We start from the raw sequence: 115,343 nt of genomic DNA, 5'->3' as shown, positions 1-115,343 counted from the left end.
GACTGGATGGAAGATGAAATGCGATCCATCAGCAACCTTTTGGACGTTGCATCCCAGTTGCGAATGAGATTGAAGTAGCTTTCAATGGTTTGTTCAGTGATGCTTGTATTCATGGTCAAGGCGTTTTGGTCGAACGGATAAGTGTCAAAGTTATCATTTTCTTTTGCTTCGCCAAACATATAATGGCTGAATTTATTGCGAAGTAGTTAGTTGTCAATACTAAAGGCAATGTCCGGCGTTTCCTCAAAATACTTCACCAGGTCGTTGGTCAATGTGATTCGCTTTGACCTTGAAAACAACTTTACCTGATGATTGTTCGTCGGATCGTAAATATTAAACTTTAATAACACATCACCTTCGTCGCTGCCGGTGATGTCGGCCAGCTCGGTGACCAGCCCGGGGGTTAGCGATGGCAAGGGGATTGATAATGTGACACTGTCAATCTTCTTCTGCCGTGCTTCGGCCAATGTGCATATTTGATTGATCCGAAATTCTTTTTCGTTCTGATTGAATCTTTTGGTTCCCACCACCCCTCGAATCATGATGAAGCGATTGTTTTCAACTGTGCTGAAAAATTTATTCATATCATCTCCAAACAATGGAAATTCGAAGGAACCGGAATAATCTTCGAGGGTGAACATGGCATATTCGTTTCCCTTTTTGGATGTGCCACGACGACGGGCTGTGATCATCCCGCCAATGGTGATTTCGCGTTTATTGAGAATGGTAATGTCTTCCAATTCCTTCACCCTGGTGTTGCAAAAATAGGTGAGTTCCAGTCTGTAGTCATCCAGTGGGTGTGCCGAGAGATAAATCCCGATGAGGTCTTTTTCTTTGTTGAGTTTCTCGAGGGTCGAGAATTCCTCGCATTTGGGCAAGTCCGGTTTCTTGATTTCGATGGTTGCACCGCTTAAGGCTCCGAACAATGAGTTTTGGTTTGAAGATTTGTCTGTCTGATAACGGTTTCCGTATCGAATCAGATGCTCAATAAAGGAGACTCCATCATTGCCGGCAGCGGCGAAAAACTGCGCCCGGTGGTAATTGCCCAGGTTGTCGAATCCTCCGGCTGCTGCCAGGGCTTCGATGTTTTTCTTGTTGACTGTGGTGAGGTTTACTCTCTCCACAAAGTTGAAGATGTCGGAGTAGGGGCCATTCTTTTTTCGTTCGTTGATGATTTCCTCCACGGCCGCTTCACCCACTCCTTTAATGCCGGCCATTCCAAAGCGGAGTGCTCCTTCTTTGTTGACTGTAAATTTTTTGTAACTCTCATTGACATCAGGTCCCAAAACATTCATCCCCATGGCTTTGCATTCTTCCATGAAGTTGGTGATTTTGGTGATGTCACTCAGGTTCGAACTCAATACTCCGGCCATAAATTCGGCCGGATGATGGGCTTTCAGGAATCCTGTTTGGTAGGCAATGTAGGCGTAGCAAACCGAGTGCGATTTGTTAAAAGCGTAACTGGCAAACGCTTCCCAGTCTTTCCATATTTTATCAACCAGAGTGGCGGCTTTTTTCTTGTCGCCGTTGCACCCCTCCATAAATTTTGGGTTGTTGAGGCACCCTTCCATGAACTTGTCTTTAAGCTTGTTCATGACCTCAATCTGCTTTTTACCCATGGCTTTTCGCAGGGTGTCGGAATCTCCGCGGGTAAAGTTGCCCAATGCCCGACTCTGTAACATTACCTGCTCTTGGTACACGGTAATCCCGTATGTGTCGTTCAGGTAGGGTTCCATCATGGGATGGTCGTAGGTGATTTCCTCGCGTCCGTGTTTACGTGCAATAAACGAGGGGATGTATTCCATAGGTCCCGGGCGGTAGAGGGCGTTCATGGCCACCAAGTCCTCAAAGCGGTTGGGCTGCAGCGCCTTCATGTGCTTTTTCATTCCCGGTGATTCAAACTGGAAGATGGCAGTGGTTTCACCCCGGCTAAAGAGTTCAAAGGTCAACGGGTCGTTCTCGGGCAGTGCATCCATGTCGACGTCAATGCCTTTTGAGAGTTTGATGTTTTCGAGGGTTTCTTTGATGATCGACAGGGTTTTGAGCCCCAAAAAGTCCATCTTCAACAGGCCGATGGCTTCAACAAAGCGTCCGTCGTACTGGGTGGTGAGCAGGTTCTCATCTTTGGTGGGCATCACGGGGATGTGGTGATCCAGTGGATCACGACCGATAAGAATGCCACAGGCATGCACGCCTGTTTGACGAACAGATCCTTCCAGCGTTTCGGCAAATTTGAGTGTTTTGGCTACCAGAGGGTCGGGTGAGCTTTTTTCTTTTTCGAGTTCGGGAACTTCAGCAAAGGCTTTCTTTAGCGAAATCTTTGGCGTGTCGGGAACCATTTTGGCCAGGCGATCGGCTTCCTGAAGGGGTAATTTCAATACACGTGCCACGTCGCGAATGGCCAATTTGGCTGCCATGGTTCCAAAGGTGCAGATGTGCGCCACTTTGTCGTGACCATATTTTTCGGTCACGTAATCGAGCACCAATTGACGTCCGTCATCATCAAAGTCGATGTCCACATCGGGCATGGAGATACGATCGGGGTTGAGGAAGCGTTCAAACAGCAGGTGGTATTTCATGGGATCCACGTTGGTGATGCCGGTGCAATACGACACCACCGCACCCGCGGCCGATCCCCGTCCCGGTCCGACGAGAACGCCCATTTTTCGGGCTTCATTAATAAAGTCCTGCACAATGAGGAAGTATCCCGGGAAACCCATCTTAATGATAGTGTCCAGCTCAAAATCGACACGTTCTTTGACATCGTCGGGCAGAGGATTTCCATAGCGTTTGTAAGCGCCTTCGTAAGTGAGATGGCGCAGGTAGTCGGCTTCCGATTCAAATCCTTCAGGCAATGGAAAGTCGGGCATGATGGGATCGGAATTGAGGTTGAACATTTCAACCTTTTCGGCTATCTCGATGGTATTTTGAAGAGCAGATGGGTGACCATCAAAGAGTTGATTCATCTCTTCGGTGGTTTTGAACCATTCCTGCTTTGTGTAGCGCATTCGTGTAGGATCGTCCAAGTCTTTGCCGGTGTTGAGACAAATCAGCAAGTCGTGGGCATCGGCATCTTCGGCGTTCACAAAATGAACGTCGTTGGTGGCAATGACCTTTACTTTCAGCTCTTTGGCCAGGTTAAGGATGGCTTCGTTCACCATCTTCTGGTTTTCGTAAATCTCGGCGCGTAAGCGGGGATCATTGTTGGGGTGCAGCTGCATCTCCAAATAATAATCATCGCCAAACACGCGCTTGAACCACTGGATGGTTTCCCGGGCAGCATCCAGATTGTTTTCCATGATGCGTTGCGGGACTTCGCCCCCCAGGCAAGCCGAACAAGCAATGATGCCTTCGTGGTGGGCTTCAAGAATCTCTTTGTCAACACGGGGCTTGTAATACATGCCCTCGGTATTGGCCAGCGAAACCATTTTCAGCAGGTTTTTGTAGCCTGTTAAGTTTTTGGCCAACAGAATAAGGTGATCGCCTGAACGATCTTCCTTGTCATCGCGAAATTTGATTCCCCTTGCGGCCACATAGGTTTCACATCCCAAGATGGGTTTGATGTCATTTTTCTTGCAGGTGTCCCAAAACTCTTTGATGCCGAACATGTTACCGTGGTCGGTGAGAGCAATGGCCGGCATGCCTTCTGCTTTGGCTTTGCTTACCAGTGCTTTGATGCTGGCGGCTCCGTCGAGAATGGAGTACTGCGAATGGACATGTAGGTGGACAAAGGGGGTAAGTTCCATGTGTTTGCAACGTTATTCACGGAGAGAATAGTGAACCGAAGCGTTAAATGAATCAGTATTGCCCAGCAGGACAAGGTGATGCGTTTTGTTCGGTCGTTTCTTTTCCACCGTTTTTTGAGTTTTCAAAAATAGGTAAATGGTTTCCAATAAACAGGCCGGACGGGCAAATGGTTTTCAACAGGTTATGAACCGTTGTGTGTTGATAAGGTGGGATGGTCACATTTTCAGGGTATTGTTTGCCTTGTTTTTTCGTGAAAAGGTATGCCGGAGTTGAAATTTTACCTCGTGTTTGTATGGATGACCAATTTCATCGTGACCCGATCCAATGATGGTGTTGTCAGCATCGGTGAGGCGGCTCACCCGAAAATATAAATCCCAGTTTTTGTGCGGACTAAATCGGGTGTTGAGCACCACGCGACTTCCTTTCCCCGAAAATGCTGGGATGGAAAATCCATACAACACATCCGGTTCGTAAGTGTAGATGCGGCTGTAATAGTCGTCGGTGTTGAATTGTGCATAGCGTAGGGTGACTTGGCATAAGTTGTTTGGGTGTCGCCATTGAATCTCCTGGTATAATAACAACCCTTCGGAAGTCGTTTGATGATGGTAGTGGCAGTATTCAATGCGAGTACTGAGCCGCCAGTTTTGTCCTGTTTGATAATTTAGCTGAATGCGATAGCTCTGTTGTCTTTCTCGTGTTACGGGGGCATCTGCCGGATGTGTCCCGTTGCTGTCCTTGTCGTTGCTTCGGTTTTTAAACTGTAGTAAAATTTGAAAATCCCGGTTGCATTGCCAGGTCTGTCGGAGTGTGGTTTGTAACCCATGCGAAGGTGTGCTGATTTGGTAACGGGGCACGGTGCTTTTATAAAGCATGTGCCAGCCTTCGATAGTGATGTGGCGATGCGGCATGGTTCGTACTCCAATTGTTGCGTTACTTTCCCCCGCCGGCTCCGAATACCGGTTGCCTGCATTGCCATAGGGTGAGTGGTAGCGGTTGTCAAAGTGTTGTGCCCTTACAGACAGTCCCAGTTTGTTGTCGATATCCCATGTAATACCATGGCTTTGGCCTGTTTGTAAGGTATTGTTTAAGCTCCATTCACCAAACAGCATGGCTTTCCCCCAGATGGCTTGATAGGCTGCCCAATAATTCTGCATGGCATCGCCCGAGAACCGATTTTGCTGATAAAGAATGTTGGAAGGCGCAATGGTGTGGCTCAATTGGTAGTGATAGCCTCCCGTTTCGAAGCGCCATTGTTCGTGCCGATATTGTATTGACATACCTCCCAGCCATTCATTGGTGTTTTTTCGGCGGTCGAGTTCCGTTTGCGTGCGGTGATAGCCCGTTTTTGATAACCCGGTAATGGTGTTGGAGACTTCACCCGGGTTGCCGTCAATGGTTTTATGGCTCACAAACGGAATTAAAATCAAATGGTGACATGGATTTAGTTGTGCCGCCATCCCTTGCAGATAATTGATTTCATCTCCCGATGCGTATCCTGTTAGTGCTTGTCCTCGTCGCCGGATTGTTAACGGATCGGAGGTAAAGGCAGTTGACATCGATGTGCCCATGGCAATGCCTTGCCCCATCGACAACCGATAGCAGCCCACGATGGCTTGTCGGAGAATCGTCTTTCCTTCATATCTGATAAATCCTGCCACATGATCGGTTATGGCAATGCCTTTGTTGAAGGCCGGTTCGCCGGCATCTTTTTCAAATGCCAATCCGGTTTGCAACTGACCATGTGAAATTTTTGTTTTCCCCAGCCATTTTTGTGGTGTGCCTTGGTACGCCCCTGTGCTATAACCCTTGGGTTGTTCTAATACTGATTGGCATCTCAGGTACGTTTCACCTTTTGTTTGCACGGCTTGGTCGGTGGGGGGGAGTACTGTTACAAAGGATTTTAATAGTTGAATGGTTCGCTCGTCCATCCCTTCAACTGCCTGTAGTTCATACAGGCTAAGCATGGCGCCATTTTCATGAATGTGAAACAAGAGGTTTTCGATTTGTTTGTCACTTAAAAAATAGAACCCTTCAAGGTCGGTTTTCGAAGCCGTGTTGAGATTCATCGGCGTCGTCAGGTACTGTAGCAGCGTTTCTGATTCAGGGCTCGATTCCGTTTCAATGCCTTGCTCTGCCAGTGTTTCCAGCCACTCACTCACTCGACTGTCTGCAGCTGGTGTCTGTCCATGTATAATTTGGGTGCTCGTGATGATGCTCACCGAGAACCAAAAATATCTGAAAATCGCTTTGTTAAATGTCATAGGTGATGGCAAAGCTTGTGATCCAACCTAATGTCATGTTGTTTTGCAGACCCAAATCGACCTTCAGGGGCTTTAGCATGATGCCAAGCCCGGCACTCATTTGGTCGCGTGTGAGTGAATAGCCGCCTCGCAATGCCAGCTTTGCATGTATTTGTCCCTCAATGGCGGTTGCGATTTGCATATCTCCTTCCACGGGTTGGTCGGCTTCCAGAAAAATTTTGCTACCCTTCACCGGCTTCCACGCTGCGCCAATGGTCATGACCGATGGGAGTGGCATTGTATATATGCCATAGTCAATCGTGCTTTGTTCCGGGTTAATCAGGTTGACCCCAATGCTTAGGTCGTTGGATGGATGGTAGATGATGGCAGCCTGTGAGGTAATGTTTGAAAAGCTACCAACTTGTGCTTGATACTCATGCCAATAGTTAATTTGGAAACCCGCCGAAACCCTTCCGAACCGACGCGCAAAGCTTGCGGCATAGAGTGATGACTGCCAGGTTGCAAACCCGGTTTGGCTCAACCCAACGCTCACCGTTCCATGTTGGGTGCGCCAATTGGCGGCCAATGAGGCCATCGTCAATTCTTTGATGTTAAACCTTCTGGTCCCCATGGCTGCCACGTTGCTGCGTGGCACTTCGGCCAGTCCGGCCGGCGATCCGAATATGGAAAAAGCATTGCTTAGGGTGGCATCGCATTCGGCCAGCCCCAGTGATACTGCATTGTGCTGAACCATTGGTTGTCCCGTCACTATGTTTGCAGTTGTTACGATGAGCCACGTGGTGATAATGATTTGCTTCATGATATGAATGATGGAAGGAATCGAATAAAATTATTCTTCCTGATTATCATTGTCAATAACCCCTTTGGACTATCCTGTTGTGAACATCACCCCGCTTTTATTGTTGTATAATTGGGTACAAAAGTACAAAAGCGAGAATGTACTCTATTGTTTTATAAATATTTGACACGACCTCATGCGTTCCTCTCTTTGATTGATTAGGGGCTATTTTATGAACACAAGAACCAATCACTAAATTACCAAGCGACATGCATGAAAATCAAAGATCGGCGTAGCCTATGATTTTAAACCCTCATCGTCTTGCGTCTTGATACTTACGTCTTAATACTATTATAAACACATGAAAACAACCGTCAACGTTAAATGGACCGGTAATATGGCTTTTGAAACCGAAGTGGCCGGTCATAAACTGATCATTGATGCGTCGCCTGAAGCCGGAGGAGAGGGAAAAGGAGTGACTCCCAAGCCCCTGCAATTAGTGGCGCTTGGCGGATGCACCGGTATGGATGTGGTGTCGCTGCTCAAAAAAATGAGGGTCGAAGTGGAAGACTTTCAGATGTTTATCGAAGGGGAGCTTACCGACGAACATCCCCGGCACTATCGCTCCATCCATTTGGTGTATCAGTTTAAGGGTAAGGATTTACCCCTCGAAAAATTAGAGAAAGCTGTCTCCATGTCCGAAGATAAATATTGTGGTGTGGCCGCTTTGTACAAAAAGGCAATTCCTCTGACTTACGAAATTCGGGTGGTGTAAAACATCAAGAGGCGCCCCGATGAGCGCCTCTTAAATTATTGGTGGGTTTGCCTGGCTTAATAAGCTGCTTTGAACTGTTCCAAAAAGCGGACATCGTTTTCAAAGAAGAGACGGATGTCTTTAATTTGATATTTAAGCATCGTAATGCGCTCAATGCCCATTCCAAAGGCAAAACCTGTATATTTTTTACTGTCGATGTTGCAGTTGTCCAAAACGTTGGGGTCAACCATGCCGCATCCTAAAATTTCAACCCAGCCTGTGTGTTTACACACGTTACAGCCCTTACCCCCGCAAAGTGAGCACGAAATGTCCATTTCGGCCGATGGCTCGGTAAACGGGAAAAACGATGGGCGTAGGCGGATGCGCGTGTCGGCGCCAAACATCTCTTTGGCAAAGAACAACAGTGTTTGTTTCAAGTCGGCAAACGACACATTTTCATCAATATATAATCCTTCTACCTGATGAAAGATGCAGTGGGCACGAGCCGAGATGGCTTCGTTGCGAAATACCCTGCCGGGGAAAATGGCTCTCAGCGGTGGTTGTGAGTTTTCCATCACCCTGATTTGTACCGATGAGGTGTGCGTGCGCAATAAAATATCGGGGTCTTTGGCAATAAAAAATGTGTCCTGCATATCGCGGGCGGGGTGCTCCAGCGGAAAATTCAACGCTGTGAATACGTGCCAGTCATCTTCAATTTCCGGTCCTTCGGAGACGGTGAATCCCAGGCGGGCAAAAATTTCCACAATTTCGTTCTTCACAATCGAGAGCGGGTGGCGGCCACCAATGGGGAACGATGCCCCGGGCGCTGTTAAGTCGTATTTACCCGTGTCGGCGCTTTGGTTGGCAAATTGTTCTTTTAACGCGTTGATGCGATCTGTTGCCAACGTTTTTAATTCGTTAAGTGTTTTGCCCACTTCGCGTTTCTGGCTGTTGTCCACCTGTTTAAAGTCGTCGAACAGAGCCGTGATGATTCCCTTTTTACTCAAATATTTGATGCGAAGCTGTTCGGCTTCATCGGCCGATGAGGCGGAAATATGGTTGATCTCCTCAACGAGGCCTTTTATTTTGTCGATCATGATTCTGTGATTTTGTGCTGCAAATTTAGTAAAATGATGATTTGCAGAAAGATTTTCATCCAAGAGTTTACAGAAAACACAGAGGTACGGAGGCACAGGGCTTTTAGGGGGTATGAGGTGAACCGGGTAAAATTCTCATCGGTTTTTAATGATCAATGCAGATGCTTCAAAACAGATGCGCCGTAATCACCAATTAACTTCACTTTCAAGATGGTGTAAAATAGGCAACGGGGTAATTACTTCTAATAACCCCGTTGCTTAACTTATCGTGAACAATTACAAGTCAAAGTCGTTAAGTTAGTGCGATTTACAAAAGAGACAATAAAAAGACAGATAGATTAGACAAAAGAGACGAAGAGAACGGATCTAAACATCTATTTTTCATCTCATCATCTGTCTTTGTCTGATATCTTTTTCTCTTCACTAAACGACATAGAATTACGAGTTGTAATCACCATTCGATTCGGGTTGATAAAGAATCTTTTCAATGATCATGCGCTTGGTGCCGGCCGGTACCGTCCATTCTATTTCGTCGCCTTCGCTGAAACCAAGCAGTGCCGTGGCCATGGGGGCAAATATTGATATCCGATGATTCTTGATGTCGGCTTCCTCGGGGTAAACCAGTTCCATGTCGACGGTTTGGTTTGTGTCGAGATATCTGACACGTACCTTGCTGTGCATGGTCACCACCGTCGCCGGTACTTTCTCGGGCGGTACTTGCTTGCCTTTGTTGATTTCGGCCATCAGTTTGGCCGTATTGACTGTCGCTGACGATTGTGACTTGGCGTTGCGGATGCGATCCATGATGCGATGGGCATCTGTCTGATTAATGATGAGTTGTTTCATAATCGTATGTATTTATCTTGTACAAAAAAAAAGACCGGAGTCCCGGTCTTTCAATGTTTTATAAAATTGATGGGATGTTTTTTTAGCAAGTAGGTGGGCGACATGGCAAGACATACGAACGCAGCAAAGCACAACACTTCATTTCTGAATGGTTGCCGGTGAATTGCGTTGATTTGTTGGGAGTGAATTGCATGGTTCGCTGTTCAATTTTTCAAACTTACAATATTCTGATGAAATTTCAAATTCTATTTCTCTTGAACCGGGGGCAAGGATTGATGTTATGAACCGACTGAAATTTCAAAATACGACCGACAGTGTGAGTCCTGAGGCATAGCCATCGAGAACTGTTGGTACCAAATCGAATTTGGGCTGTATTCTGTTTTGCATCATCATGGGTCTTTGTACTTTATAACGGCCCCGATTCACGGCAATCTTTCCCATGGTATAGCCCATGGCCAATGCCAGAGGATAATCGCCGGCCCAGTGAACACCGTTGTTAAGCATTTGATACCCGCACAAACCCATGAGAGTGTAGCATAGCGGTTTAACGAATTTGTACTCGGGGTAGTTCATGGCAATCACCGTGGTGGTCATCATGGCAGTGGCCAAATGACCCGATGGGAAAGCATCATAGGCGGGCACGGAACTATGGTAAGCTTGCAGTGACGGGAATGGTCGCCATAAATCTTTATCGTTGTTCATCATCGCGGTGCTTCGGCCGGTAAGATGCTTGAGCACCTGCACGCTGGTACCTACGGCAATCATTCCTTCGGTGAGCTGGGTGGCGGTTCGCAGGGCACGGGCGTCCTTGGTGCACCAGCCGTAGATGTAAAATCCCAGATTGACGCTCAGTTCGGTGATGCCGTCACCAATGTAATATAAGCTTGATGCCAGGTCGGTGGGGACAAAGAAAGAGACCCCTTCAATGGGCGAGATGTTTTTAGCATTGTTGGTCGCCTCCAGATTAATAAAGCGCCCAAACTGCTTGGCTGCTGCGGTAATTTCTTCGTCGTACACAATCAGGATGGCTGTAGAGGCCGCGATGGCTCCCATACCCCACAGGTTTTCCTTTTTCACCGCTTCGCCCGCAGCCAGGTAAATATCCTTAAATGAATTCCCAATAAACGACAAGGGCTGCGGCTTGAAATATATGTATTGTTCTTCGGGATTAATCACATACAACTGACCTCCTGATGAAATGTTTTCTTCCACCGAAGACTCATCAATGTATTGTATATCTTGTGCATGCAGGATGATGCCTGATAGCAACATCAGGAATGTGGCGAATGTGTGTTTTAACATAGTTGCTTGGCGATTAGCGAGTTGACGTGGGGAACGAAAAAAACACCAAGCCACAAAGTGAATTGGTGTTTTGAATAAGATGGATGAATGCAGTGTTTTAAAACTCGGCATTTTTAGGCGTTCTCGGGAAGGGAATCACATCACGGATGTTACCCATTCCGGTCACAAACAGCATGAGGCGTTCAAAGCCCAGGCCAAAACCACTATGGGGAACCGAACCAAATCGGCGGGTGTCGAGATACCACCACATTTCCTCGGCAGGGATGTGCATCTCTTTCATGCGGTTCACTAATTTGTCGTAGTTTTCTTCACGCTGTGAACCCCCAATGATTTCGCCAATTTGCGGGAACAATACGTCCATGGCACGAACGGTACTGTTGTCGGGGTTCATTTTCATGTAAAAAGCCTTGATTTCTTTGGGGTAATCGGTCAGAATCACCGGCTTTTTAAAGTGTTTTTCAACCAGAAAACGCTCGTGTTCGCTTTGAAGGTCTGAGCCGTATCCATTGATGGGATATTTGAATTGCCCTTTTTTGTTGGGTTTCGAATCCTTCAAAATATTTACGGCTTCGCTGTATGTCAGACGAATAAAGTCGTTCTCGAGCACAAAACGCAACTTTTCAATCAGTTCCATGCTGCGGTCTTCTTCTTTTTTGCCTTTTTCCTCTTCCTGAAGGCGTTGGCTCAGGAATTGAAGGTCGTCCATGCAATGGTCGAGGGCGTATTTGATGAGGTATTTCAGGAATTCCTCGGCCAAATCCATGTTGTCGTCCAGTTCGTAAAAGGCCATTTCGGGTTCAATCATCCAAAACTCGGCCAGGTGACGCGACGTGTTAGAGTTTTCGGCTCTAAAGGTGGGGCCAAACGTGTAGATCTCGCCCATGCCCATGGCCGCCAATTCACCTTCGAGCTGACCCGAAACGGTGAGGTTGGTGGCTTTGCCGAAAAAGTCCTGGCTAAAATCAATTTTGCCCTCCTCGGTGCGGGGCAGGTTGTTGAGGTTCATGGTGGTCACCTGAAACATTTCGCCGGCGCCTTCGCAGTCGGATGCGGTGATGATGGGCGTGTGAACGTTCACAAATCCTTTTGAAGTGAAGAAGTTATGAACGGCAAAAATCATGGCGTGACGAACGCGGGCGATGGCGCTAAAGGTGTTGGTGCGAAAGCGCAAGTGACCGATTTCGCGTAAAAATTCCAGCGAATGTTTTTTGGGTTGCAGGGGATATTCGTTGGCATCGCAATCGCCAATCACCTCAATGGCTTTGGCAACGACTTCAACTTTTTGGCCACTGCCTTGCGAGGCAATGATTTCGCCGGTTACCGAGATGGCTGAACCGGTGGTGAGCCTTTTAAGCAGTTCGTCGCCAAACTTCTCAACATCGGCCACGATTTGAAGGTTGTGAATGGTTGAGCCATCATTCAGCGCGATAAAATTGACTTGTTTGCTGCCACGGCGGGTGCGTACCCAGCCTTTTACTACTATCTCTTTCCCTATCTCGTCAGACTTCAGCACGTCCGACACTTTTGTCCGTCGCATATTTTTAAATTTTATGGTGATGATGATGGTTCTCTGTGATTACAGCCATGGAGGCTGTTATTTTTTGAGCTTGTAAAAATAGTCATTTGTTTGGATGCGTGGGAAAAACAGACATAAAAAAAGCCGTAACGCTTTGGTTTCGGCTTCTTTTTTGTCATGAGTGGATGGAAATTGTAAGCTCAATTGTCGCTTTTGCTGATTTATAAAAGCCGGGAGACCTATTTTTTTACAAATTGTCCCATTTGATTGTCGTAGTTGAGGTAGTAGTTTCCTTTTTTGAGACCGCCTACGCGCACGGTGGTTCCGTATCCCTTAAACACGATGTTGCCGTATGCATCGTAAATTTCATAAAGCGTTGATGACGAAAAGTTGATGACATCATCTACCCGATCGGGTGTGAAGGTGACTTTTTTAACATCGGAGAAAAAACTAAGTTCCTGAGAATAGCGAATGGTTCCTGCCTCATCGGTTTGGCGAAGACGAAAGCGATTGAGTCCCGAATGGAATCGGACTTCAGTGGCGTAACTGTGGCTTTGAGGGGTTCCCATGCCCATCACCTCGCCAATCCGAACCCATTTGTTCCACATGAACTGTTCGATATAATAGGGCAATTTGCCTCGTTCATTGGTGGTGAACCATTCCAACCTGTTGCCGTTTAGTCGCATGGTTTTGACGTTAAACGATGCCCGGGCAATGAGTGCCTGGGGGTTGACCACCATGGGTTTACAATCCGATTTGTAGCGAATGGTCACGGTGATGTCATCACCTATCGACAGCCCCAATCGGGTGAGGTTGATTTCAAAGGCACTTGAGTTGATTTCGTCGGTGGTGGTGAGCCCGTTGACCAATACTTCGTAAACGCAAAAGCCCACGCCGGTGGCGGCGAATGGGTTTTTGACAAAAATGCTTTCACCCTGATAATAACCTTTGATGATGTAATCGGCTCCCTCTGTTGGGATGCTGATCAACAAGCTTATCATCAGTGAAATCAAGAGGCGTTTCATGTGTGGGAGGGTGTGGGGTGATGGATATTGGCTGACGTTTCATGCAATTTAAGGAATGGCCTTTAACAAAGCAATAAAAAAACGTCCACCGGCGGGTGCCGATGGACGTTTGTCATGAGGATGTATGTATGGTCATTAATACCGATAGTGATCGGGTTTGTAGGGACCACTAATGGGAATACCCAAATAAGCGGCCTGTTCATCGGTGAGCTGCGTGAGTTTGACACCCAATTGTGAAAGGTGCAGTCGAGCCACTTCTTCGTCAAGCGATTTGGGGAGGGTGTAAACACCCACTTCGTATTTCTTGGTCCACAATTCAATTTGTGCCAGTATTTGGTTGGTGAACGAGTTGCTCATCACAAAACTGGGGTGGCCGGTGGCATTGCCCAGGTTCACCAAACGACCGCGTGACAGTAAGATGATGCTGTGTCCTTGGGGGAAGGTAAATTTATCGACCTGTGGTTTGATGTTCATTTCAACAATGCCCGGGTATTTCTCAAGTTTCGACACCTGTATTTCGTTGTCGAAATGACCGATGTTGCAAACGATTGCCTGATCCTTCATTTTCTCCATGTGTTCAATGCGAATCACATCTTTGTTTCCGGTGGTGGTGACATAGATGTTGGCTTCGGGAAGGGCATCTTCAACGGTGGTGACCTCGTAACCTTCCATGGCCGCCTGCAGGGCGCAAATGGGGTCGATTTCGGTCACCAGCACACGGGCACCAAACCCGCGCATGCTTTGGGCGCAACCTTTGCCCACATCGCCATAACCACAAACTAAAACCACTTTACCGGCTACCATCACATCGGTACCGCGTTTGATGCCGTCGGCCAGGCTTTCGCGACAGCCGTACAGGTTATCGAATTTTGATTTGGTCACCGAGTCGTTGACGTTGATGGCCGGGAACAACAATTCACCTTTTTCCATCATCTGGTACAAACGGTGCACGCCGGTGGTGGTTTCTTCGCTCACCCCTTTGATGCCGGCTGCGACTTTGGTCCAGCGGTTGCTGTTTTTGGCATACTCATTTTTGAGGCACTTCATCAGTTCAGCGTAGTCCTCACCTTCGTTGCTATAGTCTTTGTTGAGGATGGATGCATCCATTTCGGCCTGACGACCCAATAACACCATCATGGTGGCATCGCCGCCATCGTCAACAATTTGGTCGGGGCCTTGTCCGTTGCCAAAATCGAGGGCTCGCTCGGTACACCACCAATATTCTTGGAGGGTTTCACCTTTCCAGGCAAATACCGGAATGCCGGCTTTGGCAATGGCCGCGGCCGCATGGTCTTGTGTGGAATAGATGTTACAGCTGCACCAGCGTACCTGAGCGCCCAAAGCCACCAGGGTTTCGATAAGCACGGCGGTTTGAACCGTCATGTGCAGGGAGCCCATGATGCGTGCCCCTTTCAGGGGTTGCGTCTTCCCATATTTTTCGCGCAAGGCCATCAGGCCGGGCATCTCTTTTTCGGCCAGTTCAATTTCTTTGCGGCCAAACTCGGCCAGAGACATATCGCTGACTTTATAATCGTTCATTGTGTTTGCCATTTTGGTGGGTTGCATTAAAATTTTAAGGCTCAAAATTAGGAATTAATCAGATGTGATGAAAGCATAATTTCATGGTTCGATTTATACCCTCATCCTGGAAATAGAGACACGTGTTCGTTTTTTTCCTAGTTTTGTGAAGGTTGATGATGGATCAACAATAACCTGAAGATATTACGGATGAATCTGACAACAGAAAACAGTTTGTTAATTGGCTCTATATTGCTGTTTATATCGCTGATAGCCGGAAAAACGTCGTATAAGTCGGGGGTGCCGGTGTTGATTTTCTTTTTGGTCATAGGCATGCTGGCAGGTTCGGAAGGCTTGGGCGGCATTCATTTTAACAATCCCAAAATTGCTCAGTTCATTGGCATAATCTCGCTTAATTTTATTTTGTTTTCGGGAGGTTTTGATACCAACTGGAAGGTGGTGCAGCCGGTGCTGTGGCAAGGTGTGGTTTTATCAACCCTGGGGGTTTTGTTGACTGCCGGTGCTGTGGGCACATTTGTATGGGCGGTGACCGATTTTACCATTTACGAGGGATTGTTGTTGGGATCCATTGTGTCGTCAACCGACTCGGCGGCGGTGTTTTCCATTCTTCGATCCAAGAGTTTGGCTCTGAAACGAAACCTGCGTCCCATCCTCGAGCTGGAGAGTGGCAGTAATGACCCCATGGCTTATGTGCTCACCATTGTTTTCACCGGGTTGGTGTTAACCCCCGAAACCGGTTTGCGGAGTATTGTTCCATTATTTTTCATTCAGCTCTCTGTCGGGACGGCTCTGGGATTGCTGTTTGGCAGGATGGGTAAGTATGTGATTAATCGTATCCGCCTCGATTATGAGGGATTGTATATTGTGCTGGTGATCGCCATTATGTTTTTCACGTTTTCGTTTACCGACTTTGTGGGGGGGAACGGTTTTTTGGCCATTTATTTATGTGCCGTTTATTTGGGTAATCAGGAGTTGATGCATAAGAAAAAGATCATCAAGTCATTTGATAGTTTTGCCTGGCTTATGCAAATTGTGTTGTTTCTCACGTTGGGGCTTTTGGTGTTTCCAAGCGAGATTGTGCCAGTGCTTGGCATTGGGTTGGTGATTTCGGTGTTTCTCATTTTGGTGGCTCGCCCACTGAGTGTGTGGATATGTTTATATTTTTTTAAAATGCGGCAGCGCAGCCGGTGGTTCATCTCGTGGGTGGGTTTGCGGGGGGCAGTGCCCATTGTGTTTGCCACTTACCCCCTGATTGCCGGAGTGGAGAAAGCATACATGATTTTCAACATCGTTTTTTTTATCTCACTCACTTCGGTTCTCATTCAGGGGACGTCACTCTCGCTGGTGGCCCGACTGTTGCGCCTCACGCTCCCGATGAAGTCAAAAATGCAAACCCCTATTGATAAGTTGCTTTACGACTCCATTAAGTCCAGTCTGACGGAAGTGGTTGTGAATCGTTCTTCTCCGGCTGTTGATAAAAAGATTGTCGAATTGGGATTGCCTCCGACTGTTCACATTGCCATTGTGTTTCGCGATGGGCGATATGTTATCCCACATGGATCTACTGTTATCAATGAAGGAGACAAATTGTTTGTGTTGACCGAAAATCAGGAAGCTTTGGATTTGATTGCAGGATGTTTGGGCGATTGTGAGGATGATGCATCGGTGGAGGGTTGAGGAACCTGGGCATACAATCGTTTCCTGCCCTGCAAAAAAAATCGGCACGCGTGGAAAAATTTTTTCCACGGCAGGAAAGGAAGTTTTTCTGCCGTGGAAAATAAATTTCCACGGCAGAAAATTTCACCTCTGCCAGCGCTGATTTGTAAACAGTTCTACACCCACATCCTTTTTGCGGCCGCACCATCGCTGCACATGGTTTGATGCTGATGTTTCTTACCACGCGATGCCATCACGCGGTAGCGTAGACAAAAAAAAGAGACTGCCTCATTACTTGGCAGCCTCTTTTTTACTTAGGGAGGTTTGAATTCAAATACAGCTTTATTTCAACGTTACCTTGTCAACATAGTAGCCGTGACCCACGTAAAGGAACCCGTCCTGAGCCTGAATCAGATCCAGGGCTTCCTGGGTGAGAACCACATCCACCACGCCATCTTCATTCAAAATAACGGCATCGGTGCCCGGTAGTTTGGTCCACGATCCGGAGGTGGTTTGCAGCTCGCGACCAGCATCTTCCGGTTTTATCGAATAGTGAATGCTGAGGGTAGAGCCGGCCGAGATGGTGGCAAAGACATCTTTCCCAATCAGGTTGAATGTTTTGTTGGGGTTGCCATCGGCAAAAACCCAGGATACGTAGTGGTGACCATCAAACAAAACGGTTTCTGACGAAATGGTGACCGTGAGTTCGGCTTTGACGCTTCCGGCAGTGTAGAATTGCACATCGGTGTTGCCACTGGTTTTTCCGGTCAATGTGTAGGTGCCGGCTTCCAGCTTGGGACTGGTAAGAACCAATTCGGTGGCTGTTTGTCCGGTGAAGTTGGTGATGGTTTCACCGGCGATGGTCAGCGATGCGATTTGATCCATGTTGAGTCCGGCAATGCGCCATTCAGAGTTGGGGTTGGCACGATTGGCACCTTCGGTCACGAGTACCGAGCGGGTTACCGTCACGGTGTTGGCGCCGTAGTCGTTACCTCCTTCATCGACCAGGAGCACCCGGTGTACCCCTTCGCTCAAATCGGCAGGAACGGTGTATTCGATATGGTTGCCTTTTGCGTCTTCAATGTAGGTGAGGTCGCTGATGGTTTTTCCATCCATCACAATGTTTTTCACCACATTGAGGTTGTCGCCATAAAGCACCGCCTTGTTTCCCGGCATGATGAAACGTTCAAAACCTTTCACGGTTGCCCAGGGGTCGCCGGCCAATGGATTGACTTTTACGTTTCCTTCGCGATAAGTGCTTTTGCCGGCATTGGTGGTGACCAACACTTTAAAGAGGTAGGTGCCTGCCTTCAGGTTCATGTTGAGGGCGGTGCCCTTGTGCACTTCGTAACCATCAATCAGCCAGGTGACGGTGCTGTAAGCAGAGGGGGTCACCACCAGCTCCATGGTGAGGTTGGCATCACGGTTGATTTCGGCAATCAGGGGCAGTTGTCCATTTTGGCCGTTGGCAAAAATGGGGTCAAGAATTCGGGGTTCATCTTCCGTTGTGATGGTCTCGAAGGGATCCTTCTCGGTGCAGGCCGTGAAGGATAAACTCAAAGCCAGAACGGCCATCAGCATATATTGAAGTTTTTTCATCTGTTTATGATTTAGCCCCTAATCCCCCAAAGGGGGACTTAAGGGTGTTGTTTTATTGAATGATCAGGCGAAACTTGTCAATAATCATGCTCCTGTGTGTCGAAGATTTAGACATGGCTCGTTTCATCCGATCTATTTTTTTGAAAATTATTTTGTGACATCCCACCAAACAGGAGTGTTCCAACTGTTGGCACTACCCATACGACTCAGTGCTTCCTCGTAGTTTTTCTTGTTGTATGACGATTCCAAAACGGGATAGCCCAAACGTACCGGTATTTCAGAACCACCTGTAAGGAATTGCTCAAAGCCATATTCGGCCGGCGATTTCAGTCGGGGGTAGCCCGAGCGGCGCAGGTTGGCCCACCCTTCGGTAGGATTGGTAAAATGGAGCATCCAGGCCTGGGTGTTGATGGCTTCTTTTTTCTTTTCATCGGTGTAGCCGATGCCATTGGCGGCCATGTAGGTGTTGAATTCCGCATCGGTCACCACTTCGCAACCGTAGTTGTCCGACAAGAAATCCATGGCAGCGCGAACACCTTGACGGTACAGCTCTTCAGCAGTGCTGCCACCAATATTCCAGCCCTTGATCGAAGCTTCAGCCAACAGGAACTTCACTTCGGCAGATGTCATGACCACGCCCGGGTTGTTACCTTTGAGGAAGTTGTTGGCCAACTTGGGTTCGGTTTCGCGGGCAACAGCCGGATTGATGGCGGGGTTGCTTTCGGCCAGCTTTTTCAAAATGTCGCTTTCATATCCTGCAGGCCAGGGCTCCCATGAGTAGGCGCCCGGATCGCGGGGTTGAAAGGCGATGCCTTTGTCGATCATCTCCTGCGTGAGGTCGATGCGGTTGTCGGGACTGGTGGCACTCATGAGGCCATCGTAGTAGCAACGTGCAATTCGGAAAGTACGGGGATCGCCGGTGCTGTGCATTTGGTTGAAAAAGGTGGCACACAGGTAGCTGGGGTTGTTTGCCGGGTCGTTGCCAAAGAGGATTTGCGAGAGGGCATTACCGCGGAAGTCAGCGTAGGCTTCTTGTCCAAAGCTAAAGGCGATGGACAGGTAACGAATGAGTGCATCCTCGTCGGCATTACCCATCACGCCGCCATCGGCCTGAAGGGCGTTTTGAAACTCTTCCTGCGCTTTTTCGGGCGCCACATCGGAGATGCGCATGGCATAACGCAGGCGGAGTGAGTTGGCCAGTTTTTTCCATTTGTCCATATTGCCATCAAAGATCACATCACCGGTAATGCGGTCTTTGCTGCTGTCGAAAGCGTCAACGGCAGCCGTCAGTTCCGTAAAGAAATCGTTGTAGATTTCTTGCTGGGTGTCGTAACGGGGATTGAATTTGCTGTCGAGGTAGCCCATGCCGGCTTCGCTGTAGGGAGCATCGCCGTAAATGTCGGTGATGAGCGACATCATGTAAACCCGATAGATGCGCAAGGCAGAATGGATGTTCACTTTATCAGGGGCATCGGCTGTGCGTACCATGCCATCGGTGAGGTTTTTGATGGCATTGGTATAGAAACTTGTCCAGATGCGGCCCATTTCATTGTTATCGACGGTGTGCCGCCCACCATAATTGGTGGTATTCCAGGCTCCCATCAGGTGCTGATTGAAGGCAAACAGGTAGTTGCGATAAATCTCGACCATGCCAAGGTCGCCATACGTTTGCAATTGCGCGGTGGTTAACTGCGCGTTGGGGTCGATGGTAGAGGCCTTGGATGGATCGGTATTCAGGTTCTCCAGGTATTCATCGCTGCATCCGCCGATGAATAGCGCCGAAACCACCAATAAAACTGTGATATAATATTGTCTGAATTTCATGTTCGTTTTTTTATTTGAATTCCATTTCACTTGGTTAAGAGAAGAAGACATCAGATTTTTAGACAGATGATGAGATGAAAAAAGATATTTAGATGTGCTCTCTTCAGTCTTTTCTATCTGTCTGATGTCTTATTGTCTTCATGTCTTTTTTTGAATGAGATGAATTGTATCAGGATTGAAAAACCGTACGCGGCTTAGAATTTAATATTGACATTAAAACCATAGCTTTTTCGCGAGGGTAGGGAACCATATTCCATTCCCATTCCGGTGGTGTTGTTGTAGTTCGAATCCGGGTCGATGTTGGGAATGTTCTTCCAAACGATGAAGGGATTTCGGGCCACAGCCGACACGGTCAATCCTTTGACTTTATTTCTCAACAGGGTTGTAGGCACGTTGTATGTCAATGAAACCTCACGACACTTGATGTAGGAGTTGTCGTAGATGAACATAGAGGGGGCATTTCGGCTCACGCTCATCCAGTAGTCTTCGGGATTGATGTAAATGTCGTTGGGTCGATAGGTGCCGTCGCCATTGTCGATGACCCCGGGCGCAACATAACCGCCGGTGGGAGTCCACTGGTCGCCCTTGGCAACACCGGCTGCCTGACGGGCTTCTTCCGATTTGTACCATTCTTCGCGTCCGGCCAGGGTGGCTTTGTCTTTACCCGACTCGTGTGCAGCGCGTGCCGACATGGAGTAGAGGTCGCCTCCCACCTTCACATCAAACAATGCCCACAGGCTGAGATTTTTATAGGTAAGGGTGGTTCCCAAACCGCCGGTCCAGTCCCACGAGGCGTTGCCCAGCACGTGGTTGCTCTTATCGTATTGAGGCAAACCGGTTTTGGAGTCAATTAGCACATCGCCGCTTTCATTGCGCATGAAGTCAGGCCCCACAATGGAACCGAAGTTTTCGCCCACCATGGCAGCGACCTGCACATCGAGCCAGGCTGCTTTTTCAAGCTCAATCATATCCATGTCGTCAACCAGCTTTTTAACGACGTTGCTGTTTTGGGCAAAGTTCAAGTTTACATCCCACGAGAAGTCGTCTGTTTGAATCGGACGGGTGTTGAGGGAGATTTCAATCCCTTTGTTTTCAATTTCGCCGGCGTTAATCAGTCGGTAGTTGTAACCCGAGGTCCATGACGTGGCCATGCCCATGATTTGATTCTCACTGATTTGGGTGTAATAGGTCATGTCAAGCCCCATGCGGTTGTTTAAGAATTTCAGTTCTAAACCCGCTTCAAAGGAGTTGGTGATGGTGGGCTTCAATTCCTTGTTGGGAATGGTGTTATTGTCGATGAAACCGATGGTTTGACCCGGGTAGCTGAGATTTGATTTTCGGTAAACCAGCCCCAACTGGTAAGGGTCGGTATCGCTACCCACCTGAGCCCACGAAAGACGAACTTTTGCGTAAGGCAGGGAGTTACCCAACTGCAGCAATTCGGAAAACACAAAGCTTCCCGATAGCGAGGGATAGGTGTACACGTTGTTGGAAGCAGGGAGGGTCGACGACTGGTCGGTACGCAGTGTGGCATCCATGTACAGCATGCGTCGCCAACCTAAGTTGACTGACCCGAATGCTGAACTGATTTGTTTGCGGTAGCTGTATTGATTGATGCTGCTTTCGTTGAAACTCATCAGTGCCACCACATCACGAATTTGCATGTCCTGCGCAGTCACCACCGTGGTGAGATTCTCGACCTTGTACATGTTTCCACCCAGCGTTGCGTTGAAGTCGAAATCGCCCCAGGCGTTATTGTACAGTGCCAGCATTTCTACGTTGTACATGCTGTTGCGGTAGTTACTGTTTTGCAGGCGACCTGCCTCATAACCGGGGGTAGTGGGTGCTTTAAAGTCGTTGAACTCAAACCAGTTGAGTTCTGTCCCCACAGTGCCCTGCAGTTTCAGGTGGTCGTTGAGGTTCCAGAGCACCTTGCCGTTGAGACGGAACAGATCTTTGTGCGACTTGTTGTAGTTTTTGTAGATGTCCCAGTAGGGGTTCACGTTGTAGGGATCCATGCCGTTCCAGTTGGCATAGTTGCCGGCTTCGTCTTCGTAGGTTTTCAACCAGTTTTGGTCGTAAGTGGTGGCCAGGGTCATCAGGTTTTTGCCGATGTTTGATTTGCTGTCGCCCAATGCCGGACGGTTTTTAACATCTTCAAAGGTGTAGTTGGCGCTAAAGTCCAAATCGACCTTGCCCAAAGTGGTGTTGGTACGCAGGTTAAATACATCGCGGCTCATAAATGTCTCCGGCACAATGTCGTTGTTGCGCATGTCGGTCAGGGTGAATCGCACGCCTGTGTTGCCGCTTTTGGCATTGACAATGGCTGAGTTGGTAGCCGTATGACCGGTACGGAAAAAACTTGATGTATTGTCAGGGACAATGAGGTAGGGACGCTCAACACCATCGTAGTAACGAAGCATGTTGCCACCGTCGGCTCTCGGCCCCCAGCTTTTGTTGGTGTTGGATACCGCATCAATGCTATAAGTGCCTGAGCTGCCCATTCCGTATGTCTGCTGGATGTCGTCCCATTTGGCCAACTGAGTGTCAAAGGTCAGCGTTCCATTGTACTCCACGCTGAATTGCTCCTTGCCACTGGCTTTTTTTGTGGTGATGAGGATGACACCATGGCTGGCACGACTACCGTAAAGTGCCGATGCAGCAGGGCCTTTGAGCACTGACATATTTTCGATGTCGTCGGGGTTGATGCTCGAAACGCCATCCCCCAAATCGTAGCCTCCGTTGGTTCCTGCGCTGCCGTAATTGGTATTGTCCAAGGGCACACCGTCAATCACATACAGCGGTTGGTTGTTGCCGGTCATCTCAGTACTACCCCGCAGAATCACACGGGTCGAACCGGAAGGGCCGCCAGCTGTCTGGCTCACCACCAAACCGGCCACGCGTCCGGCCATGGAGTTGATGACGTTTGACTCTCCTGCCTTGGTCAGGGCTTCCCCTGCGACTTCCTCCAGACCATAGCCCAGGGCTTTGCGTTCTCTTTTGATCCCCAAAGCCGTCACCACTACGTCGTCGAGAACCATGTTGTCTTCTTCCAGCACGATGTTGAGGATCTCTTGGGTGTCGCTGATCACGATTTCCTGATTTTTATAGCCAATGGCTCTCACAATAAGTGTAGACCCGGCGGGAATGTTCAGCGAAAAGCGACCGTTCATGTCGCTGATGGTGCCGTTTGAGGGATTTTCCTTTTCAACCAGGGTGATGCCGGGTATCGGCCCCTGAGCGTCGCTTACTGTTCCTGAAACCTTTCTCTCTTTTTGTTGAAGTTGGAGGTTCTCATTTAAAGATGCACTCAGTTGCTGGGGACTTCCCAACAAGGTGAGCATCATTGTTCCGCAGAACAATACGTTTTTTAATTTACTTACTTTCATAGATCTTGTCGCTATTAATAGACTTTTACCCAATCGATGTACATATATGCTTTTTCGCCGTCTTTCAAGGCAGTCAGTTCACTGAGGTCGTGAATGTATGGAAAGGCGCCACCCACTGCTAAATTGAAGAGAATGAAGCAGGGACCTTGGAAATATTCGTGACGACCACTCAATGGGCTGATGTCAAATGTTTTGAATTTCACCCCGTCGATGCTGATGATGAGGTTGTTCTCGGTCCACTCCAGTGAATAGGTATGGTAAGCACCATCCTGCAAGCTGTGGATGAAATTGGCCGAGTGGTACTCCTGACGGTGCGATGCCAAATCGGCGCCGTAATGGATGGCCGTGTTGTAATAGGTTTCCTGTGTGTTGTTGGCAATGCCCTGGCGTTCGCCCATTTCCAAAATGTCAATTTCGCCGCAGGCAGGCCATTGTTTGTCGTTGTCACCCATCATCCAAAAGGCCGGCCATAAACCATTGGCTGTTTTGGGTAGTTTGATGCTGGCTTCGATGCGACCAAACTTAAAATTGAATTTCCCCTGACTGTTGACACGGCCCGAGTAGATTTTGTCGCCGTAGCGTTCGGCCGTCAGAATGAGCACCGATTTGCCATTGTCGGTTCCGACGGTTACGTTGGCGGGTTGGTAGGCCTGCAGTTCCTGATTCACCCAGCCCGGCGCGTGTGTTTCTTTGGTCCATACTTTTTCATCGAAAACGTCGAAATCATCCATGAACCGATGAGTTTCCTGCTGCTCCTCGAGTGGAGGATTTCCCTCTTCTTTGGAGCAAGCCTGTTGGATGAAACTGCTTGTGATAATTAATAATGTCAATAACCTCCTCATGTTTCCATTTGTTTTAGTGTGTGAAATCTGTAAGCATAGCTAAGCCATTCTCCTCATGAGAATTGAGGATGGCACAAATTTCCTAACTAATGTTAAAAGGAGGGTTTGATAGCTGACAAACAAGGTTTGAAAGCTATCATTTATGAAATGAAAAAACGGAGAGCATGAGGTGTGGAAAGGCCTCTGTTATTTGTATTTGCTGGGCTGCACCCCAAAATGTTGCTTAAACAGCGAACTGAAATACTTGGGATTTACAAATCCACAATCCATCGCAGTTTCGGTTGCGCCTTTACCATTTTTTAACATCTCAGCGGCTTTTTGAAGCCGAATGAGGCGAATAAACTCCTGGGGACTTTTACCGGTGAGCGATTTTAGGCGATTGTAAAACAGGGTGCGACTCATGGCCATTTCGCGGCAGAGTGCGTCGATGGTGAAGTCGGTGTTGCTGATGTTATTGAGAACCAAATGAGTGGCGCGCTCAACAAAATTGCGATCGTTTTCAGACAAGGTTGGTACACTTTCACTTGTTTGTTGTGACTCTTTATCACCGATCAAAAGGTCTTTTCCGACCTGTCGAAGGGCTTCTCGCATGAAAAATTCCCTTTGCCTTTTTCTGTTCTCAATCAGGCCTTGCACTTTCAGCTTTAGGATTTCGGTGCTAAAGGGTTTGGGAATGTAGTCATCTGCACCCTTCTTCAGCCCTTCTACGGTGGCATCGTGATTGGCTTTGGCGGTGAGCAATACAAAGGGGATGCCTGTCGTTTCGGGATTTTCCTTGATCATGCGACAAAGCTCATCGCCTTGCAGGCCGGGCATCATCACATCTGAAAGAATCAGATCGGGGTATTCGTGGCTGAGGCTGTCCAGTGCTTCCTGACCGTTGGCAACGTCAATCACCCGAAATTCAGCGTCAAAAGTCTGGCGAAGGTAATAGCGGAGCGTCTCGTTGTCTTCTACAATGAGCAGGGTTTCTTTGGGTTGTTCACCAATGTTATTCGTTAGCACCGGCTGTTCCGATTGGGTGACGGGTAAAAATCCGGTTGATCGGGGTGGAGTGACGGTTGTAGTATCCTGTATTTCACTGGGCTGATCGTAAGTTCTTGGCAGGATGATGGTAAAAGTGCTTCCCTTGTTCTCCTCTGAGTGAACCTTGATTTGTCCACCCATTATCTTAACGATGCGGGATATCTGCAGTAATCCGAATCCGGTTCCTACTTCTTGTGTCTTTTGGGCATTTTCGGCCCGATAGACTTTCTTAAACAGATATTTGTGTGCTTTTTTGGGGATGCCGATGCCGTTGTCTCTCACCGTTATGATGGCTTTTCGTTTGGTGGCGGTTAATCCCATTGTGACTTCGCCCTGTGATGGCGTGTATTTACAGGCATTAGACAGCAGGTTGTCGAGCAGCATGCCCAGCATTTGCCGATCCCCCCTGATGCCAACTTCCTCGTGGGGCAGGTTTAAATTTAAATACACCTGCTTACTGTCGCAGTAGGGCTGAAAGCTGACCGTTTCTTCCGTGAGGATGCTGTTGATATTCAGTGGGTACAGGCTCGCTTTTTGCATGGTGGTGTCTACCTTCTCAAATTCGAGCAATTGGGTGATGAGCGAGTGCAGCTTTTGCGTGTGGTTGCGTGCCAGGTTGAGGTAATATTGGGCTTTGTCATTGAGCCCAGCCACCCTACCAAGGTCTTCCAATGGTGCCATAATAAGGGTGACCGGTGTGCGGATGTCGTGAGCGGTATTGATGAAGAATTTGATTTTGTCTTCGTCGTGTTTCTTTTCAAGCTTATTGCTGTTATAGCGAAAAGTGTAATAGAGAATGGTGCCTGCCAAAGTAAGATATAATATCCAAGCCCACCAGCTGTTCCACCACGGTTGTGCCACGGTTAGCAAGAGCGTTTTTTCTTCAATCATCGCTCCATTGCTTCGACGCAAATTGCGGACTTTTAACAGGTAGGTACCGGGAGCGACATTGGTGTAACGAAGGATGCCATCGGCCGACGAATTGCTCCATGTCTTGTCGTAGCCTTCAAGGATGTGCTGGTAGCTGATGTCGCGCTGAAAGCGGTGATTGATCGATTCGAAGTGGATGGCAAAAGAGTTGTATCGGTAGGGTAACTCGACGACTCCTTTCGCCAGCATGTCGTAAATGTTTGGCAGCATGCTCTTCTCTTTTTCTGCCTCAAGATCATCGATGTTCAGTCCGGTTAAGCGAAGGGGTGCCCCATAGTTGGTTTGGCCAATGGCTTCTGGCTTTACAAGCACTGCCCCATCGGTGCTGCCATAGGCGAAGCGTCCGTCGGAAAGCCTTGCAAAGGACGATTTATTGTATTCTTTGTCTATGTCGCCCAGGTAATTAAGGTTCGATATGTCGTGGTTTTCCATGAGCGCCAAGCCCTTGCCGGTGCTCATCCACAAGCGCCCCTGGTCATCTTTTTGCACACTGTAAACATCGTCCGAGGGCAAGCCATCGCCGGTTGTAAAAGTTTTGGTCGCGCCGGTGTTGAGATTGTATAGAATTAAGCCACCGCCTTCGGTTCCCAACCAAACGGTTTGGTCTTGGTTAAATAACATCGAAATAATGTAGGTGCTGGCATTTTGATGTTGAAATTCGGGAAAAGAGGCGTAACGTTTTATGGTGTTGGCAGACTTGTTTACCAAATAAAACCCATTAACGGTGGCAACAGCTACCTGGTTGCGGGCAACAATCTCGATGGAATGAATCCATTTGATGTCGAAAGTTTGCTTGTGTCGCCCCTCTTTGTCGAGCAGCATCAACCAGCCGTTGTGACCTCCCACCCATATATCACCATCGATGTCCTGCCTGATGGAGAAAATGTAGTTGGTGGTGAGTGCCCCTTGCTGTTGGGTCAGATGTTGAAGCGGTTGTCCTTTTTGATTCAGCAGGTATACGCCATCGCCGTATGTGCCTGCCCAAATATTACCGTTTGGGGCGCGGCAAAGGGTCACCACTACGGTTCCTTCCAGCACATGCTGCCAGGTGTTGGTTCTTTCATTTAAAATGCTGATGCCGTTGTCGGTGGTAAACCAAAGTTCACCATTGCTACTTTCTTCAATGCTGTTGATGTTGTTGTTGGCTAACGAATGATGACTTCCTTTTACGTGTTTTAATATACGGGTGGAATAACTGGAACGAATGGCCACCGAAACGCCGCCTGAATAGCTGCCAATCCATATATTTCCCTGACGGTCGGTGGTGACGGCATAAATACCGTTCCCTCTCAGGTGAATGTCGGTGCTATCTTCCGTGCTCATTAGCAAATGGGGTTCCTTCGATTGCATGTCGACCGTGTAAACACCGCCACCATCAATCCCTACCAGTAAGGTTTGGTCATTGTATGCGGTGATGGCGCGTATGGGGTTCAAAAAGCCGGTGCTTTGCCCTTTCAATGGCAGTAAGATGTCATTGTTAAGCATCAATACCCACAGGCCGCTGTTGAAGGTACCAATCCAAAGTTCCCGGTTGACATGTTGGCAGTAAAGGCTTTGGACATCCTTATCCCTCACCAGCCATTTGGGCTCCTGGTTTGGAGCGAGTTGCACCACCCCTGTGGATGTGCCTACATATATTGACTCTGAATCGGCCACAATGTCATTCACATACTGATTGGCCAAAACGGTAATGATGCTGCCGTTTTTTTCTTTTTTATACAGCCCCTTGCTCAACCCCATCCATAAACTGCCCATGCTGTCCATGAATACTTTGTTGAGGATGATTTCTCCTCCAATGGCTTCACCCAACGAAAGCTTCTGTTCAAAGGCATCGTCTTTGGATGAGTATTGAAAAATTCTGCCGGTATGATCGTAGGCCCAAAGCCCGCCGTTAGGGTGGTACAGTAATCGTAGCTTGCGACCCGCCATTTCACCATGGAAAAGATTTCCAGGGAGGGTATAACTTTTCACCACCTGACCATTGTATCGGTCTATGCCAATTTTTGTGGCTACCCAAATGGCACTGTTCTGGTCTTCGACGATGGAAAATACCCGTTGACTGCTGAGCCCTTCCGAATATCCCAGGTGTCTGATGTCAAACATGTTGTTGGTCAGTTCGGCATTGGCCATCAAGGCTGTGAGCCAAAGTGTAGTTATAAGCGTGTATTTCAGTATGATGCCCATGTTGGTGTTTCAGTAGGTGGTAACGCTTTAAGGCTTTTTAAAGGAAGACCGAAAAGGTTCTGCTTTTAACAAATTAACGAAAAACTTTAATTTGACTAAGAGCTTTTTTTAAATCTTCGGAAGTAACCGCAAATTGACAGAACTCCCATTGATTTCACCAATATTCTGTCGAGTCATTCTGAACATGGCAGGACAGTCATCACAAATTTACGCACACCTTAATTTTTTTTAGAATGCAAGCAAAAAAAAAGATCTCAGATGGTAACAATTCCATTAAATTTAAAACCTCATTCATTAGAATGTTTCAAATTAGCACCTATATTTGTAAAAACTAAAAGAGATTCATTATCATGAGAGCATATTTAAAGGGCATTACCGTTTCAGGCACAGCACTTTTGATGGTGTTGGGCACATCATGCAATTGCAATCGTCAAAAGTCGGCCGACGAGAAAAAAGTGATTGAAAACAAGGTGAAAGATGTGGTGTATCCGTTACCCACTTCTTATGAAGTGACCGAAATGCTTAATCGCATTGGTGCAGCTTATATTCTCACGTTGTCAAATCCGGCTTCTAATGCCACCAAATACATGACTGAAAAGAGTCAGGCTTTAAACCTTGGTGTTTATGGTGCCGATTTGAGTTATGCCAGTACCTATCGTCAAAAACAGGAGACGCTTGATTATATGACCGCCTCTAAACGATTGATTGAGGAGTTAAATATTGCTGCGGCCATCGATCCCGATATCATCGATAAAGTAGAGCAAAATGCTGATAACAAAGATGCATTGGTGAAACTGATTACCGATTCATTTTACAACACTTATGCTTATTTGCAGAACAATGACCGCGCAGGTGTATCGTCTATCGTGATGGCCGGCAGTTGGATTGAGGCGCTTTACATTGCAACACACATCTCTGAAGATACTTATAACAATAAGGAGATGGTGAAAATTGTGATGGATCAAAGAGCAACGCTTAAAGACTTGATGGACATCATGACCAAAGATGCTGCCAGTACCGATGTGCAGGATGTGTTGACCGATTTGACTCCCATTCGTACTGTTTTCGATTCAATCGAAGGAGGCATTACCGAAGAGCAGTTCAACAGCATTCGCGACTTGGTGCGTACTTTGCGCAGCAAGATTGTTGCTTAACCATTTGTGAATTTCTCTCCTTTGAGGAGAGTTGTTGATATTACAAAAAAGGAGCTCTCAAAATTATCGAGGCAGCTCCTTTTTTTCGTATTTCCTTTAATCCAAACCATTTCATGAGTGAGTCGTTACTCGAGGCATTGATGCAACTCTTTGCGTTACTCACCGATTTGCAGCCGGGCGATAAAGCCGAAAAAGCACGCACTTGGGTGGAGACGTTTTTGCGCCGTTCGTACAGTGGTGAATACATTCATCAGTATATGAGCCGGTATGATGTGTATTTGTCGTCATTGCAACACGAAAACAGTGTGGCCCACGGGAGCCAATCGCGTGAAGATAAGGATCGTGACGAGGCACGCCGTTACCTAAAAATGTTAGACATTTGTCGTCACATCACTCTTGAAATGGAAGAGGAGCCCCGTATTATTCTTTTGGGACTGCTGATGAACTTTTTACAAGGCGAAGAAGAGATTACTGATGACGAAAAAAGTTTCATTGGGACAGTGGCTCGTGAGTTGCAAATCAATGAAAATGACTTTCAGCATTTGTCAACATTCATTCTCGGGAAGCCTTATGAGGTAAATGATCGTTCTGTATTGTTGTTAATTGCCGGTGAAGCCCATCCTGAATATGCAGATGTGAAGCAGATTGTGAACGATCGGCAGCAGGTGATGATATGGGTGTTGCACATTCGCAGCACCAATTCTTTCTTTTTTAGGTATAATGGTTCGCGTAACCTTTACATGAACGGCAATAAGGTTGAGCAGGACAAGGCTTATGTGTTAAATGCCGGTTCTGTGATTAAAACCTCCATGATGCCTCCGGTTTATTATGGAACCATTGCCGAAAAATTCTTTCAGCGTGAGGACAAGGGGCGCATCGTTTATCGCGCCATTGATGTTGAATATAAATTCAACAACGATCAAATTGGCATCCACCAGTTTAGTTTTGCCGGTCGTTCCGGTCAATTGGTGGCCGTGATGGGAGGTAGTGGCTCGGGTAAGTCCACACTGCTCAATGTGCTCAATGGGAATTATAAGCTTAGCCATGGTCGCATTTTTGTGAATGGTTATGATTTGCACAATGAACATGCGCATCTGGAGGGGGTGATAGGTTTTGTTCCTCAGGATGATATGTTGATTGAGGAGTTTACTGTTTTCGAGAATCTTTATTATAATGCTCGACTTTGTTTCAGTCATTTGAGTGAAGAAGAGATCACCAAGCTGGTTGAACGGGCTCTCAACGATTTCGATTTGGTGGAGGCTCGCGACTTGGTTGTGGGCAATCCTTTGCGCAAAGTGCTTAGCGGAGGGCAGCGTAAGCGTCTCAATATTGCTCTTGAATTAATTCGGGAGCCTTCTATTCTTTTTGTTGATGAGCCTACTTCGGGATTATCATCAATGGATTCAGAGAAGGTGATTGTCTTGCTCAAGCGTCAAACCCTTAAGGGGCGTTTGGTGATTATTAACATTCACCAACCTTCTTCGGATTTATATAAACTCATCGATAAATTGTTAATTATCGATCGGGGAGGGCACATTATTTACAGTGGTAATCCCATGGATGCCATTGTTTATTTTAAGCAGCAGGCCAATTATGTCAATGCCGAGGAGCGCGAGTGTCAGTCGTGTGGGAATGTGAAAACCGAGCAGCCCCTTCGCATTATTGAAGCCAGGATGGTGAGCCCCTCGGGAAAACCCATTCGTAAGCGTAAGGTTAAACCCGAAGAGTGGTATCAGTTGTATCTTGATAATTTTGAGAGCAAATTTGACTGGAAGCATCGTAAAGTGTCCCAGAAAAAGGATGCTTTGCCTCCCAATTTGTATAATATTCCGGGTCGCATCAAGCAATTCAAGATTTTTGTAATGCGCGATGTGCTTAAGAAGATTAAGGACAAGCAATATCTGTTGATTAACCTTCTTGAAGCACCTCTGTTGGCCATTATATTGGGTTTTTTCACCAAATATGTGGCCGGCACAGCTACCGATCCCAATGCTTATGTGTTTAGCGAGAATACCAATTTGCCGGCTTATTTGTTTATGAGTGTGGTGGTTGCTATTTTTCTGGGGCTCAATGTGAGTGCCGAAGAGATTATCAAGGATCGCAAATTACTCAAGCGCGAGAAGTTTTTGAACCTGAGTCGTTTTAGTTATTTGATTAGTAAAATTTCAATCCTTTTTACCATTTCAGCCATTCAAACCTTGAGCTTTGTCTTGATAGGCAACGCAATTCTCGAAATTGAAGGCATGAACCTCGCTTATTGGGGCATCTTATTCTCGACCGCTTGTTTTGCCAATTTGGTGGGGTTGAATGTAAGCAGTGGTCTGAACAGTGTGGTCTCCATTTATATTTTGATTCCCGTCATTCTCATCCCTCAATTGCTTTTTAGTGGCGTGATTGTCAATTTCGATAAGTTGCATAAATCCATCGCGTCCGAAGAGTATGTGCCCCGAATGGGCGATTTAATGACCTCGCGGTGGGCCTATGAAGCGTTGGCGGTAAACCAATTTGTCAATAACCGTTTTGAGCGAAAAATATTCCGTTATGAGATGGGCATGAGTCGTTCAAATTTTTATGCAGGAACGCTTATTCCTCAGTTAATGAAGCAGAATGAGCAATGTGTCAGCGATTTTTACGACAATGATGCCGGTAGTTTGGAGGTTGGTTTCTCTGTTCTCCGAACTGAGCTGAAAAGGATACAGGCCGATTGGATTCAGTTTCATCAGATGCTTGATCTTAAGGATGTGATTTATACACCCGAAACCTATGCACGGATCAAAGAAATGCTCGAAAAATGCAAGGCTGAGCTGAATGAATACTACAATCATCAGCGGGAGTTAAAAGACGAAAAAATTGCATCGCTCACTCAATCGTTAGGAAGTAACGAAGCGATGTTGGAGTTTAAACAGAAGCATTACAACGAAGCTTTGGCGACTCAATTGTTAAAGCGAAACGAATTGCGCCAAATTGAATTCACAGGCAAACGATACATCCAGAAGCGACATCCCATCTTTCAAACGCCATTGTCAAATTGGGGACGGGCTCATTTCTATGCCCCGGTAAAACGTCTGGCGGGTATGACCATTCCAACGGCTTGGTTCAATGTGATGGTGATTTGGTTTGGAACGGCCATTTTTTATGTGACGCTCTATTTCGACTTGTTACGCAAACTCTTGCATGTGTTCGAAAAGTTCAGGCTCAAACAAATTCAAAAACAGTTACAGAAAATCAGCGGTTAATGGCGTGCTTTGAATTAATGTGCTGTTCGTTGAATCGCAGGATTTTAACATGGTTTTGCCTTGTCAGTAGCACAGAAACTTTAGGTGAGAGGCTCAGAGTTCTTTAAGGGATGGTTTAAGTTCTTGCTATTCCCTTATGTTGTGATGAGTTAAAAGGATTTTTCCATGAATTCTTTGCTATGTAAAGCGACTTCGTCGATTAACACGAATTCCACGAATTTCCATGACTTGCATACGCAAGTCATGGAAATATCATAATTGCTTTTCAATTCGTGTAATTCGTGGATTCATTCATTGTCAGGGATTTCATTGCATGTGCGTCATCACAACATTCGGGTATATCGTTTTTAAGCTTAACCCTGTGCGTGAATAAACAAGGAGATAATAACTAAAGTGAGTTATTTATTCGGCACAGATTGACCGTGTTATTATTGGTATTGGAGTGTTGTCAGTGTTCAAAAGGGAAACATAAAGGGCTTAAAGACAGTTTTAAACCCATTTAATGAGTGCCTATGATGCTCCCTCTGAATCTCTTTTCGGTTGAAGCATTCAACAGTAATACTTTCAGGAGTAATTGAATCGTTCAAAGGGGCGAATGAAAACCGTCTTTATCGCTTTTTATTCGCTTGGGCTACGAATGATCGGGTCGATTCATCCAACCAGTCACAATCGGTACACTGATAAACTGCTCCGGAAGTTTCATCTCGCAACATAACGGATATCAGCTCTTTATCTGTTTGCGTCAATCCATTTTTGTAAGTAAAAGGAGCCGGGTTTTGGTTACGGCTCTTTATGTTGGTCATTTTTTGTGATGAGAACAACACGCGATATTTGAATTCATCTTTTCGTTGCAAATAGGCTTCATACGAATCAAATATTTCGCAGTTAAATTGATAGTCTTTGAGTTGTGTCTCAATAATGCTGTTGATGGTGGTGGCTGCGTGTTGTGCATCCATGGCATCGCATTTTACAAAGGCGACTTTGCACGCTGACAGGTCTTCAGGTAACTGATGCAAATATGGGGTGTTACCTGTCATTACAAAGTTACGTTTATTGTTCAGGAATTGGAGAATGGCTTGGTCTTCCGGTTTGATAATGGTGGTGTCGAGTAACGACGAGTGATAAACTTGAGCATTGCTCAAGTCATGTTTATTTTGATAATCCATCAAACATTGTTTGATTTTTAACCCAAGTTTTTGGGCGGTATCGGCATTTTTAATGAGAAATGATTTTTTCTCCGCCTTTTCAAACGTTTCATCCGTCAGGTTTGCCCGCTCATAAATGTTAATGTAATAAATTGGCGATTGGATGGTGTAATATAAAACTCTGGCAATGTACTTGACATCTTTACCGTTCATATCGGCTAATGCAACAGCGGCATCGTAGCGATTGGTGACCTGATGAGCCGAAACTACATTTAAACCATTGTCGATAAGAGCCTGTTGGATTTCCTTAAAATCAGTTTCAAGGTTTTTGTTGGTGTTGTATTCATAAAATGCAAGGGCCACATTGGCATCTAATATGTCGGCTGGGATCTTTTGAGCTTTTGTACAAACAACACTTAGTAACGTGAAGGCACAAGTAATGACACATTTTTTCATTGCAACAGGGTTAAGTTGGTATTAAATCAACAAACTTGCTCTCAACCAAATGAATCGAGCCATGAGAATTAAACATCGGCGAAGCCAATGATTAATGGCGAGTTTCATCTGACCGATAAAAACCAAAATATAACAGATGAAAATGTCTTAAAAATATTTCGACATCTTTTCGGCGATAAAATTACAGGAAAGCAAACTTTTTTTCAACAATATTCGTAGCCTCATATTCGACGTTCGTCAAAAATATCTGTCGCATCATCTTTTAGCTTCTTTTATCCTGTTGTGTTTCCCCTTTGATCAGTTTCGGGTCATCTTGTTTTGTTCACAGGTTAAGTTTCCTTTTGTCAATGTTTTGGCTGTTTAATTTTGTCATGGTGTTGATAAGTTTTGGGAGCAGCCAATCGTCTTTTTTCTATCTTTGTGTGTTTTTCTTGGGGCTGTGAGAATCTAAGGCTCTTATTTTTGTTAAATAAAACTGATGACCATGGAGGCAATGAGTCATAATTATTCTGAAGATACCATCCGTACGCTCGATTGGCATGAGCATATTCGCAAACGTCCGGGGATGTATATTGGCAAGCTGGGCGATGGAACTTATCCTGACGATGGTATTTACGTCCTTCTTAAGGAAGTGATGGACAACTCCATTGATGAGTATATGGAGGGGTTTGGAAAAAAAATTGAAATCATTATTGCAGATGGATGTGTATCAGTCCGCGATTATGGGCGGGGTGTGCCACTTGGTAAAGTGATTGATGTGGCATCCAAAATTAATACCGGTGCCAAATACGATTCCAACGTCTTCAAAAAGTCGGTAGGACTGAATGGTGTGGGTATTAAAGCAGTGAATGCATTGTCTGAACGATTTATCATTCAGGCTTTTCGAGAAGGACAAGCGAAGCGTGTGACCTTTTCGCGGGGATTGATCGTGGAGGATGATTCGGTGGTGAAATCCGCTGAACCAAACGGAACTTTCGTGTCGTTTTACCCCGATAAGGAAGTGTTTGAGGATTTTACATATAATTTTGAGTTTGTGGAGCGATTGCTCAAAAATTATACTTTTCTCAATACAGGACTTACAATCAATTTCAATGGTAAGTTGTTCCATTCCAAGGATGGTTTGCTCGATTTGCTGAATGAGAACATGACAGCCCCCGGGCTTTATCCCATCATTCAAATAAAGGCTCCCGATTTGGAAATCGCTTTTACCCATGGTAATCAATATGGTGAGGAGTATTATACCTTCGTGAACGGTCAGCACACCACACAGGGAGGAACGCATTTGATTGCTTTTCGCGAAGCTGTGGCTAAAACCATTCGTGATTTTTATAATAAGAATTTTGATGTGGCTGATATCCGTAGCGGGATGATTGCCGCTGTGGCTATTAAAATTTCAGAACCAATTTTTGAGTCACAGACTAAAACCAAGCTGGGATCCAAGGACATGACGCCCGATGGTGGGGTGTCGGTGCGTAATTACGTGATGGATGTCATCACGCAAAATCTTGATAATTACCTGCACAAGAACCCCGATGTGGCAGAGGCGATGCTTAAGAAAATTCTCGAATCAGAGAAAGAACGAAAAGCCATCTCGGGTATCCAAAAGCTGGCTCGTGAACGCGCCAAAAAGGTGAGCCTGCATAACCGCAAATTGCGCGATTGCCGGGTTCATTATAATTCCAATGACGACCGTAAACTTGAAACTTCCTTATTTATCACCGAGGGGGATTCGGCCAGTGGATCTATCACTAAGGCGCGTGATGTCAATACGCAGGCGGTGTTTTCTTTGCGTGGTAAGCCGCTCAATACCTATGGGTTAACCCGGCGTGTGGTGTACGAAAACGAGGAGTTCAACTTGCTGCAAGCTGCTCTCGATATTGAAGAAAACCTCGATAACCTTCGATACAACCACGTCATTATCGCAACTGATGCCGATGTGGATGGGATGCACATTCGTTTGTTGTTGATTTCCTTCTTTTTACAATTCTTCCCTGAGCTTGTCAAAAGCGATCACCTTTATATTCTTCAAACACCTTTGTTTCGGGTTCGTAATAAAAAGAAAACCATTTATTGTTATTCCGACGAGGAGCGTCAACGTGCCATTAAGGAGTTGGGGCCGAAACCCGAGATTACCCGATTCAAAGGATTGGGTGAAATATCGCCTGATGAGTTTAAGAACTTTATCAGTAAAGATATGCGTTTGGAGCCTGTCTCTCTTAAGAAAACCGATGCGGTGAAGGATTTATTGGATTTTTACATGGGGAAAAACACACCCGATCGTCAGAATTTTATTATTGACAATTTGGTGATTGAACAAGACTTAATAGAATTACTCGATTAAATAGCCGACAACCATGAGCAACGATGAATTATATCAGGACGGCGAAGAGGATGCTTCGTTGATGGATTTCGATTCCTCGAAATCTCGTCACGATAAAGGAAGCGCCATTTGGGATGTTGATCCCGCCCGCATTACCCAGTTGCCGGGGATGTACCGGGGGTGGTTTCTCGATTATGCCTCTTATGTGATTTTGGAACGTGCCGTTCCGCATATCAATGACGGTTTAAAACCCGTGCAGCGACGAATTTTGCATGCCATGCGTCGGATGGATGATGGTCGATACAATAAGGTGGCCAACATCATTGGTAGTACCATGATGTTTCACCCTCACGGTGATGCTTCCATTGGTGATGCCTTGGTGCAGTTGGGTCAAAAGGGCTTTGTGGTTGATTGCCAGGGTAACTGGGGTAACGTGCTCACGGGCGACAGTGCTGCTGCTCCTCGTTACATTGAAGCGCGGTTGACAAAATTTGCCCAAGATGTGGTTTTTAACCCTAAAACCACCGAATGGAAACTGTCGTACGATGGTCGTAACCAGGAACCCGTGACCTTGCCGGTGAAATTCCCTTTGTTGTTGGCACAAGGTGTTGAAGGGATTGCAGTGGGGTTGTCGTCAAAAATTTTGCCTCACAACTTTAACGAGCTTATTGATGCCTCTATTGCCTATCTCAAGGGCGAAGAATTTGTGTTATATCCCGATTTTCCGACCGGTGGTTATGTCGATGTGTCCCGTTATAACGATGGCATCCGCGGTGGAAACATTAAGGTGAGGGCAAAAATCTCGAAACTCGACACCAAAACATTGGTTATTAACGACATTCCTTTTGGTAAAACCACATCTTCTCTCATTGAAACCATCATTAAGGCCAATGAAAAGGAAAAAATCAAGATTCGAAAAATTGACGATAACACGGCCGCCAATGTTGAGATTTTGATACATCTACCGGCAGGTGCTTCGCCTGATAAAACCATTGATGCGCTATATGCATTCACCGATTGCGAATATTCCATTTCGCCCAATGCTTGTGTGATTCGCGACAGTAAGCCAGTGTTTGTGGGGGTTAGTGACATCTTGCGCTCCAATACCGACAACACGGTTGAGTTGTTGCGTAGTGAACTGGTAATCCGAATGCGTGAGCTCGAAGAAGATTGGCATTTGTCGTCGCTGGAGAAAATCTTTTTTGAAGAAAAAATATATCGTTTGCTCGAAAAGGATACCGACACCTGGGAGGCTGTCATTGAAGCCATCGATCGTGGTTTTGATCCTTATCGGAGTCGTTTGCGTCGCGAGATTACTCAAGATGATTTGCAAAAACTGACCGAAAAGCCGGTTCGAAAAATCTCTAAGTTCGATATTAAAAAGGCCGATGAGCACATTCGTGGTGTTGAAGAGGAGATGGAGCAGGTTAAATATAACCTCGCGCACATCATTGATTACACCATCGATCACTTTAAGCGGATTAAAAAAACCTACGGAAAAAATTATACTCGTCTCACCGAAATCAGGAGTTTCGAGAATATTGAAGCCACTAAAGTGGTGGTTCGCAACGAAAAACTTTATATCAATCGCCAGGATGGTTTTGTCGGATACGGACTTAAAAAAGACGAATACGTGTCCGACTGTTCTGATATTGACGATATTATTGTGTTCTTTAAAGATGGTCGATACATCATTAGTAAGGTACAGGAAAAAGCGTTTGTAGGGAAAGGTGTGATTCATTTGGCCGTGTTTAAACGCAATGACGAGCGAACCATTTATAATGTGGTTTATCGTGACGGCAAAACCGGCGTGGTGTATGTGAAGCGTTTTGCGGTAACCGGTATCACCCGTGACAAGGAATACGATGTAACCCAAGGCAAACCCGGTTCTGAGATCATCTATTTTAGTGCCAATCCCAATGGAGAAGCTGAGGTATTGAAAGTGACTCTAAAACCCAAACCTCGCATTCGCAACCTTGTGTATGACTTTGACATGGCTGAACTGGCTATTAAAGGACGTGGTGCTATTGGTAATATTCTCTCACGCAATGAGGTGCATAAAGTGGTATTAAAGCGTCAGGGCGTTTCAACGTTGGGTGGTTTAAAAATTTGGTTCGAACCTGAAACACTTCGTTTAAATACTGATGGTCGAGGCAATTATCTGGGTGAGTTTCACGAGAACGACCAAATATTAGTCATGACCAAGTCCGGTAATTTATATACCACCAGCTATGATTTGGCCAATCATTATGAGCCCGATATGCTGGTGATGGAGAAATTTAACCCCGAAAGAGTGTGGAGCGCTGCGCTTTATGATGGGGAGCAAAAATTCTGTTATTTGAAGCGTTTTCAGGCCGAGTCGTCGGTGAAACCGCAAAGCTTTATCGGCGATCACAAAGACTCGCGTTTGATGTTGCTCACGCGCACTGTATACCCGCGTCTCGAATTACGATTTGGGGGCAACGACAAAGACCGTTTGCCGATTGAGGTAGATGTGACCGAATTTATTGGCGTCAAGAGCTTTAAAGCCAAAGGAAAGCGTTTGTCGACTTATGATGTTCGGAAAATCAATGAGTTGGAACCTCTTATTCCCGATCCTCAAGAGATTGAAGAGAGCACCGATGAACCAGGACAGCCTCCCGTAGATCCAGATGACGATGGGGCACAAATGAAATTGTTTTAATGTGTTGAACTTTTGTAAGTTGATGAAGTGAGTATGGTGAGTCGAATTTTTCTTATTGGTTACATGGGCTGTGGTAAATCGACGTTGGGGGTGGCTCTTGCCAAATCCCTTGGCTGGATGTTTGCCGACATGGATCAGTTGTTTGAAGAAAAACATCAGTGTTCCATCTCTGAATATTTTCAGAGATATGGGGAATCTGGATTTCGGCAGGCCGAACACGATTTACTTCGTGAAACCTCTGATGTTCATCAGATTGTATATGCTACCGGTGGCGGAATGCCTTGTTTTTATGACAACATGGCTCACATGAATGCTTCCGGACTCACCATTTACCTGCGTTTGCCTGCCGCGGCTTTGTGCCGGCGCTTGGCCGGAGGTAAGCAACATCGCCCCTTGATTGCCGATAAATCAGATGGGGAATTGCTCGATTTTATTGCTCACAAATTGTGCGACCGTGAGCCCTTTTATAATCAAGCTCATCTGATTATCGACGATGATGGATCGTTGTCGGTGCAAGGGTATGTCAACATCATTCGTGCTGCTGATGAACTCAAGGGAGTTGCGTCTAACCATGCTTCATCCGATATTTAAAATACACCTGTTGTTGATGACATTCATCACACATTAGGCCGATAGCACCTTTTTTATAAATTTGCCACAAAAATTCAGATAAATGTCATTCAATCTTGCCCGAGTATTCGAAGGATTCAGCAACCTCAATGTGCTTGTGATTGGGGATGTGATGATTGATGCCTATTTGTGGGGCGAAGTCTCTCGCATTTCTCCCGAAGCTCCTGTTCCAATATTGTCTAAAACGACCCACGAGAATCGTTTAGGGGGAGCCGGTAATGTGGCGCTCAACCTGCAATCGTTGGGTGCCAATCCCATTCTTTGCGCTGTCATTGGCAACGACGCCAAGGCTGCTACTTTTATGGGGTTGTTAAACGATAATCGTTTGGATAGTGATGGCATCATTTTGGCACCCGAACGCATTACCACTGTCAAAACACGCATCATAAGCCAGAACCAGCACATGCTTCGGGTGGATGAAGAGGATAGCACTCCTATAAGTTGTGAGTTGACTGTACAGTTGCAAATGTTAATCGGGAAACTAATTGATACTAATAATATTCATGCCATTATTTTTGAAGATTACGACAAAGGTGTTATAACCCCTGAGTTGATTAGTTTTGTGGTCGATTTGGCGCGTAAACACAATATTCCCACCCTTGTAGATCCCAAAAAACGTAATTACGATTATTATCGGGGGTTGACATTTTTCAAGCCGAACTTTAAGGAGTTCAAAGAAGGTCAAAATGTTGATTTATCAAAAAATGATCAGCTGTCGATTCTTGAAGAGGCACGTAAGTTTCTGACTGCCACTGGTAACGAATATCTGATGGTTACCATGGCCGAAAAAGGCGTTTTCATTTGCGGACAACATGAGCATGCCTTTTTTCCGGCTCAGATTCGTAACATCGCCGACGTGTCCGGTGCCGGTGATACCGTTATTAGTGTGTGTGCGTTGTGCCTAGCCTCGGGGTTAACCCCCCAATTGGTGGCTCAAATTGCGAATATGTCCGGAGGTTTGGTTTGTGAAAAACCGGGAGTGGTTCCGGTCGATAAGTCTCTTCTATTGGAAGAGTGCCTCTTGAAAATTCCTGATTTAAAAAATCATTGATTCTGAGTGAATATTGCCTTTTGCAGATCCTTGCTCAAAAATTTCTCCACAGATATTTTAATAAAAGTTTATCTTTGGGATGTCCGAAAAAAAGGGTCGAATTTATAGTGATTTGCCTAACACATAATTGAGGGAAAATATGTCAAAAATTATTGCTCTGGCTAACCAAAAAGGAGGGGTGGGGAAAACCACCACCGCGATTAACCTTGCTGCCAGTCTGGCCGTGTTGGAGAAGAAAGTTCTGGTGGTTGATGCCGATCCTCAGGCCAACGCGACTTCCGGTTTGGGCTTCGACCTGAAGGAAATAAAGACCACCATTTACGAGTGCATCGTTGATGGCGTGGATCCTAATTCGGCCATGTTGCAAACTGAATTTGAAACCCTAAAAATCATGCCTTCGCACATCGATTTGGTGGGTGCTGAAATTGAAATGCTCAATATGCCTAACCGCGAAAACGTGTTGAAGAACGTGTTGGCCAAGGTTCGTGATCAGTTCGATTATATTCTCATTGACTGTTCTCCTTCATTGGGGTTGATTACCGTTAATGCGCTTACCGCTGCTGACTCGGTGATTATTCCTGTGCAGTGTGAGTATTTTGCTCTTGAGGGGTTAGGTAAACTGCTCAACACCATTAAAATCATTCAGGGACGTTTGAATCCCGAATTGCAGATCGAAGGTTTCTTACTGACCATGTATGATGCACGTTTGCGTTTGTCAAACCAGGTGGTTGAAGAGGTGCAGAAGCATTTCCAGGATATGGTGTTTGAAACCATCATTACCCGAAACATCAAACTGAGTGAGGCGCCAAGTTACGGCAAAGCCGTGGTAATGTATGATGCCACATCAAAAGGAGCAACCAATTATCTGAATTTGGCTCAGGAATTGATTGAACGCAACAAGAAATAATTGCGTTGACCGTTTATATTCTAATAGATTTTTTCTTCTAATATCATAATGAGTACAAAAAAGAACGTATTGGGAAGGGGCTTGGGGGCATTGATTGAGAATGCTGATGAACTCAAATCGAAACCGGCAGCATCGTCTATCAATGAGATTGAGGTCAGTAAGATTGAGGCTAATCCATGGCAACCCCGTACCCGGTTCGATGAGGAAAGGCTTACTGAGTTGGCATCCTCGATTCGAGAAATAGGAATCATTCAGCCTTTGACACTTCGTAAACTCGATGACAGTCGTTATCAGATCATCGCGGGTGAACGTCGTTTTAGGGCTGCCAAGCTTGCAGGACTTGAGCGAGTTCCAGCCTATGTTCGTGTGGCTGATGATGACACCATGCTCGAGATGGCGCTGGTCGAAAACATTCAGCGTGAAGATCTCGATCCTATCGAGGTCGCGATTAGTTATCAGCGCCTGATTGATGAATGCCAGTTGACACAGGAGAGTATGTCGGAGCGTGTGGGTAAGAAACGTTCAACCATCTCCAACTACCTGCGTTTATTGAAATTGCCGGCAGAGATACAGTTGGGGTTACGCGAGAAGCAGATCTCTATGGGACATGCACGTGCTCTAATCAATGTAGAAGATCCTGCAACTCAGTTGATGATTTATGAACAGGTGCTCGAGTATGACTTTTCGGTGCGTAAGGTTGAGGAAGTGGTGCGTGAGCTGACGCAGGAGTCGGAAGTGTTGCCCAAAGAGGAGCCTGTGAAAGAGTCCAAACAGCCTATTCCTGAGGAGTATAAGAAATTAAAACAGCAATTATCGCAGTTCTTTAAAACGAACATTCAATTCTCAAGAGCAGATGATGGAAAAGGTAAAATTGTGATTCCTTTTCGTTCCGATGAAGAGTTGGAAAAAATTATTTCGATACTTGATAAAGCCAACACGTTGTAGCGTTTGATGATGCGAAAATCACTCAACACAATTGGCTTTTTTGCACTGGTTATCACGCTGCTTATAAATGCGCGTGATGGATACGCACAGAATGATACGCTCGTGGTGCTGAATCAACCGGTATTGACCGAAGATCCTGCCAACGAAGTAATCGTGAAAAAGCATTCGCCCCATAAGGCGACCCTTTATTCGGCCATTTTACCGGGTTTGGGACAGATTTATAACAAGAAATATTGGAAAGTCCCCATCCTTTATGGTGGTATTGCGGCATCAGTTTATTACATCCATTTCAATACCGAAAACTATAACTTGTATAAGAATGCTTATCGCGATTTCATCATTCGCGATCCGGCCAATACCAGTTACGAAGAGGTGATTCTTAAGAAAACTCGTTATACGGTTGATGAAGTGTTGAGTGATCCATCTAAGGAACAGTGGTTTACTAATGCATTAAAAAGTAAAAAAGAGTATTATAAAAGGAACCGTGATTTTAGTTACATCATATTAATAGGCGTTTATGTGTTGAACTTGATCGACGCAAGCGTAGATGCCCATTTTTTCGATTATGATGTCTCGGACGATCTTTCCCTTAACGTTCAGCCGGTAATGGTTCCTGTTTCTACGGCTATTGCATCCGGCCCGTCAGGTGGAATGGGACTTCAGCTTACTTTAAACTTCTAAATGATGGACTATTTGTGCAATCAAGTATAGATATACAATAAGTAGATCGTTCGGAATAAGTGTACAATCCGGTTGACGTGAAAAAACAGATTACTAAATATCCTATTGTCCCTCGATGTAAGGATTTAGGTGGTTAAAAATAAAGCAATGAAAAGAGCCATTGAGCGCCTACGACGTGTCAGCAACATTTGTGTTGTGGTCACATTCCTGTTTCCAGTTTGTTTATCGGCACAACAAGCCAATGACATAGAAACAGAAGACGATGAAAACCTGCAAATGTCGCAATGTTTGGACAGTTTAGTGAGTCAATGGCATGCCAATGGCGGTGATTTGTCGTTGATGGTACCCGATTCGGTGACCGTTGACAGTTTGATGATGGTTACATCTTTGCCTGATTCAGTTTACCAAAAACGGCTGACAGAGCTGATGTCGCCCATTCCATTTCTTTATAATGAAACCGTAAAGCGATATATTGAGCTTTATACCATTCGTCGACGCGATTTGGTTGAACGGATGTTAGGTCTTTCTGAGTATTATTTCCCAATGTTCGAAGAGGCTTTGGATGCCTCCAATATGCCTTTGGAGTTGAAGTATCTGCCTATCATCGAGTCGGCTTTGAATACCCGTGCTCGTTCGCGTGTTGGAGCTACCGGGCTTTGGCAATTTATGTATGGTACCGGAAAAATGTATGGTCTTGAGGTTAATTCCTATCTCGATGAGCGCATGCACCCACAAAAGGCAACCGATGCAGCAGTGCGTTTTTTGCGTGATTTGTATGCAATTTATGGCGATTGGCATTTAGCTTTGGCGGCTTATAATTGTGGTCCCGGGAATGTGAATAAGGCCATTCGGCGCAGCGGTGGTGGGAAACAAAACTTCTGGCAAATTTATCAATATTTGCCCCGCGAAACGCGTAATTATGTCCCTGCCTTTATTGCAGCCGCTTATGTGATGAATTATTATCGTGATCACAATTTGATGCCACGACCGACTTTATTGCCCCAAACGGCTGACACTATTATGGTTGACAAGCCCTTGCATTTTGAGCAGGTTGCCATGGTTTTAAATTGTTCGATGGATATGATTCGCGAACTCAATCCTCAATACCGTGCCGATGTGGTTCCTGCCATCAAAAAAAGTTACCCGTTGTGCCTGCCTTTGGAGCATTCTTTGGCTTTTGCATCTTTAGAAGACTCAATTTTTAATGTTAACCGGGAAAAGTATTTTGCTTCCGATAAATTGTTAGCCACCCCGGTAACGGGTGATGTTGCGCCAGATGCGCCATTTAATAGTGTAAAGATCACGCATAAGGTTCGTTCTGGCGAAACCCCGGGACATATTGCCGAGAAATATCGAATTAGTTTATCTAGTTTGAGACGGTGGAATCATCTTAATAGTCGAATGCTGATACGAGCAGGACAACGGTTGACCATTTATGTGCCCAAAGAGCGCAGCTCGCTTTATGTAAAATCAGAGACAAATAGTTCGTCATCAACTGCCAATGTGTCATCATCACCTGTAACCACTACTGATGGGGAGTATATTTATTACACTGTGAAAAATGGGGATAATTTATGGACCATTGCTCAAAAGTTTCCCGGAGTGTCAAATACCGACATCATGCAGTTGAATAACATTACCGATTCCCGCCGACTGGCAGTTGGACAACGCTTAAAAATTAAACCGAAGAGTTGATGTGCCGTTTGTCGTGGCAGGATTTTTGACACAACCTGATTGTTGTTTTCAAAATATATCAAGTTATGGTACTCTCCCCTTTGTTGTTCATTTTTATCGGTTTTGCAGCTTTAAGTGGTTTAGCTAGCTGGCAGTTGAAGCGTCGATTTGAGCGTTATTCGCAAATCCCTTCGCAGGGAAATATGTCAGGCCGGGAAGTGGCCGTTCGGATGCTCGAGAGTCATGGGATATACAATGTCAATGTTGTTTCTGTTGACGGGACTTTGAGTGATCATTATAATCCTGAAAATCGCACTGTAAATTTAAGCTCTGCCGTTTACCATGGCCGTAATGTTGCTGCAGCTGCGGTGGCAGCTCACGAGTGTGGTCATGCAATTCAGGATGCCCACAGTTATTCAATGTTGCGATTGCGAACCATGTTGGTTCCATTACAGAGTGTGAGTAGTAAAGTTCTCAATTTTATTTTTATTGCGATGTTTGTTGGTGCTTTTTTGTTGCCAACGGTGATGCCGATGAAATTGGCTTTGGAGATTATCATTGTGTGTTATGCTATTTTTACACTCTTTGCTTTCATTACCCTACCTGTTGAAGTCGATGCCAGTCGCAGGGCATTAGCCTGGTTGAGTACCAATGGCGTGACATCATCGGCTAGCCAAGGATATGCTAAAGATGCGTTGAAATGGGCTGCTTACACGTATTTGATTGCTGCTTTGTCCTCGTTAGCGACTCTGCTTTACTATGTGATGGTGTATATGAATCGTCGTGATTGATACGATTATTTAAGATTTAGATATGATTTAACCCCGGATTTTTTTCGGGGTTTTTTTTATCCATGGTTCTGAATGATTGTGATTTATTCATTAATCATGCAGAATTGGTATTTCGTCTATATATTTTTAATTGTTACTCAATAATATTTTCAAATTTTCATAATTTCAGCTACTATTGTGAATGTAACGTTATGAATGTGATTGTCTGATGGTCATTCACAAACTTAGCGAACAAGTTTAACCTTTAATCTGAGAAGTTATGTATCAAATTGAAAAGACCCATTATGGAGTCCGTTTGACGTTTGCACAAACGATAAGTAAAGAAGAAATGAGCCAGTGGGTGTTAGATTCTGAAAAGTTTTTGGAAGATTTTCCCAGCGAATTTGGAGTATTTGTAGATATGCGTGATCTGAAGCCATTAACTCGCGAAGCAGAACAGGAAATGAACAAGGGACAGCGCTTGTTTAAGGAAAAGGGAATGATTCGTTCGGTGGTGATATTGAACAGCGCCATTGTGACCATGCAGTTTAAGCGCATTGCCCAGGAGACCGGGATTTATGATTGGGAGCGTTATATCAATGCTAAAGCAGAACCTAACTGGCAAAAAATGGGTGAAAATTGGTTGACCAAAGCCATAGACCCGGACAAGTTTGCACCGGCAAGGCCATCTATTGTGATGAAATGATATTTTTAGATAGGGGGATTTATTTGGGTAGAGGCCTGCATGATTTACATGCAGGCCTTTCTTTTTCTTTAACCGATTTCAACCATCACATCGTCTTTTGAGACAACGCTGCCGGCTGTTACGGTGACGTTTTTTACAATTCCGGCCCGAGAGGCACAAATGGTATTTTGCATTTTCATGGCTTCGAGTACCAGCAAGGCATCACCGGCGTTCACCGCTTGATCTTTTTGCACCATCACTTCCAGTACTTTACCGGGGATGGGGGCTTTAATCACTTCTTTCCCAGATTTTTGTTGCTGCTTTTCGAGCATTTTTTTGCGTTCGTACGAAAAGGGTGTTTCAACGGAAATGAAGTATGACACGCCATTGACCATGATTTCGTATTCGTTTTGTTTTATCGATACAATTTCTACAGGGATACGTTCATTGTTGACCATCAGGGTGGTCATGCCGTCCAGTTCTTCAATCAGGAGTGTGTTGTATGTTTTTCGTTTGTGAACAAACTCTTGTTTGTTTTGGACGCTGAAAGCGAGATCTTTGCCCGATTTTACTCTGGCAATGAGTTTTTTATCTTTATTTTTTGAAAAAATGTTCATTGGATTTCGATGTTTCAATTGTTATTCATCCACTCGATTTTGAGGTCATTGATTTGGGGTATCCGGTTATAAAGATTTTAGTCGTTTTTTCAGAACCCAAGGATCAATGGATCCCATTTCGGATGATACTTGTTCGTGCTCACGTGTGTAGTGGCTGATGGCCAGTAATGTAGCCAAAATTTCTTCGTCTTCTTCACGATAAACCAAATCAGTCATTTGTTCCTCGATGAGCGAAGTATTGTAGTTTCCCGATTTGAATAACTTATTGTCCATTACTGCTTTGCAAAACGGAATGGTTGTTTTCACGCCTTTGATGTGTAGTTGTTGCAAGGCTGTCATGGTTGCTTTGATGGCATCTTTGCGGGAGGCTTTATGAACGATGAGTTTGGCCATCATTGAGTCGAAGTGAGGGGTGACTTCGCTGCCTCGTGCAATTCCTGTGTCGAAGCGAATGTGGTTCCCTTGTGGAAAGCGTATGCCTTTAATGGTTCCTGTTGCGGGTGCAAAACCGGATTGTACGTCTTCTGCATTAATACGGCATTCGATGGCCCAGCCATTTTGCTTGACATCGGCCTGGCAGATGGGTAATTTTTCACCTGAAGCGATGCGTATTTGTAATTCCACCAAGTCAACACCGGTAATCATCTCAGTAACGGGGTGTTCTACCTGGATGCGGGTGTTCATCTCCATAAAGTAAAATTTGTTGTCTTTATCGAGTAGGAATTCAACGGTTCCTAAGCTTTGGTAGTTAACGGCTTTAGCTAAGTTAACAGCCGCTTCGGCCATTTGCGCCCGTAATGCCGGTGTTAAAGCGGGTGACGGTGCTTCTTCAATCAGTTTCTGGTGTTTGCGTTGTACCGAACATTCACGTTCACCAAGATGAATGATGTTTCCGTGAGCATCGGCCACCACCTGCATCTCGATGTGCTTGGGCGATACCAGGTATTTTTCTACAAAAACCGAAGGATCGTTAAACGCACGAAGGGCTTCGGATGAGGCTTCGTTGAAAAGACGTGGTAGTTCTTTAGCCTTATGAACGATGCGCATGCCGCGTCCACCACCGCCTGCCGATGCTTTAATAATGACAGGGAAGCCGATTTTTTGAGCTGCTTGCGTGGCCGCTTCTACATTGCTCACAGCACCGTTGCTGCCTCCCGGCATGGGAATGCCCGCTTTTCCGGCAATCTCTTTGGCCGTAATTTTATCGCCCATGGCTCTAATGACGTTGGCCGGTGGCCCGATGAAAATGACGCCTGTCTGTTGACAATGATCGGCTAGCAACGCATTTTCCGAAAGATACCCATACCCAGGGTGGATGGCTTCAATGCCGTTTGCTTTGGCGATGGCAACAATACTTTCGATGTCGAGAAATTCGGGTATGGTGCTATCTGTATTCGGAAAATTGATCACATGATCAGCAGCCGATAAATAGAGAGCCTCGGGCTCCTTGGCTGTTCGGATGGCATAGGTGGTGATGCCCATGCGCTTAGCCGTTTGGGCAATGCGGATGGCAATTTCTCCGCGATTGGCGATTAATATAGATTGAATCATTGTTTTAAGCGTAACGTGAATTGATCTTCATTCCGATGAATGCGTTTCTTTCAGTTGGTAAAATTTAGATTAAAGAGGGGTGTTGCCGTGTTTTCGGCCTGGCAGGGTGACGGTTTTCTTTTCCAGTACCTTGAGAGCGCGATAGAGCTTGAGACGCGTGTAGGCTGGGTCAATGACTTCGTCGATAAACCCTTTTTCATCAGAGATGTAAGGGTTTGCGATTTCATCGCGGTATTTGGCGGCCAGTTCTTTTTTGAGCGCTTCAGGGTCTTCAGCGGCTTCAAGTTCTTTGCGGTAGAGGATGGCAATGGCACCTTCGGGCCCCATGACGGCGATTTCGGCTGTTGGCCATGCAAAATTGAAATCGCCACCCAGGTTTTTACTGTTCATGACAATGTATGCTCCACCGTATGACTTACGAAGAACCACCGTGATTTTTGGCACGGTGGCACGTGCGTATGCATACAGCAGTTTTGCACCGTGTCGAATGATGCCACTGTGTTCCTGATCGGTTCCCGGAAGGAATCCCGGTACATCTTCAAATGTGACAATTGGAATGTTAAAGCTGTCACAGAAATTAATAAATCGTGCAGCCTTCACACTCGAGTCGATGTCCAATGCACCGGCAAGAACTTTGGGTTGGTTGGCGATGATGCCTGTCACATATCCGCCGATGCGTGCAAAGCCGGTGATGATGTTGGCGGCATGGTTTTCGGCAATTTCGAGGAACCGGTTTTTGTCGACCACTGTTTTGATGATGTCGCGCACATCGTAGGGTTGGTTCGGATCGTCAGGAACCATTTTTCGGAGCTGTTCGTCGATGCGATCCACCGGGTCGTCACTCACCATGGTGGGAGGGTTTTCGATGTGATTGTCGGGCAGGAATGAGAGTAACGCTTTCACACCCAGAATGGTGTGTTCGTCGTCGTTGAATACAAAGTCGGCCACGCCCGATTTAAAAGCATGAACGGACGCCCCACCCAGTTCTTCTGGAGTCACTTCCTGGTTAAGTACCTGTTTTACCACATCGGGGCCGGTGACGAACATGTAGCTGGTGTCGGCCGTCATGAAGATAAAGTCGGTGAGTGCGGGAGAATAAACGGCACCACCGGCAGCAGGTCCCATGATGACCGAAATTTGAGGGATGACCCCAGATGCCAATACGTTACGGCGGAATATGCCGGCATATCCGGCCAAACTTGACACCCCTTCCTGTATGCGTGCTCCTCCGGAATCAATAAGCCCTACAATGGGGGAGCCCGTTTTAAGAGCCATGTCCTGTATCTTGATGATTTTGTTGGCATGGGCTGTTCCCAGTGAGCCGCCTAAAACGTTAAAGTCTTGTGCGAAGGCAAATACCTGGCGTCCATTGACGGTTCCATAACCTGCAATGACACCGTCGCCCATGGCTTTGGTCGATTTGCCAAAAGAGACATTTGCCGGAGGAGAAAAGGCGTCCATCTCTTCAAATGAATCCTCATCAAACAGCAAATGAATGCGTTCCAGAGCGGTGAGTTTTCCGCGCTTGTGTTGTTTTAAAAAATATTCGTCGTTGTATTGTTCTTCCAGTTTTTGTCGTCTTTCGGCAAATTTTGCGTAGGCATTTTGCATGATAATTCTAATTGATATAGTTAAGAGATTTTTTTTTGCTTAATTATTCCCTCCATTATTGGCACATCACATGGCGCCGTAGTAATTACCCGGCCGTTGTAAATGATGCCTTTATTTGCATAACGGCATCGTTTAATAACCATTAATGATTAAATTGGTTCATTTTGTCGGTTGCCTGAAAGTCTTTTGTTTAGCTTGTTTTCAGATGATTCTTTCATGCAACTGCGGAATTGCCCTTCTTTATATTTGGGTCTTTTCATCCATTTTTTCAGACAACGTTTTCTTTTCTTATCAGGTCAAAACCCTCTATTTGGAGGAGCGAAAAATAGATAATTTTTTTGTTCCCGATTGAAAATTATTGGTTTTTTTACAGGGTAGTTTGGGTAAAGTGTAGTTGTTGAGGTGGATGAATGGGTTAAAAATGGGTGACGAATGATGATGGTGACACATCATTCATCACCCATTTTTATTGAATCAACGTTTAGGATGTTGCCTCTTTTCTTTTAAGTTTCTTCTTTTTTGACGAAGAGCAAATCTTTTGTTGATTCCTTGCGGGTGATGAGCAAGGGGAGCGCAACGCCTATGGCCAACGTTAGCAGTATGAATAATGCTTTGAGACCATTGTTGACTGTTTCGTTGATGATGGTTGAAAAATCATCCGTGGTGGTATTGCCGGCCAGTCGAATAAGGCCGAGCATGGTTTTGTAGGAAAATACGCCCGGAACCATCGGGATTACCGATGGAATGGCAAATACCAATGCCGGCGAATGTTTGCTGTGGGATGCAAATACACTCAAAACGCCCACGGCCGTTGCTCCGGCAAATGAAGCCATAATGACGCTGTGATCAAACGACATGATGAACGCTTTGGTGAGTCCCCCCAATGCGCCTACGATAAAGATGATCCATAACGTTCGTACGGGAACATTGAAGAGAATCGCGAATCCCACAGCTGCAAAGCCCAACCAGATACCTTTTTCTGCAAAGTGAAGCCAATCAATCATGGGGAGGTGAATTAAATTTGGTAAATCAGTTTTGCCAATAGCAGCCCTAAGGAAATGGCAAATGCGATAATGAGTCCGTTCATGCCGCGTACAATACCATTCATAAGGTTGCCGTCAATCATGTCCGAAAAGGAATTAATGAGTGGAACTCCCGGAATCAGAAATAATACTGATGTGGTAAAGGCATGTTCGCGGGTAAGACTGATGCCGTATTTCATGTAGAAGCCCGATAGGAGTGACGCCGTGAGTGATGCCGCAAAAATGGCCAGATAGGGGTTGAAATGTTTTTTAATCATTTCCTGGCGGATAAACAGTCCCGAAAAAGTAGCCCCAAATGCAACCATCATATCAAACCAATTTCCCCCAAAGAGTCTGCAAAATGATGCTCCTGCCAATGCAACAAAGGTGAGTGTGATGAGTCGTGGAAAATGCGGGAGTGCAGCCAGGCGTGCAAGTTCTTGTTCGATTTGTTCAATTGTCCAATTTTCTTCCACGACCCGCCAAGTCATGCGGCTGATGCCAGACACCATGCGGAAATTAACGCCGTGCGGGGAGGTGCGTTTAAGACTGCTGAAGAACTGGCTGTCCGTATCATCGCTTACCGAAATCATTAGTGCCCGGTGTGTGATTAATAATTCAGCATGAAAGCCAAAGGTCTGTGAGATGCGGTTGATGGTGTTGCGAATTCGATGGCTGTTGGCGCCTGAACTCATCAGATAAGATCCGATTTCAAGTAATAGGTTTCCTACATTCTTGATGTCTGCAATTTTGGCTGGGTGTTCCATGGTGTCAGATTCATGGTTTTTTACAAAAATAGGCGATTCATTCTCATCGTGTAAATTTTTTCAGGTGTTTTTTTGTTAAAAAAAGTTGGGCTGTATGTTTGACTATTTGATGGATGTGTTAAATAATTCACACCGACTCACGAAATTGAACGTTTCCGTTGTGGTTTCTCAAATGCGCGTAAACACACGCTTTATGAGCTGTGTTTATCTTTTTTGATGATGTTCGTTGAATATTGCACATAGGCGGTACAGTTGGTTGATGACACCTTTAGGTAGGGGGGCGTTGTGATGTGTTTTCTAACCCTTTCGGGTTGCTGCTGTTTGGTGATAATGAGTTTTTTATGCAGTTTTGACCTGTTTTTAGAACCCTACTTAGATATTTAAAGATGAAACGAGCTTGCGTAATCTTTCCTCAATCACGGGGATGACGATTGGCGAGTGACATCTGATGTGTAAAAATCAAATTATAAAAAGATGAAAAAAACATTTACACTGCTAGCCGCATTGTGTTGCGCTTTTTTGGTCAAAAGCCAAGGATATGTAATAGAAGATGGTGTGCTCACTTCATGGATTAACCCGCCTGAAGCGATTACCATTCCTGCTGAGGTAACCAGAATTGCTCCCAATGTATTTCAGGAAAATAAGACCATTAAGATGGTCAACACCAATGCAGTCACCGAAGTGGGTGAATTTGCTTTTGATGGCTGCTCAGCGCTTGAATCCGTTGAGATGCCCGAGGTGAAGATTATCGGGCAAAGGGCTTTTAGGAGTTGTGTGAACGTGGCATCAATCGATATGCCAAAAATTGAACAGATTGGCGATGTGGCCTTTCATGCCAATAACCAAATGGTTGAAATTGTGTTGCCTACATCTCTCCAGAAGTTTGGGGCGGGTGCCCTCTCTAGTTGTCTTAAACTGACTACCATTACTGTTGCTGATGATCACCCTCATTTTACATCTGTGGGGGGTGTTTTGTACGATAAGGAAATGAAAATAATCTTAGCCTACGGCCGAGGACTCACTGCTACAACTTATGAAGCTCCTCCGACTGTGACAACGGTGGGTGGTTTGTCGTTTATGGGTGTAACAGCACTCACTTCTGTCAAGTTGCCTCAAGTAACTGTGATTAAGGAGCGTGGATTTCAGTCTTGTGTCAATCTTGTGTCTGTTGAGATGCCGGAAGTGACCATCCTTGAATCACAAGCATTTGAAAGTTGTAAAAAGTTATCCTCGGCATCCATCCCTAAAGTGACCAAGCTCAATGCTTATGCTTTTCGCTATTGTAGTGCTTTGACAGGATCTTTCACCCTGCCGGATGGGTTAACCATTTATGGCGGTTCGGCAATGGTAGGAACCGGCATCACGGCCTTTGAAATCTCAACATCCAACAGCGCGTTTACGGTAGTTGACGGTGTACTGTTCAGTAAGGATATGAAACGACTGGTGGCCTATCCTCCTTCTAAGGCCGGTATATTATATACAATCCCATCTACAACAACTACGGTGGTTGGGCATGCATTCTGTGGCAGTCAGACACTTAAAACCATTGAAGCTTCATCGTCAGCAATTACCACGCTTGGGGGCTATGGTTTTTCTAGTTGTCCCTTGCTGGAGACGATTACCTTGCCATCGATTTTAACGACCATTGGGGACTGTGCTTTTTCAAATTGTCCCAAGTTGACAAATATTTCTATCGTGGGAGATGACCCTAATTTTGTGATTGAAGACGGGATTATTTATAACCAAAATAAAACGAAGCTTATTGTATATCCCCAAAGTAAGGCTGATGCATCATTTACGGCTCCCGAGTCGGTGGTTGAGATCGCCAATAGCGCCTTTTCCGGCTGTACCGCTTTAACGGAGGTGACCTTGCCGAATGTGCACACACTTGGTGCAAATTCCTTTTCTAGTTGCAATAATTTGGTGACAGCTCATTTGGCAAACGTGACCATTATAAATGGGAGTGCTTTTAATGGTTGTATTAAACTGACTAACGTTTCGGCTCCTAAAGTAAAAAAAGTATTGAATAGTGCTTTTTATAATTGTAAAGAGCTCCAAGATATTGCATTTCCCTCTTTGCAAAATTTGGGAGCCGGCGCTTTTTCATTGTGCGCCAAATTAAAAACGGTCGATTTGACTTTGGCCACCGGGTTGACTTATATTGGAACCAAAGCCGTTGATCCGGCGAATGGTATTTTGACCATCACAGTGGCTAAACAATCGATCGCGTCGTTTTTCCCCGCGCAAGGGGCACGCTTGTATCAGGTGCATGTGAAGATGTATGATGTGTCGGTGAGTCTTGACGGAAGTGACGGTGACGTTACTGCAACCGTTGAGGGACTGCCATTTGTAGCCGGTCCGTTGGAGATTGATCAAATCGTTAATGTGGTTGCGTCTCCAGCTTTAAATTACGCTGTTTTAAAATGGACCATTAATGGCGTCACCCTTGCTGGAAATACTGAAACAACCCTGATGCATGTGGTTGCCGGCGACGCAGCCATTAAGGTTGCATTTACCGAGAAACCGTTAAATGAGCAGGAATATGTTTTAGAACACGGTGTTATTACCAATGGTGCTCTTGAAAATAATGGGGGAACGCTTAGCGTGACTCTTGATGGCAATGATATAGCTTCCGGAACGCTTGTGGGATATGGCCAAGAAGTGATGATGACTGCGACTCCCTCTGTTGGATGCCGTGTGCAAAATTGGTGGGTCGACGGTCTGGTGGTTGCCGATAACCAGTCAAATTCCTACACTCATCGCATTCCTAAAGGAAACTCGACTGTTCAAGTGGCCTACGAAATAAGTCGCTATCCGATTCAGTATTCCGTGGTTGCCTCCGAAGGTGCTGAAGGGAATGGGACACTCATTGCTCAAGTGGATGAGCAATTGGTTTTGTCAGGCGATGAAGTGACGCACAATAAAACCATCTTATTCACTGCCACCCCCGATGTTGGCTACAAAGTGAAGCAATGGCTTGTTAATGGTGTTGTGCAAAGCGAGTATGGAAAATCATTGTCGTTGGCCAACTATTCCGAGATGGCTGAGGTGCAGGTTGAATTTGAAGCCAAGACTTATGTGGTCAATTTTGAAGTCGATGGTGGTAACGGTACTTTGGTTGCTAAAATTGGCAATAAAACGATAGAGTCCGGAAGTTTCGCTAGCCATGGATCCATCATTACATTAACAGCTGTACCCGATGCTGGATATCGCTTGAAACAATGGCTGGTGAACGACACGCCCGATGATAATGAAGGTCTAACCAGTCAAATCAATGGTTTGACATCGGCCACTTCAGTGGTGGTACAGTTTGAGCCCATTCCTCAGTATTCAATCACTTATTCGGTGAAGGACAATGTGGGGGGCGATTTGTATGCTTATGTCAACAGCCACGCCGCGAACAGTGGGGCTAAATTCCTCGAAGGATCTGAAGTGCAGTTGACAGCCCAATTGGTCGAAGGGTACGATGTGAAGCAATGGCTCGTGAATGGTGAGGCAGTATCTGCTTTTGTGGAGCTGAACGTTACATTAACACGTAACATTGAAGTTTCTATCGAATTTGTCAAAAAGAAATACATTCTCACCTATATTGGGGGAGAAAACGGAACCGTTCAGGGCGAAACCACTCAAACGGTTCAATATGGCGAATCGGGAAGTGCAGTCATGGCTGTTCCTGCTCCGGGGTATAAGTTTTTGAAATGGTGTGACGATGTCATCGATAATCCCCGAGTAGATGCTAACGTGTCGCAGAATTTGATTGTGGAAGCTGTGTTTGATATCGCTGATGGCGTTGATGCACCGATCAATGAATTCCCTGAAATAGATCCGCAGTTTGCTGATGGACACATTTTGATTCGAAATGCAGCCTGCATTGTAAGTTATCGTTTAATGAATGCCTCCGGTCAGGTCGTGGTTGAAGGAGTACATCCGGGGGGAGAGCAGCTTTTAGTTCCGATGTGTTTATCTCGTAAGGGGCTTTATTTGCTCTGTATTGATTTGTCTGACGGCAGTCCGATGGTTTTCAAGTTTCTAAATAAGTAACCAAACCTTTGTTGAGTATATGTTGGAGCGGGCGCCCTGTTTGGGGTGACCCGCTTTTTTCGTATGTTTTGATGATGGTAAAGTAGTTCTTCATTGTTGTGTTTTCCAATTGTAGTGAGGTGACTCTCTTTTGATTTTAAACGTGTTGCTATTGCTCGTTACGTGGGTACCCCGGTGTGCTGTTACCATATTTTCCACTCTTTTTACTGATTTCAACACCAATGTGATGAAAGGGGGTCGGATAAAAAATGTATTTTTGCGCTGAAAAAATATCGAATTCCTATTGATTTGTATCACTGGTCGATATCTGTTTCATAAATAGCCTTGTATGGCTTTTATCATCATGCTCGAAAACTGTAAAACTCAATAACAGAATGGACAACAAGATTTTAACAAGAACAGCCGACAATATCCGTATTTTGGCGGCGTCGATGGTTGAAAAAGCCAAGTCGGGTCACCCCGGTGGTGCCATGGGTGGTGCCGATTTTATGAGTGTTCTCTTTGGTGAATTTTTAAATTACGATCCTGCTGACCGTACTTGGTTTTTGCGTGATCGTTTTTTCCTCGATCCCGGTCACATGTCGCCTATGCTTTATGCAACTTTGGCGCTGACCGGAACATACACCATGGACGAAGTTTCTAACTTCCGTCAATGGGACAGTCCCACACCCGGACACCCCGAAGTGGATGTGAAACGCGGTGTTGAAAACACCTCCGGTCCTCTCGGACAGGGTCACACCATGGCGGTTGGTGCTGCCATTGCTCAGAAATTCCTTGCTGCTCGTTTTGGCAACTGGATGAACCATAAAATTTATGCTTTCATTTCTGACGGAGGTGTGCAGGAGGAGATTTCTCAGGGTGCCGGTCGTGTTGCCGGTCACTTGGGCTTGAATAACCTGATCATGTTCTACGATTCAAACGATGTGCAGCTTTCAACCAAAACCGAAGCTGTGACATGTGAAGACACTGCTAAGAAATATGAGAGCTGGGGCTGGAAAGTGGTTACTATCAATGGTAACAATCCTGCCGAAATTCGTGAAGCCCTAAAAGCGGCTCATGCCGAAAACGATAAACCATTCCTGATTATTGGTAAAACTCTCATGGGTAAAGGTGCTCGCAAGGCTGATGGTACCAGCTACGAGGGGCAAGTTTCGACCCACGGGATGCCTCTTGGCGAAGCAGGCGCTTCGCTCGAGAAAACCATCGAGAATTTGGGTGGAGACCCTAAAAATCCTTTCGTGATTTTCCCCGATGTGGCTGACTTTATGAAAGCTGCACATGCCGAAAAAGCGAAAGTTGTGGCTGCCAAAAAAGCTGAGCAAGCTGCTTGGGAAAAAGCCAATCCCGAATTGGCCGCTAAACTGGCATCTTTCGTGTCGGGTAAAGCGCCTCAGTTCGATTTTAGTGCCATTCAGCAGGCTGCTAACTCGGCTACCCGTGCTGCATCGGCAACTTGTTTGGCCGCTTTTGCCGGTAAAGTTGAGAACATGATTGTGATGTCGGCCGACTTGGCCAACTCCGATAAAACTGATGGTTTCCTCAAAAAAACCACTGCTTTCACCAAAGGCGATTTCAGCGGTTCATTCCTTCAGGCCGGTGTTGCTGAGCTTACCATGGCTGCTATTGCCAACGGTATGGCCTTACACGGTGGCGTGATTCCCGTTTGTGGAACATTCTTCGTGTTTAGCGATTACATGAAACCTGCCGTGCGGATGGCTGCTTTGATGCAATTGCCCGTGAAATATGTTTGGACGCACGATGCTTTCCGTGTTGGGGAAGATGGTCCTACTCACCAGCCTGTTGAGCAAGAAGCTCAAATCCGTTTGATGGAAAAACTGAAAAACCATCATGGTGAAAACAGTGTGTTGGTTCTGCGTCCTGCCGATGCTGAAGAAGCGACTGTGGCCTGGGAGATGGCTTTGAACAACGTTTCTACGCCTACTGCATTGATTTTGTCGCGTCAAAATATCAACAACCTGCCAGGTTCAAACTACACTCAAGCTCAGGCTTGTAAAAAAGGTGCTTATATTGTTGAAAAAACCGAAGGCAAAGCCGATGTGGTGTTGTTGGCAAGCGGTTCTGAAGTGTCAACACTGGTTGACGGAGCTGCCAAGTTGCGTGCCGAAAAAGGCTTGAAAGTACAGGTGGTTTCTGTGATTTCTGAAGGTCTTTTCCGCAATCAACCGGCTGCTTATCAGCAAGAGGTGATTCCTGCCGGTGTGCCAGTGTTTGGACTAACTGCCGGTTTGCCCGTGACCCTCGAAGGGTTGGTGGGTGCCAACGGTAAAGTATGGGGATTGAGCAGCTTTGGTTTCTCAGCGCCTTACAAAGTGTTGGATGAGAAGTTTGGATTCACTCCGCAAAACGTCTTCAATCAGGTTGTGGACTTGCTGAAATAATTCATTTTGCTTATATCACAGAAAGGCTGCCCCATCGGGCAGCCTTTCATTTTACTGTGCCTATCGCATATTAGCGATGAATGCTTGTCAAACTTTTTGGTCAATTCGTCAACAATGTGAAAAATTTCCTCAAATTAACAGTTGATGTCAGCATAATAATGTGCAGTTTTGAGAGGTAAATTCCTAGCCATGAAAAGACTTTTATTTTTAATTGTAGTTTTTTGCCTTATGGGAACTTCTTCCCTTTTTGCTCAGAAGGAGCGATTTAAGGCACTCTTTATTTTTAACTTCACAAAAAACATTGAGTGGCCAGCAGCGTCACGAGGAAACCAGTTTGTGATTGTGGTCATTGGCAACTCTGAATTGATTGCCGAACTTGAAACCATTGCCCAAACTCAACGAGTTGGTAATATGCCCATTAAAGTGGTGGATTATACCAGTCTCGACAATCTTAATGGATGTCATCTTGTCTATTTATCCCCCTCAAAGTCTGGGATGCTATCGAGCTTGTTGACCAATGTTAATGGAAAGCATACGTTGGTGGTCAGCGATGGAAAAAACCTGGCCGCAAAGGGATCTGGCATTAGTTTCGTGCAGGATGGAGATAAGTTAAAGTTTGAAGTCTCTCGAAAAAATATCGAAAAACAAGGCCTTAAATCCAGTTCTGCATTGGCGAACCTGGGAATCGTGGTCGATTAATTAATAATCCTTTCATTTTTATGACAAAGCGATTTTGGCGCGCCGGTATACTGGCATGCTTGATTAGTTGTGTGGGTGTCGCTCACGCTCAGGTTTCTTCATTGAATGTTACTGAGATGAGCGAGGCGCAAATTCGACAATTATCTTACAACGATTTGTTGCAACTCTCTCTCGAAGATTTAATGACTGTAGCCAACCGTTTTGGGATGTCGGCAGATGAAATTTTAGAGTATTTTTTGAACAAAGATGTGGTGGCGGCTTCCAAAAAGGCCGAAAAGTCAATGGAGTCTCCCCTCTCAACAACGGTAATTTCAAAAGAGCAAATTGAACAGTCTGGGTGACCAATATTCCTGAGGCGCTTCGGATGGCTCCCGGGGTGATTGTGCGTGAAAAGACGCCCGGAAACTATGATGTGCACATTCGTGGGTTTGATAACATCCCTTCCAACAATATGTTACTCTATTCGGAGAACATGCTTACCTTGTTGATGATCGACAACCGTCCGGTTTACAATTATAGTTTTGGCGGGACTTTATGGGAAACTCTTCCCATTGAGGTGAGTGATGTGGAGCGGATTGAAATTATCCGCGGTGCCTCCAGTGCTCTTTACGGTCCCAACGCTGTGACGGGAACTATCAACATCATCACTAAAAAATCGACTGATAAAAAATTGGTGGTTCATGCTGATAATGCTGTCGGGAACAATAATTCTAAACTGGCCAACGTGTCCGGAAGTTTTGGCGTTGGAGAAAAGTTGAAATTGCGTCTTTCAGGGAACTATCAGTGGAATGGGCGTTTTAATAAAGATCATTATTATTATGGTGATGGTCAGTATCATCCGCAGTCATTTTTCGACGAACAATACGAGGAGATGAAACCCCTGTATAAGGTGAAGCTCGAAGAAGATATTTATGAAAAAGAACCGATGAATGAACGAGCCGGTGAAAAATTTGGAGCTAACATCTCCGGTTCGATGCCTTTCTCTGAAAAGGTCAATGTGGATTTTGCACTGGGTTCTCAAAAATCAGTTGTGCTCTCTTCTGCTCTCGGGAATCAATGGAATCCTTTGATCACGCGTGATTCGGAGACTCATTATGCCGATTTGCGGGCGCAGGCTTACGGGTTTCAATTTCAGGCCAATTATCTGTTTGGGGAGCGTGATTATGAACGTATGAGTAAAGGGTTTTACATCATGGAGGATATCCTCAATCTAAATCTTGAGTATGAATACAAGTTCAAGAACCTCACCCTTCGCCCCGGTGTCAGCTATCAGGAGACTTTTTACGATGACAGTAAAAAAGTGGATGCTGCTAAACATGAAGGTTATTTGAACGGTAAAAAGGAGTTGAGCTCTCTGTCTTATTTCTTACGTGCTGATTATACCCTGTTTCAGAAACTGCGTTTGATTGGTGCCATTCGAGGTGATAAATACAACAAGCCTGATAAAAATTATTTCACCTGGCAATTTGTCGGGTCTTATAAAATCAATGATAACCACATGTTGCGTGCTGTGTATTCTCGCGCCAATCGTGGTCCTTTCATGGCCGATACGTATTCGAACTATAAGTGGGAGACTATACCTGGATATTACAATATCAATTGGAATGGTAAGCAGGATCTAAAACTTCCGGTAATGGACATGATTGAGTTTGGTTACCGCGTAAAGCCCATTAAGAACATCCAAGCCGAGTTTGAAGTATTTCGCAATACTGCCACCGATTACAGTTGGTTTATTCCCGACAGTTTAAAAATGTACAATGTGACGGTTTATCCGACTTCTCCGGTTCCGACACCCGTTCCGGGTGGTTTGGAAGGTTGGATCAGTTACCACAATTTTGACCTGAAGGTGATTCAAACCGGGGTTTCTGCCAACGTGCAGGTAGCTATGAGTCGTAATCTGACGATGAACGTTTTTGGTACCTGGCAAAAAACAGAGTTGGAGAATTTTTATCCAAAGAGTACTTTCGAAATTTTGAATGCTTTGACCATAGATGCAGGGACGAAAGCGGTGATGGGCGCCATGATAGCTGGTAATGGGCTGCCCGTTGGCGAAGTCAAAGCCACCAATGAGGTGAAAACTACTGAGTTGGTCAGTCAGGATCACGAAGCGACTCCTTCGTTTTATGGTGGAGCAGGTGTTAACTATATTCTTAAGGATAAGTGGAACATCAATACTACCTTGTATTATTACGGCAAACAAACTTTTGTGATGAACCGTAGTTATAGCGCGTTTGGCACTGATGAAATTTCGGCCAAGACTTTGGTTAACTTGAAAGTGTCTTATGAATTTATGAAGGACAACAAGGTGTTTGTCAATGTGCGAAACCTGCTTGATGACCGCAGTAACGAATTTGCTTTTGCCGATCAAATCGGGGCGAAGTTTTTTGCCGGCGTGAATTTGACTTTTTGATTTTTTGTGATTCATAAATTGGGTGGGTCGGCAATTTTTTGCCGGCCTTTTTTATTTCTCCTTATCAGAATTTTGTAAAGTCCTTCAGGTGATGTAAATTTAGTGACGTGATGGTGTTTTACAGCCATTCGCCTAACCCTTAACATCTGCTTTATGTTAGTCAAGACTTTCGGAGCTGCGGTATCCGGTATTCATGCCGTGGTCATCACCATCGAGGTAAGTGTTTCTCCCGGCATTCGATTTTTTATGGTCGGTCTGCCCGATAATGCTGTAAAGGAAAGTCAGCAGCGCATCGAATCGGCCTTAAAAGTGTCGGAGTTTAAATGGCCGGGTTACAAGATTATTATAAACATGGCACCAGCTGATATCCGCAAAGAGGGATCGGCCTATGATTTGCCGCTGGCGGTGGGTATTTTAGCAGCCTCGGGTCAAATTTCTCAGGATTTGTTGTCGAAATACATTATCATGGGTGAATTATCGCTCGATGGTAGTTTGCAACCGATCAAAGGGGTTTTACCCATCGCCATTAAAGCCAAGGAGGAGGGTTTTAAAGGGCTGATATTGCCAATGAGCAATGCTCGTGAGGCTGCTGTGGTGAAAGGAATTGATGTGTATGGTGCCGAAAATATTCGTCAGGTGGCCGATTTCATGGCCGGGATGAATAATTTGGAGCCGTTTGTGGTGGATACTGAACAAGAATTTGCCGGTATTTTTGCCGATGGTGAAGATGATTTTGCCGATGTGAAAGGTCAGGAAAGTGTGAAACGAGCCTTGGAGATTGCAGCTGCCGGTGGGCACAATCTCATCATGATAGGCCCTCCAGGTGCCGGTAAGTCCATGGTGGCCAAACGTCTGCCCGGGATTTTGCCCCCTTTGACGTTGGAAGAGTCTCTTGAGACCACGAAAATTCATTCGGTGGCCGGAAAAATCGGGTCGAATACGTCCCTCATCACGCGACGTCCGTTTCGGAGTCCTCATCACACCATTTCTGATGTTGCCCTTGTAGGGGGTGGTTCATATCCGCAACCCGGTGAAATTTCGTTGGCTCATAATGGTGTTTTGTTTCTCGATGAGTTACCCGAGTTTAAGCGGACAGTTCTTGAAGTGATGCGTCAACCCTTGGAAGATCGTCACATTTCCATTTCGCGCGCGCGTTCGAGCATCGATTATCCTGCCAGTTTTATGTTGGTAGCCAGTATGAATCCCTGCCCGTGCGGTTATTTCAATCATCCCGATAAAAAGTGTGTGTGTGCTCCAGGCGCTGTATCGAAGTATCTTGGGCGCATATCGGGTCCATTGCTCGATCGCATTGATTTACATATAGAAGTGGTACCGGTACCCTTTAGTAAGTTGGGCACTGCACCTGCTGCCGAGAAGAGCGAAGTCATTAGAGAACGGGTGATGCGTGCACGCAAAATTCAGGCGCAACGGTACTCGGGGCATCAAGGGGTACACTGCAACGCAATGATGAGTTCCCGTTTGTTGCGTCAATATGCCGTTCCGGACGAGGGGGGGAGTCAGATTTTGAAGAATGCCATGGAAAAGTTAGGGCTTTCGGCCCGTGCCTACGATCGCATACTTAAGGTGAGTCGCACCATTGCCGACATCGAAGGGATGGATGCCATTCAGGCTCATCATATTGCCGAAGCAGTCCAATATCGAAGTCTCGATCGTTCCGGCTGGGGGGGGTAAATGGGTTTATCTCATTCATCAATGCAAAAAAAACACACGAATTGGCATTATTTATAGCGAGGACATGAAAGCGATCGCAAAACGTTTATTTTTGTGGCACAATGCAAAAAATCAAAGAAAAACCTAAACACACCGATATGTCCACAAATAGTTTGATGGATCCCATTGGTCGCTTGATGGGCTTGCGATATAAGTCACACCCCTGGCACGGGATTGATATTGGTGACGATGCCCCTGAAGTTCTCACTTGTTTTATTGAAGTGGTTCCCACGGACACCATTAAGTACGAGATTGATAAAAAAAGCGGTTATTTACGCATCGACCGTCCTCAAAAATATTCCAACGTGGTTCCCACCCCTTATGGTTTTATTCCGCAAACCTATTGTGGTGAGCATGTTGGTAATTTCTGTTCTGCTAAAACCGGTCGTGAGAACATTAAGGGTGATGGCGATCCGCTTGATATATGTGTCATTACCGAAAAGGATGTGCCGCACGGTGATTTATTAGCTGTGGCCATTCCCATTGGAGGTTTTCGGATGATTGACGGCAATCATGCCGACGATAAAATCATCTCGGTGCTAAAAGGGGATGTGGTGTATGGTCAATTTACCGATATTTCGCAATTGCCCGAGCTGGTGATACAGCGTTTAAAGCACTATTTTCTTACTTACAAAGACATGCCCGGTTTGAGCAACGAGTCGGAAATTACTCACATTTATAACGCCGAAGAGGCCCACGAAGTGATTCGTCTTTCGATGAAAGATTACGAGAAGCGTTTTGAAGTTTTGCGTAATGCGCTGTTGAACTATTAATCATCTTTTATGATGAGCACCTTTCAGTTTCTCAATTTTCTTTTTCTGAATGCCATTGCGTGGGTGTTGCTGAGTTACTACTGGAGTTTTTGGACTTATAAACTCTTCAAGCCGTTTCGATGGCTCGATTTTGTGAAAGAGAAGCTGCTTTCACCCGGCTTGTTGCGTTTGGAACGCCGCGAGAGGGAGAAAGTATGGTTTTACCTGTTGTGGCTCCAGTTAGAACGTATCAACAAGCATCAAATCAGCGGGGCATTGGCCGAAGTGGGGGTTTACAAAGGTGCATCGGCGCTCATCATGCGACAGACGCTCCCTGATCGTGAATTGCATCTGTTTGATACTTTTAGCGGACATCCGGCCGAAATGATTCATGAACACTTCGACAGTCGCGAACGCATTGGTCGTGCCAATTATGCCAATTGCAGTGTTGACGAAGTGCGAGCAATGTTAAACGAGCCTCATACTTTTTTGCATAAGGGTGTATTTCCACACACCGCAAATGCAGTGCAAGGTCAGGCATTTGCTTTTGTGCATCTCGATGCCGACCTGTATCAATCGACCATTGATGGGTTGAGGTTCTTTTATCCGCTGCTCGTTCCTGGGGGAACGATGGTGGTTGAAAATTACAACCACAATTGGCCCGGAGTAACGGTTGCTGTGGATGAGTTTGCGCGCGAAATTCCCGAAGTCTTTGTCGAAATGCCCAATCAGTACGGGGCTGTGGTGTTGATTAAAAATCAAGAAAAATAAATATTCATGCAACGAACTCCTCTTAATTATTTATTGATATCCCTCAAAGGCATCGCTATGGGAGCTGCCGATGTGGTACCCGGAGTGTCGGGAGGTACCATCGCATTTATTACCGGTATTTACGAAGAGTTGCTGGCTTCCATCAAGGGGCTTCCGACTGCATTACCTGTTCTATGGAAAAAGGATGGCGGAGTAAAAAAAATTTGGGAAGCAGCCAATCTTAATTTTCTGTTGTCCTTAGGTTTGGGGATTGTCTTGAGCATTTTGTCGTTGGCTCGCTTAATGACTTGGCTTTTAGAAACGCACCCCATTGTGACCTGGTCGTTCTTTTTTGGGTTGATTTTGGCTTCGGTATGGTATATTATGCGAGAGTTGAACAGGATTAACATACAGGTTGTGGTCGGTTTTGTGGCCGGAACCTTGCTGGCATGGTGGATCACCACCGTTTCTCCCACCGAAACGACCAATGCTACCTGGTTTGTGTTTGTGTCGGGTGCTATTGCCATTTGCGCAATGATTTTGCCGGGTATTTCCGGTAGTTTTATTTTGCTTTTGCTTGGTAAATATCTGTTTATGATGTCGGCCATTAAGGAAATGAAAGTGGCAGTTATTTTGGTATTTATGGCAGGTGCCGGTGTGGGTATTATTACTTTTTCAAATGTGTTGACCTGGCTGCTGAAGAAGTATCATGCGATTACTGTTGCCGTGCTGGGCGGTTTCATGGTTGGGTCGCTCAATAAGGTGTGGCCTTGGAAAGAGGTGACCTCAACTTATATCAATTCACACGGTGTGACCAAGCCATTGACTGAAAGCAATGTGTTGCCCACTGCCTATGAAGCCGTTTCGGGGCAGGCTGCCTTATTGGTGCCGGCTGTTGTCGCAGCATTGGTAGGACTTGGGTTGGTTTTTGCCATCGAATATGTGGCAAAGATGATGAAAAGATAAAACTCGGTTTTAAATATCGGTTATTAACTACGAAAGGGCTCTTAATGAGCCCTTTCGTAGTTAATGAATGAGTATTGGTAACCACTTTTATCATCTGTGCAGATGCCCTGTCGCGACACTTCCTGCCATTCGTTGGGTCTGATGCAAGGGAAAAAGGTGTCGGCATCCGGAAATGTGTGGTGTATTAGCGTGACATAGAGTTTGTGAGCAAGTGGCAAAAACAATTTGTAGATGGTGGCTCCACCAATCACAAATACCTCTTCGTCGGATTCGCACAAAGCCAGTGCCTCCGAGGGGGTGTGTACCACCGATGCTCCCGGAGCTATGTACCCTTTCTGGTGGGTGACCACAATGTTGTGACGGTTGGGCAGGGCGCCCTTTGGCAGCGATTCAAAAGTGCGTCGTCCCATGATCACGGGGTGACCTGAAGTGAGTTGTTTAAATCGTTTCAGATCATCGGACACGTAGGCCAACAGGTCGTTGTTGCGCCCGATGGCATTGTTATCGGCCAATGAAAAAATTAGGGAGAGCGTCATCTGTTAAATGGATATTTGCCCGCTGATGTGGGGGTGCGGGTCATAATTGGTCAGTTCGAAATCGGTGTAGCTGAACTTGTCAATCTCGGTGATGTTGGGATTGATGCTCATGTGAGGTTTTTTGCGGGGTTCGCGGGTCAGTTGCACAATCACCTGGTCGATGTGGTTGTGGTAAATGTGTACATCGCCCAGCGTATGCACGAATTCACCGGGCTTTAGGCCGGTGACCTGAGCCATCATCATGGTGAGAAGGGCGTAGGAGGCAATGTTAAAGGGAACTCCCAAAAAGAGGTCAGCACTTCGTTGGTAAAGTTGGCAGCTCAGTTTGCCCTCGGCCACATAAAATTGAAACAAGATGTGGCAGGGTGGTAGCTGCATATCGTCAATTTGACCCACGTTCCAGGCGCTGACGATGTGGCGGCGCGAGTCAGGGTTATTTTTGATGCTTTCTATCACCTGCTTGAGCTGGTCGATGTGGCCACCGTGGTAATCGGGCCACGAACGCCATTGGTAACCATAAATGGGGCCGAGCTCACCGTCGGGTTTGGCCCATTCGTTCCAAATGCGCACGCCATTGTCCTGTAGGTATTTTACGTTGGTGCTGCCCTGGATGAACCATAGCAGTTCATGAATAATCGACTTCAGGTGAACCTTTTTTGTGGTTACCAGAGGGAACCCTTTTTCGAGGTTGAAACGCATTTGATGTCCAAAAACACTAATGGTGCCGGTGCCGGTGCGATCCTCTTTTTTGACCCCTTCGCGGAGTACCCGCTCGCATAAGTCGAGATATTGCTTCATGGTTGCTGCCTTTTAGGGGGGTAAAAATACAAAAAATCCGGTGCAAAAACCCTTTAGGTTTTGCACCGGAATTAGGAACAGTCCGCGTTAGAAAATACAATAAAACCCTTTATCCAAATCTTCAGCTCAATTTCTAAACGTCCTGTTTTGTTGTGTTATAAAGCGTCGTTGTGCACGCTTTTCACCGCACGACCCGACGGGTCTGCATTTTTGCGGAACGATTCGTCCCATGCCAGTGCTTCGGCGGTGCTGCAGGCCACCGATGGTACTGATGGCACACAGGCAGCAGCCTGCTCCGATGGGAAGTGTTCGGCAAAGATGGTGCGGTAGTAGTATTCTTCTTTGCTCATGGGCGTGTTGACTGGATAGCGGAACTTGGCGCTGGCCATTTGTTCATCGGTAACTGCGGAGGCAGTGATTTCTTTCAGGGAGTCAATCCAGTTGTAACCCACGCCGTCGGAGAATTGTTCTTTTTGGCGCCAGACCACGCTTTCGGGCAGATAGGTTTCGAAGGCCTTACGCAGGATCCATTTTTCCATCTTCTCTTTGCCGGCCATTTTTGCAGCGGGATTCAGGCGCATGGCCACGTCCATGAACTCTTTGTCGAGGAAAGGCACGCGTCCTTCAACACCCCATGCCGCCAGCGACTTGTTGGCGCGAAGGCAGTCGTAGAGGTGCAGTTTGCTGATTTTTCGCACGGTTTCTTTATGGAACTCTTCGGCGTTGGGAGCTTTGTGGAAGTAGAGGTATCCGCCAAAGATTTCGTCGGCGCCTTCGCCTGAGAGCACCATCTTCACGCCCATCGATTTGATGACGCGTGACATCAGGTACATGGGGGTTGATGCGCGTACCGTGGTTACGTCGTAAGTTTCGAGGTAATAAATCACATCGCGAATGGCATCCAACCCTTCTTGCACGGTGAAGTGGATTTCGTGGTGAACGGTGCCAATGGCATCGGCCACTTTACGTGCCGCAGTCAGGTCGGGTGATCCTTTCAGTCCCACGGCAAATGAGTGCAGTTGAGGCCACCAGGCATCCTGCGCATCGTTGGACTCGATGCGTTTGCCAGAGAATTTTTTGGCGATGGCTGAGATGATGGATGAATCCAAACCGCCCGACAACAGCACGCCATAGGGTACATCCGACATGAGCTGGCGTTTCACGGCCGCTTCCAGGGCGTCGCGCAGCTCGTCAATGCTGGCCTCGTTGTCCTTCACGGTGTCGAATTGCTGCCAGTCGCGGTTGTACCAACGGGTCATTTCGCCGTCTTTACTGTAAAGGTAGTGACCGGGCAGGAATTCCTGAATGATGGAGCAAATGCCTTCGAGTGCTTTGAGTTCGGAGGCTACGTAAAAGTTGCCTTGTTTGTCCCATCCTTTGTAAAGCGGGATGATACCAATATGGTCACGCCCTACCAGATAGACGTCTTTCTCGGTGTCGTAAAGTGCAAAGGCGAAGATCCCGTTGAGGTCTTCTAAAAAGGCAGGGCCTTTTTTGCGGTAGAGAGCCAGAATGACTTCGCAGTCCGAATTTGTCAAAAATTCGTATTCCCCTTTGAGCTGTTCACGAATCTCCAGGTGGTTATAAATTTCGCCGTTGACGGCCAGTACCAGTTTCCCGTCTTTGCTGAACAGGGGTTGTCCACCCGATTGGGGATCAACAATGGCCAGGCGTTCGTGAGCCAGAATGGCCTTGTCGGTGCAATAAATGCCCGACCAGTCGGGCCCGCGGTGACGAATCTTTTTTGACATGCCCAAAACCTGGGCTCTCAACTCTGATGACTTCTGTTTCAAGTCAAATGCTGCTACAATCCCGCACATATCTAATCTGTTTATATTGAGTCAGTAATGTTTGTTTAACTGGGCAAGGTTGTTCGCACCTACCTCGCCCCTTGCTTTAAAACAATTCAAAATTACTCATTAAAATGATAAATCCAAAGGATTCAGCAATTATTAACATTAAATCGTAAGCAGAAGTGTTTTAAAACTATTGAAATGATTCGGCTGAGTCTGATTCTGGATGAAAGTGTAATAAGGGACGATTTTCGCGTTATCAACTGAGGATTGATATCGGGGTTTATTTTTTTGAACGTTTAAATCTGGCTTTTTCTTCGGGCGTCATTTTTTCGCACGCATATTGAATGATGAGTCTAGGTGCCTCTTCTTTCCATTTGAGAAGGAAGCGCTCGGTTTCAAGGGGTTGATTTTTCCAGGCTTCGCGCAAAAACCAGCCCATGCCTTGGTGCACTTCGCGTTGGGGGTCGCGCATCAGTGGCTCAAGGAAGTTGAAAATGTCGGTGAAGGAAGATGCATTTTTTAGTGATTTGATGAGCGTGACGGGGACGCATCGACGTTGAAAGTGATAGGGCGAGGTGAGCCATGGGGCAAATGCTTGCATCGTAATGAGTTCTTTTTCGATGAATTTTGGCAGCACCATCATGCCCAAAATGTCGGCATGCGCCCAGTTGTGAATGCCTTTGGCAAACCAGGAATTAATGGCATCAAAATGTTGCCTGGTCAGCTGTTTGTGCAGAGCGTCGAGGAGGGTGAGGGGAATTGAAATTTCTTCGTACATGCCTCCGGGGAGCATCAGGGGCATGGTATCGATGACCAGGTCGACGGTCACTCCCGGTTTCTTTTTAAGCATGGCCACCAGTTCTTTGGCTTGTGGCGAGGTGAGGCCGTGGCCTTTAAACCCTTCTTTAAAAAAGCGGGCATATTTAATGATGTTTTCTTCGGTGCCATGTTCGCGGCAGTAGTCAACGATTTCGTTGCGGAGGGTTTGTGGGGTCATGGTCAATGATGTGTGAATGAAATCATGAGGTTAAGTTAGGGAGATGTTTTGCAATATGACAGGGGATGTTGCATTTTAACCTTCTTTTTTGTTGGGTGTATGGATTTGTTCGAACTGAGTGGGATTACCCATGGCAGGCAATTGGGTTTATTCTCTTCGTGTCGCCGAATAAATCCATTTTGCATTCCTATACATCATGGTCGAACTTTGTTAGGGAGCAAAGACTGGTTCTCGTCATATTGTCAGAGCTTGTGTCTGTGAGATTGAAAAGTCGTGTTGATGCCGGTGTTTGGTGGCGGGTTAAATGTGTGTGGTCATATCTCAGCGAATTGGCTATCTTTGCATCATTCGGTTTCAAAATGGAGAAAAAAGAAACGTTATGAGAATCACCTTGTTTAAGTTGCCCAGTCATCGCGTGTTCAATCATATACCCATTTATTACGATGAGGTTAAAGAGGAACAGAAGGAGCGTGAACGTCGTATTAAAGATGAATTGGGCATTGATGGCAGCGAAGCCGAGATGAACCGTTCGGCCATCGAAGGTCGTATCCGAGGCAAAATGCGAGGGCGGCGGGAGTCGATGTTCAATGTCACCCGCAAGGAGAAAAACAAGTCGAACATCCGATTGATTATCATCATCTTTATATTGATGGCGCTGGCCTATTATATGTATTCAACCAGTCGCGAATGGCTGGATCTGATTACGAAATAAAACCTGTGGTGATCTTTTTTTGTCCGGGGTCGATTACTTATGGCCGCCCAAAAAATGATTGCTGATTCACGAAGCATCACTATGTCAAATATCATCAAATTATTGCCCGATTCGGTAGCCAACCAGATTGCCGCCGGAGAGGTGGTGCAGCGTCCGGCCTCGGTGGTAAAGGAGTTGGTGGAAAATGCCGTGGATGCCGACAGTTCCTGCATCAAGGTCATCATCCGCGAAGCCGGGCGATCGCTCATTCAGGTGATTGACAACGGCAAGGGGATGAGCGAAATGGATGCCCGCATGTCGTTTGAGCGCCATGCCACGTCCAAAATTACTTCGTCAAACGATTTGTTTGCCATTCGCACCAAGGGATTCCGTGGCGAAGCGCTGGCATCCATCGCCGCAGTGGCGCAGGTTGAATTGCGTACCCGTGCTCGTGGTGAGGAGCTGGGAACCTACGTGGGGGTGGCCGGTTCAGTGTTTGATGATGCCGAAACCATCCATTGTCCCGAGGGGAGCAACTTTATGGTGAAGAACCTGTTTTTTAACGTTCCGGCACGACGCAAGTTTCTGAAAAAAAACAGCACCGAGTTTACACATATCATTAATGAATTTACGAGGGTGGCTATGGCGCATCCCGATGTTGAGTTTTCGCTGTTGCACAACGATGTGCTGGTGTATGACTTGCCTTCGACCAATTTGCGACAGCGCATCAACCACTTAATTGACAGCAAAAAAAGCACCACCGGCTTGGTGCCTGTTAACGCCGAAACGCCTTTTGTGATTGTGAGCGGTTTTGTGGGCAAGCCTGAGTCGGCTAAGAAGACCACCGGGGAGCAGTTCTTTTTTGTGAATCAGCGCTTTGTGCGTCATCCTTATCTGCATAAGGCCATTTTGGAGGCATACGACAATTTGATTCCCGGTGATGCCATTCCTTCATATTTCATCTTTATGGAGGTGAATCCCGAAGTGATTGACATCAATATCCATCCCACCAAAACTGAAATCAAGTTTGAGGACGAGCGCACCATTTGGCACACCATCAACGCTGCCGTTCGCGAAAGCCTGGGTAAGTTCAACGTGGTACCAAGCATCGATTTTGATACGGCCGGGATGCTCGACATGCCGCTGATGGAGCAAGATAATGACGATTTGGTGGTGCCCGGTATTGCCATTAATCCCACCTATAATCCCTTTGATGTGTCGAGCCAAACGCCGCGTGCTTCAGGTGGCTCATTCTCATCACGTCCATCTGCCGCAGGTTGGGACAGCCTCTACAATCATTTTGAGACGGAAACCTTTACTTCAAAAATGTTTGACGAGGAGGTTGATGCTGCTGATGAAGCGCCTTTGCCTCATGCCGAGACAGTTGTGCAGCAGCAAATTGAGCACCAGCACGCCACACCATCGGCGGTGACATCGGCATCTGCCTTCTTTCAGTTCAAGGGACGATATATCATGACGCCGGTTAAGTCGGGGCTGATGATGATTGACCAGAAGCGGGCACACGAGCGCATTTTGTTTGAGCGGTTTTTGCGGCAGATGGAAAATCACAAGTCGGCATCGCAACAAATTCTTTTTCCTGAGGTTTTAACATTTAAAGCCGAGGATGCCATGGTGCTGAGCGAATTGCTCGACGAGCTGCAAACGGTGGGCATCGATATTGACGAGAACGAAGACGGCGACTTTGAAATCAAGGGTTTGCCCGCCGACCTGGAAGGGGTGGTGGTGCGCGACATGCTCGAAACGATTATTGAGGATTACCGCAGCAGCGAATACGATGCCATGCTCGATTTGCACAAGCGGGTGGCATCGACCCTTGCGCGTAAAAGTGCCATGGATTACGGGCGTTACCTCACTGCGGTGGAGATGCAGGAGTTGTTCGATTCGCTTTTTGCTTGCGCAACGCCCAATTATTCGCCCGATGGCAAACCCATTGTGGTGATTGTGCCCAACGATGAGCTGGAGCAGCGGTTTCAGTAAGCGTGACTCAGGTTGGTTTTGATTGAATACATAATTGTGACGTAAAATATTGTTGATATGAATTTTCGTTCGTCCTTTTTGCCAAATATTTCGCCGGTGGTGAAGAATTTGCTCATCATTAACGTGTTGGCGTTTATTGCTCAGCAGGTGTTGGTAGCTTATTTCCCCATCACCGAGCGACTGGCGTTGCATTATCCTGCTGCCGAGGGTTTTGAGTCGTATCAGTTGTTTACCTACATGTTTTTGCATGCCGACTTTTCGCACCTGTTTTTCAATATGTTCCCGTTGTTTATGTTTGGAATCATGCTCGAGAATCATTGGGGTTCCAAGCGTTTTTTACTTTATTACCTGGTAACGGGCGTGGGAGCCGGTTTGGTTCAGTTCTTGGTGGCTTGGTTTTCCATTCGTCATTATGAAGGGATGCTGGATTATGAGCAAATACTGAAGGTTTATAAGGATGGGTTGTCAGTGATTCAGCAGGGAATGAATTATACGGATGTGAACATGCGTTCGCTCAATCTGGCGCTCAACGGGCAGACCATTGGTGCATCGGGGGCGGTGTTTGGAATTCTGCTTGCATTTGGGATGTTGTTTCCCGATATTCAGCTCATGTTATTGTTTCCGCCCATTCCCATTCGGGCCAAGTATTTTGTGATGATTTACGGTGCCATCGAGTTGTTTATGGGGGTGTCGAACCTGCAAGGTGACAATGTGGCGCATTGGGCTCACCTGGGGGGGATGGTGTTTGGCTTTTTCCTGATTTTGCATTGGCGCAAAAAGGGGATTTATTAATAGAGTTTTTTAATGAACACGGAGACACAGGGACACAGAGTTTTATTTTGATTTATTATATCAAGCTGATTAAGCTTTGCTCCCCCTTTGTTCAAATAAAAAATCAGATAACTCAAAAGAGTTATATAGTAGTTTAAATATTAAACGACAAATACACGTATGACCATCTGGCAGGAAATTAAGGATTCGTACAAGTGGGGGTCAGTGCTTACGCGCCTCATTTACATCAATATTGGTGTGTTTGTGTTGTTGCGCCTCATTCAGGCGTTCTTCACCTTTACCACCGGACCTTATGCCGAAAGTAGTTACCCGTTGCTGCAGTGGTTGTCGATGCCTTCCAATCCATTGTCGTTAATGGTGAAGCCCTGGACGCTGGTTTCGTACATGTTTGTACATTACCAGTTTTTACATGTGTTGTTCAATGTATTGTATCTCTATTGGTTTGGCAAATTATTTCTTGAGTTTTTAAACTCGAGGCGATTGCTCTATGTGTATTTTGGAGGTGGTATTTTGGGCGGGCTTGTTTATCTGCTGGCCTTTAATCTGGTGCCTTCGTTTTATCATTATTTCCCATCGGGACTGCTTATGGGGGCATCGGCTTCGGTGATGGCCATTTTGTTTGCGGTGGCCGCTTATGCGCCCAATCACCGTGTTTATCTCATGTTTTTTGGTGACGTGCGACTTAAATACATTGCCCTGGTGGCTGTGATCATCGATTTAATAAGCATCCCCACGCTGGATAACACCGGCGGTCATTTGGCTCACTTAGGTGGCGCTTTGTTTGGATATCTTTATGCCCGCTCCATGGCCGGTAAGCCGGTGCAGCATCGCCATAATGCTCCCGAGTGGAAAAACCCGCTGGTGGGATTGTTTAAACCGAAATCGAAAATGAAGGTGACTCATCGTCGCCCGCTCACCGACATGGAGTATAACGCCATCAAGGTGAAGCGTCAGGCTGAGGTTGACCGCATTCTCGACAAAATAAAAATGAGTGGCTACGACAGTTTGACCAAAGATGAGAAAAAGGTGCTGTTTGAAGCCAGCCAAGAACGTTGACCCATGTTGAAGAAATTTGCACATCACACGCTGACTACGCTGACCATTGTGTCGGCTATTTTGCTTGTGGGCTCAGCCATGACGGCATACGTGAGTCCCAAATACTTAAACGTGCTTGCTTTTGCCGGTTTTGGGTTTCCTCTTTTATGGCTCCTCGCATTGACGTTTATGTTTATCAATCTGTTTCGACGGAACTGGAAACGGATGGTGTTGTGTTTGTTGGTTTGTACGGCAACGTTTGGCCATTTGGCCAATCTTTATCAGTTAAAAGGGATTTGGACGGACGAATCGACAGCGGTGAAGCCGGTTCGTATCATGTCGTTTAATACCCGCATGTTCGATTATTATTCGTGGACCGGAAAGAAAGGGGTGAACGAGAAGGTGCTCGATTTCATCAATCAAAAAGACCCTGACATTGTTTGTTTTCAGGAGTTTTTTTCGAATATGAACGAGGAGTCTTATTCGGAAAATCATGTGGTGTTGCGTTTGCGCAAGTATCCCTATCGCCACATTGAATACAACGTGGTGGGGAAAAAAGGGCGCAAGTTTGGGCAAGCTACTTTTTCGAAATATCCCATAGTAGATAAAAAGTATCTTGAGTTTTCAAACACCTCAAATTTCAGCATCCAAACCGACATCAACATTCACGGGAAGGTGGTTCGGGTATTCAACAACCATCTGGAATCTGTTCGGCTTAAAACGCATGATTACAATTTCATTGATAGCATCAATAGCAAGTGGAATGATAATCACATGGCCGGGTTGCGTCTCATTGCTTGGAAGTTGCAGCATTCCTTTACGCAACGGGCAATACAAGCTGAGACCATTGCCCGACACGTCAAAAACTCGGCTTACCCGGTTATTGTGTGTGGCGATTTTAACGATACACCCGTGTCGTACGTTTACCACACCATGCTTGGCGACCTCAAGGATGCTTTTCGTCAGGCGGGCATTGGCTTTCAAGGGACTTACAACGGAAAACTACCTTCTTTTAGGATCGATTTCATTTTTCATTCCCCGGAATTCGAAGCGGTGAAATTTGGTGCATTTTCGGAGAATTTCTCAGACCATTTTCCCATTATGGCCACCATCGACTTAAAACCTGCCAAGTGAATATCACTTTGATTTATATTGGGATGATGTCCTTATTGTTATGAATTTTCTGGCACACCTTTATCTTTCAGGCTCCGACCCGGACGTGCGTTTAGGGAATTTCATGGGTGATTTTGTGAAGGGCAGTCGTTATCTCGATTATCCGCCGGGAATACGTCATGGCATTCAGTTGCATCGTCGCATCGATGCTTTTACCGATGGTCATTCCGTGGTGAAGCAGAGTATTCAGCGGATGAAGCAACCCTATGATCGTTATGCGGGGGTAGTTGTCGATTTATTTTACGATCATTTTTTGGCCGCTTTGTGGGAGAATTATCATCACCAGTCGCTTTCGGATTATGTGACCATGATTAATCGCATGTTGGTGAAAAACTATTTTCGGTTGCCTGGGGAGGTGAAACGCATTGTCCCTTTTATGGTGCAGAGCCGTCGTCTGGAGTCGTACCAAACGGTTGAAGGTATTGCCCGAGCATTGACCATTATGACTCGTCATACGTCGATGCCCGATCGTGTGGAAGCGGCCATCGTGCGGTTGCAAGATGATTATATTCCTTTGCGCGAAGAGTTTACGTTGTTTTTTGAAGCTGCCCACCAAATGAGTGTTACGGTGCTTGCCGACATTAGGGCTGCCGATGGGCTCTGAGCATGCGCTGTTTGCCTTGCAGGTCGTTTAAAATATCGATGTTAATATATCCCATCGACGTGAGCATGTTGGCTGTTTCCGTACCGTATGCCTCATTGATTTCGAAATAGAGCTTTCCCGATGGTTTGAGAATGGTTTGTGCCAGTCGGGCAATGGTACGGTAAAACAACAACGGGTCGCTATCGGGTACAAACAGCGCCAGATGCGGTTCATGTTTCAATACATTGGCGTGCATCAGTTTTTTTTCCTGTTCGCAAATATAGGGTGGATTGCTGACCACAATGTCATATTGTTCACCTTTGTCGGGATTTTGCGTCAATACATCTGTTCGGCTGAAAAGCACGTCACAGTGGTGTCTTTGGGCATTTTCGCGAGCCAGGGTCAGTGCTTTTTCCGATATGTCCCAAGCCGACACAGTGGCATGGGGTATCATCATTTTCAGGCTGATGGCAATGCACCCCGACCCGGTTCCAATGTCGAGGATGGTTGGATTTGGGCATTGGTTGTCGTTGACAATGTGGTGTACCAATTCTTCAGTTTCGGGTCGCGGGATGAGAACATCGGACGACACGCTGAAGGGACGTTCCATGAACCAAGCTTCCCCAATGAGATGTTGAATGGGACGCGCCTGTTTTAAGCCTTCCAGAATGATGCCAAATTGTTGGTTGGCATGGGGAGGGAGTGTTTCGTCAGCCGAAGTGAGTTGCTTGGTTCTGGACCATTTGCAGTAATGTTCGGCCAGCATGGATACAAATCGTCGGCACTCTTCACGCGGATAAAGGTGTGTGAGCTCATGTTCAAAAGTGGCATTCCATTGCCGGAGTGTGCATGCCGACATTCGCATTTAGCTGATGGCTTTCAGGCTCAGGTCGAGGCTCTTAATTTGATGCGTGAGTGCCCCCACCGAAACGTAATCAACGCCGCATTCGGCATAGTCGCGAATGGTGTCGAGGGTGATGTTGCCCGATGACTCGGTTTCGAAGCGTCCTGCCACGCGAGCAACAGCTTCACGCGTTTGTTCGGGAGTGAAGTTGTCGAACATAATTCGGTCAATGCCGCCAACTGTCAGTACCTGTTCCAGTTCGTCGAAATTGCGTGTTTCTACCTCAATCTTAAGAGATCGTTCGGTTTCTTTCAGGTATTTTTTTGTGGTAAGGATGGCCTTTTCAATGCCGCCGGCAAAGTCAATGTGGTTGTCCTTGAGCATAATCATGTCATACAATCCCATCCGGTGGTTGACGCCGCCGCCAATGCGCACGGCTTCTTTTTCGAGCATGCGCACGCCTGGTGTGGTTTTGCGGGTGTCAAGCACCCGTGTTTTTAGTCCTTGCAGCCGGTCGGCATAGGTGCGCGTCACGGTGGCAATGCCGCTCATGCGCTGCATGATATTGAGTACCAGTCGTTCCGATTTGAGTAGGGAATGCACTTTGCCTTCAACGGTAAAGGCGATATCCCCGGGATTAACAGAGGTGCCGTCGGCAATTAATTTCTTGAATTTGACAAATGGGTCGATGCGTCCAAATACCATTTGAGCCAGATCAACGCCGGCAAGTATTCCTGTTTCTTTAACCAACAGGTGCATGCGACCGGTGGCTTCTTCGGGGATACAGGCCAATGAGGAGTGGTCGCCGTCGCCAATGTCCTCACGAACGGCAAAATCGATGATTTGAGCCAGAATTTCTTTATTCATCTTGGTTTTCGATGCGTAATTGATGGATGGTAACACTGCTGCCTCCTTCTTTGACCAAAAAGTAAAAGCGGAGGTTTTTGCCTCTGGTTTTATATTTTCCAATGGCAAATGATGAGTTGTCGCGCTCGCCCTGGTGGATGATGCTGAATTCATCGCAGGGCGAAGAAGCAAAAAAGTTTTTGATGATTTGCTCGGCTTGCGATTTGCTGAATACGCCAGAGTTGCCGGGAAGAACCAGCTCAACTTTATCGTTAAAATATTGAGACAATGTGCGACTGTCGGCATTACGAGTGGCGTTGGTTACCGCATCGGGGAATTTTCCGCGCTGTGCCACGGCCAGGCTGCTCACAGTCATGAGCAGGGCGATGATGATGTGTTTTAGCAGGTTCATTTCTTTCATTTTTAGTAAGAAACCATGGCCAATGGCGTTGGCTGGTCGGGTTTTCGGTGTCGGGTTGTTGAAATTTTGGGTTCTTTCGTGCCGAAAGATAACATTTTGTTTGCAAAATTGCTGCATGGTTTCTTTTCCGATTTCTATTTGTACTTTTATCCAACCGTTAATTTGGGTGGAGTGATGATGTTTGATAGCAAATATCAATCCATTTTTTTCAATTGCGGGTGTTTGATGATTTTAGCGAGGCTAAACCGGGTGGTTGGAATGGTAAATCGCTAAGGGAAATGAATTTGTGATAGCCGTGACTGTTCGATAAATGATAAGCGAAACGCATGAAAGTGACATTGATTTGGATTGGGAAAACTGTGGAGCCCTGGCTTCAGGCGGGCATTGATGAATATACGGGCAGGTTGAAGCATTATTTGCCGTTTGAAATCAAGGAAATTGCATCGGTGAAAAACGCCAAAAACCTTGATGAATCACAGCTTAAACAAAAGGAAGGTGAACTTATTTTATCGGCCTTGCAGCCCGGTGACCATCTGGTATTGCTCGATGAAAACGGGAAACAACCATCGTCGCGTGAATTTTCGACCATCATTGATAAGCATCAACATGGCATGGTCAAGCGGTTGGTGTTTGTGATTGGGGGGGCTTACGGTTTCTCGGATGCGGTGTATGCAGCGGCGAATTCCAAGATGTCGCTTTCGCGCATGACATTTTCCCATCAAATGGTTCGCGTGATTTTTACCGAGCAGCTCTATCGCGCCATGACCATTCTGAAGGGTGAGCCCTATCATCATGATTGATAGTAATATATATAGCTTATGAGTCGTCGCTTTGTGTCAGCTTTTTGGGATATGGTCAGGTCGTTTTTCCGGTGCAAAGGCTTGGTGGTGCTGTGGCTATTGTTATTGACGGGCGTGGTGACCTGCGAATGGATGTATCGACACATCAATGCCCGTGAGCATCAGCAGACATTCTTCAGGGAACAATTGATGCGTGAGGTGTATGCCTTGGACGTACGTACCCGCCAGGTTGCTGATCAGTTAACATCCTCAAAAGAAGAGATTTGGCGGCTGATGTTGGACAATGGCGATTTGCCATATCAGTTTGTGGTTTATTCTGATACGGTTGCTCTGGCTTGGAGTGCACAGCGTGTGTCGGTTGAGGGTTCCGATTTGACAGATTTTGAAGTTTCCCCGGTTCGATTGGCCAATGGATGGTATTTGTCATCGGTGGTTCGTCGTGGCAACTTGGCTATTGTGGGGTTGTTGTTGCTGAAGTCGGAATATCCCTATCAGAACCCTTATTTGGTCAATCATTTCAATCCTGTATTCCGATTAGGTGATGGCTATGATATTTCCTTCGACCGAAGCAGCGGAGGTATGGAGATGCGGAGTCATGAGGGGAAGTATCTTTTTTCGTTGATCGATCGGGTTGGTCATGCTCACATCTCGTGGATTGCAAGGGTTGGGGCGATTTTTTTGCTGCTGTGGCTTGTTGTTGGCGGGGTGTTGATGGTTTTCATTATTCGGAACTCAGTTTATCGAGGGCGATGGTTGTTGGTCATCTTTGGGCTGGGGTTTTTGATCTATTATCTTTTTTTTGTGTCGGGTGTTTATACCGGATTGTCTAATGTTTCCTTGTTTTCGCCTGTTTGGTTTGCATATTCGGCATGGTTTGCCTCGGTCGGCTCCTTGGGTATCGCGGTGATGCTTGGGGTGTTTTTTGTGTGGTGTTCTTGTTTCTTTTTTCGATGGCCGCGCAGTTTGGTAAGGCATCGGATATGGTTACGAGTCTTTGCCTGGTTGTTGTTGATGGGGATGTTGTGGTTGATGAACTGGGTGATGCAGGTTCTTGTTGATCATTCGCCTGATGTGTTCATGTTTATGCACCTGTCTGATTTTGGTGCGGTTTCGGTGGTTAAAATGGGCATTGTATTTATGCTGATGCTTGGCTTTACCCTGTTTGGGTATCGTTTGATGCCTTTGCTTTTCTATCGACGAAGGTTGTTCCCATTTGTAGTATCCGTGGTTGCATCAGCGTTGTTATATCAGATTCTACAGGTTACGGCTGGAAGATTCAATCATTGGGATGCCTCGTTATTCATGGTGTTGATGATTGGCACCATTGGGTGGATGTACCATCGGCGGATGGTTTCTTTTACGTTTCGTCATTTGGTTTGGTTATTGCTTATTGCAGATATTTTTGCCGTGGTACGCATTTATCATTTTAACGGCGTGAAGGAGCAGTCCAACCGTCTTTTTCTGATTGACATGCTGGCAGGCAACATGACGGGTGAGCAGGATGCGGTGGCCGAGATGTATCTGTCAGATATGGAAGAGCGTATTGCTACCGATGGCAATATCAGGGGCATGATTGCCGAAGGGGATATATTTGATGAGGAATTGAAGCAATATCTGATCAAGAACTATTTTTATGGGTATTTGGGGCGTTACGATATTCAAGTGGTGCCATGTTGGCCGGGAGCTGAATTGTATGTCGACGGGAGCGATCAAACCGTGGATTGTTACCGGTATTTTAGCGACATGTTGTTGCAATTTGGTGATTCGATATCGGGATGTCGGCATTTTTATTTGTTGAAGAAAGATAATGGGCAGGTCAATTATTTTGGGATGTTTGACTATTTCAAGGGTCAGCCGGGCCTTGAATTGTCGGTATATGTTGAACTCACCTCCAAGCCTTATTTTGAGGGGCCGGGTTACCCTGAATTGCTTTTGAGTGACAAAGATCGTGTGCGTTTTGATTTGATGAAAGGATATTCGTATGCCGGATATGTGAACGGGAAGCTGGTGAAACGCAGCGGGAATTATTTATACGACCTCAAGCTCTTGTCCGATAGTTTGGTACAGGGCGATAAGCAGTGGACGTATACGGGAGGTTATTCGCATCTCACCTATGCTTACCGTCAGGGGGCTGCGGTCATTATTAGTTGCCCTCAAATAACGCTTTCGAACTTGTTGTTTGCCTTCTCGCTTTTCTTTGTGGTATTTTGGATTCTTGCAACAGTTCTGATCGCGCTTAATCGATTGATGCATCGTTCGGCCGAGCCTTATTCCATTCGTCAGCGCATCCAAATATCCATGATTTCCTTCATGGTCATTCTTTTGATGGTGGTGGGTGTAAGCACGGTCTTGTACACATCGTGGCAGTTTCGTCGTAAGAACAGCGACATGCTGTCGCAACGGCTCAAATCGGTGATGCTTGGGATGGAGCAGAAAGTGGGTAGCGAGTCGGCCTTGACAGACGACATGGCCGGGTATCTCAACTATCTGTTACAGAATTTTTCTAACGTATTTTATAGCGATATCAATTTGTATGGATTGGATGGTCAATTGTTGGCCACGTCACGCCCCGAGTTGTACCGACGCGGGATCATTGGCAATCTGATGGATCCCAATGCTTACGAGTCGTTGAAATATCGCGGGGTTCGAGAGTTTGTGCATCAGGAGTCTATTGGAGGGCTGATGTTTACATCGGCCTATGTGCCGCTATTGAATCAACGCAACGAGGTGTTGGCTTATTTGAATCTCCCCTATTTTGTGGGTTCCAACGAGTTGCGTGATGAGATTTCGTCCATTCTGGTGGCCATTATCAATGCATATCTTGTGTTTGTGTTGCTGGCTATTGGCATGGCGTTGATTGCTTCGCGACAGATTACAAGGCCATTGTCGTTAATTCGACATCGATTGAGCCAAACACGATTGGGTCTTAAGAACGAGAAGATTGTTTACGCCGGAACCGATGAAATAGGTCATTTGGTGGATACCTATAACCGCATGGTGGACGAATTGGCATTGAGTGCCGAAAAGCTGGCACGTTCGGAGCGCGAATTGGCCTGGCGTGAAATGGCCAAGCAAGTCGCCCACGAAATCAAAAACCCGCTAACGCCCATGCAACTCAGTGTGCAGTATCTTCAAAAAGCGTGGCGTGACCAAGTCCCCGATTTCGACAGTTTCATTCAGCGGGTCACCCGGACGCTCATCGAGCAGATTCAGCAGTTGTCGGTTATTGCCAATGAGTTTTCACATTTTGCCAAGATGCCGGTGGCGCGTCGTGAGCCCATCGCATTGGTTGATAAATTGATGAATACGGTTTCGCTTTATCAGCAGTCATCCGATGTGACCATTCGGGTTGATGTAAAGGTCGATGCCGGAGTGAAGGTGTTGATGGATGGTGAGCAACTGCTGAGTGTGTTCAATAATCTCATCAAGAATGGCATTCAAGCCATTCCCGAAGGGCGTGCCGGTGTCATTGATATTACAGTGAAACGTGAAGGCGCCCAATTGGTGATGTCGTTTCGCGATAATGGGAAGGGTATTCCCGAATCGTTGCGCGAAAAGATGTTCACCCCCAATTTCACTACCAAAACCAGTGGTATGGGATTGGGGCTGGCCATTGTTAAAAACATTGTTGAGAGCAGTGGAGGCGGCATTCATTATGAAACAGAAGTGGGCAGCGGCACCGTGTTTTACGTGAGGGTGCCGGTTTTCGACGACATGTCGTAGCGTTCGTCAATGACCAGTGTGCCTGCCCATTGGTCGCCCAAGCGGTCGCCATGAATGAAATAACTGTAAATATCGTACAGATTGAGTCCGGGAACAAGAATGGTGAGGTTGCGTTTGGCGGAGAGAAGATATCGGCCGGTGATGGGTTTCAAGTTCCCACGTTGCGCCACTCGCAGATGAAAAAAGCGTTTGCCGGCGCTTTTGCCTGCTAAAAAGGGGAGCGAATCGCGCAGTAACATGTATCCAACAGACAGAACCCATCCGCCAATGGGGAATAGCCAAAGCAAGAATGAGATAAGCAAGTCGAGAGCAAAGGCCGCCATTCGTCGGATGCTTTCATCGGTTTTGGCTACGGGGTGTATGTGTTCACCCACCTGCTCCCATTCGTTTTTTACCTTGCGAGCGTGTGGTGACGACCATTCAATAAATTGCTGTACAGAGTCTTGTAATTGGTCAAGGTGTGGTTTGATGCGGTCGCTATATTTATGTCTCATCTGATTGCTTTTGCGATGCAATAATAAATGGTTTTTGCATCATCGGTGCAGGAGGAGAGAAAAATTTGTAGGCCGCCGATTTCTGTTGTATTGGAGGATTGATGAGGTTTGAAAAGTGTTTAAAATCAGCTCAATGTGCATGAAACTAATGGCTTTGCATCGCGATGTTCATTCATACATCAAAACAGATCCTATGAAATGTCCTCCATCCCGATGAGTTTGTTGAGGATGGCATAGACGGTGAGACCCGACACCGTTTTGATTCCCAGTTTTTTGGTGATGTTTTTGCGGTGCGAAATCACTGTGTGGGTGCTGATAAAGAGCTGGTCGGCAATTTCTTTGTTGGTTTGCCCCAGGGCGACGTGTTTGAGAACCAGTTTTTCTCGGGGGCTGAGTTCCTCACCCTGTTCGCCATTATTGTTGGTTTTGCACAATTGGATGGCATGTTGCAGTTTTTCGGCCAGGGTCGATTTACCTTCGTACACCGATAAATGATATTGGCTGGCACCTTGTGGTAAAGGGGTGTTAAACAGGTACATAACCACGGGTTGCACTGAATTTTCGTCCAAATCTTCTTGCATGGGGATTTCAAACGATGTGTTGGCAATGATCAAATGAAGGGGATGCTCTTGGGTGTGATGCTCCAGGTCGTCGGATTTTGAGCATTCGATGATGGTTTCAATTTCAGGAAATTCTCTTAGTAAATGGATGAAACCTTTACGGATGATGTACGACGGTTCGGCCAATATGACGTTCATGGTTTGACTGTTAGATGATTCGTTGTAACTCTTTTTCCATCAATCTCACCAGGGGAGCAAGGACTTTGTTTTCCAAGTCGGTGTGGTCGTTAAGATCTTTTTCGAGATGAAAGAGATCGTGAATCAGGCTGTTGTATTTGCGACTATCAGTTGGAGGGGGCATGTATTTTATCAGGATGTTTTTAAGGTCAAACAGTTTCTCCTCAATGTCGTTGTGTTCATGCATATATCGGTCGATGTTGTACTCGCCAAATTCGGTGCTGAACTGAGGCAACAATGTTTTTTCGCGGATGCATTGGCTTAAAAGTAGAGTGTAGGGAAACACGGTACGTTCCTCCAGGTCGAGATGCGATTGAAACTCGCTGATGTATTCCCTGAAAAAGTTGAGGAGCAGCTCCGGGTTTCGAGGCGAATCGGTGAATTGTTCAATTTCGGCAATCTGTTTTTCGATGGAGGGGATGCGGTAATGCAAAAAGTCTTTGTGGGTGCTTTGCAGATAGCGAATCATGCATTCGGGCGGAAAGGTGAGCTGCTGTTCTTTAGGCACGTAATCCGAGTCGTGGCAGGCATTGGCCAGTTGAATGAAAAATGTTTCATTGACATCGTGCTCGGTGCATACCTCTCTGATGGTTTTATCCCTGAATCCCAAGGGGATGTTCAATCGCTGTATCAGAGCCAGTATTTGGATGTCTAGCATCACCAAATCGGCCATTTTCATGTCGCTGTTAATCACCATTGGAAAGAATTTTAGGGATTAGATATCAATGTTGTTAAGTTAGTGCGATTCACAATAGAGACAAGAAGATGATTAGACTAAAGACAGATAGATTAGACTGAAGAGACGAAGAGCACGGATCTAAACATCTGTTTTCATCTCATATCTGTCTCTTTGTCTGACATCTTTTTCTCTTAACTTAACCATATCGGATTTGATATGGTAAAATTACTCTTTATTTGGATTGAATCCAAAGTAGGGGCAGATTTTTTGCTTGCGATGATCGTGTATGGGAATAAAAAAAGATGTCCTCTCGGGACATCTTTTTGATAAGTGAGATTTATTTTTTTCTCATGAAAATATTCACCGGCACTCCCGTGAAATTGAACATTTCCCTGATTTTGTTTTCAAGAAATCGTTTGTAGGGGTCTTTCACGTATTGGGGCAGGTTACAGAAGAACGCAAACGAAGGTGTTGAGGTTGGCAATTGGGTGATGTACTTAATTTTGATGTACTTGCCTTTGGTGGCAGGTGGAGGAGTGGCATCCACAATGGGGAGCAGCATTTCGTTGAGTCGCGACGTGGTGATTTTTCGTTGTTTATTGTCGAACACCTCTTGTGCTGTTTCCAAGGCCTTGAATATGCGCTGTTTGGTGAGCGCCGAGATGAACAGGATGGGCACATCGGTCCATGGGGCGATGCGTTCGCGAATTACCTTTTCGAAGTCGCGGGTCGAGTTGGTGGTTTTCTCCACCAAGTCCCATTTGTTGACCAGAATGACCACGCCCTTGTTGTTCCGTTCGATGAGGTGAAATATTTTCAAGTCCTGGCTTTCCATGCCACGGGTGGCATCAATCATCAACAGGCAGACATCGGCGTTTTCGATGGCGCGAATTGAGCGCATCACCGAGTAGAATTCGAGATCTTCCTTTACCTTGGTGCGTTTGCGCATGCCGGCCGTGTCGACCAGGAAAAAGTCGTGGCCAAATTTGTTGTATCGGGTATAGATGGAATCACGGGTGGTTCCTTCGATGGGGGTGACTATGTTTCGATCTTCGCCAACGAGGGCATTTACCAGCGACGATTTACCGGCATTGGGACGTCCCACCACGGTGAATCGGGGCAAGTTGAGGGTGTCTTCCTCTTCCGTAAGCCCTGTTTTTGGAAGGTTTTCGGTGATGAAGTCGAGCAGGTCGCCGGTGCCGCTACCGTTGATACCCGAGATGGTGAACAGGTCGGGGATTCCCAGAGAATAAAAGATGGGTGCATCGGCATCGCGCGAGGCGTTGTCGACTTTGTTGACGGCCAGCACCACTTTTTTGCGTGAACGGCGCAACAATTCAGCCACGGCTTCGTCGTAATCGGTGATGCCGGAAGTGACATCCACCACAAATACGATGAGGTCAGCCTCTTCGACGGCGATGACCACTTGTTTTTTTATTTCGTCCTCAAAAAAGTCGTCGCTGTTAAAGGCATATCCCCCTGTGTCGATGATGGAGAATTCTTTGCCGTTCCACATGGCTTTGCCGTAGAGGCGGTCGCGAGTGACGCCTGCTTCTTCGTCCACGATGGCGTGGCGCGATTCGGTCAGGCGGTTAAATAAGGTAGATTTTCCTACGTTGGGGCGGCCGACGATGGCTACAATGTTTCCCATGATGGTCGTGTCTTATGTTTGTCCCTTATCTTTAAGGGGGTGCAAAAATACAATTTTGGCAATCGTTTTGCAACGGGTTTTAAAAAATTGAATCAGAATGATTTGAGAATAATTGTCAAATCACAGTTCGTAGCCGAATTTCTTGAGCATGTTGTCTTTGTCGCGCCAGTCTTTGGTGACTTTGACGTAGAGTTCGAGGAAAACTTTTTTGTCGAGGAAAGTCTCGATGTCTTTGCGGGCTTCGGTGCCCACTTTTTTGAGGGCTTTTCCCTGGTGACCGATGATGATTCCTTTTTGGGTGTCGCGAGCCACGTGAATCACGGCGCGTATGTCGGCTCGTGTGGGTGCATCGGTGAATTGTTCAATTTCAATTTCAACCGAATAGGGAATCTCTTTTTGGTAGTAGTTGAGGATTTTTTCGCGGATGATTTCGGTAACGAAAAAACGTTCGGGGCGGTCGGTGAGCGCCTCTTTGTCGAAATACGGGGGTGAATCGGGCATCAGTTCAACGATGCGGTTCATCAGGTTTTGAGTGTTAAAGCCGTGTTGAGCCGAGATGGGGAATATTTCGGCGTTAGGCAACTCAGTTTTCCAGAAGTCGAATTTGGCATCGAGTTCATCCTGAGTGGACAGGTCAATCTTGTTGATCACGAGCAGGATGGGGGCATTGCTCTTTTTGACCATGGTGAGGAATTCGTTGTTTTTGTCATATTTCTCCACCATGTCGGTCACGTAAAGCAACACGTCGGCATCGCTGAGTGCCGACTTAGAGTAGTTGAGCATCGATTCCTGCAACTTATAGTGAGGTTTCAGCACGCCCGGGGTGTCTGAAAAGATAATTTGATAGTCGTCGCTATTCACGATTCCGAAGATACGGTGGCGTGTGGTTTGCGCTTTGGCGGTGATAATGGATAGTTTTTCGCCTATTAATTTGTTCGACAGCGTAGATTTACCCACGTTGGGATTACCTACAATGTTGACGTAGCCTGCTTTGTGTGTCATTCTCATTCAAAATTTTACCGGGCAAAGATACGATAATAAAACGGGTTCGTTCAAATGGAATGATAGATGGAGATGGCATGTGAAGAGCAGGGAATGTAGAAAGAACTTTTTTTTTCTAACGCAGATGTGCCATGGCGCTGTTTTTTTGTTGTTTACAGTCACTTTTTAATAAGTCCACTTGTTTGTGTTTCATGAAGTGTTTATGTATGAGTTTTGATTGCCATATTTTGTTCAAGTTAATATTGATTTCAGTCTGATTAGTCCTTTATCCACGAATTGCACGAATTACGCTAATTTTGAGGTGCTTATAAGTATGTGATTGTGATTCAAACGTGATGGTTGGTTTGGGTGGAGAGCATTATTAGGATTGGACTTTATAATTGGGAAGGGTTATTGATTTTTTGTATTGTAAGATGTGCCGGTTTGCACTTTTTGGGAATTTTGGGAGGTGGTGAAAATCCGTCTAATAAACATAATCGTTCAGGCACTATTCATACACTATCTATGCTTTATCTATGCTTCATCTATACACCATCTATACTTAAAGGTGGGGTGATTTTTTTGGAAGCCTTGGCTGGCAAGGGATGCAGAGATGTGGGATTTGAGGGGTTAGGGTGATTTTGGATGATTTGGGTTTGAGGCGTTTGCATAAAGTGACACAGGTTTGGTGATGGCCGGATTGAAATCCAGCCTTACAAAATGGATCGAGCCTCCGGCTCTAGGTGATGATGTTGTTAGAGGTGATGATGCTTTTTTGTCCACGAATTACACGAATTGCATCAATTGAAGAAAATTGATTTGAGTGACACATGATAGATTGAGAATTGTTGCATGTAGGCTTCATTAATCGCGTGTAACTATTTATTAAAATCATGACTCAGAAAATCTTATCGGCTTCATGGTAGTTCCATCTCCTTTTTATGAATTCCAACACGAATATTTCATAATTTTGCCCACTGATTTGTTGTTTGAATAATACCAGAGTCAGAATAAACGCAAAGGCGCGAAGGCGCTGAGTTATTTTGTAGCGCCATGCGTTTAAATGACAAAGCAGATAACTCAAAATTGTTATATAGTAGTATATGAGTAATACGAAATATCGGGGAATCTTCACGGTATACAATACATTGACGCGTCAGAAGGAGCGTTTTGAGCCGTTGCATTCCGGTCATGTGGGGATGTACGTTTGTGGACCTACGGTGTATGGGGATCCACATTTGGGGCATGCACGTCCTGCCATCACGTTTGATGTTTTGTTTCGCTATTTGACGCACCTTGGTTATAAGGTTCGGTATGTTCGTAACATCACCGATGTGGGGCATTTGGAGAACGATGCTGACGAGGGTGAAGATAAAATCGCTAAAAAGGCCCGGCTTGAAGAGTTGGAGCCCATGGAGATCGCGCAGTATTATACTGATCGTTATCACACATTCATGGATCGATTGAATGTGAAGCGTCCCAGCATTGAACCCCGCGCATCGGGTCATATCATTGAACAGCTTCAGGTGGTTGAGGAAATTTTGGCCAAAGGGTATGCTTACGAGAGTCATGGTTCGGTTTATTTTGACGTTCCCAAGTACAATCGCGATTATCAGTACGGCAAGCTGTCGGGGCGTGTGTTGGACGATTTGATGAGTTCGACGCGCGATTTGGATGGTCAGGAGGAAAAACGGAGTAGTTTTGATTTTGCTTTGTGGAAGAATGCATCGCCCGAGCACATCATGCGCTGGCCATCGCGTTTTGGGGACGGTTTTCCCGGTTGGCATCTTGAATGTACGGCCATGAGTAGTAAGTATTTGGGCACTCAATTCGACATACACGGGGGGGGGATGGATTTGATGTTTCCGCATCATGAGTGTGAGATTGCTCAGGGAACCATTGCCAAAGGCCATGAGCCGGCTCGTTACTGGATGCACAATAACATGATTACCATCAATGGGCAAAAGATGGGCAAGTCGTTGGGGAACTTTATCACGCTAGAGGAGTTTTTTACCGGTTCGCACCGCTTGTTGGCATCGGCATATAGTCCCATGACCATCCGTTTTTTCATTCTTCAGGCGCATTACCGCAGTACAGTCGATTTTTCGAATGAGGCGCTTCAGGCCGCTGAAAAAGGTTTGCAGCGGTTGATGGATGCCCGGGCGACGCTTGATAAGTTAAAAACCGGTGCACATACGAATTATGACATTGATGCGTTTGAAAAGAGTTGCTACGATGCTTTGAGTGATGACTTGAACACGCCTTTGGTGATTGCCGCGCTTTTTGATGCGACCAAGGCCATCAACACCATCGCCGCCGGTCAGGCCTCGATGACGGCAGATGATTTGGTTCGGTTAAAAGGTTTGTTTGAGCGATTTATGGGTGATGTTTTGGGACTGAGCACGGAGGTAGCTTCGACAGGTGGCGACGAGAAACTTGGTGAGGTGATGCAATTGATGCTGCACTTGCGTTCAGAAGCTAAGGCCGCCAAAAACTTTGCACTCTCGGATCAGATTCGCGATGAGCTGAGCAAGTTGGGTTTTGTGATTAAGGATGGCAAAGATGGGGCGACGTGGGAGTTGAAGTGATTTAAGACTCAAGATGTAAGTATCAATATATGAGGCAATGTTGTTTCGTTTGTGTGTTTCGGATCAAAGAGAAGAAGATTATAAGACCAAAGACAGATAGACTAGACTGAAGGGACGAGGAGAACGGATTTAAACATTTGATTTCGTGCTGTATCAGTCTTATTGTCTCATGTCATGTCATTTAATCTAAACGACATTGAATCAACATTGTAGATTTGCTGATAGATTGGATGGTGCTTTTATTTTTTCATTTTGTAAGACAGTAATCACATTCCTTTTTTTATATTTTTTTGACATAGGGTATGAAGAAATTTTTTTTTGTGTTGACACTCATTGGTGCGTTGATGGTTTCGTGTCGTCCCGCATCCAAGGGGGGATCTACTTCAGTGGTTCAGACCGTGGTTGATGTGCCAGCGTTTAATGCCGATTCGGCCTATCGATATGTGGCCGAACAAGTGGCGTTTGGCCCTCGCGTGCCGAATAGTGAAGCGCATGCCCGTTGTGCCGATTATCTGGCCGCTAAGTTGCGTTCGTTTGGCGCCGAAGTGGTTGTGCAGGAAGCCGACTTGAAGGCATTTGATAACACCATTCTTCATGCCAAGAACATCATTGGACGTTTTCAGCCCGAGAAGAACAACCGTATTTTGTTGTTTGCGCACTGGGATTCGCGTCCTTTTGCCGATCATGATCCGGATCCGTCGCGACGCGATGAGCCCATTCTTGGTGCCAGTGATGGTGCCAGCGGGGTGGGGGTGTTGTTAGAGATTGCTCGTCAGTTAGGACAAACAGCTACACAAGCCGGTGTTGACATCATCTTTTTTGATGCAGAAGATTATGGAACGCCTGATCATAAGGATGTGCCTTACATGGAAGACTCGTGGTGTTTAGGAAGTCAGTATTGGGCTAAAAACCCACACGTGAAAAACTACACAGCGCAATTTGGTATTTTGCTCGATATGGTAGGGGCTAAAGATGCCACTTTTTACCTCGAACAGTATTCGATGCAGACGGCACCGCAAGTCACAAAGAAAATATGGAACACGGCAGCATCCCTGGGACATGGCCGTTATTTTGTGTTCGAGAACGGTGGCATGATTACCGACGACCATGTGTACGTGAATCGCTACACCGGCATTCCCTGTGTGGATATTATTCAGCATGACCCAACGAGTCGAACCAGTTTTGGGATTTACTGGCACACGCACGCCGATGATATGAGCATCATTAGCAGGGAGACGTTGGGTGCAGTGGGAGAGACGGTCATGAAGGTGTTGTGTGTGAATTAGAATATTTTATTTAAATATTGAACACACATTTTTTTAGACGCAACCTTTTCACTTTCTTTGCATCCTTGAAAATGTAGTGTAGAAGGGATTTTATTGGTTTATAAAATATTCAAATATAGTCAGATGGCTTTTGGAATTGGGATGAAACGATTGATTTTATTGGTTTTTTTAATTGGAGTTTTACTCCCTGTTTATTCGCAAAATAATTTTAAAGCAACCGATCCTCAATCGGTAAAAGTTGATCAATTAAGTGATGATCAAATTCGCAAGTTGATGGATCAGATTGAGAAAAATAATTTAAGCGAAGTACAGGCTGTGAATTTGGCACGCGCCAAGGGGATGACGCAAATCCAGATTGATCAGTTGAAATCGAGGATGGAGGCGCTTAAATCAGGAAAATCATCTCAAAAATCGAATGTTCGAAAAGATTCCACTTCGATGTGGCAGGATAAGCATAATTTTAATTCAGAGCGAGTGAAGATTGATTCATCGAAGGTTGACAATCGGATATTTGGTTTTCAGTTTTTCAATAATGAGAATTTGACCTTTGAGCCTAACTTGACCATTCCTGTTTCGTCCAGTTATGTGATCGGTTCGGGAGATGAATTTCAGGTTGATGTGTGGGGTCTTTCAGAGCAGAGCTACCAATTGGCGGTCGATCGTCAAGGCAATGTGGTTATTCCACAAGTTGGTGTAGTGTCGGTAGGCAATTTGACGCTTGAAGAAGCGCAACGACGTTTAATATTTAATTTTTCCAAAATTTACAGTGATTTATCATCTCCATCACCTAGTACTTTTGTTAATATCAGTTTGAGTCAGTTGAAAGCCATTAAGGTACACGTTATTGGTGAAGTATTTGTGCCAGGAAGTTATACACTGCCAGGAACTGCGAGTGCATTCAATGCGTTATATCTTTGCGGGGGACCAAATAAAAATGGTTCGTTCAGGGACATACAAATCTTACGAGACGGGAAAAAAATTGCTTCTCTGGATGTGTATGATTTTTTGATTAATGGTAATAGCAGTGTTAATGTTGCATTGCGAGATAATGATGTGATTTTGGTGCCACCTTACTTGAAGCGAGTGAAGGCGGGCGGTGAATTCAAACGTCCGGGATTATTTGAATCAAAAGAAGGAGAGACAGTTAAAGATGTACTAAACTATACAGGCGGTTTTACCGAGAATGCATATACCTCACGTATTGAATTGTATCGTAATACATCTGTTAAGAAAGAATTTAAGAACGTATTTGAAGCTGATTTTAATCATATGTTCTTGGTGAACGGCGATAGTTTGTTCGCCGGAAAAATCAGTGACCGGATAGATAATATGGTGAGTATCGATGGAGCTGTGTTTCGTCCCGGTGCGTATGAGTATGAGGAAGGGATGAGCTTGAAATCATTGATAGATATGGCAGATGGTGTCACGGAGAATGCTTTTATGAACCGTGGATTTGTTACCCGTTTAAAGCCAGATTATACTCCCTATAACTTTTCATTTGATGTAAAACGTGTACTTACAGGAGATGAGACCATTCTTTTGAAGGGGAATGATAAAATATTTATAGCATTTATTGATTCAATACGGGAGACTCAGACTGTATTTATTGGCGGAGAAGTTCTTGATGCGGGACATTATCGATACTCAGAGGGGATGACTTTGGGAGACTTGGTGATTATGTCAGGGGGGTTAAAGGAATCAGCCTCAGAATCATCAATTGAAGTGATGCGTCGTTTGCCCTACCACGAAGCAGACAAGAGCACAACAGCCACGGCACAGCTGTTTCAGTTTGCCATATCGCGAGATTTGAAGATGGATAATCAAGGTGCTAGTTTCGTGTTAGGGGTGTTTGATGAAGTGTTTGTGCGGTCAATGCCCGGTTTTAAGGGCTCCAGTTCAGCTGCCATCTATGGACATGTAATGTATGGTGGTGATTATGGTTTGTCGTCGTGGAATGAGCGCATATCCGATTTGGTGAAACGTGCCGGGGGGTTGACTTCAAATTCTTATCCCGAAGGAGCCCGATTGATTCGTAAACAAGTGATGAATAAGGAAGATTTGGCGAGGCGTGAGGATTTGATGTTAAAGGATTCGACCATTCGTTTTTCGAGTTATGATTTTGATGTGATCAGTATTGATTTGCCAAAAATTTTAGCAAATCCGGGCTGTAAAGAAGATATTTATTTGAAGGATAAGGATCTGTTGCGTATCCCATCCATTATGCAAACAGTTAAGATTTCGGGTGAGGTTTTGAATCCTTCTGCCACTGTATATACCAAAGGATGGACGACCAAAAAGTATGTGAACCGAAGTGGGGGATTTGCAGTTAATGCCAAGCAAGGAAAGACTTATGTGTTGTATCCCAATGGATCATCTTCGGCGACCAAAGGTTATTTGTTTTTTAAGAAGTATCCTAAAATTACCCCCGGAGCCGAAATTGTGGTTCCCAAGAAGCCCGAACGAGAACGAATTGGTCCTCAGGGATGGGTGGGTATCGGATCGAGTTTGGCATCCATTGCTTTGGTGATTGCCACTATTTGGTAATATTTTTTGAAGATATTTATGGAGAATCAGATCATCAAAGGAGACGAAATTGATTTGCTGGCATTGGTGAAAACTATCTGGCAGGGAAGGAAGATAATATTATACTCGGTTGTTGTATGTTTTATTATTGGGTTGGTTATCAGTTTTTCGGGTGAGAAGAAGTATCAAGCATCAGCCACAATTCTACCTTCAGCGGAGAATAAGAGTTCCGGATTGGGTGGATTGAGTTCATTGGCCGGGCTTGCCGGTGTTAACATCGGTTCGATGATGGGGCAGTCGGCTTCAGGCATTCCAGCCGATTTGTACCCGAAAGTGGTTGCCAGTGTGCCTTATTTGATGGAACTGATGCATGAGCCCTTTCGTTGGGAAAAGTATCCTCAGCCCATGAGTGTTTATGAGTTGATGGAGATTAAATCTTCTTCTTCTTCAAAGGAATCTGTTTTGATGAAGTACACTTTGCGTTTGCCCTGGACTATTAAAGATGCCATTTTAGGTAGTCCTAAAGAACAACTGTCAGTTGTTTCGGGTCGTGATTCAGTGGGATATCTCGTTCTATCACCGATTCATCGTTCGGCGATTCAGTATTTAAAAAGTGCCATGGTTGTGGAGCAGGATAAGAAAAATGATTTGGTTACTCTGCAGGTAGAAGTAAATGATCCTTTGTTGGCTGCTCAAATTGCAGATAAGGCCGTTGGTTTATTACAGAAATATGTGATTGACTATAAATCGAAGCAGGCCAAGGAGCAGTTAATGTTTATTGAGAAGCGCTATGCCGAAGTTAAGGATGAATATGAGAAGAATCGGAATCGATTGATGGATTATCGTGATAGTCACCGTAACCTGATTTCGGAACGTACCGATGTGCAATATCAAAGACTGAGTGATGATTATGATATGTCATCGTCGGTGTTCAAGGGTTTGGCACAGCAATTGGAGCAAGCCAAGATCACCGTGAAGGAGGAGACGCCGGTGTTTACGGTGTTGGAGCCGGTGGTGGTGCCGAAGGATAAGAGTGCTCCGAAGAGGGGGATGATTATGGCGGTGAGTGTGTTTTTAGGCGGCTTTTTTGGTTTAATTGGGATTTTGATCAATCATTTGATTCCATCGATAAAGAGAATATTTTAATAATAGAGTTAATTAACTGAATTTACTGATGAGCAGAGATATCAGAACCGAGATATTAGAACTTGTAAAAGAGTTTTACCAAGAGCAGAAGGTACAACAATTCATTCCCGGCAAGACAACCATTCCATTTGCAGGGCGAATTTATGACGAAGATGAAATTGTCAAATTGGTTGATTCATCGTTGGATTTTTGGCTAACCACAGGCAGATATGCCGAAGAATTTGAAGCAAAATTTGCTCAAATCATGCATCAACGCTATTGCATGCTAGTCAACTCAGGATCATCTGCCAATCTGATTGCGGTTTCTGCGTTGTTTTCTCCACTGCTTAAGTCGCAACGCATTCAACCCGGCGATGAGATCATTACCGTTGCTGCCGGTTTTCCAACGACCGTGACACCAATCATTCAAAACGGAGCTGTTCCTGTTTTTGTTGATGTGGATCTGAATACTTATAACATCAATGCCTCGCTTATCGAACAGGCCATCACATCAAAAACCAAGGCAATTGTATTGGCACACACCTTGGGGAATCCATTTGATATTGATACAGTCAAAGCAATTTGCAAGCAGCACAACCTGTTCCTTGTTGAAGATTGTTGTGACGCAGTTGGTTCAACCTATAATGGGAAAATGGTGGGTACTTTTGGAGACATTGCCACCACGAGCTTTTATCCTGCTCACCACATTACGATGGGAGAAGGTGGATCAGTATTGACGAGCAATCCTATTTTAAAACGCATCGCTACTTCGTTGCGTGACTGGGGACGTGATTGTTATTGTGATCCCGGATGTGACAATACCTGTGGCAGACGGTTCAAAGGTCAGTATGGCGACCTGCCGGTTGGATATGACCATAAATATGTATACAGCCACTTGGGATATAACTTAAAGGTAACCGACATGCAGGCTGCGGTTGGTGTTGCCCAGTTAAAGAAATTAGCAGGTTTTGTTCAGGCACGCAAGGACAACTTTAATAAATTGAAAAGCGGCTTGACCCGTTTTCAGGAATTTTTGTCATTGCCACAGGCAACCCCAAAATCCGATCCTTCGTGGTTTGGTTTTCCATTCACTGTAAAGGTCAACCCTTTTTTCAAGCGTAACGATCTGGCCAATTATCTGGAAGATCATAAAATATTGACCCGCCAGCTGTTTGCAGGCAATATGACCCGCCAGCCTGCATTTAAGGATGTAAATTATCGTGTTGCCAGTTCTCTTGATGTGACAGATCAAATCATGAGCAACACCATATTCATCGGGGTGTACCCGGGAATTGACCAACAAAAGATGGATTATATCCTCGACGTATTTGCAGAATTCTTTAAAATCAAAACCGGCATCTAATGGCAACTATCAGCAAAGCTACCGTCGTTAAGATCAATAATTATGGAGATGATGTACGCGAGTACATTTTCAAACTGGATAAATATCATTTTTTCGATCCGGGTACGTTTGTTCAATTGGCATTGGATGAACCCAAGAATAACCGTTGGCCGGAATCGCGAAATTTCAGTGTTGCTTCCTATTTGAATGATGAACAAACCATTCGTTTGGTAATTCGTCGAATTGGTGCATTCACCAATCGCATTTTTAGTGAATTGAATGTAGGAGTTGCCTGCTATATGAAATATTCGTTTGGCGATTTTCTTTTGCCATTCTTCGACAATCAATGTCCTATTATTTGTATTGCAGGAGGCACGGGTATTGCACCGTTTATTTCCTTTGTAGAATATCTGACTAAAGAGGGCGATATTTCAAGATTGCATCTTTACTATTCGGCAAAAAACAGAAAGGAATTGATTTGTTTGGATGAATTGAAAAGGCTTGTGCCATCACAAAATTTGCACATTCATCTCACACGCGAAGAAATTGCCGAACATGCTCATGGTCGGTTAACCGCCAAGCAATTGTTGTCTCAGTTTGGAGGGGATTCTACAGCCAACTATTATATCTGCGGCGGAGAAGAGTTTACACAACAATTCAAGTCTGTATTGGCACAGAATGGTGCCATAAATATCCATACCGACGAATGGTAAACCACTAATATTTAACCAAGAATGAAAGTCGTATTGTTAGCCGGTGGTTTTGGTACCCGCTTGAGCGAAGAAACCAAATCAATTCCCAAACCGATGGTAAAAATCGGTGACATGCCCATCATTTGGCATATTATGAAAACCTATTCTCACTATGGTTACAACGATTTTGTTGTTTGCCTTGGGTACAAAGGATATGCCTTGAAGGAGTGGTTCTCGAATTATTTTGTTCACACCAGCGATATCACCATCGATTTAAGCAACAACCAATTGGAAGTTCACAACAATCGATCGGAACCTTGGCGTGTTACTCTCGTAGAAACGGGTTTACACACCATGACAGGAGGACGTATCAAACGGGTACAAAAATACATTGGTAACGAACCATTCATGCTTACTTATGGAGATGGGGTTTCGGATGTGAACATTGCAGAATTGGTAAAGCAACACAATGGTAGTAATAAGTTATTGACCGTAACGGCATATAAACCACAGGGAAAGTTCGGCTCGCTGGAAATAGCCGACGATGGGAATGTAACTGCATTTACCGAAAAACCTGCAGGTGACGGTATGTGGATCAATGCCGGATTTTTTGTTTGTCAACCTGAAGTATTTGATTTTATCAAAGAGGGTGATCAAACCATTTTCGAACGCAATCCTCTGGAAACCATTGCCTCACAAGGACTGATGAATTCATTCAAACACCGTGGATTCTGGAAACCGATGGATACCTTACGCGATAACACCGAACTAAACGAAATGTGGGAAAAAGGAAAAGCTCCCTGGAAAACATGGAATGAATGAATACAAACGTTGACATATTTGAAGGTTTCTACAAGGATAAAACCGTACTTGTAACCGGACACACAGGATTTAAGGGATCCTGGCTTTGTATTTGGTTGTTGGAAATGGGAGCTAAAGTAATCGGCTTAGGGCTTGATCCATATACCGAGCGGGACAATTTTGTGGTATGTGGTTTATCAAGCAAAATGGTCGATATTCGAGGTGATATCCGTGATGCAGCATTGGTAAAATCTGTCCTCCTCAAATATCAGCCCGATGTGGTATTTCATTTAGCCGCACAACCTTTGGTACGGTTATCGTATGACATTCCCGTAGAAACCTACGAAGTCAATGTCATGGGCACCATTCATGTTTTAGAAGCAATACGGGCTTGTGAAAAAACAAAAATCGGCGTGATGATCACCACCGACAAATGTTACGAAAACAAAGAACAAATTTGGGGATATCGTGAAAACGAACCCATGGGCGGTCACGATCCTTACTCCTCATCCAAAGGAGCTGCAGAGATTGCCATTGCCTCGTGGCGACGATCTTTTTTCAATCCCAAAGATTACGAAAAACATGGCAAAAGCATTGCCAGTGCGCGTGCAGGTAACGTGATTGGCGGTGGCGATTGGGCTAAAGACCGCATCATTCCTGATTGCATCCGCGCCATTGAAGCCGGAATCCCAATTGAAATACGCAGTCCCAAGGCAATTCGTCCCTGGCAACATGTATTGGAGCCATTAAGTGGTTATCTTCTATTGGCAAAAAGGATGTGGGAAGAGCCAACTAAATATTGTGAAGGTTGGAACTTTGGTCCTAACGCTGATTCCATTGCAACGGTTTGGGAAGTAGCTTCTGAAGTTGTAAAATGTTACGGAAAGGGTGAATTGGTAGATACATCTAATCCCAATGACTTACACGAGGCTAAGTTGTTGATGTTGGATGTAAGTAAGGCGAGATGGGAGTTAGGATGGGAACCTCGATTATTAGTAAAAGGGGCTGTTGCTTTAACTACCGATTGGTACTGCGACAATGTTTATGATCATTACTACAAAAAGTGTCTTAATCAATTAGTATTATTTATAAGCGAGATATAGTGGAGAATATTTATATTATTGGAGGTTCTGGTTTTGTCGGTAAGAATTTAGCTGTTTACTTGTCAAATTTTTATTCGATTACTGTTTTCGATCGTTATATTGACAGTGATTTTTTTTTAAATTTTCCCAATATTGATTGTCAACAAATAGATCTTATTGTAGATAATATACCAGGCAACTTTAGTAGTCCCGATTATATAGTTAATTTAGCTTCTGTGGTTACTGCAGAAAGAGATTTAAGTTTGTTTGATGATATGGTTCGTACTAATATTCAAATCATCACAAAGTTGTTCTATCGTTTTCAGCATTGTCAAAGTTTAAAATTGTTTGTGCAATTTGGTAGTTCTGAAGAGTATGGTTCTATTAATTCCCCACTAATTGAATATATTAGAGAAGAACCGAATTCTCCTTATGCATTGGTTAAGCAGTTAGCAACCAATTTGGTATTGATGTTGCATCGAAATGACAATTTCCCCGCAACCGTTGTACGTCCTGGTAATTTGTTTGGACGTTTTCAGCCCCGAGATAAGTTTATTCCTTATGTAATAGAAAAGCTGAAGGCTGGAGAAAGATTAGATGTAACACCGTGTGAACAAAAGCGAGATTTCATCTATATTGATGATTTTTCAATGTTGATTCGTGAAATACTGATAAACTCATCTAACGCTAAAGGTGAAATAATAAATGTAGCCAGTGGGGAAAGCATATCATTGAAAGATATTATTAATCATTGTAAAAAGGAGATCGGATCATTTTCTGTTGTAAATTATGGAGCTAAACCCTATCGTTCTAATGAAATAATGGATCTAAAATGTGATATAACCAAACTAAATGAAATAACTGGTAGTTTTTTAGATATTGATACAAAAGAAAGATTGATCCAATTGATTAATGAATAAAATTAAATAAGTTTTTTTGATGTCGCAGTGATGTTTTCGTTAAGAACTTACTGTTTTATAAATAACAAATGAATAGAAGATGAAGTATTTAATTACAGGTGGATGCGGCTTCATTGGAAGCAATCTTGCAGCAGAAGTGTTAAAACGGGGCGATGAGTTGTTCATCTTTGACAATTTATTTCGTTATGGAAGTTCTTCTAATTTAGAGTGGTTAAGAAAACAAGGTGATTTTAGGTTTTTCCCATATGATATTCGTAATCTAAATGATGTTGAAACTGTTGTCAACGAAATTAAACCTGATTTTATATTCCATTTAGCAGGACAGGTTGCAATGACTACGTCTATTCAGAATCCACGTTTGGATTTTGAGGTCAATGCCATAGGTACTTTTAATCTCTTGGATTCTGTTCGAAAATATTCACCCAATAGTATTATTTTATATTCATCAACAAATAAAGTCTATGGCGACTTTGGATATTTGACCTTTGAAGAAACTGTAACCAGATACATATGCAAGGAATTTCCGAATGGATTCAATGAAAGTATTAATTTGGATTTTCACTCTCCATACGGATGTTCCAAAGGTACTGCAGATCAATATCTCTTAGATTACGCTCGCATTTATGGAATAAAAACTGCTGTGTTTCGACATTCGTCTATGTATGGTGGAAACCAACATGCAACTTATGATCAAGGGTGGATTGGTTGGTTTTGTAAAAAGGCTTTAGAAATAAAATCAAAAACAATAAAGGAACCTTTCTCAATTTCTGGTACAGGCAAACAAGTAAGGGATGTATTGCATGCAGAAGATGTAGTTAATCTTTATTTTTCTGCCATTCAGAATATTGAAAAAGTTAAAGGCCAAGCTTTTAATGTCGGAGGAGGAATCGAAAATAGTCTTTCTTTGCTAGAATTATTTGCGACACTAGAGCAAATGCTTTCTATTAAAATGACCTATATTCAGTTGGTGCCAAGAGAAAGTGATCAATTATTTTTTGTTGCTGATAATACAAAGATTAGTCACTTAACTGGTTGGCAACCTAAAATAAACTCCTTGTGTGGATTAGAAAAAATGTTGCAATGGTTGATCTGATACGTATCAAAGGATTTATTTTAAATGGTCATGAACGTACTATTAGAGCACGAAAAAATATCCTAGGATTGTTGCTTCTAAAGGGGTATAATATTCTTGTGAATTTGCTGCTTGTCCCACTAACGTTGCAGCTACTAGATGATTACAAATATGGAGTTTGGATAATATTATTCAATGTCATAACTTGGATTGCGATTTTTGATATTGGTATTGGTAACGGATTAAGAAATAAATTGACCGAAGCAATTGCTCGAAAAGATATTAAAAACGCAAAAGAGTATATTAGCACAAGTTATGTTGCAATTAGTTTTATTGCATTGTTGATTTGTCTGGTGTTTATAATTCCTTGGCTATGTATTAATTGGGGAAAGGTCTTGAATGTTGGTAATGATTTAGAAAGTGAAATTTCATTATTGATTGGCCTTTCTTTTTTTCTTACTTGTCTTCAGTTCATTTTCAAAATAATTGATACAATACTAACAGCTGCTCATAAACCGGCAATATCAGCATTTCTCTATTCAATATCAAATAGCATTATACTCTGTGTTTTTATTGCTTTCAAAAGTTTAATATATGGAAACTTAGTTGTTATCGGAACAATATTTGTACTAACACCAACAATTGTATTGTTTTTTTCTAATTTAATCCTATTTAATAATTCTTTCAAGCGCATAAAGCCTTCGTTAAAAGACTATAGGATTAAAAAAGTTAAAGAAATACTATCGCTAGGAGTTAAATTTTTTATAATTCAAATAGCAGGTCTTGTAATTTTTCAAACCGATAGTTTAATTATTGCTCATGTGCTTTCGCCTAAAGAAGTTACACCTTACAATATCGTCTTTAGATATTTTGGAGTATTAAATATGTTGGCGGCAACGATTATGGTTCCCTTTTGGAGTGCATATACAGAAGCTGCATCTAATAAAGATTACGCATGGATTATTAAAACAATGAAGAGCCAATTACGCTTGTTCATTGGTTTTTGTCTTATTACTATTTTAATGCTTATTTTTGCTAATCCATTAATAAAAATTTGGATTCAGAAAGAATTTGCTGCATCACATTTGTTAATTATAGGAATGGCTGTATATACTATTATTTCAATATGGAATAATATTTTTGCATTACTTCTTAATGCTTTAAGCATAACAAAAGTGCAGGTAATCACTGCTATTTTAGGAACAGTGTTAAATATTCCATTATCAATTTTCTTTGCTTCTCGTTGGGGAAGTGGAGGAGTTATAATTGGTACAATTATTTCATTAGCATTTTTTGCTGTCGGAGGATCAATTCAAACATTTTGCTTAATTAAATCATGGAAAAGAATTTAGTAAGTATCCTGATACCTGTCTATAACCGTGCAAATATTGTAAGTGATAGTATTGAATCGGCGCTCAACCAAACATATAAGAATATTGAAATTATAATTGTAGATAATTGCAGTACAGATGAAACATGGAATATTTTAACACAATATGCATTATTAGATGGTCGAATTCAAATATTTCGTAATGAGAAAAATATTGGACCTGTAAGAAATTGGATTAGTTGTGTTGAGAAGGCAAAAGGAGAATTCTCAAAAATTCTCTGGTCTGATGATATAATGCATGAGTCATTCATTGAAAAAGCATTACCTTTTTTGAAAAATCATGATGTTGGTTTTGTTTATTCTCAAGCGTCTATTTTTTCGGGAATAAATCAAACATCTGCAACAGATATATTATTTCGATCTTTTCCAAATTCGGGGACATACAACTCTTTAATTTTCATAAACGGGATATATTCAACAGCCACTTTTGAAGGTAAATTTCCGTATTCTCCAGGTTGTGCATTGTTCCGAACTGATTCAATTCGAAAGAATTTGATCCTTAACTTTCCCAATAAATATCATGTTGATTTTTCCAAAGAAGCAATTGGCAATGATCTTATGTTATTTCTGCTGACAGCCTCCGATTATCCCAAATTTGGCTATATTAATGAATGTTTAAATTACTTTCGTGCACATGCAGGTAGCATTTCAACTAATTCAAGCTCAAAATTAGAATTAATCTATTTACTATCAAAAGCTATCTTTTTCGACAAAACGGCTATTGATTTGGATCAATCTAGCATTCGAAACTTTAATTCTTATTTAATGTATGCCTTTTGTGGAGGTACTAATATCCTTGGCGAGAAATCATTAAAGTCGTTTTACAAATCAAATACATATAAACTAAACACTTCTTTATATCTAAAATTGAAATGTAAAAAGTTTATTAACTATTTGCAATTCACTAACAATTCCTGATAAATAGATTTAAGCAGTTTTGATGAAAAAAAGTATAATTATAAAATTAAAAGAGTGCATACTTGCACTCAAAAACAGATATCAAAACTTTGTTTTTGAAATGCTTTCTCTATTACCATTTAATACCCTTAAGATTATTATATTAAGGGTATGGGGAGCAAAAATAGAAATGCCATGTTTTATTGATTACGGTTTTAAGTTTTACAATATACAAAATGTTAAAATTGGAAAATATTGCTCATTTGGTCATTTCAACAAATTTTGGGCTTTTTGTCCAATAGAAATTGGTGATTATGTTCAAACAGCAATCGGTCTAACCATTGTTTCAGGAGGTCATAATACTCATGACTATTCTCCATTGACCAGTGGTCAAGAGATTGTCTTGGAAGGAGAAAATTGGATTGGTGCTAATGTAACCATTATAGGAGGAGTAAGAATAGGAAAAGGTTCTATTATAGCTGCAGGTTCAGTTGTAACAAAAGATGTACCTCCATATAGCATTGCAGGAGGCATACCAGCTAGAGTATTAAAAGAGAGAGAACCTTCAGATAGTGTAATTTCGCCTTTTGGCATATACCAACCAGAATATTTTAGGGATGAGTGTTATAAATAAAATCCAAATTAGAGAATTATTAATCAGTAAGTTTAAACTTAGAAGTTTGTTTAGTTTTTACAGAGATTATAGAGCATCACACAGAAGACTCTTTGGAATAAAGCAGAACAATGGAATAAAAAATTATAAAACCATTTCAATCTCGGTACAAGATCATACTTTTGAAGAGTATATTACTTCACAAACAAAAGAAAACACAGGTATCATTGAGAATGTTCTTTTTGCAACAAAAATAATGCCCGATGTACAAGTTGTTATAAACAAGCCGAATCCTTATGTACCACTTTGGAGCAAAACAGGTGAGAAATGGCTTATCCATATTGAACCACCTGGATATATCAAGCAATTGGGTATGAACCGTTCAAAGAATTTAGATAAATTTACCCGTGTATACACGTCCGATCCGGCTCTATATTCCCAAGGAGGTAAATATATTGCTTCACCGCCTTATGTCCATTGGCATTTGGAGATTAGTTCATACTCAAAAACTAATCAATGTTTATATGATTTTGACTTTCTTGAATCACAAACAGAAGCTCCTATTAAAAGTGTCAATTTAACGGTAATTAACTCTAATATCAATAATTTACCTGGTCATCAAAATAGAGCTCAATTCATACAAAATCTTTGTGAGAGTGGCTTTGATTTAGCGCTTTATGGTGGATCAAAATGGACCAAATATTCCCAATACATAAATAGTGCACCAAATGGCAAATGGCCAATTTATTCAATTTCTCGTTATGTATTGGTTATTGAAAATGAAGTAGCTCCATATTATTGGACAGAAAAAATAACTGATACTTTACTTTGTTGGAGTATGCCAATTTATTTCGGTGCACCAAACATTGGGGAATATTTGCCACAAGGGAGTTATATAAATATCGATATAAATAATCCGGATGCGATTGATATCTTAAAGCAGATTATTGAAAGTGATTTTTATGAAAAAAATATCTCAAACATTGCCAAAGCACGACAATTAATACTTAACAACCTCAATTTATTTAGCTTTATCAAGGACGAATTTAACTTGTTTCATCTAAAACAGTAATATAGTATGAAATGTTACTTTGTTTATGCGTTACCATATACTAAGCCTAAATACAGCATTGGCGGATTTTTTCAGCGAATTAGGAATTATTTACTAAATAAAGGTCTTGTAAATTCTCGAATATCCAAGAGAATTCTAAACGAATATGATTTCAAAAATTGGCCGATACAATCTCCGTATGAGAATGCAAAACATTTATATTGTGCTCTAAGTAAGTTGTATTCAACTTATTTCTATCATCTGACCGAGAGAAGTGTTATTTCTTTACGAGATGCAGATGTTTTCATTGGACATCCATTTTTCCCGATCGTTAAGGGAAATGAGGTGGGCGTTACGGAAATGGCATTAAATTCAAAGGAATGTGCAAAAATAATGGCATTGATTTCTCCCTTGCATTGCGATGACACAATAAATTCGTCACATATTAATGTAAAATATTTGAATCATGTGAATGAACTGATTCCCAAAGTGGATGTATTGTTTGCAATAATGGGAGAATATTGGTGGGATCAATGGAAAACCTCTAAGTATGCGCATTGGCTTCCTAAAATGGTGCGTTTGGATATGGCTGTAAATATTGATTCGTATCCATTGATAAAGAAACAATTTAATACAAAGAACAAAAGACGTTTCTTTTATATCGGAAAGAACGATCCAATGAAGGGGTCAGATTTCTTAAGCGAACTTGCTTTGGCTTTTCCTCAATTCGAATTTGGGTGGATTGGGTTAGGATCAGAAATTAGAGGGGTACATAAAATATCTGACTTTCGGCAACTTGATAACGAATTTATGTCACAAATTGCAATGGAATATGATTTCTTTATCAGTCCATCCAAGGCAGACCCCAATCCCACTACCATTTTAGAATGCATGGCATGGGGTTTTCCTGTTTTGTGCACGCCAACTTCAGGTTATTACGAGAATGAATATCTGACCAATATTACTTTTGGAGATGTGGAAGAGGCAAAAAAAATTATTTTGAGTCTTCAAAATATGGAAGAATCAGAGTTAATAAAAAAGACTGAATTGGGAAGGCTTGCTGTTCTTGAGAAATATAACTGGAAGAATTTTACGGATCACGTTATTAGGACTATTTCTAAATATTCAGACCGCACTCATAGTAATTGATAGATACTTTTTACATGAAATTGCAGTCGTTTTTAGCATATAGCTTGGTAAGTACACTTTATATGTACTCAATTGCATTATATAGAGGTGCTTTTGATTTTTATTTGGTATATTTAGGCTTATTGTTTCTCATTCCTTTCTCGTTCAGTGTAAAGCCTAACTTGCACATTACAGTTAGAGCATTCGGCATCATTACAGCGATTCTTTTCATACAATTCTTAATCACTAGTTATGTAGGTTCTGAATTTAGCTTAGTCTTTAAACAGGTCATTCTTATTACTTTTACACTTTTAGTATTATATCTTTCTTTTCAAGCTTTAGACTTTGATTTGCTTTCAATCTTTCGAGCTTATTATAATTTAATATTTATTGTTTCGTTATTGATTTTAATACAACAAATAGCACATATCATCGGTATTGCTTTTGTTTATGATTTAAGTTGGATTCTAAATGCATATAGGGTTGAGCCAACTGAATTTGGAATGTTGCGTACCGGTGGACTTTCGCAGGAACCAGCGCATTTTGTATATGTATCATTTCCTGCTATTTATTTTGCCATAAGTCGAATTTTGGGAGATAATAAAAACGAAATTAATTATAGTCTTACAAAAGCAATCATCATGCTTTGTGGATTTATATGTACGTTCTCATCCATTGGCATTATTGGGATTTTCTTATATTTTATCATTAAAGTCGCACGAAAGTCATTACCCAAACTAGTAATTGGACTTGTTGCAATTTCCATTTTAGCAATGATTGCTTATAGTCAACTTCCCTTTTTTCAGATGAGGATAAATGACACATTTGAATACAGTGGAAAAATAGATAATATTGAAAATACGGATAATTGGAGTACTTATGCACTATTATCCAATGCTTATGTAACTATGCAAAGCATGGAAGATCATCCGTTGATTGGCGCTGGCTTAGGGAATCACGTTTATAATCATGAAAAATATTTAAGCAATATTGTTTCAAAGACTGGAGATCAATATTCTCTTAACAAAGAGGATGCAAATTCGTTGATGTTAAGACTGCTTTCAGAAACTGGGTTGATTGGCTTTGGACTGATAATATATCTTCTTTTTCGATTTAAAATCAAAAAACGAACGTTTAATAACGAGGTCGTAGAAATATTTTTTTTAATTAATGAAGGAGTATTTTTATTGATTATCTTAAAGTTAATTCGAGATGGAAATTATGCTGTCAATGGCTTTCTATTCTTCCTACTACTTTATTATTTTTCTTACAAACAGATAAAATTGAGTAACACAACATGCAAGTAAATGTTTCAATAATAATTGCAGTATTCAATGGTGAAAAGTATTTGCCAGAATGTTTGGATTCTATAATTAAACAAAAATATCACAATTTCGAAACCATTATAATTGATGGAGGTTCTACAGATCAAACCGTTTCTATAATAAAAGATTATTCCAATCGGCTTCTAATCCAATGGATTTCAGAAAAAGATAATGGTATATATGATGCGTGGAATAAAGCGATTTCAATGAGCCAAGGAACATGGCTCACATTTGTTGGCTGTGATGATGTTATGTTTGAAGATTGGTTGCAGATCATGCTGAGGTCAACTGATGCAAATCCTACATTAAATTTTGTTTCTGCGATCACCACAATGGTTAGCAATGATCTAAAACCCATCCGAAATTGGGGGTCAAGATGGAACCTGTCAAAAATGAATAGATATATGAATGTAGCTCATGTGGGAGCTTTTCATCATCGTACACTATTTGATCGCTTTGGAACATTTAACATTTCCTACAAGAAAGTTGCAGACTATGAATTTCTACTTCGTATTGGGAACTCCATTTCTGCTTCATTTGTTAATGAAGTTATAGGGCTGATGCGTCACGGCGGAGCTAGTGATACAGTAGACGCACTAAAGGAAGCTCTTATTGTAAAAAAGAAAGTAGCTAAAATTAATAATCTGCTTGCTTTGTTACAATATTGCTGGGCTGTAATGGCATTTTACAAACGAAAAGTGATGAATAGATAATATTACTGCGATGAAAGTTGCGCATTATTGTATTGGCGAACCTTATCGTCGACTAGGAGGACTTGTATCATACGTGGAAAGTATGATAGAACAACAAGCAAAAGACCCCTTGCTTGGTCAAGTTTATGTTATTTTCCCTTGGTTTCAGTCTTTGTTATCAAAGAAATGTTCACTAAAAATAAAGCGACGAAATGGGAAGATCGTAATGGTGGGGATTAAAAATCCTAATCCAGAATCACTGTTAGAAGGGATTCGTTATCCGGAAAAATCAATCTCCAATCCCGATTTAGAAGATGCATTTGTTAATTTTATTAATGATAATTGCATTGATATTGTGCATTTTCATACATTTTATTGCTTGTCGGCAAATCTATTATCTGCATTAAAAAAGCAGGATGTAAAAATTATCTTTTCTGTGCACGATTATCAGGCGCTTTGTCCAACGATTAACCTGTTAGATCCTGCGAAAGAAAAATGTGATGATACACAAAATGGAATTAAGTGTATTCAATGTAATCGCTTGGCATTAACTCGCACAAAACATTATATCCGTAATAATAGAATGTGCCAGTACATTCAGTCGTATAATCAAATTAAATCATTTGCAAAGAAAATCGTTCGCTCAAATGCTTCTGCATATATAAATTTTAGGCAGGTAATTCCAAATATTGATAATGCTAATCAATACAAATTGAGGCAAGCAACTTACATCCACCAAATAAACGACAACGTTGATTTGATAATCTACAACAGTTATTTAACTAAAAGAATATTCACAGATTTTGGTGTTAAATGTGCTAATGAAGTTATACCAGTCAGCCATAAAAATATAAAAAATAAAATAGAACCTTTTGTCGTTCACTTCAATCCTAAAGGACTGAAATTTGGATTTATGGGAGGAAAAAGAACAGAAAAGGGAGCCTTGGAATTGATCGATGTTTTTAATAGTATATTTCATGAAAATTTGCAAGATTTTGAATTGCACCTTTTTGGTGAAGATAGCTATAACATTCATGTTCCGTCAGGACTGTCTGAAAAGGTTGTTAAACATGGTTTCTCTCGAGATAATGCCTATGATTATTTTGATATTTTAATTGTGCCATCGCTGTGGTGTGAAACGTTTGGGTTTATTATACCTGAAGCACTTCTCAATAAGAAAGGTATCATCGCATCAAATGATATTGGTGCGCTAACATTTATAAATGATGGGGCTTTTACATTTAAATCTTTTAATGAACTTAAACTTATTATAAAACAGTTTCTCACATCAGATATTTCATTTCAATTTAGTGGAGGTTTTGACAACTTACCCTTTCCTTTACATTATCAAATACTATCCAAATCATACAAAACATTAGTATCAAAGCGATAAATATTTTAGACATGAAAATTCTCACCGCCAGTTTAGTCGTATACAAAAATAAGTTATCGCTATTAGAAGCCGTTTTAAATTCATTGCCCACAGAGAATTTTGTACTTGTTGTTGCGGATAATTCCCCAACAGAAAGTCTCCGAAGTTTTTTTTGCTCAAAAAAAAATGTTATTTATATTTATCTGAACTCTAATTTAGGATTTGGGAAAGGTCACAATATTGCATTTGAAAGAATTCGCAATATATCCGAGTTTCACTTTATTATTAATCCCGATATATATTGTGACTCATCTGTATTTATTAAAATAGCAAATTTTATGAGAGATAATGATGATATTGGTATATTAGGTCCCAAAATATATTATCCAAATGCTCAAATACAATTTTCTTGTCGATTGCTTCCTACTCCTTTAGATTTGATTTTGAGAAGAATTCCGGTAAAAAAATTACAGGAGAAACATGCAGTAAAAAATGAACTTCGTTTCACAGACTACAAAAGTACGATGGAAGTTCCATTTTTACTTGGGTGTTTTCTATGTATCAAGGGCGAGCTTTATGAAAAAATTAATGGTTTTGACCCTCGCTATTTTATGTATTTAGAAGATATCGACATTTGCAGAAAAGTAAATTTAACACATAAAGTGCTCTATTATCCACATGTTCATATTTACCATCACTATGCCAAGGAATCAAAGACTAATTTAAGATTATTCATAGCACACCTTAATTCGAGCTTTTTATATTTTATGAAATGGGGTTGGTTTTGGGATTCTGATCGCAAAATAGTCAACACAAAAGTTTTAAATGACCATAATTATCACTAAGCATATATTTACTATTCTAAAATATCAAATTACTTTTTGAAAATTTTATGAATTTATGGATGCCACAAGGCTTATTTAATTAGTAATTAAAGCATTTAATGTTTACTGACCTATTTGTGCATTATTATTTAATAACTTTCATTTCTAATATAGCAAATAAAAAAAATAGTAACCGCGATTAAAATTTAATAAAAGTATGTATTGAACAATTGCAATTATATTATGGCCGATTATATATTTATTATATGGGAAGAGAATATTCCAGACTCCAAACGTAAAGATAAAAGGCATAAAAAACATAGTGCAAAATGAATCATATATAAAAATTGGATTAGATAAAACAGGATTTATTCATCCTAAGACAAAAACATTACTAAATGTGAAGGGAAAACTAATTTTTAAAGGCAAATTTGCTATAAGTCGCGGGTGTTCTTTTGATATTGGGGAGAATGCATGCGTAGAAATTGGAGACGGAGGATATATTAATGGCAATACCAACATTATAATAATGCACGAACTAAAAATTGGAAGGCAATGTGCAATTTCATGGAACTGTCAGTTTTTAGATGAAGATTTTCATTCAATATATTATGAAGGGAAGAAGGAAAAAAAATCGGGTATTATTATTGGAGATAAAGTGTGGATCGGATGTAATGTAAAATTATATAAAGGAACCAAAATAGCAGATAATTGCGTAATCGCAGCAGACTCTGTTGTTAGAGGATGTTTTGATGAAACGAATTGTCTTATCGCAGGAAATCCTGCAAAAATTATTAAAAGAAATGTAACATGGGAATAATTAAAACTGCCCTTATTACCGGCATCACCGGACAAGACGGAGCCTATTTGGCTGAATTTTTATTAAAAAAAGGATACATTGTGCATGGCATCAAGCGCCGTGCATCTTTGTTCAATACCGACAGAATTGACCATTTGTATCAGGATCCACATGTCGAGAATCGGAATCTGATTCTACACTATGGCGATTTGACCGATAGCATGAACCTCACACGGATCATCCAAGAGGTTCAACCCGATGAGATTTATAATTTGGCTGCCATGAGCCATGTGAAGGTTAGTTTTGATACTCCCGAGTACACCGCCAATGCCGATGGTATTGGTACGCTTCGTATCCTGGAAGCAGTTCGTCTCTTGGGGCTGTCACAGAAGACACGCATTTATCAGGCTTCAACATCCGAGTTGTATGGATTGGTACAGGCTGTTCCACAAAGTGAAACCACTCCTTTTTATCCGCGCAGTCCTTACGCGGTGGCCAAATTGTATGGTTACTGGATTACGGTGAATTACCGTGAAGCTTATGATATGTTTGCATGTAACGGCATTCTTTTTAACCATGAGAGCCCACTGCGTGGTGAAACATTTGTGACCCGTAAAATTACCCGAGCAGTATCAAAAATTGGGATGACCATGCAGGATTGCCTCTATTTGGGTAATCTGGATGCCAGAAGAGACTGGGGACATGCCAAGGATTATATCAAGGCTATGTGGCTGATTCTTCAGCAGGAAAAACCTGAAGATTATGTGATTGCCACAGGAATCACCACCACTGTTCGCGATTTTGTGAAGATGGCCTTTAACGAGATGGGCATTGAAGTTGCTTTTTCGGGAGAGGGCGTTGATGAAATCGGAACAGTTGTTCGTTGCTCAAATCCCGAATATCAAGTGGCTGTAGGAACTGTGGTTGTACGCGTGGATCCTCGTTATTTCCGCCCGACTGAAGTAGAATTATTGATTGGCGATCCTACCAAATCGAAAACAAAACTCGGCTGGGAGCCACAATATGATTTGGCTGCACTGGTGAAAGACATGATGGCTAATGACATAAAGCTGGTAAAAAAAGACAAATACCTAAAGGACGGTGGATATCAAACACTGAATTATTTTGAATAATTGGAATACTCGATTCCTCAATACCTTATCAAAACAATAAGTTCATAAAGACGAAGCAAGACAAGCATTGTTCTTTATGAACTTAATTATTTAAATCTGTGCACGTGGAAAAGCAGTCTAAAATATATGTGGCAGGTCACAACGGATTAGTGGGCTCTGCAATTTGGAAAAACCTAAAGTCAAGAGGCTATAACAACTTAATTGGGAAATCTTCCAAGGAATTGGATCTTCGGGATGGTTCAGCAGTGGAGTCATTTTTTCAGTCTGAGAAACCGGAATTTGTATTTCTGGCAGCGGCAAAAGTGGGTGGAATTGTTGCAAACAATACTTATCGAGCCGATTTCATTTTCGAAAACTTAGCGATTCAGAACAATGTGATTGGTGCAGCTTATCGTCATGGTGTAAAAAAACTTCTTTTTTTGGGTAGTACCTGTATCTATCCCAGAGACTGTGCTCAGCCCATGAAAGAAGAAAGTCTGCTCACATCACCTTTAGAATATACCAATGAACCTTACGCGATTGCAAAAATCGCAGGGTTAAAGATGTGTGAAAGTTTCAACTTGCAATACGGTACGGATTTCATCGCGGTGATGCCTACCAATTTATATGGCCCCAATGATAATTTTGATCTGGAGAAAAGTCACGTATTACCCGCTCTTATCCGCAAAAATCATCTGGGAAAATGTTTGGAAACATCTGATTGGGAGGGGATAAGAAGAGATTTAAATCTGCGTCCGATTGAGGGAGTAGATGGTAATGCTTCGGAAAATGAAATAGTGGAAATTCTTGGTAAATACGGGATCGCAAAACAAAATAACGGGCATGTGACAATTGAGATTTGGGGCACCGGTAAGCCCATGCGCGAATTCTTATGGAGCGAAGAGATGGCAGACGCTTGTGTTTACATTATGGAGCGTGTTACTTTTAAAGAAACATTTAAAGCAGACCAGAAAGAAATTCGTAACTGCCACATCAACATTGGTACAGGGAATGATATTTCCATTGGCGATTTAGCCAAATTGATCAAAAAGGAAGTTGGTTTCTCCGGTGATTTGGTGTTCAATACATCAAAACCAGATGGAACGATGAAAAAGCTGACCGATGTGTCAAAGTTGCATGCATTAGGTTGGAAACATCAGGTTGAAATTCATGAGGGAGTAAAAAAGGTATATGAATGGTATCTGAAGTAAAACAGACTCTTATTATAAATTAAATGAACAATCACCTTGTTATCATGGCCGGCGGCGTCGGCAGTCGTTTTTGGCCCATGAGCAGGCCTGAAAAACCAAAACAGTTTATTGACGTCCTTGGAGTCGGGAAGAGTCTGTTGCAGTTGACGGTTGACCGTTTCGGTTCTCTTTTTCCCATCGAAAAAGTGTGGGTCGTTACATCGGTATCTTATAAAGAATTGGTAAAAGAGCAACTACCCGGAATCCCCGACGAGCAGATATTGCTTGAGCCCTGCATGCGCAATACAGCCCCCTGCATTGGTTATGTGGCCTGGAAGATCAGACAGCGCGATCCGGATGCGACCCTTGTGGTGTCTCCGGCCGATCATGTTGTGTTGGATGCTACAGAATTTAGACGCGTGATTGAGGAGGGAGTTCAGTTTGTGAAAGGCACCGATAAAGTGCTAACGCTGGGGATGACCCCCACGCGACCTGATACCGGATACGGATATATCCAGTCAGGGAGTTCCATTGAATTGAACGAAATACGTCAGGTGCTTGCTTTTAAAGAGAAACCAGATTTGGTTGTTGCTAAGCAGTATTTGGCTGAAGGTGGTTATTATTGGAATGCAGGTATTTTTATTTGGGATGTGGCAACGGTTGTCAAAAGTCTTAGGGAATATGAACCCGATTTGGCAGCAACCTTAGATCGGATGTCAGAAAAGTTTTTTACAGAAGCTGAGCAGGATACTGTCAATCAACTTTTCCCTTTGTGCAAAAGCATTTCTATTGATTATGCGGTGATGGAGCGAATGAGTGGGGCACAGGACGGGGATGGAGGATTGTATGTTTTACCCGGCGATTTTGGATGGAGTGACCTGGGGACGTGGGGATCATTGTATTCTCAGTTGGATAAGGATGGATCAGCCAATGCCGTGGTCGGCGATCATGTGACCATGATTGAAAGTGAGGGTTGTGTGGTTCGCGCTCCCCAAGGAAAACGTATGGTTTTGCAAGGCCTGCAAGACTATATTGTTGCCGAAGATGACAATACGCTTTTGATTTGTAAAAAAGATCAGGAACAGCGGATTAAGGAGTTTAGTGAGAAGAGTTAAGCCCCCTTGATCCCCCGAAGGGGGATTTTGGAATGGTTCGATTCTATTTTTGTTCAGTGAGATGAAATAAAATTACTGATGCACTCCTGCACTTCTTCCCATAATCATGCTCCTGTGTGTTGCCGAGAGGCATCATGGATGTTTTATAAGGTTATATTGTGATGAGTTTTTTAATATTATAGTTAAATAAATGAACTTTGTTTCAACCCCTATTTCCGGTCTCACCATCATCGAACCGCGTGTGTTTGGTGATGAGCGTGGCTATTTTTTCGAGTCGTTTAATCTGAATACTTTTCGTAAGCACATTGGCGACATTCATTTTGTGCAGGACAACGAGAGTAAGTCATCGCATGGCGTGTTGCGGGGGCTTCATTTTCAGAAGCCGCCGTTTGATCAGGCGAAGCTGGTGCGTTGCGTGTCGGGTGAGGTGTTGGATGTTGCGGTGGATATTCGCAAGGGATCCCCCACTTACGGGCAGCATGTGAGCGTGTTGCTGAGTGGTGAGAATAAGCGACAGTTTTTTATTCCACGGGGCTTTGCGCATGGATTTGTGGTGTTGAGCGAGTCGGCTGTGTTTGCTTATAAGGTGGATAACTGGTACGCTCCCACGCATGATGCTGGGATTGCTTGGAATGATGCAGCGTTGGGGATTGACTGGCAGGTGGATCTGTCAAAGATTTTGGTTTCGGAGAAGGATGGGAAGTTGCCTTGTTTGGGGGAGATGGAGACGCCTTTTCGGGTTGAGTGAGGTTTTTCTTTGACCGCGAATTGCGCGAATTTCACGAATTCTTTACTTCGTAA

Annotated in this window: 88 protein-coding genes (1 of these 88 only partly in view); 55 read left to right on the top strand and 33 right to left on the bottom strand. The window is 44.1% G+C overall.

The genetic code is table 11. The annotated features are described in order from the left end of the window. The 4 genes from LX69_RS04450 to LX69_RS04435 all read right to left on the bottom strand — a co-directional run. On the bottom strand, positions 1–179 hold the 5' portion of the coding sequence (locus tag LX69_RS04450) for a hypothetical protein (protein WP_111444621.1). 97 nt of this gene lie to the left of the window's left edge; 179 of the gene's 276 nt are visible here — the first part of the coding sequence; its start codon is at positions 177–179; its stop codon lies off the left edge, out of view. 27 nt (positions 180–206) lie between these two features. Next, positions 207–3,746, bottom strand: a complete 3,540-nt coding sequence (gene dnaE, locus LX69_RS04445; protein WP_111444620.1) for a DNA polymerase III subunit alpha — start codon at positions 3,744–3,746, stop codon at positions 207–209. A 216-nt stretch (positions 3,747–3,962) separates the two neighbouring features. Then, positions 3,963–6,008 carry a helix-hairpin-helix domain-containing protein gene (locus LX69_RS04440; protein WP_111444619.1) on the bottom strand — a complete coding sequence of 682 codons (2,046 nt, stop codon included), beginning with the start codon at positions 6,006–6,008 and terminating at the stop codon, positions 3,963–3,965. Further along, positions 5,998–6,807 carry a PorV/PorQ family protein gene (locus LX69_RS04435; RefSeq protein ID WP_111444618.1) on the bottom strand — a complete coding sequence of 270 codons (810 nt, stop codon included), beginning with the start codon at positions 6,805–6,807 and terminating at the stop codon, positions 5,998–6,000. Before LX69_RS04435 ends, LX69_RS04440 begins: the two co-directional genes overlap by 11 nt. 340 nt (positions 6,808–7,147) lie before the next feature. Between LX69_RS04435 and LX69_RS04430 the strand changes: the two genes are divergently transcribed. Next, on the top strand, positions 7,148–7,561 hold the full coding sequence (locus LX69_RS04430; protein ID WP_111444617.1) for an OsmC family protein: 414 nt from the start codon (positions 7,148–7,150) through the stop codon (positions 7,559–7,561). Positions 7,562–7,617: 56 nt separating this feature from the next. Here the strand turns inward: LX69_RS04430 and pheS are convergent, their stop codons facing one another. The 6 genes from pheS to ahcY form a co-directional block, all read right to left on the bottom strand. After that, on the bottom strand, positions 7,618–8,637 hold the full coding sequence (gene pheS, locus LX69_RS04425) for a phenylalanine--tRNA ligase subunit alpha (RefSeq protein WP_111444616.1): 1,020 nt from the start codon (positions 8,635–8,637) through the stop codon (positions 7,618–7,620). A gap of 438 nt (positions 8,638–9,075) precedes the next feature. After that, positions 9,076–9,483: a nucleoside diphosphate kinase regulator gene (rnk, locus tag LX69_RS04420; RefSeq protein WP_111444615.1), complete on the bottom strand. Its 408-nt coding sequence runs from the start codon at positions 9,481–9,483 to the stop codon at positions 9,076–9,078. A 297-nt stretch (positions 9,484–9,780) separates the two neighbouring features. Continuing rightward, a complete protein-coding gene (locus tag LX69_RS04415) occupies positions 9,781–10,785 on the bottom strand; it encodes a phosphatase PAP2 family protein (protein WP_170124234.1) in 1,005 nt (334 codons plus the stop codon). A gap of 97 nt (positions 10,786–10,882) precedes the next feature. Then, entirely contained in the window at positions 10,883–12,322 is a 1,440-nt protein-coding gene (gene asnS / locus LX69_RS04410) for an asparagine--tRNA ligase (protein WP_111444613.1), read from the bottom strand. Positions 12,323–12,540: 218 nt separating this feature from the next. Further along, positions 12,541–13,326: a hypothetical protein gene (locus tag LX69_RS04405; RefSeq protein ID WP_146260637.1), complete on the bottom strand. Its 786-nt coding sequence runs from the start codon at positions 13,324–13,326 to the stop codon at positions 12,541–12,543. Positions 13,327–13,461: 135 nt separating this feature from the next. Next, on the bottom strand, positions 13,462–14,865 hold the full coding sequence (ahcY, locus tag LX69_RS04400) for an adenosylhomocysteinase (protein ID WP_221621273.1): 1,404 nt from the start codon (positions 14,863–14,865) through the stop codon (positions 13,462–13,464). 189 nt (positions 14,866–15,054) lie between these two features. Here ahcY and LX69_RS04395 point away from each other — a divergent pair, with 189 nt between their 5' ends. Then, positions 15,055–16,542: a potassium/proton antiporter gene (locus LX69_RS04395; RefSeq protein ID WP_111444610.1), complete on the top strand. Its 1,488-nt coding sequence runs from the start codon at positions 15,055–15,057 to the stop codon at positions 16,540–16,542. 321 nt (positions 16,543–16,863) lie between these two features. Here LX69_RS04395 and LX69_RS04390 read toward each other — a convergent pair whose 3' ends face one another. The 5 genes from LX69_RS04390 to LX69_RS04370 form a co-directional block, all read right to left on the bottom strand. Then, positions 16,864–18,120 (bottom strand): hypothetical protein, encoded by a 1,257-nt coding sequence (locus LX69_RS04390; protein WP_111444609.1) that lies wholly within the window; start codon positions 18,118–18,120, stop codon positions 16,864–16,866. 147 nt (positions 18,121–18,267) lie between these two features. Further along, positions 18,268–19,944 (bottom strand): SusD/RagB family nutrient-binding outer membrane lipoprotein, encoded by a 1,677-nt coding sequence (locus tag LX69_RS04385; RefSeq protein WP_111444608.1) that lies wholly within the window; start codon positions 19,942–19,944, stop codon positions 18,268–18,270. Positions 19,945–20,138: 194 nt separating this feature from the next. Then, positions 20,139–23,333 carry a SusC/RagA family TonB-linked outer membrane protein gene (locus tag LX69_RS04380; protein WP_111444607.1) on the bottom strand — a complete coding sequence of 1,065 codons (3,195 nt, stop codon included), beginning with the start codon at positions 23,331–23,333 and terminating at the stop codon, positions 20,139–20,141. Between the two features lie 14 nt (positions 23,334–23,347). Next, entirely contained in the window at positions 23,348–24,175 is an 828-nt protein-coding gene (locus LX69_RS04375) for a glycoside hydrolase family 16 protein (RefSeq protein ID WP_111444606.1), read from the bottom strand. Positions 24,176–24,361: 186 nt separating this feature from the next. Then, entirely contained in the window at positions 24,362–28,315 is a 3,954-nt protein-coding gene (locus LX69_RS04370) for a hybrid sensor histidine kinase/response regulator transcription factor (protein ID WP_245934935.1), read from the bottom strand. 350 nt (positions 28,316–28,665) lie between these two features. Between LX69_RS04370 and LX69_RS04365 the strand changes: the two genes are divergently transcribed. Together LX69_RS04365 and LX69_RS04360 are read left to right on the top strand one after the other, a co-directional pair. Then, positions 28,666–29,469, top strand: a complete 804-nt coding sequence (locus LX69_RS04365; protein ID WP_111444605.1) for a hypothetical protein — start codon at positions 28,666–28,668, stop codon at positions 29,467–29,469. A 113-nt stretch (positions 29,470–29,582) separates the two neighbouring features. Continuing rightward, entirely contained in the window at positions 29,583–32,705 is a 3,123-nt protein-coding gene (locus LX69_RS04360) for an ATP-binding cassette domain-containing protein (RefSeq protein ID WP_111444604.1), read from the top strand. A gap of 608 nt (positions 32,706–33,313) precedes the next feature. Here the strand turns inward: LX69_RS04360 and LX69_RS04355 are convergent. Further along, positions 33,314–34,306, bottom strand: a complete 993-nt coding sequence (locus tag LX69_RS04355; RefSeq protein ID WP_111444603.1) for a hypothetical protein — start codon at positions 34,304–34,306, stop codon at positions 33,314–33,316. 484 nt (positions 34,307–34,790) lie between these two features. Between LX69_RS04355 and LX69_RS04350 the strand changes: the two genes are divergently transcribed. From LX69_RS04350 to LX69_RS04305, 10 genes are all read left to right on the top strand, one after another. Continuing rightward, on the top strand, positions 34,791–36,647 hold the full coding sequence (locus LX69_RS04350; protein ID WP_262509749.1) for a DNA topoisomerase IV subunit B: 1,857 nt from the start codon (positions 34,791–34,793) through the stop codon (positions 36,645–36,647). Between the two features lie 13 nt (positions 36,648–36,660). After that, a complete protein-coding gene (locus LX69_RS04345; protein ID WP_111444602.1) occupies positions 36,661–39,309 on the top strand; it encodes a DNA gyrase/topoisomerase IV subunit A in 2,649 nt (882 codons plus the stop codon). A gap of 33 nt (positions 39,310–39,342) precedes the next feature. Next, on the top strand, positions 39,343–39,900 hold the full coding sequence (locus LX69_RS04340) for a shikimate kinase (RefSeq protein ID WP_111444601.1): 558 nt from the start codon (positions 39,343–39,345) through the stop codon (positions 39,898–39,900). Between the two features lie 82 nt (positions 39,901–39,982). Further along, positions 39,983–40,990 carry a bifunctional heptose 7-phosphate kinase/heptose 1-phosphate adenyltransferase gene (locus LX69_RS04335; protein WP_111444600.1) on the top strand — a complete coding sequence of 336 codons (1,008 nt, stop codon included), beginning with the start codon at positions 39,983–39,985 and terminating at the stop codon, positions 40,988–40,990. A gap of 139 nt (positions 40,991–41,129) precedes the next feature. Then, positions 41,130–41,897, top strand: a complete 768-nt coding sequence (locus LX69_RS04330) for a ParA family protein (RefSeq protein WP_111444599.1) — start codon at positions 41,130–41,132, stop codon at positions 41,895–41,897. Between the two features lie 48 nt (positions 41,898–41,945). Beyond that, positions 41,946–42,842, top strand: a complete 897-nt coding sequence (locus LX69_RS04325) for a ParB/RepB/Spo0J family partition protein (RefSeq protein WP_111444598.1) — start codon at positions 41,946–41,948, stop codon at positions 42,840–42,842. A gap of 6 nt (positions 42,843–42,848) precedes the next feature. Beyond that, positions 42,849–43,523 (top strand): DUF5683 domain-containing protein, encoded by a 675-nt coding sequence (locus tag LX69_RS04320; RefSeq protein WP_111444597.1) that lies wholly within the window; start codon positions 42,849–42,851, stop codon positions 43,521–43,523. A 147-nt stretch (positions 43,524–43,670) separates the two neighbouring features. Further along, on the top strand, positions 43,671–45,218 hold the full coding sequence (locus LX69_RS04315) for a lytic transglycosylase domain-containing protein (RefSeq protein ID WP_111444596.1): 1,548 nt from the start codon (positions 43,671–43,673) through the stop codon (positions 45,216–45,218). Positions 45,219–45,283: 65 nt separating this feature from the next. Then, a complete protein-coding gene (locus tag LX69_RS04310; RefSeq protein WP_111444595.1) occupies positions 45,284–45,988 on the top strand; it encodes a zinc metallopeptidase in 705 nt (234 codons plus the stop codon). A gap of 259 nt (positions 45,989–46,247) precedes the next feature. After that, the gene (locus tag LX69_RS04305) at positions 46,248–46,673 is read left to right on the top strand and encodes a hypothetical protein (RefSeq protein ID WP_111444594.1); all 426 of its coding nucleotides are present in this window, start codon (positions 46,248–46,250) and stop codon (positions 46,671–46,673) included. A gap of 68 nt (positions 46,674–46,741) precedes the next feature. On the opposite strand, the gene LX69_RS04300 is transcribed toward LX69_RS04305, so the two are convergent. The 5 genes from LX69_RS04300 to LX69_RS04275 all read right to left on the bottom strand — a co-directional run bounded on the left by LX69_RS04300 (position 46,742) and on the right by LX69_RS04275 (position 52,220). Beyond that, positions 46,742–47,269, bottom strand: coding sequence for an acetyl-CoA carboxylase biotin carboxyl carrier protein subunit (locus LX69_RS04300; RefSeq protein WP_111444593.1), 528 nt, complete (start codon positions 47,267–47,269; stop codon positions 46,742–46,744). A gap of 66 nt (positions 47,270–47,335) precedes the next feature. Next, positions 47,336–48,820, bottom strand: coding sequence for an acetyl-CoA carboxylase biotin carboxylase subunit (locus LX69_RS04295; RefSeq protein WP_111444592.1), 1,485 nt, complete (start codon positions 48,818–48,820; stop codon positions 47,336–47,338). Between the two features lie 69 nt (positions 48,821–48,889). After that, positions 48,890–50,431 (bottom strand): acyl-CoA carboxylase subunit beta, encoded by a 1,542-nt coding sequence (locus LX69_RS04290; RefSeq protein ID WP_111444591.1) that lies wholly within the window; start codon positions 50,429–50,431, stop codon positions 48,890–48,892. Positions 50,432–50,934: 503 nt separating this feature from the next. Next, positions 50,935–51,435: a threonine/serine exporter family protein gene (locus tag LX69_RS04280; RefSeq protein ID WP_221621272.1), complete on the bottom strand. Its 501-nt coding sequence runs from the start codon at positions 51,433–51,435 to the stop codon at positions 50,935–50,937. 11 nt (positions 51,436–51,446) lie between these two features. Then, positions 51,447–52,220 (bottom strand): threonine/serine exporter family protein, encoded by a 774-nt coding sequence (locus tag LX69_RS04275; RefSeq protein WP_111444589.1) that lies wholly within the window; start codon positions 52,218–52,220, stop codon positions 51,447–51,449. Positions 52,221–52,694: 474 nt separating this feature from the next. Here LX69_RS04275 and LX69_RS04270 point away from each other — a divergent pair, with 474 nt between their 5' ends. From LX69_RS04270 to LX69_RS04230, 9 genes are all read left to right on the top strand, one after another. Continuing rightward, positions 52,695–56,261 carry a leucine-rich repeat protein gene (locus LX69_RS04270; protein ID WP_111444588.1) on the top strand — a complete coding sequence of 1,189 codons (3,567 nt, stop codon included), beginning with the start codon at positions 52,695–52,697 and terminating at the stop codon, positions 56,259–56,261. A gap of 374 nt (positions 56,262–56,635) precedes the next feature. Then, a complete protein-coding gene (locus LX69_RS04265) occupies positions 56,636–58,660 on the top strand; it encodes a transketolase family protein (protein ID WP_111444587.1) in 2,025 nt (674 codons plus the stop codon). Positions 58,661–58,888: 228 nt separating this feature from the next. Beyond that, on the top strand, positions 58,889–59,359 hold the full coding sequence (locus LX69_RS04260; protein WP_170124233.1) for a YfiR family protein: 471 nt from the start codon (positions 58,889–58,891) through the stop codon (positions 59,357–59,359). 20 nt (positions 59,360–59,379) lie between these two features. Continuing rightward, entirely contained in the window at positions 59,380–59,700 is a 321-nt protein-coding gene (locus tag LX69_RS04255; RefSeq protein ID WP_111444585.1) for a hypothetical protein, read from the top strand. Then, positions 59,697–61,769, top strand: a complete 2,073-nt coding sequence (locus tag LX69_RS04250) for a TonB-dependent receptor plug domain-containing protein (protein WP_111444584.1) — start codon at positions 59,697–59,699, stop codon at positions 61,767–61,769. The genes LX69_RS04255 and LX69_RS04250 overlap by 4 nt, the downstream gene beginning before the upstream one ends. A 153-nt stretch (positions 61,770–61,922) precedes the next feature. Continuing rightward, positions 61,923–63,461: a YifB family Mg chelatase-like AAA ATPase gene (locus LX69_RS04245; RefSeq protein ID WP_111444583.1), complete on the top strand. Its 1,539-nt coding sequence runs from the start codon at positions 61,923–61,925 to the stop codon at positions 63,459–63,461. Between the two features lie 137 nt (positions 63,462–63,598). Further along, on the top strand, positions 63,599–64,273 hold the full coding sequence (locus LX69_RS04240) for an inorganic pyrophosphatase (RefSeq protein ID WP_111444678.1): 675 nt from the start codon (positions 63,599–63,601) through the stop codon (positions 64,271–64,273). Between the two features lie 12 nt (positions 64,274–64,285). Further along, positions 64,286–65,023 carry a TylF/MycF/NovP-related O-methyltransferase gene (locus tag LX69_RS04235; RefSeq protein ID WP_221621271.1) on the top strand — a complete coding sequence of 246 codons (738 nt, stop codon included), beginning with the start codon at positions 64,286–64,288 and terminating at the stop codon, positions 65,021–65,023. Positions 65,024–65,029: 6 nt separating this feature from the next. After that, entirely contained in the window at positions 65,030–65,968 is a 939-nt protein-coding gene (locus LX69_RS04230) for a DUF368 domain-containing protein (protein ID WP_111444581.1), read from the top strand. A gap of 41 nt (positions 65,969–66,009) precedes the next feature. Here LX69_RS04230 and LX69_RS04225 read toward each other — a convergent pair whose 3' ends face one another. From LX69_RS04225 to LX69_RS04210, 4 genes are all read right to left on the bottom strand, one after another. Then, positions 66,010–66,504 (bottom strand): dihydrofolate reductase, encoded by a 495-nt coding sequence (locus tag LX69_RS04225; protein ID WP_111444580.1) that lies wholly within the window; start codon positions 66,502–66,504, stop codon positions 66,010–66,012. A gap of 3 nt (positions 66,505–66,507) precedes the next feature. Next, positions 66,508–67,302: a thymidylate synthase gene (locus tag LX69_RS04220; RefSeq protein WP_111444579.1), complete on the bottom strand. Its 795-nt coding sequence runs from the start codon at positions 67,300–67,302 to the stop codon at positions 66,508–66,510. A gap of 155 nt (positions 67,303–67,457) precedes the next feature. Further along, positions 67,458–69,122, bottom strand: coding sequence for an asparagine synthase B (gene asnB / locus LX69_RS04215; protein ID WP_111444578.1), 1,665 nt, complete (start codon positions 69,120–69,122; stop codon positions 67,458–67,460). Between the two features lie 256 nt (positions 69,123–69,378). Beyond that, positions 69,379–70,095 carry a DNA alkylation repair protein gene (locus tag LX69_RS04210; protein ID WP_111444577.1) on the bottom strand — a complete coding sequence of 239 codons (717 nt, stop codon included), beginning with the start codon at positions 70,093–70,095 and terminating at the stop codon, positions 69,379–69,381. A 379-nt stretch (positions 70,096–70,474) separates the two neighbouring features. Here LX69_RS04210 and LX69_RS04200 point away from each other — a divergent pair, with 379 nt between their 5' ends. The 6 genes from LX69_RS04200 to LX69_RS04175 all read left to right on the top strand — a co-directional run bounded on the left by LX69_RS04200 (position 70,475) and on the right by LX69_RS04175 (position 76,388). Further along, positions 70,475–70,807, top strand: a complete 333-nt coding sequence (locus LX69_RS04200; protein WP_111444575.1) for a hypothetical protein — start codon at positions 70,475–70,477, stop codon at positions 70,805–70,807. 81 nt (positions 70,808–70,888) lie between these two features. Further along, complete coding sequence (gene mutL / locus LX69_RS04195; protein ID WP_111444677.1) at positions 70,889–72,784, top strand: DNA mismatch repair endonuclease MutL; 1,896 nt, start codon at positions 70,889–70,891, stop codon at positions 72,782–72,784. 57 nt (positions 72,785–72,841) lie between these two features. Next, entirely contained in the window at positions 72,842–73,576 is a 735-nt protein-coding gene (locus LX69_RS04190) for a rhomboid family intramembrane serine protease (RefSeq protein WP_111444574.1), read from the top strand. 159 nt (positions 73,577–73,735) lie between these two features. Continuing rightward, positions 73,736–74,632 carry a rhomboid family protein gene (locus LX69_RS04185; RefSeq protein WP_111444573.1) on the top strand — a complete coding sequence of 299 codons (897 nt, stop codon included), beginning with the start codon at positions 73,736–73,738 and terminating at the stop codon, positions 74,630–74,632. A gap of 3 nt (positions 74,633–74,635) precedes the next feature. Beyond that, complete coding sequence (locus tag LX69_RS04180; RefSeq protein ID WP_111444572.1) at positions 74,636–75,745, top strand: endonuclease/exonuclease/phosphatase family protein; 1,110 nt, start codon at positions 74,636–74,638, stop codon at positions 75,743–75,745. A 40-nt stretch (positions 75,746–75,785) separates the two neighbouring features. Then, positions 75,786–76,388: an acyl carrier protein phosphodiesterase gene (locus tag LX69_RS04175; RefSeq protein WP_111444571.1), complete on the top strand. Its 603-nt coding sequence runs from the start codon at positions 75,786–75,788 to the stop codon at positions 76,386–76,388. Here LX69_RS04175 and prmC read toward each other — a convergent pair. Genes prmC through LX69_RS04160 form a run of 3 tightly spaced genes read right to left on the bottom strand, consistent with a single transcriptional unit; the run spans position 76,366 to position 78,469 of the window. Beyond that, entirely contained in the window at positions 76,366–77,226 is an 861-nt protein-coding gene (prmC, locus tag LX69_RS04170; protein WP_170124232.1) for a peptide chain release factor N(5)-glutamine methyltransferase, read from the bottom strand. The genes LX69_RS04175 and prmC overlap by 23 nt on opposite strands. Before the next feature lie 6 nt (positions 77,227–77,232). After that, a complete protein-coding gene (nadC, locus tag LX69_RS04165) occupies positions 77,233–78,078 on the bottom strand; it encodes a carboxylating nicotinate-nucleotide diphosphorylase (protein ID WP_111444569.1) in 846 nt (281 codons plus the stop codon). After that, positions 78,071–78,469 carry a DUF4783 domain-containing protein gene (locus LX69_RS04160; RefSeq protein ID WP_170124231.1) on the bottom strand — a complete coding sequence of 133 codons (399 nt, stop codon included), beginning with the start codon at positions 78,467–78,469 and terminating at the stop codon, positions 78,071–78,073. The genes nadC and LX69_RS04160 overlap by 8 nt, the downstream gene beginning before the upstream one ends. Before the next feature lie 335 nt (positions 78,470–78,804). On the opposite strand from LX69_RS04160, the gene rlmH reads away from it, so the two are divergent. Further along, positions 78,805–79,278 (top strand): 23S rRNA (pseudouridine(1915)-N(3))-methyltransferase RlmH, encoded by a 474-nt coding sequence (rlmH, locus tag LX69_RS04155; protein WP_111444567.1) that lies wholly within the window; start codon positions 78,805–78,807, stop codon positions 79,276–79,278. Between the two features lie 18 nt (positions 79,279–79,296). Beyond that, positions 79,297–83,001, top strand: a complete 3,705-nt coding sequence (locus LX69_RS04150) for a sensor histidine kinase (RefSeq protein ID WP_111444566.1) — start codon at positions 79,297–79,299, stop codon at positions 82,999–83,001. Here LX69_RS04150 and LX69_RS04145 read toward each other — a convergent pair. From LX69_RS04145 to era, 5 genes are all read right to left on the bottom strand, one after another. Then, on the bottom strand, positions 82,965–83,495 hold the full coding sequence (locus LX69_RS04145) for an RDD family protein (protein WP_111444565.1): 531 nt from the start codon (positions 83,493–83,495) through the stop codon (positions 82,965–82,967). The two genes, LX69_RS04150 and LX69_RS04145, sit on opposite strands and share 37 nt — an antisense overlap. Before the next feature lie 191 nt (positions 83,496–83,686). Then, positions 83,687–84,253 carry a response regulator transcription factor gene (locus LX69_RS04140; protein ID WP_111444564.1) on the bottom strand — a complete coding sequence of 189 codons (567 nt, stop codon included), beginning with the start codon at positions 84,251–84,253 and terminating at the stop codon, positions 83,687–83,689. Positions 84,254–84,263: 10 nt separating this feature from the next. Beyond that, complete coding sequence (locus tag LX69_RS04135; RefSeq protein WP_111444563.1) at positions 84,264–84,989, bottom strand: hemerythrin domain-containing protein; 726 nt, start codon at positions 84,987–84,989, stop codon at positions 84,264–84,266. A 319-nt stretch (positions 84,990–85,308) separates the two neighbouring features. Next, a complete protein-coding gene (gene der, locus LX69_RS04130) occupies positions 85,309–86,622 on the bottom strand; it encodes a ribosome biogenesis GTPase Der (protein WP_111444562.1) in 1,314 nt (437 codons plus the stop codon). A 120-nt stretch (positions 86,623–86,742) separates the two neighbouring features. Further along, positions 86,743–87,624: a GTPase Era gene (gene era, locus LX69_RS04125; protein ID WP_111444561.1), complete on the bottom strand. Its 882-nt coding sequence runs from the start codon at positions 87,622–87,624 to the stop codon at positions 86,743–86,745. Between the two features lie 1,082 nt (positions 87,625–88,706). Here era and cysS point away from each other — a divergent pair. The 24 genes from cysS to rfbC all read left to right on the top strand — a co-directional run bounded on the left by cysS (position 88,707) and on the right by rfbC (position 115,290). Next, positions 88,707–90,191 carry a cysteine--tRNA ligase gene (gene cysS, locus LX69_RS04120; protein WP_111444560.1) on the top strand — a complete coding sequence of 495 codons (1,485 nt, stop codon included), beginning with the start codon at positions 88,707–88,709 and terminating at the stop codon, positions 90,189–90,191. A 302-nt stretch (positions 90,192–90,493) separates the two neighbouring features. Beyond that, complete coding sequence (locus LX69_RS04115; RefSeq protein ID WP_111444559.1) at positions 90,494–91,477, top strand: M28 family peptidase; 984 nt, start codon at positions 90,494–90,496, stop codon at positions 91,475–91,477. 123 nt (positions 91,478–91,600) lie between these two features. Further along, positions 91,601–94,021 carry an SLBB domain-containing protein gene (locus LX69_RS04110; protein WP_111444558.1) on the top strand — a complete coding sequence of 807 codons (2,421 nt, stop codon included), beginning with the start codon at positions 91,601–91,603 and terminating at the stop codon, positions 94,019–94,021. 18 nt (positions 94,022–94,039) lie between these two features. Further along, on the top strand, positions 94,040–95,146 hold the full coding sequence (locus LX69_RS04105; RefSeq protein WP_111444557.1) for a Wzz/FepE/Etk N-terminal domain-containing protein: 1,107 nt from the start codon (positions 94,040–94,042) through the stop codon (positions 95,144–95,146). Positions 95,147–95,174: 28 nt separating this feature from the next. Further along, the gene (rfbH, locus tag LX69_RS04100; protein WP_111444556.1) at positions 95,175–96,488 is read left to right on the top strand and encodes a lipopolysaccharide biosynthesis protein RfbH; all 1,314 of its coding nucleotides are present in this window, start codon (positions 95,175–95,177) and stop codon (positions 96,486–96,488) included. Beyond that, positions 96,488–97,180 (top strand): ferredoxin--NADP reductase, encoded by a 693-nt coding sequence (locus LX69_RS04095; protein ID WP_111444555.1) that lies wholly within the window; start codon positions 96,488–96,490, stop codon positions 97,178–97,180. The genes rfbH and LX69_RS04095 overlap by 1 nt, the downstream gene beginning before the upstream one ends. Before the next feature lie 21 nt (positions 97,181–97,201). Then, positions 97,202–97,981, top strand: coding sequence for a glucose-1-phosphate cytidylyltransferase (rfbF, locus tag LX69_RS04090; protein ID WP_111444554.1), 780 nt, complete (start codon positions 97,202–97,204; stop codon positions 97,979–97,981). Next, positions 97,978–99,063 carry a CDP-glucose 4,6-dehydratase gene (rfbG, locus tag LX69_RS04085; RefSeq protein WP_111444553.1) on the top strand — a complete coding sequence of 362 codons (1,086 nt, stop codon included), beginning with the start codon at positions 97,978–97,980 and terminating at the stop codon, positions 99,061–99,063. The genes rfbF and rfbG overlap by 4 nt, the downstream gene beginning before the upstream one ends. Then, the gene (locus LX69_RS04080) at positions 99,063–99,962 is read left to right on the top strand and encodes an NAD-dependent epimerase/dehydratase family protein (protein WP_111444552.1); all 900 of its coding nucleotides are present in this window, start codon (positions 99,063–99,065) and stop codon (positions 99,960–99,962) included. Before rfbG ends, LX69_RS04080 begins: the two co-directional genes overlap by 1 nt. A 79-nt stretch (positions 99,963–100,041) precedes the next feature. Beyond that, complete coding sequence (locus tag LX69_RS04075) at positions 100,042–101,055, top strand: NAD-dependent epimerase/dehydratase family protein (RefSeq protein WP_111444551.1); 1,014 nt, start codon at positions 100,042–100,044, stop codon at positions 101,053–101,055. Next, the gene (locus tag LX69_RS04070; protein WP_170124229.1) at positions 101,019–102,386 is read left to right on the top strand and encodes a lipopolysaccharide biosynthesis protein; all 1,368 of its coding nucleotides are present in this window, start codon (positions 101,019–101,021) and stop codon (positions 102,384–102,386) included. The genes LX69_RS04075 and LX69_RS04070 overlap by 37 nt, the downstream gene beginning before the upstream one ends. Next, the gene (locus LX69_RS04065; RefSeq protein ID WP_111444549.1) at positions 102,371–103,342 is read left to right on the top strand and encodes a glycosyltransferase family 2 protein; all 972 of its coding nucleotides are present in this window, start codon (positions 102,371–102,373) and stop codon (positions 103,340–103,342) included. The genes LX69_RS04070 and LX69_RS04065 overlap by 16 nt, the downstream gene beginning before the upstream one ends. Positions 103,343–103,364: 22 nt before the next feature. After that, a complete protein-coding gene (locus tag LX69_RS04060) occupies positions 103,365–103,955 on the top strand; it encodes an acyltransferase (RefSeq protein ID WP_111444548.1) in 591 nt (196 codons plus the stop codon). Beyond that, positions 103,909–105,006: a glycosyltransferase family 10 domain-containing protein gene (locus LX69_RS04055; protein WP_221621270.1), complete on the top strand. Its 1,098-nt coding sequence runs from the start codon at positions 103,909–103,911 to the stop codon at positions 105,004–105,006. The genes LX69_RS04060 and LX69_RS04055 overlap by 47 nt, the downstream gene beginning before the upstream one ends. Positions 105,007–105,012: 6 nt before the next feature. Beyond that, positions 105,013–106,134 carry a glycosyltransferase family protein gene (locus LX69_RS04050; RefSeq protein WP_111444546.1) on the top strand — a complete coding sequence of 374 codons (1,122 nt, stop codon included), beginning with the start codon at positions 105,013–105,015 and terminating at the stop codon, positions 106,132–106,134. 14 nt (positions 106,135–106,148) lie between these two features. Further along, the gene (locus LX69_RS04045) at positions 106,149–107,420 is read left to right on the top strand and encodes an O-antigen ligase family protein (RefSeq protein WP_146260636.1); all 1,272 of its coding nucleotides are present in this window, start codon (positions 106,149–106,151) and stop codon (positions 107,418–107,420) included. After that, a complete protein-coding gene (locus LX69_RS04040; protein WP_111444544.1) occupies positions 107,411–108,151 on the top strand; it encodes a glycosyltransferase family 2 protein in 741 nt (246 codons plus the stop codon). The genes LX69_RS04045 and LX69_RS04040 overlap by 10 nt, the downstream gene beginning before the upstream one ends. 10 nt (positions 108,152–108,161) lie before the next feature. Beyond that, positions 108,162–109,523 carry a glycosyltransferase gene (locus tag LX69_RS04035; RefSeq protein ID WP_111444543.1) on the top strand — a complete coding sequence of 454 codons (1,362 nt, stop codon included), beginning with the start codon at positions 108,162–108,164 and terminating at the stop codon, positions 109,521–109,523. 11 nt (positions 109,524–109,534) lie between these two features. Continuing rightward, on the top strand, positions 109,535–110,347 hold the full coding sequence (locus tag LX69_RS04030; RefSeq protein ID WP_111444542.1) for a glycosyltransferase: 813 nt from the start codon (positions 109,535–109,537) through the stop codon (positions 110,345–110,347). Positions 110,348–110,648: 301 nt separating this feature from the next. Further along, positions 110,649–111,146, top strand: coding sequence for an acyltransferase (locus LX69_RS04025; RefSeq protein WP_111444541.1), 498 nt, complete (start codon positions 110,649–110,651; stop codon positions 111,144–111,146). Further along, the gene (gene gmd / locus LX69_RS04020) at positions 111,137–112,258 is read left to right on the top strand and encodes a GDP-mannose 4,6-dehydratase (RefSeq protein WP_185741696.1); all 1,122 of its coding nucleotides are present in this window, start codon (positions 111,137–111,139) and stop codon (positions 112,256–112,258) included. The genes LX69_RS04025 and gmd overlap by 10 nt, the downstream gene beginning before the upstream one ends. Positions 112,259–112,362: 104 nt before the next feature. After that, complete coding sequence (locus LX69_RS04015) at positions 112,363–113,448, top strand: GDP-L-fucose synthase family protein (RefSeq protein WP_111444540.1); 1,086 nt, start codon at positions 112,363–112,365, stop codon at positions 113,446–113,448. A 23-nt stretch (positions 113,449–113,471) separates the two neighbouring features. Continuing rightward, a complete protein-coding gene (locus LX69_RS04010) occupies positions 113,472–114,542 on the top strand; it encodes a mannose-1-phosphate guanylyltransferase (RefSeq protein ID WP_111444539.1) in 1,071 nt (356 codons plus the stop codon). Between the two features lie 190 nt (positions 114,543–114,732). Further along, complete coding sequence (gene rfbC / locus LX69_RS04005) at positions 114,733–115,290, top strand: dTDP-4-dehydrorhamnose 3,5-epimerase (RefSeq protein ID WP_111444538.1); 558 nt, start codon at positions 114,733–114,735, stop codon at positions 115,288–115,290. Positions 115,291–115,343 lie beyond the last annotated feature (53 nt).

This window comes from Breznakibacter xylanolyticus, from assembly GCF_003254275.1.
In the GTDB taxonomy this organism is placed as follows: domain Bacteria; phylum Bacteroidota; class Bacteroidia; order Bacteroidales; family Marinilabiliaceae; genus Breznakibacter; species Breznakibacter xylanolyticus.
This window is presented reverse-complemented; position numbering and strand designations above follow the sequence as displayed.

Excerpts from the sequence above, each read along its gene's own strand:
- dnaE (WP_111444620.1), bottom strand. The coding sequence starts at position 3,746 with ATGGAACTTACCCCCTTTGTCCACCTACATGTCCATTCGCAGTACTCC.
- LX69_RS04440 (WP_111444619.1), bottom strand. The coding sequence starts at position 6,008 with ATGACATTTAACAAAGCGATTTTCAGATATTTTTGGTTCTCGGTGAGC.
- LX69_RS04435 (WP_111444618.1), bottom strand. The coding sequence starts at position 6,807 with ATGAAGCAAATCATTATCACCACGTGGCTCATCGTAACAACTGCAAAC.
- LX69_RS04430 (WP_111444617.1), top strand. The coding sequence starts at position 7,148 with ATGAAAACAACCGTCAACGTTAAATGGACCGGTAATATGGCTTTTGAA.
- pheS (WP_111444616.1), bottom strand. The coding sequence starts at position 8,637 with ATGATCGACAAAATAAAAGGCCTCGTTGAGGAGATCAACCATATTTCC.
- rnk (WP_111444615.1), bottom strand. The coding sequence starts at position 9,483 with ATGAAACAACTCATCATTAATCAGACAGATGCCCATCGCATCATGGAT.
- LX69_RS04415 (WP_170124234.1), bottom strand. The coding sequence starts at position 10,785 with ATGTTAAAACACACATTCGCCACATTCCTGATGTTGCTATCAGGCATC.
- asnS (WP_111444613.1), bottom strand. The coding sequence starts at position 12,322 with ATGCGACGGACAAAAGTGTCGGACGTGCTGAAGTCTGACGAGATAGGG.
- LX69_RS04405 (WP_146260637.1), bottom strand. The coding sequence starts at position 13,326 with ATGAAACGCCTCTTGATTTCACTGATGATAAGCTTGTTGATCAGCATC.
- ahcY (WP_221621273.1), bottom strand. The coding sequence starts at position 14,865 with ATGAACGATTATAAAGTCAGCGATATGTCTCTGGCCGAGTTTGGCCGC.
- LX69_RS04395 (WP_111444610.1), top strand. The coding sequence starts at position 15,055 with ATGAATCTGACAACAGAAAACAGTTTGTTAATTGGCTCTATATTGCTG.
- LX69_RS04390 (WP_111444609.1), bottom strand. The coding sequence starts at position 18,120 with ATGAAAAAACTTCAATATATGCTGATGGCCGTTCTGGCTTTGAGTTTA.
- LX69_RS04385 (WP_111444608.1), bottom strand. The coding sequence starts at position 19,944 with ATGAAATTCAGACAATATTATATCACAGTTTTATTGGTGGTTTCGGCG.
- LX69_RS04380 (WP_111444607.1), bottom strand. The coding sequence starts at position 23,333 with ATGAAAGTAAGTAAATTAAAAAACGTATTGTTCTGCGGAACAATGATG.
- LX69_RS04375 (WP_111444606.1), bottom strand. The coding sequence starts at position 24,175 with ATGAGGAGGTTATTGACATTATTAATTATCACAAGCAGTTTCATCCAA.
- LX69_RS04370 (WP_245934935.1), bottom strand. The coding sequence starts at position 28,315 with ATGGGCATCATACTGAAATACACGCTTATAACTACACTTTGGCTCACA.
- LX69_RS04365 (WP_111444605.1), top strand. The coding sequence starts at position 28,666 with ATGAGAGCATATTTAAAGGGCATTACCGTTTCAGGCACAGCACTTTTG.
- LX69_RS04360 (WP_111444604.1), top strand. The coding sequence starts at position 29,583 with ATGAGTGAGTCGTTACTCGAGGCATTGATGCAACTCTTTGCGTTACTC.
- LX69_RS04355 (WP_111444603.1), bottom strand. The coding sequence starts at position 34,306 with ATGAAAAAATGTGTCATTACTTGTGCCTTCACGTTACTAAGTGTTGTT.
- LX69_RS04350 (WP_262509749.1), top strand. The coding sequence starts at position 34,791 with ATGGAGGCAATGAGTCATAATTATTCTGAAGATACCATCCGTACGCTC.
- LX69_RS04345 (WP_111444602.1), top strand. The coding sequence starts at position 36,661 with ATGAGCAACGATGAATTATATCAGGACGGCGAAGAGGATGCTTCGTTG.
- LX69_RS04340 (WP_111444601.1), top strand. The coding sequence starts at position 39,343 with ATGGTGAGTCGAATTTTTCTTATTGGTTACATGGGCTGTGGTAAATCG.
- LX69_RS04335 (WP_111444600.1), top strand. The coding sequence starts at position 39,983 with ATGTCATTCAATCTTGCCCGAGTATTCGAAGGATTCAGCAACCTCAAT.
- LX69_RS04330 (WP_111444599.1), top strand. The coding sequence starts at position 41,130 with ATGTCAAAAATTATTGCTCTGGCTAACCAAAAAGGAGGGGTGGGGAAA.
- LX69_RS04325 (WP_111444598.1), top strand. The coding sequence starts at position 41,946 with ATGAGTACAAAAAAGAACGTATTGGGAAGGGGCTTGGGGGCATTGATT.
- LX69_RS04320 (WP_111444597.1), top strand. The coding sequence starts at position 42,849 with ATGATGCGAAAATCACTCAACACAATTGGCTTTTTTGCACTGGTTATC.
- LX69_RS04315 (WP_111444596.1), top strand. The coding sequence starts at position 43,671 with ATGAAAAGAGCCATTGAGCGCCTACGACGTGTCAGCAACATTTGTGTT.
- LX69_RS04310 (WP_111444595.1), top strand. The coding sequence starts at position 45,284 with ATGGTACTCTCCCCTTTGTTGTTCATTTTTATCGGTTTTGCAGCTTTA.
- LX69_RS04305 (WP_111444594.1), top strand. The coding sequence starts at position 46,248 with ATGTATCAAATTGAAAAGACCCATTATGGAGTCCGTTTGACGTTTGCA.
- LX69_RS04300 (WP_111444593.1), bottom strand. The coding sequence starts at position 47,269 with ATGAACATTTTTTCAAAAAATAAAGATAAAAAACTCATTGCCAGAGTA.
- LX69_RS04295 (WP_111444592.1), bottom strand. The coding sequence starts at position 48,820 with ATGATTCAATCTATATTAATCGCCAATCGCGGAGAAATTGCCATCCGC.
- LX69_RS04290 (WP_111444591.1), bottom strand. The coding sequence starts at position 50,431 with ATGCAAAATGCCTACGCAAAATTTGCCGAAAGACGACAAAAACTGGAA.
- LX69_RS04280 (WP_221621272.1), bottom strand. The coding sequence starts at position 51,435 with ATGATTGATTGGCTTCACTTTGCAGAAAAAGGTATCTGGTTGGGCTTT.
- LX69_RS04275 (WP_111444589.1), bottom strand. The coding sequence starts at position 52,220 with ATGGAACACCCAGCCAAAATTGCAGACATCAAGAATGTAGGAAACCTA.
- LX69_RS04270 (WP_111444588.1), top strand. The coding sequence starts at position 52,695 with ATGAAAAAAACATTTACACTGCTAGCCGCATTGTGTTGCGCTTTTTTG.
- LX69_RS04265 (WP_111444587.1), top strand. The coding sequence starts at position 56,636 with ATGGACAACAAGATTTTAACAAGAACAGCCGACAATATCCGTATTTTG.
- LX69_RS04260 (WP_170124233.1), top strand. The coding sequence starts at position 58,889 with ATGGGAACTTCTTCCCTTTTTGCTCAGAAGGAGCGATTTAAGGCACTC.
- LX69_RS04255 (WP_111444585.1), top strand. The coding sequence starts at position 59,380 with ATGACAAAGCGATTTTGGCGCGCCGGTATACTGGCATGCTTGATTAGT.
- LX69_RS04245 (WP_111444583.1), top strand. The coding sequence starts at position 61,923 with ATGTTAGTCAAGACTTTCGGAGCTGCGGTATCCGGTATTCATGCCGTG.
- LX69_RS04240 (WP_111444678.1), top strand. The coding sequence starts at position 63,599 with ATGTCCACAAATAGTTTGATGGATCCCATTGGTCGCTTGATGGGCTTG.
- LX69_RS04235 (WP_221621271.1), top strand. The coding sequence starts at position 64,286 with ATGAGCACCTTTCAGTTTCTCAATTTTCTTTTTCTGAATGCCATTGCG.
- LX69_RS04230 (WP_111444581.1), top strand. The coding sequence starts at position 65,030 with ATGCAACGAACTCCTCTTAATTATTTATTGATATCCCTCAAAGGCATC.
- LX69_RS04225 (WP_111444580.1), bottom strand. The coding sequence starts at position 66,504 with ATGACGCTCTCCCTAATTTTTTCATTGGCCGATAACAATGCCATCGGG.
- LX69_RS04220 (WP_111444579.1), bottom strand. The coding sequence starts at position 67,302 with ATGAAGCAATATCTCGACTTATGCGAGCGGGTACTCCGCGAAGGGGTC.
- asnB (WP_111444578.1), bottom strand. The coding sequence starts at position 69,122 with ATGTGCGGGATTGTAGCAGCATTTGACTTGAAACAGAAGTCATCAGAG.
- LX69_RS04210 (WP_111444577.1), bottom strand. The coding sequence starts at position 70,095 with ATGACCCCACAAACCCTCCGCAACGAAATCGTTGACTACTGCCGCGAA.
- LX69_RS04200 (WP_111444575.1), top strand. The coding sequence starts at position 70,475 with ATGAGAATCACCTTGTTTAAGTTGCCCAGTCATCGCGTGTTCAATCAT.
- mutL (WP_111444677.1), top strand. The coding sequence starts at position 70,889 with ATGTCAAATATCATCAAATTATTGCCCGATTCGGTAGCCAACCAGATT.
- LX69_RS04190 (WP_111444574.1), top strand. The coding sequence starts at position 72,842 with ATGAATTTTCGTTCGTCCTTTTTGCCAAATATTTCGCCGGTGGTGAAG.
- LX69_RS04185 (WP_111444573.1), top strand. The coding sequence starts at position 73,736 with ATGACCATCTGGCAGGAAATTAAGGATTCGTACAAGTGGGGGTCAGTG.
- LX69_RS04180 (WP_111444572.1), top strand. The coding sequence starts at position 74,636 with ATGTTGAAGAAATTTGCACATCACACGCTGACTACGCTGACCATTGTG.
- LX69_RS04175 (WP_111444571.1), top strand. The coding sequence starts at position 75,786 with ATGAATTTTCTGGCACACCTTTATCTTTCAGGCTCCGACCCGGACGTG.
- prmC (WP_170124232.1), bottom strand. The coding sequence starts at position 77,226 with ATGTCGGCATGCACACTCCGGCAATGGAATGCCACTTTTGAACATGAG.
- nadC (WP_111444569.1), bottom strand. The coding sequence starts at position 78,078 with ATGAATAAAGAAATTCTGGCTCAAATCATCGATTTTGCCGTTCGTGAG.
- LX69_RS04160 (WP_170124231.1), bottom strand. The coding sequence starts at position 78,469 with ATGAACCTGCTAAAACACATCATCATCGCCCTGCTCATGACTGTGAGC.
- rlmH (WP_111444567.1), top strand. The coding sequence starts at position 78,805 with ATGAAAGTGACATTGATTTGGATTGGGAAAACTGTGGAGCCCTGGCTT.
- LX69_RS04150 (WP_111444566.1), top strand. The coding sequence starts at position 79,297 with ATGAGTCGTCGCTTTGTGTCAGCTTTTTGGGATATGGTCAGGTCGTTT.
- LX69_RS04145 (WP_111444565.1), bottom strand. The coding sequence starts at position 83,495 with ATGAGACATAAATATAGCGACCGCATCAAACCACACCTTGACCAATTA.
- LX69_RS04140 (WP_111444564.1), bottom strand. The coding sequence starts at position 84,253 with ATGAACGTCATATTGGCCGAACCGTCGTACATCATCCGTAAAGGTTTC.
- LX69_RS04135 (WP_111444563.1), bottom strand. The coding sequence starts at position 84,989 with ATGGTGATTAACAGCGACATGAAAATGGCCGATTTGGTGATGCTAGAC.
- der (WP_111444562.1), bottom strand. The coding sequence starts at position 86,622 with ATGGGAAACATTGTAGCCATCGTCGGCCGCCCCAACGTAGGAAAATCT.
- era (WP_111444561.1), bottom strand. The coding sequence starts at position 87,624 with ATGACACACAAAGCAGGCTACGTCAACATTGTAGGTAATCCCAACGTG.
- cysS (WP_111444560.1), top strand. The coding sequence starts at position 88,707 with ATGAGTAATACGAAATATCGGGGAATCTTCACGGTATACAATACATTG.
- LX69_RS04115 (WP_111444559.1), top strand. The coding sequence starts at position 90,494 with ATGAAGAAATTTTTTTTTGTGTTGACACTCATTGGTGCGTTGATGGTT.
- LX69_RS04110 (WP_111444558.1), top strand. The coding sequence starts at position 91,601 with ATGGCTTTTGGAATTGGGATGAAACGATTGATTTTATTGGTTTTTTTA.
- LX69_RS04105 (WP_111444557.1), top strand. The coding sequence starts at position 94,040 with ATGGAGAATCAGATCATCAAAGGAGACGAAATTGATTTGCTGGCATTG.
- rfbH (WP_111444556.1), top strand. The coding sequence starts at position 95,175 with ATGAGCAGAGATATCAGAACCGAGATATTAGAACTTGTAAAAGAGTTT.
- LX69_RS04095 (WP_111444555.1), top strand. The coding sequence starts at position 96,488 with ATGGCAACTATCAGCAAAGCTACCGTCGTTAAGATCAATAATTATGGA.
- rfbF (WP_111444554.1), top strand. The coding sequence starts at position 97,202 with ATGAAAGTCGTATTGTTAGCCGGTGGTTTTGGTACCCGCTTGAGCGAA.
- rfbG (WP_111444553.1), top strand. The coding sequence starts at position 97,978 with ATGAATACAAACGTTGACATATTTGAAGGTTTCTACAAGGATAAAACC.
- LX69_RS04075 (WP_111444551.1), top strand. The coding sequence starts at position 100,042 with ATGAAGTATTTAATTACAGGTGGATGCGGCTTCATTGGAAGCAATCTT.
- LX69_RS04065 (WP_111444549.1), top strand. The coding sequence starts at position 102,371 with ATGGAAAAGAATTTAGTAAGTATCCTGATACCTGTCTATAACCGTGCA.
- LX69_RS04060 (WP_111444548.1), top strand. The coding sequence starts at position 103,365 with ATGAAAAAAAGTATAATTATAAAATTAAAAGAGTGCATACTTGCACTC.
- LX69_RS04050 (WP_111444546.1), top strand. The coding sequence starts at position 105,013 with ATGAAATGTTACTTTGTTTATGCGTTACCATATACTAAGCCTAAATAC.
- LX69_RS04045 (WP_146260636.1), top strand. The coding sequence starts at position 106,149 with ATGAAATTGCAGTCGTTTTTAGCATATAGCTTGGTAAGTACACTTTAT.
- LX69_RS04040 (WP_111444544.1), top strand. The coding sequence starts at position 107,411 with ATGCAAGTAAATGTTTCAATAATAATTGCAGTATTCAATGGTGAAAAG.
- LX69_RS04035 (WP_111444543.1), top strand. The coding sequence starts at position 108,162 with ATGAAAGTTGCGCATTATTGTATTGGCGAACCTTATCGTCGACTAGGA.
- LX69_RS04030 (WP_111444542.1), top strand. The coding sequence starts at position 109,535 with ATGAAAATTCTCACCGCCAGTTTAGTCGTATACAAAAATAAGTTATCG.
- gmd (WP_185741696.1), top strand. The coding sequence starts at position 111,137 with ATGGGAATAATTAAAACTGCCCTTATTACCGGCATCACCGGACAAGAC.
- LX69_RS04010 (WP_111444539.1), top strand. The coding sequence starts at position 113,472 with ATGAACAATCACCTTGTTATCATGGCCGGCGGCGTCGGCAGTCGTTTT.
- rfbC (WP_111444538.1), top strand. The coding sequence starts at position 114,733 with ATGAACTTTGTTTCAACCCCTATTTCCGGTCTCACCATCATCGAACCG.